Source organism: Streptomyces sp. NPDC050485 (assembly GCF_044458185.1).
Classification (GTDB): domain Bacteria; phylum Actinomycetota; class Actinomycetes; order Streptomycetales; family Streptomycetaceae; genus Streptomyces.
Genome location: NZ_JBITHR010000002.1, coordinates 311,340 through 426,182, shown reverse-complemented (window position 1 = coordinate 426,182; position 114,843 = coordinate 311,340). Strand labels below are relative to the sequence as shown.

The window sequence follows — 114,843 nt, the reverse complement described above, 5'->3', positions numbered from 1 at the left end:
GGCCCCGCAGACCAACGCGGCCGCCGCGGCTCCCCAGGCGATCACCGCGGGCGAGTCCGTCGCGCTCGGCGCGTTCAAGGTCGCCGCCATCGCGGCGGGCACGAACGGCGCAGCGCTCACCGTCGAGGTGCAGGACGCCGAGGGCGAGAAGGACGCCGACCGCTTCAAGCTGGTCGTCAAGGACGGCGACACCATCGTCGAGAACTTCGACGTCAGCGCCAAGAAGTCGGCCCGCAACTTCGTCGTCACGCAGGTCAAGCAGCGCTCGAAGACGATCACCCTCGAAGAGGCCGTCGCGGGCGGCCAGCTGGCCCGCCCCGAGGCCCAGGCCGTCACCCTCGCGCCGCCCGTCGCCGCTTCCGCCCCGGCCGCCACCGGCGGCACGGTCGCGCGGATCGAATCCGGCCAGTTCATCGGCGACTCCGCCGACCGCACCGGCTTCGGCGGCCTGGAGGCCCTCGACGAGATCAACATGGTCGCGGTGCCCGACCTGATGGCCATCTACCAGCAGGGCCTGATCGACCTGGAGCAGGTCAAGGCCGTCCAGCTCGGCCTGGTCGCGCACTGCGAGCTGATGGGCGACCGGATGGCCGTCCTGGACCCGCCGCCCGGACTCAACGCCCGCGACATCCGCAAGTGGCGCATGGAGGTGGCCGGTTACGACTCCCGGTACGCCGCCCTGTACTACCCCTGGGTCAAGGTCTTCGACCCGTCCAGCGGCCAGACCAAGGTCGTGCCGCCGTCCGGCCACATGTCCGGCATCTGGGCCCGCAACGACGCCGAACGCGGCGTCCACAAGGCCCCCGCGAACGAGATCGTGCGCGGCGCCGTCGACCTGGAACTCCAGATCACCCGCGGCGAGCAGGACCTCCTCAACCCGATCGGCGTGAACTGCATCCGCGCCTTCCCGGGCCGCGGCATCCGCGTCTGGGGCGCCCGCACCCTCGCCTCCGACCCGGCCTGGCGCTACCTGAACGTGCGCCGGTACTTCAACTACCTGGAAGAGTCGATCCTGATCGGCACCCAGTGGGTCGTGTTCGAGCCGAACGACCACGCGCTGTGGGCCCGGATCCGCCGCAACATCTCCGCCTTCCTGGTCAACGAGTGGCGCAACGGCGCCCTGTTCGGCCAGCGCCCCGAGGACGCCTTCTACGTGAAGTGCGACGAGGAGACCAACCCGGTCGAGTCCGTCGACCTCGGCCGCGTCGTCTGCGAGATCGGCATCGCGCCCGTCAAGCCCGCCGAGTTCGTGGTGTTCCGCCTGGCCCAGTTCTCGGGCGGCGGCGGCGAGCTGGAGGAGTAGGACGCACCAACTCCCCATTCCCTAGGCCGATTTCGTACGAACAGGAGTAACCCAGCATGTCGCTTCAGCCCGGTGATGCCCTCACCACCCACAATTTCGGCCTGCAGATCGACGGTGTCATGGTCGAGTACCTGCAGGAAGTCAGCAGCCTCTCGATGGAGCAGGACGTCATCGAGTACCAGCAGGTCTCCGCGGCCGGCAAGCCGATCATCAAGAAGCTGCCCGGCGTGAAGAAGGCCGGTGAGTGCACGGTGACCCGCGGTGCCACCCACTCGTCCACGTTCTCCGAGTGGATCAAGCAGTCCATCGACGGAAACATGGGCTCGGCCCGCAAGAACGCCTCCATCATCATGATGGACTACCAGGAGAACCCGGTGAAGCGCTACCACCTGCGCAACGCCTGGTGCACCAAGGTCGAGGTCAGCGCGGTCAAGGCCGGCGACGCCTCCGCGATGACCGAGCAGGTCAGCATCACCTTCGAAGAGCTGGTCATCGAGTAATGAGGCGCGAAGGTCCTGGAGTTGGGGGAGCCGAGGCCCAGGCCCAGCCCCCGTCGGCCGCGCGGGAGCCGCTGCGCACCGAGTTCGAGTTCGAGCTGCCGCGCGGCTACGTGGACGAGTCGGGCACCGTGCACCGGCACGGCTCGATGCGGCTCGCCACGGCCCGCGACGAGCTGGTGCCGCTGCGGGACGTCCGGGTCCGCGAGAACCCGGCGTACCTGTCGGTGGTCCTGCTCGGCCGGGTGATCACCCGGCTCGGCACCCTCGGCGATGTCCACGACGGCACGGTGGAGAACATGTTCGCCTCCGACCTGGCCTTCCTCCAGGACTTCTACCGGCAGATCAACGCCGAGGGACACACCCGGGCGGCGGTGGCCTGCCCGCACTGCAACGAGTCCTTCGAGGTCGAGCTGGCCGGGAGCCGCCTGGGGGAATCGTGACGTACGCGGCCGACCGGATCGAGGAGGAGACCGCGTACCTGGCCTACCACTTCCACTGGGGCATGGACTCCATCCTCGACCTGGAGCATGCGGACCGGCGGGCGTACGTACGGCGGGTGGCGGCACTGGTGGAACAAGGCGAAGGGGAGCGGTGACGGGGGATGGCCCTGTTCAAGCGCCGGCGCGGCCGGACGTCCGAGACCGCACCGGCGGCTCCGGCCGCTCCGGCCGCCCCACCGGTACGGGGTGACGGCGGCTGGGCCGCCGCACCCCCGATCCAGCGGGCCCTGGCCGCCCCCCGCCTCACGGCGGAAGCGGCCTTCGGCTCGACCCTGGCCGCCCACCAGGACCTGTCGGTCGTACGCCCGCTGACCCACGCGGTCTCCCCGACGGCCCCCCACGGCGTCCTCCACAACGCCGTGACCCCGGTCCCCCCGAGCCCGTCCGCCCCTCTGCTGCACCTGCCGGTGGCCTCCGGCGGGCGGCAGGCGGAGGGCGCGGAGCCGACCCCGGCTCCGGCTTTCGGGGCGGGGCCGGGATCCGGGGCGGGTTCTGGCTCTGGTTCGGCTTCTGCTTCGGCTCCAGTGCAGCGGGCGGGGTCGGCTCCTGCTCCCGGTCCGGCTTCAAGTTCCGGTTCGGCTCCGGTGCAGCGGGCGGGGTCGGCTTCCGGTTCCGGTTCGGCTCCGGTGCAGCGGGCGGCTGCTCCTGCACGGGGTGCGGCGCCGACGCCGATCGCCCCGGCTGGGTCTGGTGCGTCTGCTACCGCTCAGGGGCCGACCGCGACTCCGCCGAGCGCGGGGGCCGTTGTGCAGCGGGCCGTCCCGGATCAGCTTGGTCCGGCGGCCAACTCCCGTGCAGAGTCAGCACCTTCGGTGCAGCGGGCCGCTGCGTCTTCGACCGGTTCCATGGGCACCCCTGCCGCGCCGCCGGGCCCGAGTGCGGCAGCACCGCGCGTTCCGGGCAACCAGCGGCCTGCCGCACCCGCATCCCGGCCCGGGTCCGCGACCCCGGTCGCGCCGCCGGTGCAACGCGCCGCCGCGTCGCCGCAAGGCCCTGTGGCCGAGCCTGTTGCGTCAACGGGTCCGGCTTCCAGCACAACTCCCGCAGTGCAGCGTGAGGTTGCGTCCCCCAGCGCTCCGGCGCCGAAGCCCGCAACGCCCAGCACCGGCCCCGCGATCCAGCGGACCACCACCCCCGCAGCGCAGCGCCCCAGCACCCCCACCCCGACACCGCACTCCACGACCCCGGCCGCACCCCCGATCCAGCGCGGCACCGCATCGCCGCAGGGTCCGACGACCAACCCCGCCGATGCGACACACCCCACGCCCGGAGCAACCCCCGCCGCACAGCGCGGGGTTACTCCAACCACCACACCGGCGCCGAAGCCCGCAACGCCCAACACCGGCCCCGCGATCCAGCGGACCGCCGCTCCCTCGGCAGGCCCAACGGCCAAGCCTGCTGAACCAACGCACCCCGCCACGCAGCGCCCCAACACCCCGGCCCCGGCACCGCACTCCACGACCCCGGCCGCACCCCCGGTCCAGCGAGCGACCGCATCGCCGCAGGGTCCGACGACCAACCCCGCCGATACGACACACCCCGCGCCCGGTGCAACTCACTCAGTACAGCGCGGAGTTACTCCCGTATCGCCTCCGACGCCCACCACGTCCAGCACCGGCCCGGCGTTCCAGCGGACCACCACCTCCGCCGCGCAGCGCCCCAGCACCCCCGCCCCGGCACCGCAGTCCACGCCCCCGGCCGTACCCCCGGTCCAGCGGGCGACCGCAGCGCCGCAGCGCCAAACAGGGCACCCCGCCGAGGCGCCTCGCCCCGCATCCGGCGCAACCCCCGCAGTGCAGCGGGCCGCCACACCTTCAGCTGCCCCGGCCGGCACACCCCCCGCCGTACAACGGGCCGCCCATCCCGCGCCGGGGCAGGCCGCCGCAGCCCCCGTGCCACAGCGCGCTGCGGCAACACCTCAGAGCCCGGCGGCCGAGCCAACGCGGCCCACGATCGGCGCAACTCCCGTAGTGCAGCGTGCAGTTACCCCGTCCACCGACGCGACGCCGGCAAGCCCGGCCGCGCCGTCGGTGCAGCGCGCTGCCACACCTCCGCAGGCCCCGGCGCCGCACGCCCCCGAGGTGCAGCGGTCCGCTACACCCATCGGCGCGACACCGCACAGCCCGGCGGGCACCCCGGCGCCGTCCCCCTCAGCACAGCGACGCGGCTCGCACGCCGAGACCCGGCCCGCGCCCGGCGCGGCTGACGTCGTTCAGCGCGCCGTCACGCCCACGCCCAACCCACCGCACGCCCGAACCGAAGCCGTACGCCCCACCACCCCGCCCGCGCCCGACGCCGCTCCCGTCGTGCAGCGGTCGGCCGCGCCCTCGCGCGGCGATGCGAGCCGCCCCCGTACGACACCGGCCGCGCCCAGCGCGGCGACTCCCGTCGAGGTATCGGGGCCGGCGATCCAGCCCGCCGCAGTACAGCGTGCCGCCTCGTCCATGCAGACCCCTGGCATCAACTACCAGGCCGCGCCCAGCAGTTCGGCAGCCCCTCCCTCGGTCCCGGCCGGACAGCAGGCAGCCAGGCCCGTGAACAGCCCCGTCACCGAACCCCGTACACCGCAGAACACCCTCCGCCCCGCGCACCCCGTCCTCCCCGTACGCGGAACGGCCAACGGCCCCGCACCGGCCCCGGGCGGCGCCCAGCCCATTCAGCGCGCTCTCACCCCCACGCGCCCTCCCCTGACCTCCGCTCCCCGGCCGGTCCGCCCCTCCCACCACCTCGACCCGGTGGGCGTCGTACGGGCCCCCGCCAAGGCACCCGCGCCCACCCCCGAGCCGGAGGCACCCGCGCCCGCACCCGCACCGCAGCCGGAGGCGACCGCGCCGCCCATCCAGCGCAAGCCCGTCGTCCGGCGGGTCAGCCGGGTGCAGAGTCCGGCGGCCGACGGGCCCCGGCGGCGGCCCCTCATCGGCGCCCCCATCACCCCGAGCGCCACTCCGGCCGCCCCGGCCATCACCCCGGTCGCCCCGGCCACCCCGCCCCCGGCCGTCGCCCCGACGCCCCCTCCCGTGCGGCGAGCCCCCGCGCCCGAGCCGCCGGCCGTCCCGGCCACCCCGCTCCGCAAGGTCCGGCTGCCCGGGCCGACTCCCGTACAGCGCGCCGCCGTTGCCGGTCCGCCGCTCGCTTCCGCCCGCCCGCTCACCACGCGGCATCAGGAGGCGGCGGCACGCGGGGCGGCCGAAAGGGTGGCCGCTCCCGCGCCGCTCAAGCAGGCCCCCGCCCGCTCCGAGGCCCGGCCGGTCGTTCCGTTGCGCGGTCCCGCCGCGCCCCGGGGCGTAGCGCAGCCGTCCGTGCAGCGGGCCCCGGCCGTGCCCGCCCCGCCGCGGGCCGTCACCCCCGTACGGCGCACCAGCCCAGCGCCCGCCCCGGCGGCGCAGCCCGCCCCCGCCCCCGTACCGCGGCAGGTGCAGCGCACCGCCCAAGCCCCCGCGCCCACCTCCGCATCCACATCCGCCCCCGAGCCCACCGCCCCCGAACAGCCCGCCGATCTGGACGCGTTGGCCCGCAGGCTCGTCGCGCCGCTCTCCCGGCTCCTGCGGGCCGAGCTGCGCGGGGACCGCGAGCGGATCGGGCGCCTGCGCGACCGCTGACCCCGCACGACAGACCCGTAACCCACCGACCCGCAACCCACCCCACCTACGGAAGACCACCCCATGCCCAGCACCCTTGACCCCGGCTCCACCGTCTTCTTCAAGCTGACCATCGACGGCCAGAACCTCGGCCTGTTCAACGGCTGCGACGGTCTCGCGTCCGAGGTCGAGGTGGAGCAGCACCAGGAGGGCGGCAACAACGGGTTCGTGTGGCAGCTGCCCACCCGCGTCACGTTCTCCACGATCCGGCTGACCCGGCCGCTCACCGCCGACACCTCCAAGGTGGCTTCCTGGATCTCCTCGCTCGCCACCGGCATCACCCGGCCGACCGCGCAGATCGCCGCGCTGCGCGCCGACGGTTCGATCGTCGCGCAGTGGGGGCTCGTCGAGGTGCTGCCGGTGCGCTGGACGGGTCCGAGCCTGGACCCGGCGAGTCCGAGCGTGGCCACCGAGACGCTGGAGATCGCCCACCACGGCTTCACCGACGCGGGAGGTGCCTGAGCATGGCCGCTCCCACCGGAGGCAAGGCGGCGGGGCTCTCCCGTGCCACCCTCGCCATCCACCAGCCGCCGACCGACCTGGGCGGTTCGATGGGCGGGCTCATCGGCGAGGTGAAGTTCCAGTTCAACCCGTCGAAGCTGCAGCTCGGGCGGACCGCGAGCTGGACCACCCCGCTGGCCATCGCCTACACGAAGACCGCACCGCCCAAGTTCACCGGCGCGCAGCCCGCCTCCCTCCAGCTGGAGGTGTTCCTCGACGCGTCGGGCACGCCCAGCTCCAACACCGTGCAGACGCAGGTGGAGCTGCTGCTCTCGTGCTGCGAGGTGACCTCGCAGAGCGTCAGCGCGAAGGCGCCGTCGCCGCCGTGGGTGAAGTTCACCTGGGGCTCGTTCTCGACCGTCCAGTTCACCGCGTTCGTCACGAGCGTGAACGCCAGCTACACCCTGTTCAGCCCCAACGGCGTTCCCCTGCGCGCCACCTGCACGCTGGCGCTGACCGAGGTCTCCAGCGAGACCAAGCGCCAGAACCCCACCTCGGGCGCGCTCTCGGCGCGCCGGGTGCACCGCACGGTCGCCGGGGACACGCTCGCCTCGCTGGCCTGGCGCGAGTACGGCGACGCCACCCGCTGGCGGACCATCGCCGAGGCCAACGAGATCGACGACCCGATGCGGCTGCGCCCCGGCACCGAGCTGCTGCTTCCCGCTTCCTCGGAGGGCGTCGCGTGAGCGAGAAGACCTTCACCACCGTCCTGCACGTCCAGATCAACGGGGCCGTGCTGCCCGACCAGTTGGCCGTGCGGCTCATCGAGGGCTGGGTGGACGCCTCCGTCAACGTGCCCTCCGCCTTCCAGCTGACCTTCACCGACAAGGACGGCACCCTCACCACCAAGTTCCCCATGCTCAAGATCGGCGCGAAGGCCGTCCTGAGCCCGTTCACCGACGGCCGGCGCGCCGATCCGATGCTGACCGGCGAGGTCACCGCGCTGGAGGTCGACGCCGAGCCGAGCACCGGCCGCCACCTCGTCGTACGCGGCTACGACCCCGGCCACCGGCTGCTGCGCAACCGCCGCGTCATGGGCTACCCGAGCATGACGGCCTCCGACATCGTGCGCCGCGTCGCCGGGCTCAACGGGCTGGACCTCGGGAAGATCGACTCGACGCCGACGGTGTACGACCTGGCGACCCAGCCCAACACCACCGACTGGGACTTCCTGGCCCGCCTGGCGGCCGAGAACGACGTGCGGCTGTCCTTCGACAACGAGGGCAAGCTGAACTTCGCCGCCCTCAAGCCGGCCTCCGGCGCCCCCTCCGACACCACCCCGGCCGCCCAGAGCCCGTACGTCCTGGACTTCGGCGCGAACACCCTGCACAGCCGGGTCGCGATGACGGCGGCCGGGCAGGTCAAGCAGGTCAGCGTGCGCGGCTGGGACATGCGCACCAAGCAGCAGCTGAGCGCGCCCGCCCCCGCCGTCACCAGCCCCGACATCGCGGCCGACATCACCCCGGCGACGGTCACGACTCCCTTCGGGGCGGCGGAGCTCACCGCCACGCAGATCCCGTACACCACGCAGTCCGAGGTCATGCACGCCGCGCGCGCCCTCGCCGACGACGTCACCGGCGCCTTCGCCGAGCTGGAGGTCGCCGTCACCGGCAACCCCGACCTCAAGCCCGGCACTCCCATCGCCGTGAAGGGCGCCGGGTTCCCCTTCGAGGGCAAGTACACGGCGACCGGGGTCCGCCATGTCTTCGCCTCCGGCGAGCCGTACACCACCTGGCTGAACGTCTCGGGCCGCCAGTTCCGTTCGCTGTACGGGCTCGCCGCGGGCGGCACCGACCAGGCGCCCCCGATGCCGGGGGTCGCGGTCGCCCTGGTCACCAACACCAAGGACCCGCTGACCCTCGGCCGGGTCCGGCTGCGCTTCCCGTGGCTGTCCGAGACGTACGAGAGCGACTGGTGCCGGGTCGCGCAGTTCGGCGGCAAGGGCGGCGGCGGGCTGCTGCTTCCCGACGTCAACGACGAGGTGCTGTGCGCCTTCGACCGGGGTTCCCTTGAGCACCCGTACGTCATCGCGGGCCTCTACAACGGCATCGACAAGCACACCCGCGAGCCCGACAACATCCCGGCGGTCGACCCGACCAGCGGGCAGATCAACTGGCGGGCGGTGACCGCCCGCAGCGGGCACACCGTCGAGCTGCTCGAATCGGGCGGCGCCGCACGGGCCTCCAGCGGCATCCGGCTGCGCACCGGCGAGGGCAAGCTGTACGTCCAGCTGAACGAGGCCCGCACCACCCTCACCATCAGCAGCGACGGCAGCGTCAAGATCCATGGCGCCCGGAGCATCGACATCGACTCGGGCGGCGACCTGTCCCTGAAGGCCGTCGGCAAGCTGAGCATGCAAGCGGGCGCGGGTATCGAGATGGACGCCGGCATGGCCATCAACGTCAAGGCGGGCCTCGCCTTCGACGTCAAGGCGGGCGCCGAGGCCTCCCTCGACGCCGGCGGCGCGGTGCAGCTGAACGCGGCCGGCATGGCGTCCATCAAGGCGATCGGCAACGCCAACGTCACCGCGGCGACCATCGAACTGACCGGCATCACGCTGCGCAACGGCCTGCCCTTCTAGGAGAGTTGAGATGAGCGAACACTTCGTCGGGGCCGGCTGGGCCTTCCCGATGCGCACCGACCCCGGCGGCGGCATCGCACTGGCCCGCCGGGACCGCGAGATCGAGGAGGCCATGCGCCTGGTGCTCGCCACCGCGCCGGGCGAGCGGCCCATGCGCCCCGAATTCGGCTGCGCGGTGCACGACCTGGTGTTCGCGCCCGTCAACGACGCCACCGCCGGGCGCATCCGCTACGAGGTGCGCACCTCGCTGGACCGCTGGGAGCCCAGGATCGAGGTCCAGGAGGTCACCGTGACCCCGGCGCCCGACGAGCCGACCGTGCTGCACATCGACGTGCGGTACTCGGTGCGCGGCACCAACAACCCGCGCAGCCTCGTCTTCCCCTTCTATGTGATTCCCTCCGAGGGCGGCGACCAGCCAGGCCCGACGGCCGGCGAAAGCGAACTGCACTGATGGCCCTCCCCGCACCCCATCTCGACGACCGCCGCTTCCAGCAGTTCGTCGACGACGCCAAGCGCTACATCCAGCAGCGCTGCCCCGAGTGGAGCGACCACAACGTCTCCGACCCGGGTGTCACCCTCATCGAAGCCGTCGCGCACATGGCCGACCAGCTGGTCTACCGGCTCAACCGGGTGCCCGAGAAGAACCAGCTCGCCTTCCTGGACCTGCTCGGGGTGACCCTGTTCCCGCCCGCCGCGGCCCGCGCCTCGGTGACGTTCTGGCTCTCGGCGCCCCAGTCGGAACCGGTGGTGCTGCCCACCGGCACCGAGGTCGCCACCAGCCGTACCGAGACCGAGGAGGCGGTGGTCTTCGCGACCGAGGACGATCTGACGATCGTGCCCAGCCACCTCACCCACGTACTGCGCCAGCCCGCCGGGTCCGGACCCGAGGACTGCTCGCAGGACGTGCTCGGCAACACCGACGTCTCCGTGTTCAGCACCGGCCCGCTCCCCGGCGACGTGCTGCTCTTCGGCCTGTCGGCGGCCATCCCGAACTGCACGGCCGCGCTGCGCCTGGAGAGCCGGGTCGACGGCGTCGGCGTCGACCCGCGCCAGCCGCCCCTGGTGTGGGAGGCGTGGACCTCGGACGGCTGGACCGAGTGCGAGGTCGCCGAGGACTCGACCGGCGGTCTCAACCGGCCCGGCGAGGTCGTCCTGCACATGCCGGGCGGCCACACGGTGTCCCGGATGGCGGGCCGCCTGGACGCGGGCTGGCTGCGCTGCCGGGTCGTCGAGGCCGCCCCCGGCCAGCCGTTCTACAGCGTCTCGCCGACCGTGCGCGGCGCCTCCGCCTTCACCATCGGCGGTACGACGCAGGTCTCGCACTCCGAGTCGGTGCACGACGAGTCCCTCGGCGACTCCGAGGGCGTCCCGGGCCAGCGGCTGCTGCTCGCGCACGCGCCCGTCGTCGGCGGCGTGCGCCTGGAAGTGTCGGCGGGCGAGGGCTGGGAGGAGTGGGAGGTGGTGGACGACTTCGCGTCCTCCAGCCCCTTCGACCGCCACTTCACCCTGGACGCGGCGACCGGCGAGCTCGCCTTCGGTCCGGCGGTGCGCCAACCGGACGGCACGGTACGGCAGTTCGGCGCGGTCCCCGTCAAGGGCGCCGCGATTCGGGCCTCGCGCTACGGCACCGGCGGCGGCCGTTCCGGCAACGTCGCCCGGGGTGCGATCCAAGTGCTCCGCAGCTCCATCCCGTACATCGCGCGGGTCGAGAACCGGGAGGCGGCGCGGGGCGGCGTCGACGGCGAGACCGTCGAGGAGGCCAAGACCCGCGCCCCGATCGCGCTGCGCGCCCAGGAGCGCGCCGTGACCGCCCGCGACTACGAGGAGCTGGCCCGCCGGGCCGCCCCCGAGACCGCCCGCATCGCCTGCCTGGCGGCGGACTCGGCGGAGTCGGGCGACAACGCGGTACGGGTCCTGGTCGTCCCGCAGGCCGTGCCCGACCGGGGCGGCCGCCTGCGCTTCGAGCAACTGGTGCCGGGCGACGAGCTGTTGGGCCGGGTCACGACGTTCCTGGACGAGCGCCGCCCCCTGGGCACCCGGCTGGCCGTGGGCCCGCCCTTCTACCAGGGCGTCACGGTCGTGGCCACCCTGCACGCCTTCCGCGCCGCGAAGGCCGACCACGTACGCGACGAGGCGCTCAACGCGCTGTACTCCTACCTGGACCCGCTGACCGGCGGCGCCCACGGCACGGGCTGGCCCTTCGGCCGGCCGCTGCGGGCGGGCGAGATCTTCGCGGCACTGCAACGCGTCCCGGGCGTGGAACTGGTCGACGAGGTCCTGCTCCACCCCGCCGACCCCCTGACCGGCCGCCGGGGCGACGCGACCGACCGCATCGAACTCTCCCCCTCCGCGCTGCTCTTCCCCTTCGACCACCGCGTCCGCGTCATCGAGGCCCGATGAGCGCCCGCGGCACCATCGAAGGCCTGGGCTCCTCGCACCCGCTGGGCGGCCAGCTGCCCGCCGTGTACGCGGACGACGACTTCGCACAGCGCTTCGTGGAGGGCCTGGACATCGTCCTGGCCCCCCTGTTCAACGTGCTCGACTGCCTGGAGGCCTACTTCGACCCGGCGATCGCCCCCGAGGACTTCGTGGACTGGCTCACCACCTGGGTCGGCACGGAGCTCGACGGCACGGAGCCGCTGGAGATCCGTCGCCACGCGGTAGCGACGGCAGTCTCCCTCCACCGCGTGCGCGGCACAGCTCAAGGCCTCTCCCAAGCGGTCCAACTGGCCTTCGGGGTACGCCCCGAGATCACCGAGAGCGGCGGCGCGATGTGGTCGGCTCGCCCCCTGGGCCCGTTCCCCGGCACCCCCCGGGCAGGCTTGACGGTAACCCTCACCGTCCCCGACCCTTCCGCCATAGACCCCTACCGCCTCCAGGCAGTGGTGGCGGCGGCCCGCCCCGCCCACCTCCCTTTCACGGCCGAGGTAACCCGTAAAACCCTGATCCCCGAAGGGAATTGATCGCTGATGTCCACCCCGGCCACCGTCCCCTGCCCCGACTGCGGCACCCCGGCCCGCCCCACGGGCCAGTCCTTCTGCGACTCCTGCGGAGCCTTCCTCCGCTGGACGCCCCCGGCGACTTCGCCAACCCCGGACGCGCCCGCGTCGGCCCCTGCCCCGGCGGCGTCCACACCGCCCTCGGGCAGCACCCCGGCCGCACCCAACCCGTCGCCGGGCACCACGTCGGCGGCCGCACCCGGGGCGGGGGCGACCCCGCCCGCGTCCACGCCGTCGGCGGACACCGCCACGGCGCCAGAGGAACCCCGAACCCCGTCTGCGGGAGCCGCGCCGGAAGCCGCCAACCCCGCCGAACCGGCGAACCCGCCCCAGGCGCACCCTGCCAACCCGGCCCCCGCATCGGCTCCGGGAGCCACCACCACCCCCATCCCCGCCGTACCCGCAGCGGACACCACCCCCCTCCCCACCGCGAGGCAAACCTCAGCCACGGACGCCGCAAGGGCCCTCCTCGTACCGGTACAGGAACCCACCCCCGTACAGCCGCCGGAGGCCCCCGGCCCGGCTCTCCCCGGCCGCCCGGAAGCCGCCCGCCCCCGCGTCCGCACGGCAACCCCCGCCCCCGCACCGGAAAACGGCACACCCTGCCCCGCCTGCGGCACCCCCAACCACGAGCACCGCAACTTCTGCCGCAGCTGCGCCACCCCGCTCACCCCGCGCCGCGCGGACAACGCGGAGGGCCCGTACGCCGGCCAGCGCCCCCCGCTGTACCGGGACCGCAAGCGCTGGATCGCAAGGGCGTTGATAACAACGGCAGTTGTGGCACTGATCGTGGGCGGCATCTTCGGCGGCCCCCCGGCGGCCCGCGCCGTACAGGACCACTTCGCCAAGCGCGTGGCCGTACACCCGACGGCTTGGAAGGCATCCCACTCGGACCCCAAGCACGGCGCGGATCTCGCCGGCGACAGCTACTCCAACACGTGGTGGGGCACGGGCTTGCAGGGCGATGCGGCGAGCCAGTGGCTGGAGGCGACGTTCGGCCAGCCGACCGACCTCCTGGCCATGCTGATCACGCCGGGCACCTCAAGTCGCTCGGGCCAGCAGTCGGAGCAGGCCCGCCCCCAGGAGTTCGACCTGGTGGTGACCGACTCCAGCGGCAAGACACACACCTCGCACCACAGCATCAACGACGGCGGGGTCCAGCGCATCGACGTCCGGGTACGCGACGCCGCCTCGGTACGCCTGATCCTGCGCTCGGCATTCGGCGCGGGCCCGGACAAGCAGGTGGCAATAGCCGAACTGGAATTCTTCAGCAGGTCCCGCAACTGAGGTCTGCCGATACGGAATTGCCCCGCCGAGCCGAAGAAGCGGCACGGCGGGGCGAGCCATTACCGAACCGGAACACCCCTGCCCCACAGCTCCTCGGTGCCCCGTCAGAGGGGCAGAGTCGGACGGGGCCGCGCTCGTCGTCCAGCGTTTAGATGGGGAAGGACCAAGACCCGTCAGGGGACAGCAGGGAGCTGCCCTCTGCTGTGAGCTCCGCTCGTAGCGTGTGGAGAGAGAACCGGTTGTTCTCTTCCCACTTGCGGCGGACGCGTTCCAGGTCGTCCCAGAGCCGGTGGGGGCCACCCTGGTGCACCACGGGGGAGGTTCCGTCCTCGGCGCGTGCCCATGAGCCGTCCGCGGCGAGCAGCCACACCACACGCCGACCGTCGTTCGGGTACATGGGTGCGCGGGTCTCGACTCCAGGCGTGTCCAGCTCGTAGAGCCACCGGAGCGGCCATTCCTGCCACAGGTCGGGAATCGGCCCGTCCGGGGGCCGGACGTCCTCGCCTTCCCGCACTCGGGCGGACACGAACACGTCGTTCAGCTTCGCCGGATAGTCGGCTGCCTGCCGGGTCTCCATGAACGTTGCCGGGTCGGGCTGGACGGTGCCGCGTGCGATGCCGTCGGTTCCCATGTCCGCCGTGATCAGTAGCGCGGTGTGGGCAATCGTCGTGACGAGCCGTCCGCCGGGACGGAGCGCGCGGAGCCACGACGCGGGGACGGGCCGTACGGAAACGGTCGCCATGATGCGGTCGTATTCCGGTTCGGGGAGTTCCCCGGTGGCGTCGATGACTTCCACGCGCGGTGTACGTCCGAACCCGGCGAGGCGCCTGCGGGCGGCCTCGACCAGGTACGGGTCCACGTCCACGCTGGTTACGTTCTCGTCCCCGAAGCGGTGGGCGAACAGACCGGCGGAGTACCCGGAGCCCGTGCCCACGTCCAGGACCCTGTGGCCGGGCCTGACGTCGAGCCGGTGAGCCATGGACACGATGAGCCCCGGCAGGGTGGATGACGACGTCGGGTCACCCTTGCCGTGCTCGCCGAGGGTGGCGTGATCGGCGTGCGTGGGACCGACGCGGGTCACCAGCGTTTCGTCGCTGTAAGCGGCGTGCAGCCGCTCAGTGGAGTCCTCGGGCAGGTCTACCAACTCCCATTCTTGCGCTGGGCTGTTGGGGATACGCTTCCACCAGCGCGGAACCAGCTGGTGACGGGGGGTGTTGCGCACCGCGTCGTGCCATGCGGGGGCGTCGGTGGTCACCTTGTCCGCAAGCGCGTTGGCGGCATCGGTCCATGGGGACGCTTCGGTCATGCGGTCTCTCCTCGCAGAGCGTCGGCCATGGCTTCAACGAGCGGAACACCAGCTTTGACAGCGAGCCAGTGCCATTGGCCGTTGGGGTTCACCTCGAAGAACACCCAACGTCCGTCCGGCGTGACGGCGAAGTCCAGCGCACCGAAGAACAAGCCGAGTTCGTCCATGAGCAGGCGGACCCCATTTTCAACCTCCGAGGGCATGTGCACCACCTGGTACGTGTGGGATTGGTAGTCCGTTCGCCAGTCGAGTTGTGCGGCTTCGCTGTTCGTGTGGATGGCGACGGGGAACATGCGGTCACCGATCACGGTCAGGCGCACTTCGTACGCCTTGGCCACGCGCTCTTGGAACAGGTGGGCGGTTCCGCTCACTCCGTCATCCACCTGGTCTGCGGAGACAAGCGCCACGGGGAGGAACTGCCGTTTCCTGTCGGGCCCGAGCACGCCACCGCCGAGCCCCTTGTAAACAACCGCGTCGTCCGCCATGAACGTACGAGCGTGCTCGGGGTCCGAAGTGATCACGGAGCGGGGCACGTCCAGCCCGCACCGGGCGGCGACGGCAAGTTGCCTGGGCTTGTAGTTCGCTGCCGCATCGTTGGCAGGATGGTTGATCCAGCGCACAGGCAGCGAGCCGAGCACGCCGAGCAGCCCGGCACGCGCTTCCGAGACCGCGAGTGCGCGAGCGTGTCCGGGCCAGTCATCAGGGGTCCGGAACTCGTTGGGGCGACGCCACCACACCGACCTAACGGATTCCAGGCGGACCGTACGGGATCCGGTGAGGGAGCCCGTCCAGCCGTCCCCGGTGAGGGAGACGGCCAGACGGGACTCGGTCGGAGAGTCGGCAGTGTCGTACCTGACGACGTGCTCGCCGCGTTTCACCAGCTCCTCGACCACCGCGTCGGCCGTGAGGTCGTCCCGGCCGGTCAGAATGAGGATGGATCGCATGTCAGTACAGGTCGGTTCCGCTGTCGGAGCCCGGTGCCGAACCGTCACCGTTGCTGGTCTCCGTCTGCGTTTCCGGCATCTCCGCCGTGATCGCGTGCCACGGGTTGCCCTCGGCGGAGACATTCAGCTGAAGCGCATCGCTGTACGTGATGACGGGCGCTTCGTTGTTCATCGGAGCCGGTGACACCAAGTGCCGGACCCCGAAGGGGAGGGGCGTTGCCGTTGCGGTGCTCATACTGCGTTCCTCCTGTGTTGGACAGAGAGCGGAAGTCAGGGGGCCCACGGCCGGTGCCTTGGCCACCCGTTTTGCGTGCAGCTCGACCGTTGACGTGCCATGACAAACCCACACGTGGGCACGCTCGCCGGCTGTGAGGGCCGCATACAAAGCCCACTGCGCGGTGTCGTTGTTCAGCCAGGCCTGAAACCGCCCGGCCGAAGGGTCATTGGGGCCCAATCTGCCTACACACCAGCGCACTTGAGCACACAGCCATGATGCGGCGAGGATCGGCGATGGCGTCCCGTGAGAGTTGGACAGCATCTCGACATGCCGCGCATCGAGCCGCAATGCGGCCCGGACGGTACATCGGTACTCGATGTCACCCATGCTCGGATTCCCGACGCGCAAGGAACGTGCGCGGCCCGGTCCGTCCGGCGTGCTCGTGTGGGGGACGTAGCGGAGCCCGGCGCGGGTCATCGACTCACCCCTGCGTGCGGGTGCCGACGGATCTCCACGTTGCAGTCGACGGCGCCGGAAAGGTCCCGGAGCCAGTAGCACTCAGTGCGCTGCGCGACCAGCGCCACGCACACGTCGCAGTCCGGGTCCGCCGGACCGGGGTCGTACACCGGGAACGGATCACGCTGTTCGGCCTGTTGCCACAGTCCCCGCACCATTCTGCATCCCTTCACCGTCCGCTGGTGTCGCGATCGTCGCGCGGTGATCAGGACGAGGGAACCTCGTACGTTCGGCACTTCGGGACGTCCCATGCCCTGTAGAACGTCCCCATGCAGAACGAGCGGTTAAGGGCCGTCATGACGTCCGGAGGCTGGACGCACGCCTCACTGGCCAGCGTGACGGGCGTGGATCCGAAGAGCGTGGAACGGTGGGTCAACCTCGGGCGCACCCCACGGCGGGCAACTGCGATCAAGGCAGCCGAGACGTTGGGCGAGGACGTTCACACCCTGTGGCCGACGCTCCGGCAGGCACGCGCGGCACGGGCGGTCAGTCCGGAACTGGTCGCGTTGTACGACCAGCGGGCGGACCTTCCCGTATCCGTTTTCGTGGACCTCCTCACGCCCGCGCGCGAGCGAATCGACGTCCTGGTTTACGCGGCGGTGTTCCTGCACGAGGCGTATCCCCGGCTGAACGATCTCCTGCGGGAGCGGGCCGCCGATGGGTGCGCGGTACGTATTGCGGTCGGTGACGCGGACAGCGAGAACGTCCAGCAGCGAGGGCAGGAAGAGAAGTTCGGGCACGGCATCGAATCACGCTGCCGTCTCGCTCTCCTGCACTACCGGCCGTTGGCGAGCGTGCCCGGCATCGAGCTTCGGACGCACGGCACGACGCTCTACAACAGCCTGTATCGAGCGGATGACCAGGTGCTGGTCAATGCCCACGTCTGGGGTGTGAACGCGTACGGTGCGCCCGTGTGGCACCTTCGCCGCCACGAATCCGGCGGCATGTTCGACACCTACGCGGACAGTTTCAATGCCGTGTGGGAAACAGCGCGCCCCGTGGAGGCATGAGCCGATGGCCCGGACCGAGTACTACGACGACCCTCACGCGCCTGCGCCGAACAGCATGGTCGTGGCCGCGTCGGCGGTGGTGACCGATAGCGAGGGGCGTCTTTTGCTGCAACGGCGTCGGGACAACAACTTGTGGGCCCTGCCCGGTGGCGGGATGGAGCTGGGCGACTCGCTGCCGGGGACGGCCGTCCGTGAGGTCAAGGAGGAGACCGGCCTCGACGTGGAGATCACCGGACTGGTCGGCACGTACACGGACCCCCGGCACATCATCGAGTACAGCGACGGCGAGGTACGGAGGCAGTTCAACGTCTGCTTCACGGCACGCATCACCGGCGGGGAGCCGACCCTTTCCGACGAGAGCACGGAACTGCGGTTCGTGGCACCGGCCGACCTCGACGCCCTGCCCATGCACCACACCCAACGCCTGCGCCTCCAGCACTTCTTGGAACACCGCTGCGCGCCGTACCTCGGCTGATCATGCGGCGTACCCCAAGGGGCGGGAAAAGACGCAACCCCCCGGGCCGCAGCCCAGGGGGTTGGGAAAGGGAGCGCGGGGTCCCTTACTTGGTCTTGTCCGCCGCCGCCGGCTTGCGCAGGGCGATGTTCAGCTCGCGCAGGCGGGACTCGTCCAGTTCCGTCGGGGCGCCCATCATCAGGTCCTGCGCGTTGCCGTTCAGCGGGAACGCGATGGTCTCCCGGATGTTCGGCTCGTCCGCGAGCAGCATCACGATGCGGTCCACGCCCGGGGCGATGCCACCGTGCGGCGGGGCGCCGAGGCGGAACGCGCGCAGCATGCCCGCGAACTCGTGCTCCACCGTCTCGCGGTCGTAGCCCGCGATCTCGAACGCCTTCAGCATCAGCTCGGGCTCGTGGTTGCGGATCGCGCCGGACGACAGCTCGATGCCGTTGCAGACGATGTCGTACTGCCAGGCCAGAATGTCGAGCGGGTCCTTCTCCTCCAGGTCGGCGAGGCCGCCCTGCGGCATGGAGAACGGGTTGTGCGAGAAGTCGATCTTGCCGGTGTCCTCGTCCTTCTCGTACATCGGGAAGTCGACGATCCAGCAGAACCGGAAGACGCCCTCCTCGAAGTGCCCGGCCCGCTTGGCGGCCTCGACCCGGACGCCCGACATGATCTTGGAGACCTCGTCGAACTCGCCCGCGCCGAAGAAGACCGCGTGGCCGGGGACGAGGCCGAGGCGCTCGGTCAGGACCTTGACGTTCTCGTCGGTCAGGAACTTGGCGATCGGGCCGGACAGCGAGCCGTCCTCGGCGACCCGCACCCAGGCCAGGCCCTTCGCGCCGAGCGAGACGGCGTAGTCGCCGAGCCCGTCGAAGAACTTCCGCGACTGCGACGCGACGTCCGGCACCGGCAGGGCGCGGACGTGCTTGCCCGCGAACGCCTTGAACTCGGAGCCCTCGAACACGTCGGTGATGTCGGCGAGTTCGAGCTGGGCGCGCAGGTCCGGCTTGTCGTTGCCGTACTTCAGCATCGACTCGCGGAACGGGATCCGCGGGAAGGGCGAGGTGACGTGGCGGCCGTTGCCGAACTCCTCGAAGAGCTCGGTCATCAGCTTCTCGATGGGCTGGAAGACGTCCTCCTGCTCCACGAAGCTCATCTCGACGTCGAGCTGGTAGAACTCGCCCGGCGAGCGGTCGGCGCGGGCGTCCTCGTCGCGGAAGCAGGGTGCGATCTGGAAGTACCGGTCGAAGCCGGAGATCATCAGGAGCTGCTTGAACTGCTGGGGGGCCTGGGGGAGGGCGTAGAACTTGCCCGGGTTCAGGCGGGAGGGGACCACGAAGTCGCGGGCGCCCTCGGGGGAGGTCGCCGTCAGGATCGGCGTCGCCATCTCGTTGAAGCCGAGCGCGACCATCTTCGAGCGGATCGAGGCGATCACAGCGCTGCGCAGCATGATGTTGCGGTGCATGCGCTCGCGGCGCAGGTCGAGGAAGCGGTACTCCAGGCGCCGCTCCTCGTTGACGCCGTCGTCGGCGTTGATCGTGAAGGGCAGCGGGTTCGCGGTGCCGAGCACCTCGACCTCGCCGACCTCGATCTCGATCTCGCCGGTGGCCAGCTCGCTGTTCACGTTCTCGGTGCCGCGCGAGACGACCTTGCCGTCGACGCGGACGACGGTCTCCTTGGACAGCTTGTCCAGGGCCTCGGCGCCGGCCGTGCCGGGCCGGGCGACCAGCTGCGTGATGCCGTAGTGGTCCCGCAGGTCGATGAACAGGATGCCGCCCAGGTCTCGGCGATTGTGCAGCCAGCCGCTCAGCCGTACGTCGCTGCCGACGTCGGAGGCGCGGAGCTCGCCGCAGGTGTGGGACCGGTACCGGTGCATCGTTCATCCAATTCTTCGCGAGCGGTGGTCGCGACTTCTTCGCGAGATTCTTCGCGAGACAGGCGGGAATCAACCAGTCCAGGTTACCGCCCGGTGCGACGGCCACTCTCGGTGGCGACCAGGCCGCAAACATTCCTAGAGTGGGGCAATGCGCACAGAGGACGTCCTGGCCGCGATCGCGACTGGCCTGTGGCGCTGGGACAACGCATCCGGGACGGTCACCCTCGACGCCGAGGCCGCCCGGCTCCTCGGACTGCCCGCGAAGCGGGCGACCCTGACCGAGGCGGCCGTACGGTCGCGTTTCCACCCCGTCGACTGGAACGAGGTCGACGGCATCATCAACCTCGCCGTCGCCGAGGGCACCCTCGCCGAGGCCCGTCTGCGGATCATGGACGAGAGCGGCCGGGTGATCCGTACCGTACGCAGCCGCTCCAAGCCGCTGACCAGAGAGGACAGCTACGTACTGATCGGCACCATCCAGGAGGTCGCCGAGCCGCAGCCCGGCACCACCGCAGCCCACCCCTCGATCACCGGCGACTGGCGGCGCTCGCGCGAGGCGTTCCTGCTCGACGCGGGCCGGGCGCTCGCCGAGGCCCGCTCGACCTCCGAAGTGCTGAGGGTGGCCGCCTCGCTCTCCATGCCGGGCTTCTCGCCGGACGGCCTGGCGGTGTTCGGGGTGGCGGGCGAGCGGCTGACGATCATCGGGCACCACGGGCACAACCCCGGGGACGACGGACCCTTCGCGGACATGGCCCTGGACATGGACTATCCGGCGGCCGACGTCGTACGCAACGGGCGGGCTATCTATCTGCCCACGCCGCAGGAGTACCGGCGCCGCTTCCCCGCCACCTGGCCGCTGGTGCAGCGCTTCGACCGCCAGTCGTGGGCGTTCGTGCCGCTGATCGTCGCCGGGCGCACGATCGGGGCGTGGATGGCCGCGTTCAAGCACCCGGTGGCGTTCACGCCCGACGAGCGCTCGGTCCTGACCACCGTCGCCCGCATGCTGGCGCAGGCGCTGGCCAGGGCGGGCGAGGCGGAGAACGAACGCGAGCTCTCGCTCGGCCTGCAACGCTCGATGATGCCGACGCTCGGCCCCGAGATCCCCGGCATGACGGTCGCCGCCCGCTACGTCCCGACCGGCGGCGGCCTCCAGGTCGGCGGCGACTGGTACGACATGATCCCGCTGCCCACCGGCAGCTTCGCCCTGGTCATCGGGGACGTACAGGGCCATGACGTACGGGCGGCCGGGCTGATGGGCCAGCTGCGGATCGCGCTGCGGGCGTACGCCAGCGAGGGCCACCGCCCCGACGCGGTCCTCTCCCGCGCCTCCCGCTTCCTGTACGGGATCACCGAGTCGTACGGGGTGCCCGATCCGCACATCGAGGGGTACGAGGACTACGCGCCGCGCTTCGCCACCTGCCTGTACATCGAGGTCGACCCGGCCACCGGCACCCTCGACATCGCGCGGGCCGGCCATCCCGACCCGGTGATCCGCACCGCCGACGGCACCGCCCTGATACGGCCCACCGCGGGCGGCCTCCCGCTCGGCATCGAGGCGGACTCCGACTACCCGACGACCCGGCTCGTCCTCGACCCCGGCGAGACAATCATGATCTGCACGGACGGGCTGATCGAGACCGGCGGCCACGACCTGGCCAGCGGCTGGACGCGGCTGCGTCCCGTCCTGGAGAAGCACACCGACGACGGCCTGGAGGAGCTCGCCGACGCACTGGTCCAGGCCGTGCACGGCCCCTCCTCGCACCACACCACGGGCCCGCTGGTCGACCGCCGCGAGGACGACATCGCGCTGCTGCTGCTCTCCCGCAATGCCGAGGGCCGCGTCGGTCCCACCGCGGCGCCCGCGGTCCGCCGCACCGCGCTGACCATCGCCCAGGCCGAACCGGAGCGGATCGCGGGCGCCCGCAAGCAGCTGCGCGAGCTCCTCCACGACTGGGCGGACGAGGAGCAGATCGACTCGGCAGTCCTGATGATCTCCGAGATGATCACCAACGTCCTGGTCCACACCGACGGCGACGCGCTGCTCGTGGCGGAGGCCCGCGGTCCGCTCGGCTCCCGCCGCCTGCGCGTCGAGGTGGCCGACGCCAGCGACGAGCTGCCGCACCGGCGCCGCCCCGGCGAGATGGCGTCCAGCGGCCGCGGCCTGGTCCTGATGCAGATGCTCGCGGATGCGTGGGGGGTGGACCCGAGGGGCGACGGGAAGTCCATCTGGTTCGAGCTCTCTGAGACGAGGGCCGCGGACGGCTCCGCATCATCGGTGGCGTAAGGGCTGCGCTGCTGTCCTGCGCTACGAAGCGGGGGCCTGGGAGGCGGGCCGGTTGTCGGTGGCGTAACGCCTGCGCGGCGCGCCCGCACCACGCGGCGGGGCCTCGGGGGCGGCCGGGTCGGCGGTGGCGCAAGGCCTACGCGGCGGGTTCTTCGGGCGGTGGGCCCGCCGGGCCGTCGGCCGCGTACCGCCTGCGCAGTTCGCCGAGTACCCCGAACCCGGCCGCCGCGACCGGCACCGCGAGCAGCATCCCGACGAGCCCGGCGACGCTGGCGCCCGCCGTCAGCGCGATCATGATCATCGCGGGGTGCATCTGCACGGTGCGGCTCTGGATGACCGGCTGGAGGATGTGCCCTTCGAGCTGCTGCACGGCGAGCACCACCCCGACGGTCCACAGGGCGGTGCCGAGCCCCCGGTCGGCGAGCGCGACGAGCACGGCCACCGCGCCGGACACGAAAGCCCCCAGATAGGGGATGTACGCGCCGATGAAGACGAGAGCCCCAAGCCCGATGGCACCGGGCACGCGCAGGATCAGCAGCCCGGCGGTGATGCAGATGGCGTCGATGAACGCGATGAGCGTCGTCCCCCGCATGAACCCCTCGACGGCCTCGAAGGCCCGGCGGGCCATGGCCTCGACGGTGTCGCCGGTGCCGCGCGGGGCGAGGGAGTGCGCGAGGTCGACGGCCCGGTCGGAATCCTTGAGGAAGAAGAAGGTGAGGAGCAGCGCGAGCACGCTGGTGGCGATGAGCGAGCCGAGCACGCTGAGCCCTTCGAGCAGCCCGCTGGCCGCGCCGGCCCCGAACCTGGACAGCAGCTGCTTGGCGTTGTCGGCGAGGTTGGTGACCCCGTCCCCGCCGGCCGTCCCGAGGTGATCGGCCACCCACTGTCCGGCCTGCTTGAGCGAGGCGACGATCTGGTCGCCGGTGTCGATGAGCGCGCTGACGACGACGTAGCCCGCGCCGCCGACCACGCCGACGAGGGCGACGCAGGTCAGCCCGGCGGCGATGGACCGCCGGACCCCCATGCGGATCAGCCGGCGGTGTACGGGGCCGAGCAGGGCGGTGCCAAGTAGCGCGAGCAGTACGGGAGTTACGGCGGTCTTGAAGACGATGCACAGCCAGATGGCGATGGCGGCGACGCCGGTGACGAGCAGCACGACCACGCACCAGGCGGCGGTCCGCCGCGCCCCGTCGGGGAGCAGCGCGTCGGGTTTCTCCACCCGCCCACCCGACCACGGCGGGGGCCCCGTCGCCTCCCCAGCGGCCCGCCCGGGTGACGCCCCGTCAGCAAACGGTGCTTTTCCCCTACCCGCCCCTTCCCGAAACCCTCCGGGGGTGGGGGTGGGAAGGGGTGCTCTCCCGGGGCTCCGCCCCGGACCCCCGGCGGGGGCTGCGCCCCCTGCACCCCCTTAGGGGGCTTCGCCCCCGGACCCCCCTCGGGGCTCCGCCCCGGACCCCGCTCCTCAAGCGCCGGAGGGGCTTGATTTTGGCTGAGCATGGGGATTTGGCTGCGGGTCCCAGCCCGTCAAGGGGCAACTTCCAGCCCGTCATGGGGGTCCCCCCTGGCCCTTAAGGCCTTGGGGGAGATTGAGGACTGGGGGTCTGGGGGCAAAGCCCCCAGTTCGGGAAGGGGCGGGGTGGGGGAAGGGACTCACATGCCGTGGACCGCCGGGATCCTGCCCAGCCTGCCCTGCTGGAAGTCGTCGAAGGCCTGCTGGAGTTCTTCGCGGGTGTTCATGACGAACGGGCCGTAGTGGGCCATCGGCTCACCGATCGGGCGGCCCCCGAGGAGCACGACCTCCAGGTCGGGGGCGTGGCCGTCCTGCTTCTCGTCCGCGCGGACCGTCAGCGAGCCGCCGTCGCCGAACACGGCGGTCTGGCCCATGTGGACGGGACGGCGCTCGGCACCGACAGACCCGCGCCCGGCCAGCACGTAGGCGAGCCCGTTGAAGTCGGACCGCCACGGCAGCGTGACCGACGCACCCGGCCGCAGCGTCGCATGCACCATCGTGATGAGGGTGTGCGTAATGCCCGGCCCCTCGTGCCCGTCGAGCGAGCCCGCGATGACGCGCAGCAGCGCGCCGCCGTCGGGGGAGGTGAGCAGTTGGACGCTGCCGCTGCGGATGTCCTGGTAGCGCGGGGGCATCATCTTGTCCTTGGCCGGCAGGTTCACCCACAGCTGGAGGCCGTGGAAGAGGCCGCCGGACATCACCAGGTGCTCCGGCGGCGCCTCGATGTGCAGCAGGCCCGAGCCCGCCGTCATCCACTGGGTGTCGCCGTTGGTGATGGTGCCGCCACCGCCATTGGAGTCGTGGTGGTCGAAGATCCCGTCGATGATGTAGGTGACGGTTTCGAAGCCGCGGTGGGGGTGCCAGGGGGTGCCCTTCGGCTCACCCGGTGCGTACTCCACCTCACCCATCTGGTCCATCATGATGAACGGGTCGAGGTGCTTGTAGTTGATCCCGGCGAACGCGCGGCGCACCGGGAAGCCCTCCCCCTCGAACCCCTGCGGCGCGGTGCTCACGGCAAGGACGGGGCGCGCCGCGACACCCTCCGGCGCGGTGACGCGCGGCAGGGTCAGCGGGTTTTCGACGGTCACAGCAGGCATGGGACGGCCCTCCTTGCGGGGATGCTCTGCATCCAAAGTAGTTGAATGGTGAACATCTAGCAAGGCGCCCACATTCCCGGCCCGCTCCCGCCGCCTCCGGGACGCACCTCGGGCCCGTATCCCCCCAAGGGGTACGGGCCCGAAAGTCGACCTCCGAGCAGCAGCTATCCGTACATGCGCCGCATCGCGAAGTCGACCATCTGCTCCACGGCCTTCGCGTCGAAGACCATCCGGTGGTCGCCCTCCATGTCGAGCACGAAGCCGTACCCGGTCGGCAGGAGGTCGATGACCTCGGCGCCGGTGATGACGAAGTACTTGGACTCCTTGCCGGCGTAGCGGCGCAGCTCCTTGAGCGAGGTGAACATGGGGATGACCGGCTGCTGGGTGTTGTGCAGCGCCAGGAACCCGGGGTTGTCGCCGCGCGGGCAGTACACCTTCGATCCGGCGAAGATCTGCTGGAAGTCCTCGGCGGACAGCGACCCGGTGGTGAAGGCCCGCACCGCGTCGGCGAGCGAGGGCGGCGACGGCTCGGGGTACAGCGGCTGCTCCCCGTACCCGCCCTGCTGCGGCGGTGCGTACTGCTGCTGCTGCGCGGCAGGGCCGCCTGCGTGCTGGTCGTAGCCGTACATGGCCCACAGCGTAGTGCGCGGCGATTAGAGCCGCGTCACAGTTGTCCGGTTAGGGGTTGCGTCTTATTACCCACGGGTAGCATCATCGTAGCTACTTGCTGGTAAAGATGTAACCGACCCTGCTTACGGAGCCGTCGCCATGGGGCACTACAAGTCGAATCTCCGCGACATCGAGTTCAACCTCTTCGAGGTGCTCGGACGCGACAAGCTGTACGGCACCGGCCCGTTCGGGGAGATGGACGTCGACACCGCCAAGTCGATCCTGGAGGAGATCGCCCGCCTCGCCGAGAACGAGCTGGCCGATTCCTTCGCGGACGCCGACCGCAACCCGCCGGTCTTCGACCCGGCCACCAACACCGCTCCGGTCCCGGAGTCCTTCAAGAGCTCCTACAAGGCGTTCATGGACTCCGAGTACTGGCGGCTCGGCCTGCCCGAGGAGATCGGCGGCACCGTTTCGCCGCGCTCCCTGATCTGGGCGTACGCCGAGCTGCTGCTTGGCTCCAACCCGGCGATCTGGATGTACTGCTCCGGTCCCGCGTTCGCGGGCATCCTCTTCCAGGAGGGCAACGAGGCGCAGAAGAAGATCGCCGAGATCGCCGTCGAGAAGCGCTGGGGCTCCACCATGGTCCTCACCGAGCCGGACGCCGGCTCGGACGTGGGCGCCGGCCGCACCAAGGCCGTCGAGCAGGCGGACGGCTCCTGGCACATCGAGGGCGTGAAGCGCTTCATCACCTCCGGTGAGCACGACATGGAGGAGAACATCCTCCACTACGTCCTCGCCCGCCCCGAGGGCCACGGCCCCGGCACCAAGGGCCTGTCCCTCTTCCTCGTCCCGAAGTTCCACTTCGACTGGGAGACCGGCGAGCTGGGCGAGCGCAACGGCGTGTACGCCACCAACGTCGAGCACAAGATGGGCCTGAAGGCGTCCAACACGTGCGAGATGACGTTCGGCGACCAGCACCCCGCCAAGGGCTGGCTGATCGGCGACAAGCACGACGGCATCCGCCAGATGTTCATGATCATCGAGTTCGCGCGGATGATGGTCGGCACGAAGGCCATCGCGACGCTGTCGACGGGTTACCTGAACGCCCTTGAGTACGCCAAGGAGCGCGTCCAGGGCAGCGACCTCTCGCAGTTCATGGACAAGACCGCGCCGAAGGTGACGATCACTCACCACCCGGACGTACGCCGCTCGTTGATGACGCAGAAGGCGTACGCCGAGGGCATGCGCTCGCTCGTCCTCTACACCGCCTCGATCCAGGACGCGATCCAGCTGAAGGAAGCGGCGGGCGAGGACACCAAGGCGCTCGTCGGCCTGAACGACCTGCTTCTGCCGATCGTCAAGGGCTACGGCTCGGAGAAGTCCTACGAGAAGCTGTCCGCCGAGTCGCTCCAGACCTTCGGCGGCTCCGGGTACCTCCAGGAGTACCCGATCGAGCAGTACATCCGTGACGCCAAGATCGACACGCTGTACGAGGGCACCACGGCGATCCAGGGCCAGGACTTCTTCTTCCGGAAGATCGTCCGCGACCAGGGTGCCTCGCTGAACGCGCTGGCCGAGGAGATCAAGAAGTTCCTCGCCGAGCAGCACGGCGGCCACGAGGAGCTGGCGGGCGCGCTCGACTCGCTCGCCAAGGCGGCCGTGGACCTGGAGGCGATCGTCGGCACGATGATCACCGACCTCACCGCGACCGGCGAGGACGTCAAGAACATCTACAAGGTGGGCCTCAACACGACCCGTCTGCTGATGGCCTCCGGCGACGTCGTGGTCGGCTACCTGCTGCTCAAGGGCGCGGCGGTCGCGGCCGAGAAGCTGGGCTCGGCCTCGGCGAAGGACGTCCCCTTCTACCAGGGCAAGATCGCGGCCGCGAAGTTCTTCGCCGCGAACGTCCTCCCGGGCGTCGGCGCCGCCCGCGCGCTGGCCGAGACGGTGGACAACTCCCTGATGGAACTGGACGAGGCGGCGTTCTAGCCATCACGGTGCGGTTCTGGCCTCACGGTGCGGGGGCTCGGGGTACTAAATCCCCGGGCCCCTTTTCCCGTGCCCCCCTTCGGCCTGCGGACCGTGCTCCGGTTGTGCCCACCCTCCCCCAAGCTCTTGAAGAGCAGGGGGGACCCCCATCGCCGTGCGGAACGCCTGCCCACAACCTGGGGGGCGCGAAAAAGTGGACCTCAGCCGAAAATCCAGCCCCTCCGGCGATTGAGGAGCGGGGTCCGGGGCGGAGCCCCGTGCCCACCGGGCGGAAGGCGGGCGGCGGCGCGGCCCCAGGGGTACGAGGGTGCAACTCCCAAGGGACTGGGGTGCAGGCCCCAGGGGGCAGGGGGCACAAGCCCCGGAGTGATGGACGGGCCGCCGCTAGGGTGGCGGCATGAGCACACCCGCCCGCTTCGACCGCGGCCACACCGACGACCTCATGTCCTTCCTCGCGGCGAGCCCGTCGCAGTACCACGCCGTGGCCAACGCCGCCGCACGCCTGGAGAAGGCCGGGTTCCGGCAGGTCCAGGAGACGGACGCGTGGGACGGGACGCACGGCGGGAAGTACGTGCTGCGCGGCGGCGCCATCGTGGCCTGGTACGTGCCCGAGGGCGCCCGGCCGCACACCCCGTACCGGATCGTCGGCGCCCACACCGACTCCCCGAACCTGCGCGTGAAGCCGCAGCCCGACTCGGGGGCGTACGGCTGGCGGCAGGTGGCCGTCGAGATCTACGGCGGCACGCTGCTCAACACCTGGCTCGACCGCGACCTCGGCGTCGCGGGCCGCCTCACCCTGAAGGACGGCAGCCACCGCCTGGTCAACGTGGACCGGCCGCTCATGCGCGTACCGCAGCTCGCCGTGCACCTGGACCGCTCGGTGAACACCGACGGGCTCAAGCTCGACCGCCAGCGCCACCTCCAGCCGGTCTGGGGCCTCGGCGACGACGTACGGGAGGGCGATCTGATCCGCTTCCTGGAGCAGGAGGCGGGCCTCGCCGAGGACGAGGTGGCGGGCTGGGACCTGATGCTGCACTCCGTCGAGCCGCCCGCATACCTGGGCCGCGACCGGGAGTTGGTGGCCGGACCCCGGATGGACAACCTGCTCTCCGTGCACGCCGGGACGGCCGCCCTTGCCGCCGTGTCCGCCTCCGAGAACCTCCCCTACATCCCGGTGTTCGCCGCCTTCGACCACGAGGAGGACGGCTCGCAGGCCGACACCGGCGCGGACGGGCCGCTGCTCGGCAACGTCATGGAACGCTCGGTCTTCGCGCGCGGCGGCACCTACGAGGACCGCGCCCGCGCCTTCGCGGGAACGGTCTGCCTGTCCTCCGACACCGGCCACGCCGTGCACCCCAACTACGCGGAGCGGCACGACCCCACGCACCACCCACGCGCCAACGGCGGTCCCATCCTCAAGGTCAACGTGAACGCCCGGTACGCCACCGACGGCGCCGGCCGCGCGGTGTTCGCGGCGGCCTGCGAGCGCGCCGGGGTGCCGTGGCAGAGCTTCGTCTCCAACAACGCGATGCCCTGCGGCACCACCATCGGCCCCATCACCGCGGCCCGGCACGGCATCCAGACCGTCGACATCGGCGTGGCGATCCTGTCGATGCACAGCGCCCGCGAACTGTGCGGCGCCGACGACCCGTACCTGCTCGCGGGCGCCCTGACCGCGTTCCTGGCGGGCTGAACCACCGCTCGGGTGGGCGGGATCGGCCATCGCGGATGCACGTACCCGCGACGGCCGGTCTTCTTACGGAGGCGGGGCCGCCGCACCCGCTCCGCGTGACCCGCGCCACCTCTGGGCCCGGTGGCCCCCGGACGTGAACCGCACCCCTTGAGCCCCGCGTATCCTCGACTGTCCGGGCCCTGACCAGGCCCGAGTAGACCGGGAACGGGGAGCAAGGGGGTAGCGCCGCCGTGGAGTTCCGTGTCCTGGGAACGGTGGCCGTGGCGACGGAGGACGGCGCGGTCCTCCCGCTCGGTCCCGCCAAGCGCCGCAGCCTGCTCGCCGTGCTGCTGCTCCAGCCCAACACCGCCGTCCCCGTCGACCGGCTCACCGAGGCGCTGTGGGACGAGGAGCCGCCCACCCACTCCCGCACCGTCCTGCAGGGCCACGTCTCGCGGCTGCGGGCGCTGTTCGCCGAGCACGGCGCCGAGGCGTACGGCATCGAACTGGCCACGCAGGGACCGGCGTACGTGCTGCGGCTGCCCGAGACCCTGATCGACGCCCACCGCTTCGAGGAACTGGTCTCCCTCGCCCGCGGCCAGCGCGGCCCCGGCGACGCGGTGCTCATGCTGCGCGAGGCGCTCGCCCTGTGGCAGGGCCCCGCCCTCACCGGCACGGTCACCAGCCCGCCCCTGCAAGCCGCCGCCCACACCCTGGAAGAGCTCAGGCTCGCCTCGGTGGAGGCGCTCGCCGAGGCATACGGGGAGCTCGGCGAGCACGGCCGGGCCGCCGCCGTCCTGCGCACCGAAGCCGTCGCCCACCCCCTGCGCGAGCCCCTGTCGGCCGCGCTGATGCTGGCGCTGAGCCGCTCCGGACGGCAGTCCGACGCCCTCGAATGGTTCCACCGCACCCGGCGCCTGCTCGCCGACGAACTCGGCGTGGACCCGGGCCCGGCGCTCGCCGAGGCGTACACCTCGATCCTGCGGACCGGCACCACGCCCGCGGTCCCGCCCCGGCCCGCCCTGCCCGAACTCGCCGTCACCGTACCGGACTTGCTGCCGCGCAGGCCGCGCGGCTTCACCGGCCGGCACGCCGAGCTCGCCGCGCTCGACGTGGCCGCCGCCGGCCAGTACGGCGCGATAGCCCTGGTCACCGGCGGCGCCGGCGTCGGCAAGACCGCGCTCGCCGTGCACTGGGCGCACGAGCGCCAGCCCGGCTTCCCCGACGGCCGGCTCTTCGCCGACCTGTGCGGCTACAGCGACACCCCGGCCCGCCAAGTCACCGTCGTACTAAGGGAATTCCTGCTCGCGCTCGGCGTTCCCGTCCAGCGCATCCCCGAGACCGAGGCCGGGATGGGGGCGCTCTACCGCTCGCTGACCGCCGACCGCCGGATGCTGGTCGTGCTCGACAACGCCCGCGACTCCGAGCAGGTCCGGCCGCTGCTGCCCGGCGGCGACCACTGCGTCACCCTGGTCACCAGCCGCGACCGGCTCGGCGGCCTGGTCGCCACCGACGCGGCCCGCCCGGTCCGCCTCGACGAACTGCCCGCCGCCGACTGCACCGCCCTGCTCGCCGCCGTCCTCGGCGAGGACCGCGTCGCCGCCGAACCCGCCGCCGCCGCACGCCTGGCCGCGCTCTGCGACGGCCTCCCGCTCGCCCTGCGCGTCACCGCCGCCCGCCTCGCCGCCCGACCCCAGTGGACGCTGTCCGCGCTCGCCGCCGAACTCGCCGACGAACAGCGCCGGTTGGGGCTGCTGCGGGTCGAGGACACCGGGGTGGCCGCGGCCCTGCGCCTGACCGTGCAGCAACTGCCCGAACAGGCCCGCCGGATGTTCCGCGCGCTCGGCCTGCACACCGGCTCCGAACTCGACCGCTACACGGCCGCCGCGCTGGCCGGCTGCACCCCCGACCAGGCCGCCGCCGCCCTCGAACGCCTCGCCGCCGCCCACCTCGTGGTGGAATCGGGCCCGCACGGCCCCGCCCACTCCCGTACCCGGCCGGACTCGTACACCCTGCACGATCTCGTCCGGCTCTACGCCCGCGCGCTCGCCCCCGAGGCCGACCCGGACGGACTTGCCCGCCTCCTCGACCACTATCTGCACACCGGCCTGGTCGCGACCGCCACCGCCGAACCCGGCAGCCAGCCCTGCTTCGTGCCGCCCGCCGGGGCCCGCCGGCCCGCGGCGGTGCGCGAGTTCGAGGACCGGCAGGCCGCCCTCGCCTGGTACGAGGCCGAACGAGCCACCCTGCGCGGGGCGGTCGCCGCCGCGGTCGCCGCCGGTATGCACGACCGGGCCTGGCGGCTCGTCCTGCTCCAGTGGCCGCTGATCCTGTGGCGGGTCCGCGACGGCTGGGTCCCGCTCCTCGAACAGGCCCTGGAATCGGCCGAGTTGGAGCAGGAGCTCGACGCGCAGTCCCGTACCCGCGCGCTGCTCGGCTGGGTGCTGCACGAGGAGGGCCGCTACGACGACGCGCTCGCCCAACTGGAGAAGGCCCCCGACCTCGCCCGGCAGGCCGGCGACGTCACCAGCGAGGCCATCGCCCGCATCAACCTCGCCGTCATCCTCATCCAGTACGGCGAGAACGACCGGGCCGGCGATCTGCTCGGCCACGCCCTCACGCTGGCCGGCCGGGCCCGCGACCGCTCCACCGAAATGCTGGCCCACCAGCACCTGGCCCGGCACTTCCTCACCGCCGGCGCCCACCACCTGGCCCTGGAGCACGCCCGGCGCGGCCTGGAACTCGGCCCCTCGCCGGAGGCGATCCCCCGCCGGGTGCTGCTGCGCACCAGCTACGGCGAGGCGCTGGCCGGGCTCGGCCGCACCGAGGAGGCCCGCCGCCAGCTCACCGACGCGGCCCGCGAGGCCGACGACCACGGCTACGAGGAGGGCGCGGCGGCGGCCCGCGCGGAACTGGCGGGGCTGCCGCCGCTGTAGCGGGGTTTGGCGGGGTGGCGCTCACGGGCAGTGAGCAGCGGGCCTCGGTTCTTTGGGGCCGCCGTCCAGGGGGCGGACGCGTTAGCGGATCGATAGGGGGACCCGCGAGGCTGCCGGGGCACCTGCACTCGATCATTCGATGAAGCACACCTATTCGACTCGGACCGGGGGACGCGATGCGCAGGGGGAGGACAATCCCGGGGCAGGCGGGAGCGGCCCTCGCCGGACTCGTCGCGCTGCTCGGCGCGCTCACGGGCTGCACCGACGGCGTGCCCACCGCAGCTCCGGGGACCGGCGCAAGCTCGGCGCGGCCCGGCTCTCCCGCGCCGGAAGCCCGCGCCTCTCAGGCACAGCAGCCCCCGGCCGCCCCCGCGTCGCCGCCGGGCCGGAGCGGAACCCCGCAGAGCCCACCGCCCAGCGCCGCTCCCGCCGCCCCGCCCAGCCCGCCCGCGGCCTCTCCGCCGCCGCCCCTCCCGGGCACGGACACCCGCACCGGCCCGGGGGACGACGGCGGGGAGGACGCCCGCACCTACTGCCCGCCCACCGCGCTGTCCTTCACCTTCCGCACCGCGGGCGACGCCCGTACCCCGGACAACGCCCGTACCGCAGGGGACGCCCGTAGCGCGGGGGACGTGCGGGCCGGGGGCGACGCCGTCCTCGCGGTCCGCAACACCTCCGGGCACGCCTGCGTCCTGCACGGCTCGCCCGCGCTGACCCTCACCGACGACACGGGCCGTTCCTCGCTCACCTCCGCCCCGGCCAAGCCGTACGCGCAGGCCTTCGCGCTGCACCCCGGGGCGAGCGGCACGGCACGGGTCCACTACGCCGCGCGCCGCGACTGCCGGACCCGGGGCTCCACGGTGCGGGTGACCCTGCCGGGCTCCGGCACCGCGAGCACCCTGCCGGTCCTCGACGCCCACGGCCGCCCGACCACGCTGCCCTTGTGCGGGCCGCCGTTGCTCATCGGACCGTTCAAGCCGGGCTTCGGGTAGGGGGTGTTCAGGCCCGGCTCCGGCTAAAGGGTGTTCAGGCCGGACGCTCCTTAGGCCTCGGCCGGGTCCATCCCGGCCAGCACCAGCGGCAGCCGGGTCGCGCCGCCCTCGGTGAGCCGGACCGGGACGCCCCAGTCCTGCTGGTGGACGTGGCAGGCGGGGTACTCGTTCGCCGGGTCGTCGTCGCAGGACGCCGCCATCGCGGACACGTGCAGCACGCCCTCGGCGATCTCGGGGTTGAGGCTCAGCCCGCGCGCGAGATCCGTGCCCGTGCCCTCGCCCGCGAGCAGCAGCTCGGGCGGGGTCGAGGAGACGAGCAGCCGGGTGGAGGGACCGTACCGGGTGTCCAGCTTCTGCCCGGCGGGCGCCTGGAACACCACGTCCAACTGGAGCCCGCCCGGGGCGACTTCGGTCGCGGCACGCTGGGTGCGGTGGGCCACGGCCTCGACCCGCACCGCCTCTTCGGGCAGCCGCAGCCGGGTCAGCCGGTGCCGGGCCGACTCGACGACCACGATGTCGTCCCCGACCAGGACCGCGCCGCTCGGCTCCCTCAAGTCCGTTGCCAGTGTGGTCACTTCACCACTGGCCGGGTCGTAGCGGCGCAGCGCGTGGTTGTACGTGTCCGCCACCGCGACCGAGCCGTCGGGCAGGGCGGTGACGCCCAACGGGTGCTGAAGCAGGGCCTGTTCCGCCGCTCCGTCCCGGTGCCCGAAGTCGAAGAGCCCGGTGCCGACGGCGGTGTGCACCGCGCCGTCGGTGTCGACGTAGCGCAGCGCGGAGGTCTCCGAGTCGGCGACCCAGAGCCGGTCCTCGGCGGCCGCGAGCCCGGACGGCTGCGCGAACCAGGCCTCGGCGCCGGGCCCGTCGACCAGACCCTCGTTGGTGGTCCCGGCCGCGACCTCGACGGTCTTCGTCTCCGGGTCGTACGTCCACAGCTGGTGCACGCCCGCCATGGCGATCCACACCTTGCCCCGCCACCAGGCCACGTCCCACGGCGAGGACAGGTCCACTTCGAGCGCGGGCCCGGAGGTCGGCTGCCCCTGCCACCACTGCCTGCCGGTGCCCGCGACCAGCTCGATGTCCCCGGTCGCCGGGTCGAAGACCCGCAGCGCGTGGTGCACGGTGTCGGCGACGACGACCTTCCCGTCCGGCAGCAGCGCGAGCCCCTGCGGCTCCTTGAACTGCCCGTCCCCGCCGATCCGCCGTACGACGCTCTCCCCGTCAGGGGCCAGCTCGACCAGCTCGTGGCGGGTGGTGTCGGACACCAGGAAGTTCCCGCTGCCGGGCAGCACGAGCGCCTTCCCGGGGAAGCGCAGATCCGTGGCGACCGGCTCCGGCGGCACATAGGGCCCGTCCCCGCGCCGCAGCGTCCCCTTCGCCCCGTGCTCGGCCTCCAGCTCCGCCACCAGGCGCTCAATAGCGTGAGCATGCCCCTCGCCGGCGTGCTGGGCGACGATGTACCCCTCGGGGTCGATCACCACGAGCGTGGGCCAGGCCCGCACGGCGTACTGCTTCCACGTCGCGAGCTCGGGATCGTCAAGGACGGGGTGCTCCACCCCGTACCGCTCCACCGCGTCGACAACGGCCCGGTGCTCGGCCTCGTGCACGAACTTCGGCGAGTGCACCCCGACGATGACCACGGTGTCCCGGTGCTTCTCCTCCAGCTCGCGCAGCTCGTCGAGGACGTGGAGGCAGTTAATGCAGCAGAAGGTCCAAAAATCAACAACAACGCACTTACCTCGCAGGTCGGCGAGGCCCAGGTCCTTCCCACCCGTATTCAGCCAACCGCCCTTGCCGATCAGCTCAGGGGCACGGACACGGGTGCGGCGGGGGGCGGGCGCGGGGGTGGGCGCCGGGGCGGCATCGTTCATGGTTCAAGCTTGCCATCCCGGTATGAACAGCTTGTGACGCAGTTCGGCGGGGCTCCGGGGCGGGCAGGGTTGGATGCATGAAATACCTCGTGCGCGACAAGATCTTCGCCATCGGTGACGACTACTGGATCGACACCGAGGACGGCCGCCACGCCTTCCTCGCCGACGGCAAGGCGCTGCGGCTGCGCGACACCCTGGAGCTGAAGGACCCCTCCGGGCGAGTGCTGATCACGCTGCGGGAGAAGATGTTCAGTCTGCGCGACGCGATGACCATCGAGCGGGACGACCAGACCCTCGCCACCGTCCGCCGCAAGCGGCTCTCGCTGCTGCGCAACCACTACCGGGTCAGCCTGGTCGAGGGCACCGAGCTCGATGTCACCGGCAAGATCCTGGACCGCGAGTTCACCGTCGAGTACGACGGAGAGCTGCTCGCGCACGTCTCGCGCAAGTGGTTCCGGATGCGGGAGACGTACGCGGTGAACGTCGTACGGGAGGACGCGGACGCGGCACTGATCATCGCGGTGGTGATCTGCGTGATCCGCATGGACGAGAAGGAGCCCGGCCACGACGACTGAGGGCTCTTGTGCAGGTCCGGGTACGGTCCGTGCCCTGAAGGGGCGCGGGGAACTGCGCGACCAACCCACGCCGGCCCGCAGTCGAAATCCCCCCCAGCGGAGCGCTAGAGCACCCTGTCCTTCAGCGCCGGGAACGCCTCCCGTGTGGTGGTGACCTTCGCCGGGTCCAGGTCCACCGTCAGGGTCTCCTCACCGGAGCCCGCTTCCACGAGGACCTCGCCCCAGGGGTCGACCACGATGCTGTGGCCGGCCTGCTCCACACCGGCGTGGGTACCCGCGGTGCCGCAGGCCAGGACGTACGCCTGGTTCTCGACCGCGCGGGCCCGCGCGAGCAGCGTCCAGTGGGCGCGGCGCCGCTCGGGCCAGCCGGCCGGGATCACGAAGGCGTGGGCGCCCGCGTCGACCAGGCCCCGGAACAGTTCGGGGAAGCGCAGGTCGTAGCAGGTGGCCAGGCCCAGGGTGAGGTCCGGAAGGGCGGCGGTGACGAGGTGTTCGCCCGCGCCCATCAGCACCGCCTCGCCCTTGTCGAAGCCGAAGCGGTGGATCTTCCGGTAGGTGTGCGCCAGCGTGCCGTCGGGCGAGAAGACGAGGGAGGTGTTGTAGAGCGCCCCGTCGTCACCCCGCTCGGGAACGGACCCGGCATGCAGCCAGATCCCGGCGTCCCGGGCCGCCTGTGACATCTCCTGGACCGTCGGCCCGTCGAGCTTCTCCGCCTCGTCCGCGAAGAGTTCGTACGCGAAGGCCCCGACCGTCCACAGCTCGGGGAGGACCACCAGATCGCTGCCCCGCTGCTCCCGAACCAGCGAACCGACGCGCCGGCGGCGGGAATTGACCGGCTCTTCCGGGTTTACGTCGATCTGAATGAGCGAGGCGCGCACAGTACCACCGTCCTGGCCGTCGAGCCGTCAGCACTATTGGAAACAGCCTACGATCGTCACGAGAAAGCACTGCCGGGGTGCCTGCGAGCAGCGTAACTTAGCCATCAAGCCTCCCACGCAGTCCCGCAGTCCAGCCCGCGTACATAAGAACCGCCGAGGGGTCCCGTGACCGTCCATCCCAGCCTTCAGACCTACGCCGATGCCTGGACCCACTCCATCGAGGCGATATCGGAGCTGGTGCAGCCGCTCGTCGAGGGCGAGTGGAACCGCGCGACGCCGTGCCCCAACTGGTCGGTGCGCGACATCGTGTCGCACGTCATCGGCGTGGAGTGTGAGCAACTGGGCGATCCGAGGCCGATCCACACCCTGCCGCGCGACCTCTTCCATGTGCAGACCGAGCTTGAGCGCTACATGGAGATGCAGGTCGATGTGCGCCGGCACCATACGGCGCCGGAGATGACCTCCGAGCTGGAGTACACGATCATTCGCCGGGCCCGGCAGCTGCGCAACGAGAACCGGGACCCGGACACCAAGGTGCGCGCCCCCCTCGGCGCCGAGATGACCCTGGAACTCGCGCTGCGGATGCGGGCGTTCGATGTGTGGGTGCACGAGCAGGATCTGCGCTGGGCCCTCAACAAGCCGGGGAACCTGGACTCTCCGGGCGCGTACGTGGCCCGCGACATCCTGCTGCACACGCTGCCCCGGGTGGTCGCGAAGGACGCGGGCGCCCCGGCCGGCTCGGCGGTGGTCTTCGACATCCACGGCCCGCTGGAGTTCCTGCGTACGGTACGGGTGGACGCGGACGGCCACGGCACCATCGACGGCGCGCCCTCGCTGGGCCCGCTGGTCACCCTGGCCATGGACTGGGAGACCTTCCTCCGCCTGGCCTGCGGCCGGGTCCGCCCGCACGCGGTCGCGGACCGCATCAAGTCAGAGGGCGACCAGGCCCTGGCCGAGGCCATCCTGCGAGAGTTCGCGGTCACGCCGTAGCCCTCCGGCGTACTGGCTGGCAAAACTTCAAGCGGCTCGTGGGGGTCCCTCTGGCCTTTAAGGCCCTGGGGGAGATTGAGGTGGGGGGTCCGGGGGCAGCGCCCCCGGTGCCCGGGCCGCGGGGTGGGCCACCCTCACTACACGGGGACGTGAACCGCCTCCACCCTGCTGGCCACAAGCCGTTCCCGGCTGACCGCCCGCGCGCGCAGCCGCAGGATCTGGGCGAGGCCCAGCGCCTCCAGGAAGAACACCGACGAGAACGCGACGCGGTAGTTGTCACCGGTCGCGTCAAGGAGCACCCCCACCGCGAGCAGCGTCGTCATGGAGGCGACGAAGCCGCCCATGTTGGTGATGCCGGACGCGGTGCCCTGGCGTTCCGGCGGGTTGGCGGGGCGCGAGAAGTCGAAGCCGATCATCGAGGCGGGCCCGCACGCCCCGAGCACCAGGCACAGTGTGACGAGCAGCCACATCGGCGCGTGCGCCGAGGGGTAGGCGATGGTGGCGGCCCACATGAGCGCGGTCGCCCCCACGGTGCCGAGCACCAGCGGCAGCCTGGCCGCATGGTGGCGGGCGATGAGCTGCCCGTACACCAGGCCCACGACCATGTTGGAGAGCACCACGAGCGTCAGCAGGGTGCCCGCCGTGCCCCGGCTGAGGCCCTGCGCCTCGACGAGGAACGGCATCCCCCACAGCAGCAGGAACACCATCGCGGGGAACTGCGTCGTGAAGTGCACCCACATCCCGAGCCGGGTGCCGGGTTCGCGCCACGACGCGGCGATCTGGCGGCGTACGAACGCGGCACCGGCGTGGTGCGCGGGCGGCGGCTCATGGCCCTCGGGGTGGTCGCGCAGGAAGAGCAGCAGGAGTACGAGGACGACGACCCCTGCGAGCGAGCTGCCCGCGAAGGTCTGGGTCCAGCCGATGCCGTGCAGCGCGCGGGCGATGATGATGGTGGACACCAGGTTCCCGGCCATCCCGAACAGCGCGGCGACCTGCCCGATCATCGGCCCGTGCTTGGCGGGGAACCAGCGCGAGCCGAGCCGCAGCACGCTGATGAAGGTCATCGCGTCCCCGCAGCCGAGCAGCGCGCGGGAGCCGAGCGCGGTGGCGTACGAGGGTGACAGGGCGAAGCCGAGCTGTCCGACGGTGAACAGGACGGTCCCGAGCACCAGGACCTTCTTGGTGCCGAGCCGGTCGACCATGAGGCCGACGGGTATCTGCATCCCGGCGTACACGAGCAGTTGGAGTATGGAGAAGGTGGACAGCGCCGAGGCGTTGACGTGGAAGCGGTCGGCGGCGTCGAGCCCGGCGACGCCGAGCGAGGTGCGGAAGATGACGGCGACGAAGTAGACGCCGACGCCTATGCCCCACACGAACAGGGCCCGGCGCCCGCCGACCGGATCCCGGGTCTCCAGTGCGGCGGAGCTCATCGGTCGTCCCCCCTGACCAGGACCTTGACCCAGCTGAGGTGCTGGCGCACGCACTGCGCGGCCCGCTCGCCGTCGCCGTCGCGGATCGCGGCCAGCATCTCCTCGTGCTCGGCGATGTTCTTGGCGACGCGGTCGGGCTGGGCGTGCATGACGGCGACGCCCATCCGCAGCTGCCGGTCGCGCATCTGGTCGTAGAGCCGGGCCAGGATCTCGTTCCCGGCGCTCTGCACGATCTCGGCGTGGAAGCAGCGGTCGGAGACGGCGACGGCCGCCAGGTCGCCGGCGGCGGCGTGCGCCTTCTGCTCGGCGAGCAGTTCCTGGAGCCGCACCACGAGGCGCTCCGGCGCCGGTACGGCCCTGCGCACCGCGAACTCCTCGACGAGCAGCCGGGTTTCGACCACGTCGGCGGTCTCCTGCGCGGAGACGGCGAGCACCAGGGCGCCCTTCTTCGGGTAGAGCTTGAGCAGCCCTTCCACTTCGAGTTTGAGCAGCGCTTCACGCACGGGCGTCCGCGAAACCCCGACGGCCTCGGCCAGCTCCCCTTCGGTGAGCAGCGTGCCGCCTTCGTAGCGGCGGTCGAGTACCGCCTGCTTGACGTGCATGTATACGCGGTCGGCGGCGGGGGGCTGCTTGGTGGCGGGGGCCGGGGCGGGAGGCATGCGCACAGGATAGATACAACAGAGGTGCATCAGGAAGCCGCGTCCGGATCGCGGGACAGGGACCTGCTACGTAGTCACCTTGCGGGCGTGGTGGAGTTCACGGCCGGTGCCGGCTTGCAGCCCTTGGGGAGCTTGGGGAAGTCCTGGATCGCGTACGGGGCGCGGGGGCCGCCCTCGACCTTGGTCTTGAGCTGCGGGGCGGTGGAGTACGGGTGGAGGATCTCGGCGTAGATACCGGCCGAGGCGGGCAGCTTGGGGTGGTTGCGGTCGAGCTTGCCGAGGCTGGGGACCGGGTTGCCGGGGCCGTCCTTGAACGTGACCGCCGGGCCGTTGGGACCCAGGGTCAGCACCGCGTCGGTACCGGCCCCGATGGAGGCGTCCCGGGTGACCGTGCAGCCCTTGGCGGCGCCCCCGGCGGTCGGCGCGGTGGGCCCGGCGGCGAAGGCCGCGGCCGGGGTGAGGAGGGCGCCGGCCACGGCGGCGGTGGCGACGGCGGCTCGAATCGAGTACCGCGCGAAGCCCATTGAGCGGCGGCGGGCGGGGGACGGGCGGGCGGTCCGGCAGGGGGAAGCGGCATAACCCGGCACGCCCGTTGAGCGGCGGCGGCCGGGCAACGGGCGGGCGGTCCGGCGGCGGGAAGCGGCGTAGGTCGGCATGGACGACTCCCTGGAACGGGGCGGCCTGAGGGCAGGATCATGCCTCTGTCTGCCCGGACCACCGGGCGGGCAGCCCGCGCCGACCCTCATCCCACTTTCCGCCCGCCCCCCGGCCCTGTCCAGCCGGGCCCGGCCGGGCACACCGCTGCCCCCGGCGCGTACGGATACGCATCGGGGGCAGCGGGGCCGACTTCCGTGCCGGGCAGCCGTGTTGCCGGGGGCGGTCAGCCCCAGGTGATGAGGCGCTTCGGCTGCTCCAGGACCGCCGCCACATCGGCGAGCACCTTCGAGCCGAGCTCGCCGTCGACCAGGCGGTGGTCGAAGGAGAGCGCGAGCGTGGTGACCTGGCGGGGCTTGACCTTGCCCTTGTGGACCCACGGCTGGAGCTTGATCGCACCGACCGCGAGGATCGCGGACTCGCCCGGGTTCAGGATCGGAGTGCCGGTGTCCACGCCGAACACGCCGACGTTGGTGATGGTCACCGTGCCGCCCGACATCGCCGCGGGCGACGTCTTGCCCTCGCGGGCCGTGGACACCAACTCGCCGAGCGACTCGGCCAGTTGCGGCAGCGTCTTGGTGTGGGCGTCCTTGATGTTCGGGACGATCAGACCGCGCGGGGTGGCCGCCGCGATGCCCAGGTTCACATAGTGCTTGAGGACGATCTCCTGGTTCGCCTCGTCCCAGGCCGCGCTGATGTCCGGGTTCCGCTTGATCGCGACCAGCAGCGCCTTCGCGATCAGGAGCAGCGGGTTGACCCTGAGGCCCGCCATGTCCTTGTCGGACTTCAGCTCCTCGACCAGCTTCATCGTGCGGGTCACGTCCACCGTCACGAACTCCGTGACGTGCGGCGCCGTGAACGCCGAGCCGATCATGGCCTGCGCGGTCGCCTTGCGTACGCCCTTGACCGGGATCCGGGTCTCGCGGGCACCCTCCGCCTGAACGGCCGGGGCCGGCACGGGAGTTGTTTCACGTGAAACAGCGGCCGGTTCGGCGACCGGTGCCGCCGCCGCGTGCACGTCCTCACGGGTGACGACGCCGTCGGGGCCGGTCGGCACCACGCTGGCGAGGTCGACGCCGAGGTCCTTGGCGAGCTTGCGGACCGGGGGCTTGGCGAGCGGGCGGGCCGGGGCGGCGACCCGGCCGTTCAGCTCGGTCTGCACGGCCCGCAGGGCTTCGGCCGGGGCCTGCTCCGGAACCGAAGTCCCCTTGCGGGGGCGGCGCTTGGTCGAGGCCTCGGAGACCCCGTAGCCGACCAGGACGGGCTGACGGCCCTTGGGCGCGTCGTCCTCGGCGGCTTCGGCGACCACGACCGCCTCGGCTGCTTCCGCGGCCTCGGCGAACGGGGCGTACCCGCTGTCCGGGGCCACGTCGACGGTGATGATGGCCGTGCCGACGTCCACCGTCACGCCCTCTTCGAAGTGCAGCTTCTGCACCACGCCGTCGTAGGGGATGGGGAGTTCGACGGCCGCCTTCGCGGTCTCGACCTCGCACACCACCTGGCCGTCGGTCACCGTGTCACCGGGCTTGACGTACCACTTCAGGATCTCCGCCTCGGTGAGTCCCTCGCCGACGTCCGGCATCTTGAACTCGCGGTAGCGGGCAGCGTTCTCAGTCATTGTCGTCACGATTCCTCAGTACGCCAGCGAGCGGTCGACGGCGTCGAGCACCCGGTCCAGGCCCGGCAGATACTCCTCCTCCAGGCGGGCCGGCGGGTACGGGGCGTGGTAGCCGCCGACCCTGAGTACCGGGGCCTCCAGGTGGTAGAAGCAGCGCTCGGTGATCCGGGCGGCGATCTCCGCGCCGGCGCCGTAGAAGACCGGCGCCTCGTGGACGACGACAAGGCGGCCGGTCCGCTCCACCGAGGCCTGGACCGTGTCGAAGTCGATCGGGGACATCGAGCGCAGGTCCACGACCTCGACCGACTTGCCCTCCTCCTGGGCGGCGGCGGCCGCTTCCAGGCACACCTTCACCATCGGGCCGTACGCCACCAGCGTGAGGTCCGAACCGGCGCGCACCGTACGGGCCTTGTGCAGCGGACCCGGGATGGCGTCCGTGTCGACCTCGCCCTTGTCCCAGTAGCGCCGCTTCGGCTCGAAGAAGATCACCGGGTCGTTGCACTGGATGGCCTGCTGCATCATCCAGTACGCGTCGGACGCGTTCGACGGGCTGACCACCTTCAGGCCCGCCACGTGCGCGAACAGCGCCTCGGGGGACTCGCTGTGGTGCTCGACCGCGCCGATGCCGCCGCCGTACGGGATGCGGACGACGACCGGCAGCTTGATCTTGCCGAGCGCGCGGGCGTGCATCTTCGCGAGCTGGGTGACGATCTGGTCGTAGGCGGGGAAGACGAAACCGTCGAACTGGATCTCCACGACGGGCCGGTAGCCGCGCAGGGCCAGGCCGATCGCGGTGCCGACGATGCCGGACTCGGCGAGCGGGGTGTCGATCACCCGGTCCTCGCCGAAGTCCTTGAACAGGCCGTCGGTGACCCGGAAGACACCGCCGAGCTTGCCGACGTCCTCGCCCATGACCAGGACCTTGGGGTCGGTCTCCATCGCCTTGCGCAGCGACTCGTTGATCGCCTTGGCGATCGGCAGCTTCTGTACGGTCATGGCTAGTTGCCCTCCCCGTCCGCGAACGACGCCTGGTAGGCGGCGAACTGGGCGCGCTCCTCGTCGACCAGCGCGTGGCCGTCGGCGTAGATGTTGTCGAAGATCGCCATGGGCTCGGGGTCGGGCATGGCACGGACCGCCTCGCGCACCCGCTTGCCCAGCGTCTCGGACTCGCTCTCCAGCTCCTCGAAGAACGCGGCGTCCGCGTGGCCGGCGTTCTCCAGGTAGGTGCGCAGGCGCAGGATCGGGTCCTTGGCCTCCCAGGCCTCGCGCTCCTCGTCGGCCCGGTACTTCGTCGGGTCGTCGGAGGTGGTGTGCGCGCCCATGCGGTACGTGAACGCCTCGACCAGGGTGGGTCCTTCGCCGCGCCGGGCGCGCTCCAGGGCCGCCTTCGTCACGGCCAGACAGGCCAGCACGTCGTTGCCGTCGACGCGGACGCCGGGGAAGCCGAAGCCCTGCGCGCGCTGGTACAGCGGGACGCGCATCTGCTTCTCGGTGGGCTCGGAGATCGCCCACTGGTTGTTCTGGCAGAAGAACACCACCGGGGCGTTGTAGACCGCGGAGAACGTGAAGGCCTCCGCGACGTCGCCCTGGCTGGAGGCACCGTCGCCGAAGTAGGCGACGACCGCGCTGTCCGCGCCGTCCTTGGCGACACCCATCGCGTATCCGGTCGCGTGCAGCGTCTGCGAGCCGATGACGATCGTGTACAGGTGGAAGTTGTTGCTGTTGGGGTCCCAGCCACCGTGGTTCACACCGCGGAACATGCCGAGCAGGTTCGTCGGGTCGACGCCCCGGCACCAGGCGACGCCGTGCTCGCGGTAGGTCGGGAAGACGTAGTCGTCGTCCCGCAGCGCGCGGCCGGAGCCGATCTGGGCGGCCTCCTGGCCGAGCAGCGAGGCCCACAGGCCCAGCTCGCCCTGCCGCTGGAGGGCGGTGGCCTCGGCGTCGAAGCGCCGGGTCAGCACCATGTCGCGGTAGAGGCCGCGCAGCTCTTCGGGGCTCAGATCGACGTCGTAATCAGGGTGCTCGACCCGCTCGCCCTCGGGCGTCAGCAGCTGTACGAGCTCGGGGTCGGCGCCCGCTTTCCTTGCGCCGGCGCCGGCGGTGCGCTTGCTGCTGCGGCGCGGTTTGCGCGCGGCAGTGCTCTCCACGGTCACGTGCGTGCTCCTCCGTCTGTCCGGCTTCCGGGTTCGCCGGTAAGCCTGGGGGTCCCCCCGGCCCGTCAGGGCCCGGGAGAGGCTCGCCTGTCCGTCAAGTGCACGGGGTGTGCGCGCTCAACCGGGAAATCAGGCGTGACAGGTGCCCCGGCGAGCGCCCTGCAAAAGGCACGTTACCCAGTGCTGCGCATTACTGCGAAACCCCACTTGACCTGCGATTTTGCTTGGATTTCCAAGTAAATCGAGAAAGCCGGGAACAGCCCCTGGTCACAGCCTCGCAGGCCGCCGGAACAACGGCACGTTATCCCGGTCACGCAGTACTCGGGAAGGGGTCACTTATGGCACTCTCCGGCGCGCTTCGGACGAATGTGTGAGACTGATTCCGTGCGCGAACCAGGCAAAATCACCGTATTCCTGCTCGACGACCACGAGGTGGTCCGCCGAGGCGTCCACGAAATGCTGTCCGTCGAGGACGACATCGAAGTGGTCGGCGAAGCCGGCACGGCGGCGGACGCCCTGGTCAGGATTCCCGCGACCCGCCCCGATGTCGCCATCCTCGACGTGCGGCTGCCGGACGGCAGCGGAGTCGAGGTCTGCCGCGAGATCCGTTCGCAGAACGAGGACATCAAATGCCTGATGCTCACCTCGTTCGCGGACGACGAGGCCCTCTTCGACGCGATCATGGCCGGCGCCTCCGGATACGTCCTGAAGGCGATCCGCGGGAGCGAGCTGCTGACCGCCGTACGTGACGTGGCGGCCGGCAAGTCGCTGCTCGACCCGGTGGCCACCGCGCGCGTCCTGGAGCGGCTGCGCGACGGCGGCAAGAGCAAGGGCGACGACCGCCTCGCCAACCTCACCGAGCAGGAGCGCAAGATCCTCGACCTGATCGGCGAGGGCCTCACGAACCGCGTCATCGGCGAGCGCCTGCACCTGGCGGAGAAGACGATCAAGAACTACGTCTCCTCGCTGCTGTCCAAGCTGGGCATGGAACGCCGCTCCCAGGCCGCCGCGTACGTGGCTCGGATCCAGGCGGAGAAGCAGCACTGAGCCCGACTCCCCGGGCCTGATGCCCGGCCCCCTGCGCATTCGGGACCTATGTCCCCGCCCGCAAGGGGCCCCGGGCTCTTTCCGCATCCCGCGGCGCCGCGCAGAGTGGGGGCATGTCCTCCGAGGAAGCGCGCGCGATCGAACTGCTCGGCCGCGTCCCGTACGGCCGCGTGGCGACCAGCATGCGCGCTCTGCCGTTCGTCGCCCCGGCCCGCCACATCGTGGTCGACGGCCGCGTGCTGCTGCGCCTGCACGCGGGGCTCGGCTACCACCACGCCTGCCTCGGCAGCGTGGTCGCCTACGGCGCGGACAACCTCGGCTCGGACCGGGAGCGGGTGTGGTCGGTGCAGTTCACCGGCACCTCCGAGCGCTTCGAGCCGACCACCGGCGAGCTGGAGCTCTTCGGGCCGCCGCCCCGCGAGGTGGACGGGGAGCCCTTCGACCCCGTGTACATGCGCATCGAACCCCAGTTCGTAACGGTCCATTCGCTCGACTACTCCAAAGAGCGACAACTCCAGCACGTTGCGTGATCTAACATCTGACGAGTGCCGCGCTCATCTGCAACCCCACCCGTGGGCGCCCTGCTGCGCCGCTACGAGTCCCCCGGTGAGCCGCTCTCCTGCGAACGCGTCGCCCAGGGCCTGCTGAACCGCGGCTACCGGCTCGCCACCACCCGCGGCGAGTACTTCCTCAAGCACCACCTGGACGGCGACCACGAGGCCATCGCCCGCCAGCACCGGGCCACCGAACGCCTCCAGGCCCTCGGCGTACCGGTCGCCCCGCCCGTACCGGACGCCGACGGCGACACCGTCGCGGTGATCGGCGGCCACTGCTACGCCCTGCACCCCTGGGTGCACGGCAGACACCGCGACGGCGCCCAGCTCTCCGCCGTCGAGTCCCGCCGGCTCGGCGCACTGCTCGGGCTCGTCCACACCTGCCTGGCCCAGGTCATGGAGCCCGACGTGCCGCAGGCCGAGCACGGCAGCGCCGATCCCGCGGACACCCTCGCGCTCATCGACGACCTGGTGGCGCGGGCCCGCAGGCACCGGCCCCGGGACGCCTTCGACGAACTGGCCGAGCACCGGCTCCTGGAGCGGCGGGTGCTGCTCGGCCAGCACGCCCACCGCCGCCCCGCGGCCCCCGCCACCGGCGCCTGGGTGCACGGCGACTTCCATCCGCTGAACCTGCTCTACCGGGGCGAGGGCCGCTCCGCCGAACCCGCCGCGATCGTCGACTGGGACCGGCTCGGCGTGCAGCCGCGCGCCGAGGAGGCGGTCCGGGCCGCGGCGATCTTCTTCGTCCGCCCGTCGGGCGAGCTGGCGCTGGCGAAGGTACGGGCGTACGCACGGGCCTACCGGCGGGCCACCGGGGCCGACGCCGAGGAACTGGCGGCCGCCGTGCACCGGGTGTGGTGGGAGCGGCTCAACGACTTCTGGATCCTGCGCTGGCGCTACCAGCTGCACGACCGAAGGGCCGACCCGCAGTTTCCTGCGGCGTCGGCCCTGGCGGTCTGGTGGACCCGCGAGTACGAGGCGGTGTGCGAGGCCTTCGCGGGCTGAGGCGACCGTGCGGTCAGTGCCCGGGGATTCCGGTCAGTGCCCGGGGCTCGGGGTACCTCCGCCGGGCCCGGAGGAGGTACCCGTGGTCGTGCCCTTGCTGGTGCCCTGGCTGGTGCCGGTGGTCGTGCCCTGGCTGGTGCCCGTGGTCGTGCCGGTGGTCGTGCCCTGGCTGGTGCCCTGGTCCGTACCCGAGGTCGTGCCCTGGCTGGTGCCCTGGTCCGTACCCGAGGTGGTGCCCTGGGTGCCCGTACCGCCGTCGCTGGTGCCGGACGTCGTGCCCTGGCTGGTGCCCGGGGTGTGCGAGGGGTGCGACTTGCTCGGCGACGGCGAGGACTGGCGCGAGCGGTGCTGCGAGGGCGACTCGTTGCCGCCGCTCGTGCTGCTGCCGTACGACTGGCCCTGGCTGGCGCCCGGGGTGTCCGGGGTCGACGGGGTGTCCGACTGGGAGACCGACGGCGGAGCCTTCGGCGAGTTCGAGGGCGCACCGCCCGAGCCGCCGCCCGAACTCTTCGCGGCGTTCAGCGCGAAGGCGACCCCCGCGGCGATCGCGACGATGGCGAGCACCACGAAGAGCAGCATCTTGCCCCGGCCGCCCTGCTTCCGGCCGCCGTGGCCGTAGCCGTCGTAGCCGCCGTCGTCCGGGTTCATCGGCGGCAGCATCGGACCGCGGAACTGCGAGGTCTCCCCGTGCACCGGGTGACCCATGGCGGTGGTCGCGCCGGTGGTGCCCATCGCGGGGGTGTGGGCGCCCTCGTGCATCAGCTCGACCGGGCCGGTGTTCCAGGTGCCGGTGTGGCCGCCCTGCGCCTGGAGCATCTGCAGTCCGTACTGGACCAGGCCGCGCATCTCCTCGGCGGACTGGAAACGGTCGTCCGGGTCCTTGGCGAGAGAACGCATGACGAGGCCGTCGAGTTCCGGCGGCGCGACATGGGCCACCTGCGACGGCGGCACCGGCATGTCCTGGACGTGCTGGTACACCACGCTCAGGGGGGTCTCGCCGATGAACGGGGGCCGCAGCGCGAGGAGTTCGTACAGCAGACAGCCGGTGGCGTACAGGTCGGAGCGGTGGTCGACGGCCTTGCCGAGCGCCTGCTCGGGCGAGAGGTACTGCGGCGTGCCCATGACCATGCCGGTCTGGGTCATCGTCGACTGGGCGCCGTGCAGGGCCCGCGCGATGCCGAAATCCATCACCTTGACCGCGCCGGTGTCGGTGATGATCACGTTCGCGGGCTTGATGTCGCGGTGCACGATGCCGTGCTGGTGCGAGTACGCGAGCGCCTCGAGCACCCCGGACACGATGATCAGTGCCTGCTCCGGCGGCGGGGCGTCCGCGTCGACCAGGAGGTCGCGGATGGTGCGGCCCTCGACCAGCTCCATCACGATGTACGGGACGGTCTGGCCGCCCACGTAATCCTCACCGGAGTCGTACACCGCCACCACCGCGTGGTGGTTGAGTCCGGCCACGGACTGTGCTTCACGCGTGAAGCGCGCCTTGGACACCGGGTCCTCGGCGAGATCGGCGCGGAGCAGCTTCACGGCCACGGTCCGGCCCAGGCGCACGTCCTCGGCGGCGAACACCTCCGCCATGCCGCCGCGTCCCAGCCGGTGGGTGAGACGGTAGCGGCCGTCGCCGACGAGACCGCCGACCCACGACTCGTGGTCCTGCGCATCGGCCATCCCGGCGCCGTTTCCGTCGGGTTCGGGTGCCATCAGTCCTCGCCGTCGTATCTGGCCGCGTCCGCGGTCGTTCCTTACGGTCTTCCGTCGTGCTCTTCCGCTGGTTGTGCAGTAGTGCACGCTACAGCGTTCGCGCCGGGCGCCGGTCCGGGATGGACCGGCCATCAAATCGGTTCCACGTGTACCCATGCAAATCCGGTACGCATTCGATGCCGTTCCGGTAACGCTTGCGAGACTCTTCCAGTGCGTACGGTCACGGAACGGGCACCCGGCTTGACGTGACCGACCCCTCAGGCAGACTTGGCCTGAAAAATCGAGGATCAGCACTGGCCACCGCGCCAAGGGGGATGCACAGTCATGAGCCAGGACGGCGCACACGGCCGCTATGCGGGCGGTTCGATCGCGGGCGGGCGCTACCAGCTGCGCGACCTCCTCGGCGAAGGCGGAATGGCGTCGGTGTACCTCGCGTACGACTCCGCCCTGGACCGCCAGGTCGCCATCAAGACGCTGCACACCGAGCTCGGCCGGGAACAGTCGTTCCGCGAGCGGTTCCGCCGCGAGGCGCAGGCCGTCGCCAAGCTCCAGCACACCAACATCGTCTCGGTCTTCGACACCGGCGAGGACACGGTGACCTTCAATGGCTCCGCCGAGGGCGGCGACGGCGTGATGCCGTACATCGTCATGGAGTACGTGGAGGGCGAGCCGCTCGGCTCGACGCTGCACCGGGACATCCAGCAGTACGGTGCGATGCCCGCCGACAAGGCCCTCAAGGTGACCGCCGACGTGCTGGCCGCGCTTGAGGTCAGCCACGAGATGGGGCTGGTCCACCGGGACATCAAGCCGGGCAACGTGATGATGACCAAGCGCGGCATGGTCAAGGTGATGGACTTCGGCATCGCCCGCGCCATGCAGTCCGGCGTCACCTCCATGACCCAGACCGGCATGGTCGTCGGCACGCCCCAGTACCTCTCCCCCGAGCAGGCGCTCGGCCGCGGTGTGGACGCCCGCTCCGACCTGTACTCGGTCGGCATCATGCTCTTCCAGCTGCTGACCGGGCGCATCCCCTTCGACGCGGACTCGCCGCTGGCGATCGCGTACGCACATGTCCAGGAGGAGCCGGTCGCGCCCTCCGCGGTCAACCGGTCGATCACCCCGGCCATGGACGCGCTGGTCGCCCGCGCCCTGAAGAAGAACCCGAACGAGCGCTTCCCCAGCGCCCAGGCCATGCACGACGAGATCCTGCGGATCGCCTCCTCCGGCCAGATGGGGGCGGCCCCGGTCATCACCGGCGGAGCCCCGCTCTCCAGCGGTGCGGGCGTCGGCGCGACGGTCTTCCCGCCGCTCGACCCGCAGGCCGCACCCGGCCTCCAGGGCAATGTGCAGACGCCGTACCAGCCGGGCCCCTACGGTCCGCCCACGCCCGCGCCGGCCACCCCGCAGCCGCAGCCCGCCTACGGATACCCGCAGGCGGCGCAGCAGCCCGCGCCGATGGCGGCTCAGACCCCGCCGCCGTACACGATCTCCCCGGCCCAGACGCCTCCGGCCGCCTCCGGCGGTTCGAAGCGGAACACCTCGGTGATCGTGGGCTCGGTCGCGGTGGCCCTCCTCGCGGTCGGCGGCCTGGTCACGGCGGTGCTGCTGAACAACAACGACTCGGGCGGCTCCGGCGGCAACGCCAAGTCCAGCAGTTCGGCGCCGGCCGCCGGCCACAAGGGCCCGGAGCGCGATCGCAAGATGGACACCGGCAAGTGCACCTCGCCGCAGACCTCCACGCTGGACCCGGGCAAGGTGCAGGCGCCCGACTTCACGTACAAGGACATCCTGTCGGCGAAGTCCTGCATCCAGGCCGCGGGCTGGAAGGTCAACACCGAGACCGTCGACAACGGCCAGTTCGGCCAGGACGTGGTGGTCAGTCAGTTCCCCGCGGCCGGCGTCGACGTGGACAAGAAGAACGCGGAGTTCACACTGCAGATCTCGTCGGGCAACGCACCGGCTCAGTAACCGCGCACCGCTCGCTCACGCAAGGCCCGGCACCGAGGCATCCGCCCTGGTGCCGGGCCTTGCGTGCAGGCGGACGCTGCGGCCGGGGGAGCCTCCCGTTCGGCGCACGCCGGGGTCTCCCGGGATGCCGCGCAACTCGCCCCGTGTGACGCTGATCCGGTCAGCCCAGGCGATCGTGCACGTCCGTACGGGAAGGGGCCCCCATGGCTCCAGGGCTCCGGCCACTCGGCGCCGCCGCGACGCTGACGGGCGTGCTGCTCCTGACTCCCCTCCCGTACGCGGCCGCGGACGACACCCCGACACCCAGCCCGCCCGCGACGGCCGTTCCCTCGCGCTCGCCGAACTCCTCGCCCAGCGCACAGCCTTCGCCACCGGCCGCCTCCGGGGAGCAGCGCCTCGCGGGCAGCAGGGCGGGCGAGGGCCGCACCCGGCCGGGCAGGGTGCCGCCACCGCACGACTTTCCCTACGCGCCCGACACCGAACTGCCCGACGCGGTCAGGCCGGCCCAGCAGGAGGCGGTCCCGGAAATGCCGCCGCAGGCCCCGGTGCCCGAGCCCCCGGAGACCCCGGAGACCCCGGAGCCCTCGCAGCCGCCGGCGACGCCTGCCCCCACGAGCGCCCCGGTCCGCCCTCCGAACGGACACCGTCACCAGGCGGCCCCGGCCGTCACCAGCGGGTCCGATCTGCGCTACCACGTCCTCTCCCTCGGAGCGGGCCTCGCCCTGACGGGTCTGGGCCTCGGGTTTCTGGGGCTGAGGCTCCGACGGCTGTAACCGCTGGGAGGGGCCTGCCGGTGTTTCACGTGAAACATCGCTCGTCGGGCCGGAATCGTCGTGCGGCAAGCGGTGGATCACCGCTTGCCGGGGGCACAACGTGATGTGAGGCACGTGTGCGAGAGAATGGGCGGCATGGAGATGCCGAGGAACGAAAAGTCGCCGGACAGCCCCCACATCCTGGTCGTAGGCCAGGACGGTATGGCCATCGGCGGTGGAGACGACGAGTCCCGCGAGGTCCCGGTGACAGAGATGGTCGAACAGCCGGCGAAAGTCATGCGGATCGGCAGCATGATCAAGCAGCTTCTTGAGGAAGTCCGCGCGGCTCCTCTCGACGAGGCGAGCCGTGTGCGCCTGAAGGGCATCCATGCTTCCTCCGTGAAGGAGCTGGAAGACGGTCTGGCTCCCGAACTGGTCGAGGAACTGGAGCGGCTCTCCCTGCCGTTCACCGACGAGGCGATCCCCTCCGAGGCCGAACTCCGCATCGCACAGGCGCAGTTGGTGGGCTGGCTCGAAGGCCTCTTCCACGGGATCCAGACGGCTCTGTTCGCCCAGCAGATGGCGGCCCGCGCCCAGCTGGAGCAGATGCGCCGCGCACTGCCGCCCGGTGCCTCGCACGAGGACGACGAGGACGGCGGCCCGCACGCGGGCGCCCGCTCGGGCCCGTATCTGTAACCCGGTCCGCCGTACGGAGCGTGCGTCGTACGCGACAACAGGCAGAGGGGGCGCCTTCCCGGCGCCCCCTTCGTGTTTCACCCGGCCGTGAGCAGGACCTTGCCGACGTGCGTGGAGGCTTCGAGCACCCGGTGGCCCTCGGCGGCGTCCGCCAGCGGCAGCGTCCGGTCCACCACGGGCCGCACCCGGCCGCTGGAGATCAACGGCCACACGTGCTCGCGCACGGCCGCCACGATCGCGGCCTTCTCCGACGCGGGCCGGGCCCGCAGCGAGGTCGCGGTGACCGCGGCCCGCTTGGTGAGCAGCTCGCCCAGGTTCAGTTCGCCCTTGGCACCGCCCTGGAGGCCGATCACCGCGAGCCTGCCGTTGACGGCGAGCGCCCGCACGTTCCGCTCCAGGTACTTCGCTCCCATGATGTCGAGGATGACGTCGGCACCCGCGCCGTCCGTGGCCTTCACCACCTCGTCCACGAAGTCCTGTTCGCGGTAGTCGATCAGGATGTCCGCGCCCAGTTCGGCGCAGCGCGCCAGCTTGTCCGGTCCGCCCGCCGTCACCGCGACCCTGGCACCGATCGCCTTGCCGAGCTGGATCGCCATGGTGCCGATCCCGCTCGCCCCGCCGTGCACCAGGAGGGTCTCGCCGGGGCGCAGGTGGGACACCATGAACACGTTGGACCACACGGTGCAGACGACCTCGGGCAGGGCCGCCGCGGCGGTCAGTTCCACGCCCTCGGGCACGGGCAGCAGCTGCCCGGCCGGCACCGCCACCTTCTCGGCGTAGCCGCCGCCGCTGAGCAGCGCGCACACCTCGTCGCCGACGCTCCACCCCGACACCCCGGGACCCAGCGCGGCGATCCGCCCGGAACATTCCAGGCCCGGGTACGGGGACGCGCCGGGCGGCGGGTTGTAGAAGCCCTGCCGCTGGAGCACGTCGGCACGGTTGACGGCGGCGGCGGCCACCTCGACGAGGACTTCACCTTCGGCCGGTACCGGATCGGGGACCTCGGCCCAGACCAGCGCCTCGGGACCGCCCGGCTCAGGAATCGTGATCGCATACATGCGCCCGACGCTACTCCGGCCGACCCTCCGGGGGCGCGCCACCGGCTCGTACGATCGTGATCAGTCGGTCGGTCAGCTGGAGCGGGCTCGCCTTGGCGTCGTCGTACGGCAGCAGCCGGTGGCCGCGCAGCACGCTCACCACCAGGTCCTCGGTCTCCCGTACCCCGCGTCCGACCTCGCTCTTCTTCACGGGCCGCTCCACCATGTCGAGCCCGCTGCCCTGCTGGATCAGGTCCTCCATCACGGTGCCCGCGCTCGGGCTGAGCACCGACAGGCCGAGCAGCCGGCCGGCCGCGCTGGCGCTGGTGATGACGGCGTCCGCGCCGGACTGGCGCAGCAGCGGCGCGTTCTCCTCCTCCCGCACCGCGGCGACGATCTTCGCGCCCCGGTTGAGCTGGCGGGCCGTCAGCGCGACCAGGACCGCCGTATCGTCGCGCTGGGTGGCGATGATGATCTGGCGGGCCTTTTGGAGTTCGGCCCGCAGCAGCACATCGCTGCGGGTGGCATCGCCGATGATGCCGACGAATCCCTCCGCGGTGGCGGTCTCGATCACCTTCGCGCTCGGGTCGACCACCACGACGTGGTCCTTCTTCAGGCCCGTCGCGCACAGGGTCTGGATCGCGGAGCGGCCCTTCGTCCCGAAGCCGACGACGACGGTGTGGTCTCGCAATTGAGCCTTCCAGCGGTTGAGCCGCCACTCCTCGCGGGTCCGTTCGGTGAGGACTTCGAGAGTGGTTCCGACGAGGATGATCAGGAACAGCACACGCAGCGGGGTGACCAGCAGGATGTTGGTGAGCCGTGCGCTGTCGCTGTACGGAACGATGTCGCCATAGCCCGTTGTGGAGAGCGTGACGGTGGCGTAGTAGGCGGCATCGAGGAAGTCGACTCTGCCGTTGGCGTTGTCGTGGTAGCCCTCGCGGTCGATCCAGACGATCAAGGTCGTCAGCATCAGCACGGCGAGTGCCATGAGGAGCCGCTTGGCGACCTGCCGCAGCGGTCGGTCGACGATCCGGCGGGGCAGTTGCACGCGCCGGGTGATCAGGTTCTCGCCTGCCTGCCGCGCCATCGCGTCATGGCCGGGCAGTTTCACGTGAAACACCTTTCCCGCATACGGGAGTTGAGGATCTGGGACGAGTGTTTCACGTGAAACATCCTTCGTTCATACGGGAGTTGGAGGCTTGAGCGTGGTGTTTCACGTGAAACACCCTTCGCCCGAGCCCGCTTGAGGCCACGGCAGATCGAGGATCTCCACCTCCTGGCCCGCCCGTGCCCCGCCGGGCGGCACCACAGCCAGCCCGTCGGCCGCCGCGATCCCGCGCAGCATCGCGGGCCCGTTGTAGTGCAGCGGCACGACGCGTTCGGACCGGTGCACCACCGGGACGAGCCGGGTGTCGTGCGGATGCCCCTGCACCTCGTTGCGCAGCGGCACGGTGTACGCCACCGGGCTTGCCCGGTGCGCGAGTTCACGCAGCAGCGGCTCGGCGAGGGTGAGCAGTCCGGACACCGCGGCGAGCGGATTGCCCGGCAGTCCGACCAGGTGCTTTCCCACCCCGATCTGCGCCAGCAGCATGGGGTGCCCGGGCCGCACGGCGACCCCGTCGACCAAGAGCTCGGCACCGGCCTTGTGCAGCACGGGGTGGACGTGGTCGACAGGTCCGGCCGCCGTGCCGCCCGTTGTGATCACGAGGTCGGCCGAGGATCCGGTGACGGCACGGAGCAGCGCCCCCGCGTCGTCCTTCAGCCGCCGGGTCCCGACGACCTCCGCGCCGAGCGCCCGCAGCCAGAACCCGAGCATCGGGCCGAGCGCGTCCCTGATCAGCCCGTCGCGGGGGAGACCCTGTGTGAGCAGTTCGTCGCCGAGCACGAGGATCTCGACGCGGGGCCGCGGGACGGTGGCCAGCGCGTCGTATCCGGCGGCCGCGGCCAAACCGAGCACGGCCGGGGTGACCAGCGCGGTGGCGGGCAGCAGCACATCGCCGGAGCGGCACTCCTGGCCGCGCGGGCGGATGTCCTGGCCGTGCAGCACCACGCGGTCGGCCTGGAGCTGCGTCTGGGCCGCGTCGGTGCGGGCGTGTTCGCTGCGGATCACCGCGGTCGCCCCGGCCGGGATGCGGGCCCCGGTGGCGATGCGTACGGCTTCGCCGTCGGCGAGGGCGGCGGGCGCGGCGTGGCCGGCGAGGATGCCGCCGCCCTGCAGCGCCCACGGGCCCGGCCCGGCGACGGCCCAGCCGTCCATGGCGGAGGTGTCGAAGGACGGCAGATCGGTGAGGGCGGTGAGCGGTTCGGTGAGTACCTCGCCCGGAGCCTGGTCCAGCGGCACCCGGTGGGACCGGGCCGGTGCGGTGCGGCCGGCCCGCGCGGCCACGGCCCGGGCATCGGCCCAGGGGGCGGCGCGGCGGCGGGGTGCGGGACGGGCCTGGGAGGCCGTGGCCTGCGCGCGGTCCCCGTCGGCCTCGCCGGTCTCCGCGTCGGCGGCTGCCGGGGGGCGGGCTTCGCGCAGCAGGGCGAGGGCCTCGTCGGATCCGTCGTCCGCCGCCGGGCCGGGGGCGGTCATCCGGCGTCGTTCTTCGGGCCGTCGGAGGCCTCGGCCTCGGCCGCCCAGCGGTTGGCGAGCGCGGCGGCCCTGCGTGCCGCGTCCGCCACGTCCTTGCCCTCGCCGCCCGCCTTCGCGGCCGCGTAGCCGACCAGGAAGGTGGTGAGCGGCGCGGCGGGCCGGGCGACGCCGTGGGCGGCGTCCCTGGCCAGGTCGAGCAGCACGCCGGTGTCGACGTCCAGCTCGATGCCGAGTTCGTCCTTGACTGCGGTGATCCATTCGTCCAGCACGCTTCCATGCTCCCTGATCCGGGCCCGGGCGGCGGCGAGGTCCTCCCAGGTGTCGCAGTCGAACGAGGCGAGCGGGTCCGTGGTGATGCGGGCGAGGTCGAGTTCCGCGGTGAGCAGTCGCAGCGGCAGCCCGGCGAGCGAGCCGTGCTCGGTGGCGAGCAGCGCCAGCTCGCGGCGCAGCGGTTCGGCGCGGTAGACGGCGACGAGTGGCTGGTCGCGGCCGTCGGGGTCGGTGCAGAGCACGCCGTCGTGGCCGGTGCGCGCCAATGCGTCGAGGAGCGCGTCGACGGTCGGTGCCGCGAGGAACGGCAGATCGGCCGAGAGCACGAGCACGCTCCCGGCCGTCGTGTGCCGCACCCCGGCGTCCAGCGCGGCCAGCGGTCCGCCGCCGGCCGGTTCCTCCCGGGTCCACACCACGGGCCGCGCGGTGGCCCGGCGCCCGCCCACCACCACGGTGGTGGCGGCCCCGGCGCAAGCAGTGAGCACCCGGTCGAGCAGCGCCCGGCCGCCCACGCTGAGCCCGGGTTTGTCGGCGCCGCCGAGCCTCTTGGCGGCGCCTCCGGCGAGTACTACGGCGTCATACGCGGTCATCCCCCGAGTATGGGCCGCCGGACGATCACCATGGCCCCGCGAACGTCTCGGGTCCGCAGGGGCGTTCGTCACAGGGTGCGCAGCAGCACCGCCGGATGTTCCACGCAGTCGGCGACGTAGCGCAGGAAGCCGCCCGCGGTGCCGCCGTCGCACACCCGGTGGTCGAAGGTGAGCGAGAGCTGGACCACCTGGCGCACCGCGAGCTCACCCTCGTACACCCACGGCTTGGGGATGATGCGGCCGACGCCCAGCATCGCCGCCTCGGGGTGGTTGATGATCGGCGTGGAGCCGTCGACGCCGAACACCCCGTAGTTGTTGAGGGTGAAGGTGCCGCCGGTCAGCTCGGCCGGGGTCAGGGTCGCGGTGCGGGCCGCCTCGGTGAGCCGGGCGAGCTCGGCGCCGAGCGAGTCGACGTTGCGGGTGTGGGCGTCGCGGACCACCGGCACGACCAGACCGCGCTCGGTCTGCGCCGCGAAGCCCAGGTGCACCTCGGGCAGCCGGACGATCTCGCGGGCGGCCGCGTCCACCGTGGAGTTGAGCTCGGGGAAGCGGGCGAGGGCCGCCGTGCAGATCCGGGCGAGCAGCGCCAGGACGGACACCTTGGGGCCGCCCGCGGCGTTCATCGCGGCGCGCGCCGCCATCAGTTCCGTGGCGTCGGCGTCCACCCAGCAGGTGGCGTCGGGGATTTCGGTGCGGCTGCGGCTGAGCTTGTCGGCGACCGCGCCGCGGATGCCCCGCAGCGCGATCCGCTCACCGGCGGAGGCCGGGACGGCGGGGGAGGCGGGCGCGGGGGCCTCGGCCGGTGCCGTCATCGCCGATTCCACGTCGGCGCGCAGGATCAGCCCCTCGGGCCCGGTTCCCCTCAACTCCCGCAGGTCCAGGCCGTGTTCACGGGCCAGCCTGCGGACGAGCGGGGAGATGACGGGCACCGGACCCGCCCCTTGAGGCACCGGGTCCGCCGCCTTCGCGGGAGCGGCCGGCGCGGCCGGGGTCACCGGCCCGACCCGGGAGCGGCGGCGGGTGGTGGTGGCCGCGGCCGTCCCGTAGCCGACCAGGACGTTGCCCGAGCCCTCGGAGGACTCGGCCTCCGACACCGCGGCCGGGGCGCCTACCGCGACGGTCAACAGCGGGGCGCCGACGGGCAGTTCGGTGCCCTCCTCGCCGAAGCGGGCGGTCACCACGCCGCCGTAGGGGCAGGGCACCTCGACCATCGCCTTGGCCGTCTCCACCTCGACCACCGGCTGGTCCACGGCGACCACATCGCCCACCGCGACGAGCCAGCGCACGATCTCCGCCTCGGTGAGCCCCTCGCCGAGGTCGGGCAGCTTGAACTCCAGGACCTTCGGCATCAGTGCTCCGCCTCCCACTGCAACCGCGCCACCGCGTCCAGCACCCGGTCCACACCGGGCAGATGGTGCTTCTCCAGCATCGGCGGCGGGTACGGGATGTCGAAGCCGGCCACCCGCAGCACGGGCGCCTCCAGGTGGTGGAAGCAGCGTTCGGTGATGCGCGCCGCGATCTCGCCGCCGGGGCCGCCGAAACCGGCCGACTCGTGGACGACCACGGCCCGCCCGGTGCGGCGCACCGATGCGCACACCGTCTCGTCGTCGAAGGGCACCAGCGAGCGCAGATCCACGACTCCGAGGTCCCAGCCCTCCTCGCGGGCCGCCTCGGCCGCCTCCATGCACACCGGCAGCGAGGGCCCGTAGGTGATGAGCGTGGCGCTGCGTCCCGTGCGCCGCACCACGGCGGTGCCCAGCGGCTCGACGGCCGCCGGCGCCTCGGGCGACCAGTCGGACTTCGACCAGTACAGCCGCTTCGGCTCCAGGAAGACGACCGGGTCGTCGGATGCGATCGCGGCCCTGAGCAGCCCGTACGCGTCTTCGACGGTGGCCGGGGTGACGACCTTGAGGCCGGGCGTCGCCATGTAGTAGGCCTCGCTGGAGTCGCTGTGGTGCTCGACGCCGCCGATCCCGCCGCCGTAGGGCACCCGCACCACGATCGGCATCGGGATCGCCCCGCGGGTGCGGTTGCGCATCTTGGAGACATGGCTGATGAGCTGCTCGAACGCCGGGTAGGCGAAGGCGTCGAACTGCATCTCGACCACCGGCCGCAACCCGTACATCGCCATGCCGACGGCCGTGCCCAGGATGCCGGCCTCGGCGAGCGGGGTGTCGGTGCAGCGGTCCTCGCCGAATTCCTTGGCGAGCCCGTCGGTGACCCGGAAGACACCGCCGAGCGTGCCGACGTCCTCTCCGAGGACGTGCACGGACGGGTCCTCGGCCATGGCGTCGCGCATCGCGCGCTGCAGGGCCTGCGCCATGGTGGCGGGCTTCTTGCCGGTGGCGGTGGTCATCACCGGGCCTCGGCTTCCAGCTCGGCGCGCAACTGGGCGGCCTGCTCGCGCAGTTGGCCGCTCTGCTCGGCGTAGACCTCGGCGAACAGGTCCATGGGGTCGAGGACGGGGTCGGCGTTCATCCGCTCGCGCAGCGCCGCCGCCATGGTCTCGGCGGCCTCGGCGGCGGCCCGTATGCCGTTCTCGTCAAGGAGGCCGCGGGCGGTCAGCTCGTCCTCCAGGAGCCGGATCGGGTCGTGCTCGCGCCAGGCGTCGACCTCGGCGGAGCCCCGGTAGCGGGTCGCGTCGTCGGCGTTGGTGTGCGCCTCCATGCGGTACGTCACGGCCTCGATCAGGGTCGGTCCGCCGCCGCGCCGGGCCCGCCCGACGGCCTCGGAGAGCACCTGGTGCACGGCGGGCGCGTCGTTGCCGTCGACCAGCCGGCCCGGCATCCCGTACCCCACGGCCTTGTGGGCCAGGGAGGGCGCGGCGGTCTGCTTGGCGAGCGGTACGGAGATCGCGAAGCCGTTGTTCTGGACCAGGAAGACCACCGGGGCCTGCCAGACGGCCGCGAAGTTCAGCGCCTCGTGGAAGTCGCCCTCGCTGGTGCCGCCGTCGCCGACCAGGGCGAGCGCCACCACGTCGTCGCCCTTGAGGCGGGCCGCGTGTGCCAGGCCCACCGCGTGCGGCAGCTGGGTGGCCAGCGGGGTGCACAGCGGCGCGATGCGGTGCTCGCGCGGGTCGTAGCCGGTGTGCCAGTCACCGCGCAGCAGCGTCAGCGCCTGTACGGGGTCCAGGCCCCGCGCTACGGCGGCCAGGGTGTCGCGGTAGCTGGGGAAGAGCCAGTCGCGCTCCTCCAGGGCGAGCGCGGCGGCGACCTCGCAGGCCTCCTGGCCGGTGGAGGACGGGTACACGGCGAGGCGGCCCTGCTTGGTGAGGGCGGTCGCCTGCGCGTTGTAGCGGCGGCCGCGCACCAGCTCCGCGTACAGCTTCAGCATCAGCGCGCGGTCGAGCTCGGCGCCGGTGCCCAGGACGCGGAAGGGCTCGGGGTCCGGGAGGAGCGGCGCGGGGTCGATGCGGGGCCTCCAGGCGGGTGGAGGGGTCGGCCGGTATGCGGCGGCACCGGGGAGCTCTTGGACCGTCATGCCAATGCACCTCCTTGTGGGAGCGGACATTCATACGCGAGGCGTGAATGTGACGCCCCTCACCTACCGATTGTTCGGTCGTGGACGCATTTTGGCTACAGGCGCCATCAGCCTGTGGACAAACGGTTCTCCACAGCCTGGGATGGGAACAGGTCGTCCACAACAGGAAGGCGGGGGGACATGGCAGCTGAACAAATGGCCAACGGTGGCGCTCGGCCCGCGCCGCCGCGCCCGCTGGACGAGATCGACCACGCGATCCTGCGCATCCTGCAGACGGACGGCAGGGCGTCGATACGCGCCGTGGCCGAGCGGGTGCACGTCTCGCGCGCCAACGCGTACGCGCGCATCAACCGGCTCGTCGAGGACAGCGTGATCCGCGGTTTCACCGCCCGCGTGGACCACGAAAGGGCCGGTCAGGGCGCGGCCGCGTACATCACGCTCAAGATCGTGCAGAACTCTTGGCGCACGGTCCGCGAACAGCTCCAGGAGCTGCCCGGGGCGGCTCATATCGCCCTGGTGAGCGGGGACTTCGACGTTCTGCTCCTGGTGCACACGCCCGACAACAGGGCGCTGCGCGAGCTCGTCCTCACCCGGATCCAGTCCATCCCCGAGGTCTTGTCGACGCGGACGCTGCTGGTGTTCGAGGAGACCGATCTGGACCCGGCGTGAGGGCCGGGCGCAGTACTTACCGAATGTACCGAGTCCTCAGGTGCAGTACTTCCTGAGGAAGTCGAGGACGGTCTGCCAGGTGTCGGGGCCGGCGAGCAGGGCCACGCCGTGCTGGGCGGAACCCTTCACCGATTCGAGCCGGTTCTCCGCCGCCTTGGTGCTCGCCCGGCTCAGCTCCCTGGCGGTCGGGCCTGCCGCGCCGTCCCGCTCACCGGCCACGTAGAGCACCGGCGCGGTGAGGGCCTGGGCCGCGCCCAGAGCGTCCAGGGAGCCGTCCTCGGCGGGGGCGGACAGCGCGACCACCGCGTCCGGCTTCAGCGGCAGGCCGGCGGCCGCCTGGAGGGTGGCGGCGGCGCCCCTGGACGCGCCCATGAGAAGCAGCTTCCAGGCCCCCTCGGCGCGCAGCAGGCTCGCGGCGCCCTCGATCTCGGCCACCTCGTCGCCGGTCGTGCTGTTGACGGCGAGCACCCGGAAGCCCGTCTTGCCGAGCTCGACGGCCTTGTCCTTCCACTGGCAGACATTTCCGTCCGCCTGGTGCGCAAGAACGATCCCGGTATTGCCACTGCCGGTCAGAAAGCCGCCAGTGGCCGCTCCGGTGGAGCTCTTGAAGACGATGGATCCCGACGTCGCCTGCTCGGGCGTCAAGCAGCCGAAGGTGTCGCCCTTGACCGGTGGGGCCTGCCCGGCGGGTCCCGCCGCGGCCTTCTTGAGCGCCGCTCCGGCGTCGGGCGACGTGGCCGCCGCATCGTTTCTGCCGCCCTCACCACTGCACCCGGCCAGCCCCGCGAGCAGTACCACGGCACAGACGGACACGACGGGCGCAGGAGTTCGCAAGGCAGCCATGACCGTGGATGTTGATCCGCTTCGGTGCCTCAGTCAACGGCACCGGAACTCACTGGCCGGTACGCAACCCCTCGAACGCCATACGGACCACGGTTTCGGCCACCTGGTCGCCGTCCGCCTCCCCCTCGCGCTGCGGCCGGTACCACTCCACAAGGGAGTTGACCATGCCGAACAGCAGCCGGGTCGCCAGGCGAATGTCCAGGTCGGACCGGAGATCGCCGTCCGCGACGGCCGCCTTGAGCAGATCGGACACCCGCTGGTCGAACTCCCTGCGCCGCTCCATCGCCCAGCGTTCCGTCTTGGTGTTGCCACGGACGCGCAGCAGCAGAGTGACGTAGGGAAGTTCCGCCATCAGGACTTCGACCGTACGGCGCGTGACGTACTCGACTCGCTCGATCGGGCGGCCGCGCAGCGCGCCCGGCTCGTCCAGGACACCGAAGAGGCCGTCGATGGCACGGCTCACGGCCCGCCGCAGCAGCTCCTCCTTGCCGGCGACATGGTGGTAGATCGACGACTTGGAGATCCCGGCCGCCTTGGAGAGGTGCTCCATCGACGTGCCGTCGTAGCCGCGCTCGTTGAAGACCCGGACGGCGACCGTGAGGAGCGTCTCGGGCGTGTAGGTGTCCCGTTTGGCGGTCGTCATGAGCCCGTCTCCCCGTCGGTGGCGTACGCCTGCCGGTAGAGCGCGAGCGAGGGCGCGTAGCGGCCGGTGGGGCAGCGCTCGTGCACCGCGGTGAGCAGGTCGTACGCCCAGTCCGGGCCGAGCCGCCGGTTCCATTCGACGGGCCCCAGCGGGTAGTTGACGCCGAGCCGCATCGCGGTGTCGATGTCCTCGGGCGAGGCGACGCCCTTGGCGACGGCGTCGGCGGCGAGGTCGGCGAGCATCGCGACGGTGCGGGCGACGATCATGCCCGGTACGTCACCGATGACGCTGACCTCCTTGCCGAGCTTCTGGAACAGGCCGACGGCCTCGGCGACCGCGCGCTCGGAGGTGTCCTCGCTCGCGGACAGCGCGATCCGGCCGGCGCCCCGGTAGTCGAGGGCGAGGTCGAAGTAGACGACGTCCGCGAACTCGACGGACGTCTTGCCGTCGGCCGGGACGAGCTGTCCATCCCCCGGAAGCGCGATGTAGGGGCCGCCGTCGTTGACGGTCTTCACGTCGATGCCGGCCTCGGTCATCATCGCGACCAGGTCGCGGGCCGGGCCCAGGTCACCGACGACGGTGACGGCCGCCGGCGCCTCGGCGGGCGGCGCGGTGTGCGGCTCGCTGCGCACGACATCCTTTGAGGACGCGCCGGACGCACCGGACGCACCCGACCCGACCGCGCCGGACGCTTCGTAGCTGTACCAGCCGCGTCCGCTCTTGCGCCCGTGCAGCCCCGACTCGACCAGGCGGCGCTGGGCCAGCGACGGCGTGAACTTGGGGCTGTGGAAGAAGGCTTCCCACACCGAGCGCGTCACCGCCTCGTTCACGTCCTGCCCGATGAGGTCGGTGAGCTCGAACGGGCCCATCCGGAACCCGCCGCACTCGCGCAGCACCGCGTCGATGGTGGCCGCGTCCGCGCCGCGCTCCTCGTACACCGCGAAGGCCTCGGCGTAGAAGGGCCGGGCGATGCGGTTGACGATGAATCCGGGGGTGTCGGTGCAGCGCACCGGCGTCTTGCCCCAGGCTTTCGCGGTCTCGTACGCCCTGGTCGCGGCCGCGGCCTCGGTGGCGAAGCCGCTGACGACCTCGACCAGGGGGAGCAGCGGCGCCGGGTTGAAGAAGTGCAGGCCGACGAAGCGGCCGGGATGCCTGAGCGCCCCGGCGATCGCGGTGACGGACAGCGAGGAGGTGTTGGTTGCGAGCAGGCAGTCCTGGTCGACCACGACCTCCAGGGCGGTGAACAGCTCCTGTTTGACGTGGAGTTGTTCCAGGACCGCCTCGACGACGAGTGCCGCGTCGGCCAGTTCGGCGAGCTCCTCGGCGGGGTGCAGCCGGGCAAGCGCCGCATCGCGGTCCGCGACGGCCAGGCGGCCCTTGTCGACCAGCCGGTCCAGGCGCCCGGCGATGGCGTCGGCGGCCTCGCGCGCGCGGCCCGGCACGGCGTCGTGGAGCCGTACGCGATGCCCGGCGACCAGAGCCACCTGGGCGATGCCCTGGCCCATGGTTCCGGTGCCGACGACGGCGACGGTACGGCTCGGCGCGATGGCTGCTGCGCTGGCGGTTTCGGTCATGGACGCGATCCTCCCCTACGGCTTGCCCACGCACCCGACGGGCCCCCTCCAGGGGGCCGCCCACCGGGTCCGTGGCGGGCGTGGCCGGTAGTTGTCCACAGGTTTCCCTGACCCTCTTGTCCCGACCGATCGTTCGGTTACTCTAACTGTGTCCGGCTCTCCCTGCCCAGCTCGATGACTCGACGAGGAGTTGCTCGCATGCAGCTGACCGAGAAGCACAGGCCCACCCTGGACGGGGCCCTGGAAGCGATCCGCACGCGTGCGTACTGGTCGCCGCACCCGGAGCACCCCAAGGCCTACGGGGAGACGGGCGCCGAGGACGGCAAAGCGGCCTTCGACGCGCTCCTGAACCGCCGCTTCGACCTCGACCAGCCGGGCACGGACGACTGGACGGGCGCCGAAGTGTCGCCGTACGGCATCGAGTTGGGCGTCCAGTACCCGCATCCGGACATCGACGTGCTGCTGCCCGCGATGCGGGCCGGCATGGCCGGCTGGCGGGCCGCCGGACCCGAGACGCGGGCCCTGGTATGCGTCGAGATCCTGGCCCGGATCGGCGCGCGGACGCACGAGTTCGCGCACGCGGTCATGCACACCAGCGGCCAGGCCTTCATGATGGCGTTCCAGGCGGGCGGGCCGCACGCCCAGGACCGCGGCCTGGAAGCCGTCGCGTACGCCTATCAGGAGCAGACCCGCACCCCCGAGGGCAGCGCCGCCTGGTCCAAGCCGCAGGGCAAGCGCGAGCCGCTGGAGCTCGCCAAGACGTTCACCCCGGCCGGGCGCGGCGTCGCCCTGCTCATCGGCTGCAACACCTTCCCGACGTGGAACGGCTACCCGGGCCTGTTCGCCTCGCTGGCCACCGGGAACCCGGTCCTGGTCAAGCCGCACCCGCGCGCGGTGCTGCCGCTGGCGCTGACGGTGAAGGTGGCGCGCGAGGTCCTGGCCGAGGCGGGCTTCGACCCCAACCTGGTGGCGCTGGCCGCCGAGCGGCCCGGCGAGGGCATCGCCAAGACCCTCGCAGTCCGCCCCGAGATCAAGATCATCGACTACACGGGTTCGTCCGCGTTCGGCGACTGGCTGGAGGCCAACGCCCGCCAGGCGCAGGTCTACACGGAGAAGGCCGGCGTCAACACGGTGGTCGTCGACTCCACCGACAACTACAAGGGCATGCTCGCCAACCTGGCCTTCTCGCTGTCCCTGTACAGCGGCCAGATGTGCACCACCCCGCAGAACCTGCTGATCCCCCGCGACGGCATCACCACCGACGCGGGCAAGAAGTCCTACGACGAGGTGGTCGGCGACCTGGCGGGCGCGGTCGGCGGCCTGCTCGGCGACGACGCCCGCGCCAACGCGCTGCTCGGCGCGCTGGTCAACCCGGACGTGAAGGCCCGCCTGGAGGCGGCCCCCGGCCTCGGCGAAGTGGCGCTGCCCTCAAGGGAGGTGGCCAACCCCGAGTTCCCGGACGCGGTGGTGCGCACCCCGGTGATCGTCAAACTGGACGGCGCGAAGCCCGACGCGGAGGCCGTCTACCTGTCGGAGTGCTTCGGCCCGGTGTCCTTCGCGGTCGCCGTCGACTCCACGTCGGACGCGGTCGAGCTGCTGCGCCGCACCGTCCGCGACAAGGGTGCGATGACGGTGGGCGCGTACACCACCTCCCCCGAGGTGGAGCGCGCGGTGGAGGACGTCTGCCTGGACGAGTCGGCCCAGCTGTCGCTGAACCTGACGGGCGGGGTGTACGTCAACCAGACGGCCGCCTTCTCCGACTTCCACGGCTCGGGCGGCAACCCGGCGGCCAACGCGGCCCTGTGCGACGGGGCGTTCGTGGCCAGCAGGTTCCGGGTGGTGGAGGTCCGCAGGCAGGCCTGAGGCTCAGGGAGCGGAGGCGCGTCAGTGCGGGACGACGGCGTGCCTCTGCACCCAGGCGTGCATCGCGATGGCGGCCGCAGCCCCCGCGTTGATCGAGCGCGTCGACCCGAACTGCGCGATGGAACACACCAGTTGGGCGTGCTTGCGGGCCTCCTCGGTGAGCCCGGGGCCCTCCTGGCCGAAGAGCAGCACACACCGCCGCGGCAGCTCGGTCCGCTCCAGCGGCACCGCGCCGGGCAGGTTGTCGATCCCGATGATCGGCACGCCCTCGGCCGTCGCCCACGCGGTCAGCGACTCGGTGTCCGGGTGGTGGCGCACATGCTGGTAGCGGTCCGTGACCATCGCGCCGCGCCGGTTCCAGCGCCGCCGCCCGACGATATGGATCTCCTTCGCCAGGAACGCGTTGGCGGTACGCACCACGGAGCCGATGTTGAAGTCGTGGCCCCAGTTCTCGACGGCCACATGGAACTCGTGCCGCCGCGTGTCGAGGTCGGCGACGATCGCCTCGCGCGTCCAGTACCGGTAGGTGTCGACGACATTGCGCCGGTCGCCGTGTGCGAGCAGCTCCGGGTCGTACCGCTCGCCCTCGGGCCAGGGCAGCGGATGCGGGCCCACCCCGACCTCGGCCGGGCCGAAGCCTTCGTCGTACTGCATGGGGTGGCCGGCCTGGGCGTTCTCGGCCGGGGCCGGCTGTTCGGTGCTGCTCACCCCACGAGCGTACGTGGCCGCTCGGTCTCCTCGGCCCGCTGCCGGCTCCGCTCGGGCAGCCGCACGCCCTGCCGCCACCGGCCCGCCAGGGCGCCCACCCTGCGCAGGAACGACGTCGGCAGGAACACGGCGTCCGCGGCGATCATCGCCAGCGAGAAGAACGGCAGGCCGAGCAGTACGGCGATCCCGGCGTGCTCCAGCATCATCGCCACCAGCAGCACGTTCTTGACCCGCCGATTGAAGAGCGTGAACGGGAACGCCACCTGCACCATGACCGTTCCATAAGTGAGCAGCATCACGATCACCCCGCTCGCGCCCAACAGGGAGGAGACTTCGGGCCACGGCGAGAAGTAGTCCAGCTTCAGCGGGTAGAACAGCGCGGTGCCGTCCTGCCAGCGGCTGCCCTGGATCTTGTACCAGCCGGCGGTCGCATAGATCAGGCAGACCTCCGCCATGATCACGACCATGGCCGCGTTGTGGACCAGGTTGCCGAGGACGTCCAGCAGCGCCCGCGCCTCGGCGGCCGCGAACCTGCCCGCCGCCCACCACAGCCCCTGCACGGCCCACATGCCCCAGAAGACGACCCACAGCCACCACTCACCGCCGCCGGACACCCCCGAACCGGACGTGCGCCAGGTTCCGGCCAGCAGCGCGAGGCCGCACACCGCCCACAGCACCGGACCGACCCGGTCCCTGGCCGCCCCGCGCGCGGCGCGCCGCGCATCGAGCGACCAGACCTGGGCGCACCGCGTGAAGACCAGATAGATCGCCATCAGATGGATGACGTTGTCACCGCCGTCCCCGACGAAGACGGAGCGATTCTGCAGAGACAGCACACCGATCATGAAGACGACCGACACGGTGCGGGTGCGCCAGCCCAGCATCAGGAGCGCGCTGGACACCACGGCCAGCGCGTACACAATCTCGAACCAGAGGGTGCTGCTGGACCACAGCAGCGAGGTGAAGGCATGGTTGCCCGCCACCAGCCTGCCGGCGAGGTGCCAGCTCCACGGCCCGTCGGGACCGTACAGCTCACGGCGGTGCGGCAGCTCGCGCAGCAGGAAGAACAGCCAGGTCCCGGCGAACCCGATCCGCACGACCGCGCTCTGGTACGGGCCGAGGGCCGCGGCCGAAACGATGCGTAGGGCCCGCGCGGCCGGGGTCTCGGCGGTGGTGGCGGGACGGGGCGCGGGGGTCTGCCCGGGGGCGCCGGACACGGCGTCGGCCGCACCGCCCCCGGGGTGCTGGTCGGCCGGGGGCGGGGCGGTTGCCGGGCCGCCGTGGATGTGCGAGCCCGAGGGCGGGGCGGTCGGGCCGCCGTGACCGTGGTCGTTCGCGCTCGAGGGCGGGGGGGTCGGGCCGCCGTGGTCGTTCGCGCTCGATGGAGGGGCGGTCGGGCCGCTGTGGTCGTGCGTGCTCACCGCTTCGCCTCCGTACGTGCGTCACCGGCGCCCTGGGGCAGGTCGGCCGGGGTCACCGTCCACCACGGCACGACCCGGTAGGAGGGCTGGGTGTCTATCTTCTCCTCGCTCCACGAGGGGCCCTTGACCGCCGTGGTCATGGACCTGACCTGGATCCGGTCGACGGTGCCGCCGTCGCGGTGCGCGCCGAGCCGGAGCATCACGATGCGGCGCAGGTACTGCTCGGAGAGCTCGCCGCGCAGGCCGTTCGGCTTGTTGTCGTCGCCGTGCGAACCGACGAAGAAGTCCCAGCCGCGGCGGAGTTCGTTCTGCTGGGTGTGGCTGGGCAGCGGGTTGTGGTGGATCCCGGCGCCGTCCTGGGCCGAGAAGTCGATCCAGTCGGTCGTCCTGGTCTGCCCGCTCGGCAGCCGGATCTCGGCGCGCGCCTGCACGTCGATGTTCTGCTGGAGCGGATTGGGTGCGAAGAGCTTCCAGTTCTGCTCGAACTCGGGGTACACCCAGTTGTCGACGGCCTTGCCGTACTGCTTGCTGACCGTGTTGGAGGGCGCGACGTGCAGGAACACCATCCCGATCTGGACGCAGGCGATCACCGCGATGCAGGCGAGTGCGACGGCGGCCACGACCTGGAACCGCAGGGGCAGCCCGGCGATACCGCGGGAGGAATCGGTCCCGGGGCCGGTTTCCGCCGCCGGGCCCCCGCCCGCCGGAGCGCCATGGCCCTCATCGGCGATGTCGCCGGATCCGGCCGCACCGGCCTGGACCTGCGCAAACCCCGCCCCGTCGGCCTTGCCCCCGGCTCTGGTCCCGTCCTTGTACGAATCCATCCCGCCCCGATCGGCACCCACTGAGTTATCCACAGGGTTGACACCCTACGGGCCGTCGACCCACCATTGAAGTCATTGAACCGAACGATCGGTCGGTAGGTGGATACCCGCACAGCAGCTCGGCAGGGGGCCAAAATGACCGGAGTGACCGCGACAGCCACGGCAGCCACAGGGACGGACGAGCCGTACCAGGCGGCGTTCGACGCGGCCGTCGCCGCGGACGAGCGGATCGAGCCACGCGACTGGATGCCCGAGGAGTACCGCTCCTCGCTGGTCCGCCAGATGGCGCAGCACGCCCATTCCGAGATCATCGGCATGCAGCCGGAGGCCAACTGGATCACCCGCGCCCCGTCCCTGCGCCGCAAGGCGATCCTGATGGCGAAGGTCCAGGACGAGGCTGGCCACGGGCTGTACCTGTACAGCGCGGCCGAAACCCTCGGCACCGGCCGCGAGGAGCTGCTCGACAAACTGCACTCGGGCCGCCAGAAGTACTCGTCGATCTTCAACTACCCCACCCTGACCTGGGCCGACGTCGGCGCGATCGGCTGGCTCGTGGACGGCGCGGCGATCACCAACCAGGTCCCGCTGTGCCGCTGCTCCTACGGCCCGTACGCCCGCGCGATGGTCCGCATCTGCAAGGAGGAGTCCTTCCACCAGCGGCAGGGGTACGAGCTGCTGCTCACCCTGTCCAAGGGGACACCCGAGCAGCACGCGATGGCGCAGGACGCGGTGAACCGCTGGTGGTGGCCGTCGCTGATGATGTTCGGCCCGCCCGACGACACCTCGGCGCACTCCGCGCAGTCGATGGCCTGGAAGATCAAGCGCCACTCCAACGACGAGCTGCGCCAGCGCTTCGTGGACATAGCGGCCGGCCAGGCCGAGGCCCTGGGCCTCACGCTGCCCGACCCGGAGCTGCGCTGGAACGAGGAGCGCGGCCACCACGACTTCGGCGCGATCGACTGGACGGAGTTCTGGGAGGTCCTCAAGGGCAACGGCCCCTGCAACGAGCAGCGGATCAGCCAGCGGCGCCGCGCCCACGAAGAGGGCGCCTGGGTCCGGGAAGCAGCCGCCGCCTACGCCACGAAGCAGCACCCGAACGGAGAGGCAACGGCATGAGCACGCACGACTGGCCACTCTGGGAGGTGTTCGTGCGCTCGCGCCGCGGGCTGTCCCACACCCACGCGGGAAGCCTGCACGCGCCGGACGCCGAGATGGCGCTGCGCAACGCCCGCGACCTCTACACCCGCAGGTCGGAGGGCATCTCGATCTGGGTGGTGCCGTCCACCGCGATCACCGCGTCCTCGCCGGACGAGAAGGACTCGTTCTTCGACCCGGCCGCCGACAAGCCCTATCGCCACCCGACGTTCTACGAGATCCCGGAAGGGGTGAAGCACCTGTGACGGCCATCGTCTCGGCGGACGCCGCCCTCGCCCTCGGCGACGACGCCCTGGTGCTCTCGCACCGGCTGGGCGAGTGGGCAGGCCACGCCCCCGTCCTCGAAGAGGAGGTCGCCCTGGCAAACATCGCCCTCGACCTGCTCGGACAGGCCCGGGTGCTGCTCTCCGAGGTCGGCGACGAGGACGAGCTGGCCTACCTCCGCGAGGAGCGGGCCTTCCGCAACCTCCAGCTGGTCGAGCAGCCCAACGGCGACTTCGCCCACACCATCGCCCGCCAGCTGTACTTCTCGACGTACCAGCACCTGCTGTACGGCGAACTGGCGGCAGCTGACGGCGAGTTCGCGGCCCTCGCGGCCAAGGCGGTCAAGGAGGTCGCCTACCACCGCGACCACGCCGAGCAGTGGACGCTGCGGCTCGGCGACGGCACCGAGGAGAGCCACCACCGGATGCGGCGGGCCTGCGACGCACTGTGGCGCTTCACCGGCGAAATGTTCCAGCCGGTGCCGGGCCTCGACCTCGACTGGGCCGCCCTCGAAGAGAACTGGACGCGGTCCATCGTCTCCGTGCTGAGCCGCGCGACGCTCCCCGTCCCCGAAGGCCCGCGCACCGGAGCCTGGACGGCCGGCGCCGGACGGCAGGGACTGCACACCGAACCGTTCGGGCGGATGCTCGCCGAAATGCAGCACCTGCACCGCAGCCACCCGGGGGCGTCATGGTGACCGACACGTCCCCCACCGCCCTGGAGACCGAGCTGCGGCGCCTCGCGGGCTCCGTCCCCGACCCCGAACTGCCGGTACTGACCCTTGAGGAACTCGGCGTACTGCGCGGCCTGCACATCGAAGGACCCGGCCGGGTGAGGGTCGAGCTCACGCCCACCTACACCGGCTGCCCCGCCGTCGAAGCGATGTCCTCGGACATCGAGCGCGTGCTGCACGACCACGGAATACCCGAGGTCTCGGTCGTACGGGTGCTGTCCCCCGCCTGGTCGACCGACGACATCAGCGCGGAAGGACGCCGCAAACTCGCCGAGTTCGGCATAGCACCCCCGCGGCCGCACACCGCCGAGGGCCCCGTCGCGCTCACCCTGTCGGTGCGCTGCCCGCACTGCGGATCCACCGACACCGAGCTGCTCAGCCGCTTCTCCTCCACCGCGTGCAAGGCGCTGCGCCGCTGCGTGGCGTGCCGTGAACCCTTCGACCACTTCAAGGAGTTGTAGATGTTCCATCCGCTCCGGGTCAGCGAGGTCGAGCAGCTCACGGACGACTCGGTGGCCGTCACCTTCGCCGTGCCGCCCGAGCTCCGCGAGACCTTCCGCCACCTCCCCGGCCAGCATCTCGCCCTGCGCCGCACCGTGGGCGGCGAGGAGATCCGCCGTACGTACTCGATCTGCGCGCCCGCCGTGGAAGCCCCGGCCGAGCCCGTGCTGCGGGTGGGGATCCGGCTCGTGGAGGGCGGCACGTTCTCGACGTACGCCTTCAAGGAGCTGGCCGTCGGCGACACCGTCGAGGTCATGGAGCCAATGGGCCGGTTCGTCCTCGCCCCGCGCCCGGGGCACTTCGCGGCGATCGTCGGAGGCAGCGGCATCACTCCCGTCCTGTCGATGGCGGCGACACTGCTCGCCCGCGAGCCCGAGGCGCGGTTCTGCCTGATACGCAGCGACCGCAGCGCCGCGTCGACGATGTTCCTCGAAGAGACGGCCGACCTGAAGGACCGCTACCCCGGCCGCTTCCAGCTGGTCACCGTGCTGTCCCGGGAGGAACAGCAGTCGGGGCTGCCCTCGGGCCGGCTCGACCGGGACCGGCTGACCGGGCTGCTGCCCGCGCTGCTCCCGGTGACGGACATCGACGGCTGGCTGTTGTGCGGCCCCTTCGGCCTGGTCCAGGGCGCCGAGCGGGCCCTGCGCGGGCTCGGGGTCCAGCGCAACCGGATCCATCAGGAGATCTTCCACGTGGACGGGGCACCGGCGCCGGTCGCCGCGGCCGCCCCCGCACACGCCACGCTGACCGCCACGCTGGACGGCCGCTCGGGCAACTGGCCGGTGAAGGAAGGCGAGTCCCTGCTGGAAACGGTCCTGCGGGCCCGCGCGGACGCCCCGTACGCCTGCAAGGGCGGTGTGTGCGGGACGTGCCGGGCGTTCCTGGTCAGGGGCGAGGTGCGGATGGACCGCAATTTCGCGCTGGAGCCGGAGGAGACCGAAGCGGGCTACGTACTGGCCTGCCAGTCGCACCCCGCGACCGGGGAGGTGGAGCTGGACTTCGACCGGTGAGGTACGGCGAAGGCGGGCGGGGGCGTGGCCACGAGGGCCAGCCCGCGAGGGCATGGCCGGCTCCCGAGTGCGGACGTCGGCCCATGGCGGCCGCGTACCCATTCCCATCCTGTAGAACCTGTTCTATCTTGACGGTCCGTCAGATGCAGTCGGGTGCCGGACACTTGACGCTGCCCGGCGGATCCGGACAGAACCGGTGCATGCGGGAGGACAAGACCGTGGACTTCACCTTCACCGAGGAGCAGCAGGCAGCCGTCGAGGCCGCCAAGGCGGTCTTCTCCGGCGTCGCACCCGACGCGGTACCCAGCCCCGCTCTCACCGCGGGCGCCGTCGCCGACGACTTCGACCGCGCACTGTGGGCCAAGCTCGCCGCCTCGGACCTGCTGAGCCTGGTCCTCGACGCCGAGTACGGCGGAGCAGGTCTCGACCCGGTCGCCCTGTGCCTGGTGCTGCGCGAGTCGGCGAAGGTCCTCGCCCGGGTACCGCTGCTGGAAACCAGCGCGGTCGCCATGACCGTACAGCGGTACGCACCAGGGCAGTTGGCGGACGAACTGCTGCCCGCCGTCGGCCGGGGCGAGCTCGCCTTGACCGTCGCCGCCAACGGCCGCACCGGCCACGACGGCGCCGAACTCGCCGTCACCGCACGCCGGGACGGCGACCACTGGGTGCTCGACGGCGCCCAGACCGGCGTCCCCTGGGCCCAGACCTGCGACCACATCGCCGTCCCCGCCCACACCACCGACGACCGCACCGTACTCGCCCTGGTCCCCCGCACCCACCAAGGCGTCACCCTCGCCGAACAGACCTCCACCAGCGGCGAACGGTTCGCCGAGGTCCACCTCGAAGCCGTACGCATCGACGCGCCCGCAGTCATCGCAGCGGACGGAGCCTGGGAGTGGCTGCGCGCTCTGCTCGCCACCGGGACCTGCGCCCTGGCCCTCGGCCTCGGAGCCCGGGTACTCGCCATGACCAGCCAATACACCGCAAAACGCGAGCAGTTCGGCTTCCCGGTCGCCACCTTCCAGGCCGTCGCCGTCCAGGCCGCCGACCGCTACATCGACCTGCGCGCCATGGAAGCGACCCTCTGGCAGGCCGCGTGGCGCATCAGCACCGGCGCCCAGGGAGCGCTGCCCGTCGCCGGTGACGTCTCGGTCGCGAAGATCTGGGCCTGCGAAGGCGTACGCCGCGTCGTACAGACCGCACAGCACCTGCACGGCGGCTTCGGCGCCGACACCGACTACCCGCTGCACCGCTACCACGCCTGGGCCAAACAACTGGAACTCTCACTGGGCCCGGCCGCCGCCCACGAGGAAGCCCTGGGCGACCTGCTCGCCGCCCACCCCCTCGGCCAGAGCGCGTAAGCCCCGCAAACCGCGTAAGCCGGCCAGGAAGAAAGAGGGGCGGGAGAGCTGAAGAAAGAGGCTAGATGACCGTTCCGGGCGCGCCCTGCGCGTCCACGACCTCGCGGCCCGACGCCTCCCACACCTGCATGCCGCCATCGACGTTCACCGCGTCGATCCCCTGCTGCACCAGATACTGGGTGACCTGCGCCGACCGTCCGCCGACCCGGCACACCACATACGCCCGGCGCCCGTCCGCCACCGCCTCGGTCACCTCGCCGAAGCGGGCCACGAAGTCGCTCATCGGGACATGCAGCGCGCCCTCGGCATGCCCGGCCGCCCACTCGTCGTCCTCCCGGACATCGAGCACCAGGGCATCGGCCGGCACCTCAGCGACATCCACCGAGGGCAGCTGGGCGAAATTCATGGGTCATGCCTTCTCTCGTACGAACCCGGCAGGTCACCCGAACGCTACTGCACCAGCTTCGCGAGTTCAGCCTCACGACCGGACACCTCCGCAAGCAGCTGCTCGGCGATCTCGTCGAGCAGCCGGTCCGGATCGTCCGGCGCCATCCGCAGCATCGAACCGATCGCGCTGTCCTCCAGCTCCCGGGCCAGCAGCGCGAGCAGTTCCTTGCGCCGGCTCAGCCACTCCAGCCGCGCGTACAGCTCCTCGCTCTCGCTCGGCCGCACCTCGGGCGGCACCGGACCCGCCGCCCACTCCTCGGCCAGCTCCCGCAGCAGCGCCTCGTCACCACGCCCGTACGCCGCGTTGACCCGGGCGATGAACTCGTCCCGCCGAGCCCGCTCCGCCTCGTCCTGCGCCAGATCCGGATGCGCCTTGCGCGCCAGCTCGCGGTAGAGCCGACGCACCTCCTCGCTGGGCCGCACCCGCTTGGGCGGCCGCACCGGCTGGTCGGTGAGCATCGAAGCCGCCTCGGGGGAGAGGCCGTCGGAGTCCATCCAGTCGTGGAACAGTTCATCGACCCCCGGCATCGGCTGCACCGCAGCCCGCGCCTCCCGCGCCCTGCGCAGATCCTCGGGGTCACCGCTCTGCACGGCCCTGGCCTCGGCGATCTGCGCATCCAGCTCATCGAGCCGGGCGTACATCGGGCCGAGCTTCTGATGGTGCAGCCGGGAGAAGTTCTCCACCTCGACCCGGAACGTCTCCACCGCGATCTCGAACTCGATCAGCGCCTGCTCGGCCGCCCGAACCGCCCGCTCCAACCGGGCCTCCGGCCGCTCACCCGTCCCGCCCGGCGGGCTCGCCTGCCCGGCGGGCTCGCCCAGCGGGGCCTCCGGCTCGGCCGCCGTACTCGGCGGGGCGGTCCGCGGGTCGTCGTTCCGGGCAGTCGTACCGCCGGCAGCTTCGTCCGTCACCGGTCCAGCGTACGGGCGGCGGGTCGGGGGCGGGGGCCCCTCCCCCCCTCCCCCCTCCCTCCCCCCACGGCGTCCGGCATCGATCCGGACGGCAGTAGCGCCCTGGGGCTCCGCCCTGCCCTTGCTCGGCGGACGCCGGAGGGGCGTGATGCGGGGCCGAGCCCACTGGGCTCCGCTCAAACCCCCAGCTCCGCGGCGACCCGGCCGTCGCGCACGGCGGCGGCCAGAACCGCGTGGTCGGCCTCCGTGCGGTCGGCGTAGGTCACCGCGAAGGCGGCCATCGCGTCGTCGAGCTCCTCGTTCTTTCCGCAGTACCCGGCTATCAGTCGCGGGTCGACGCTGTGCGCATGGGCCCGGGCCAGCAGCGCGCCCGTCATGCGCCCGTAGTCGTCAAGCTGCCCGACGGGAAGCGCGGCGGGGTCCACGCTGCCCTTCCTGTTCCTGAACTGCCTTACCTGGAAGGGCAGTCCGTTCACGGTCGTCCAGCCGAGCAGGATGTCGCTGACCACCTGCATCCGCTTCTGTCCGAGCACCACGCGCCGCCCCTCGTGCCCGGGTTCCGGTATCGAGAACCCGGCCCTCGGCAGGTGCGGCAGCAGAGCCGAGGGCCTGGCTTCCTTGACCTGGAGCACCAGCGGTTCACCGCGGTGATCCAGGAGCAGCACGACGTACGACCGTGTCCCGACGCTTCCCGTGCCGACCACCCGGAAGGCCACGTCGTGGATCGCATACCTGGCGAGCAGCGGAAGCCGGTCCTCCGGGAGGGTTTCCAGGTACTGCTGGAGGGCTGCGGCGACCGCGGCCGCCTCGGGGTCGGTCACCCGGCGCAGTACGGGCAGCGCGTCGACGAAGTGCCGGCTGCCGCCCTCGCCCTGCTCGGTCGCCTTGGCCGCGAAGCGTGCACTGGTGTTGTTGCGGGCTTTCTCGGAGACCCGTTCCAGGGTGCCGACGAGGTCGTGGGCGCCGGCGTGCGAGACCAGTTCCTCGTCGGCTATCGCGTTCCAGGCGTCGAGGACCGGCAGTTTCGCGAGCAGGCGCATGGTGCGGCGGTAGGACCCGACCGCGTCGAACGCCGCTGTCCGGCAGGTGTGTTCGTCGGCCCCCGCCTCACGGCCGGCCAGGACCAGTGAGGTCGCGAGCCGTTTCACGTCCCATTCCCAGGGGCCGGTCACGGTTTCGTCGAAGTCGTTCAGGTCGATGACGAGGCTGCCGCGCGCATCGCCGTACAGGCCGAAGTTCGCCGCGTGGGCGTCGCCGCATATCTGTGCGCCGACGCCGGTGACGGGTGTGCCGGCCAAGTCGTGTGCCATGAGTCCGGCGGAGCCGCGCAGGAACGCGAAGGGGCCGGCGGCCATGCGGCCCACTCGTATCGGCGTGAGCTCCGCCACCCGGCCCAGGTTGGATTCCTCCACGGCGCGCAGCGCGTCCGGCCGGTCGGCCGAGAGCAGCAGAGAATCGTGCGAGGCACGCGGCACCCGGTCCCGCAGCGCCTTCCCCGTGCTCTTCGGCGAAGCTATTTTCGGCGAAGGCGCACCCGGACCCGCGTTCGCATTCGGGCGGCGGGCGAATCCCGGGATCTCGGGGATCCGCTCCGGCCCCTCCCCGGGCCCGGTCCGCCGCGCCGGTACCAACACCTCGACTCCACCCATGGCGTGCCGCCTCCCCCGTCCTCGTACAGCACTCGCGTACAAAAGCTCTCGTACAAAGCCCTCGTACGACGTCAAGAGCTCAACTGCCCCTGACCGTACAGGCGCTGGCCGACAGCCGCCTCCCCCTGTGGATAACTCTGCGGGGCGGGCCGACCGGCCCGTCGTTTCACGTGAAACGACGTGGAGAAGGACCCGCCCCGGCCTACAGCCCGGCGTCCCGCGCGAGGAGCGCCGCCTGTACCCGGTTCTCGCAGTCCAGCTTCGCCAGGATCCGGCTGACGTACGTCTTCACCGTGGCCTCGCTCATGTGCAGCCGCTTCCCGGCGTCCGCGTTCGACAGCCCTTCGCCGAGCAGTGACAGCACATCGCGCTCGCGCTCGGAGAGCACGCCGACCCGGCGTCGTGCCTCTTCGGCGCGGGCCGCGGCCCGGCCGGTGGCGAGCTGGTCCACGACGTGCCGGGTGGCGCCGGGTGACAGATAGGCGTCGCCCGCCGCGGCGGCCCGTACCGCCCGGATCAGTTCTGCGGGCGCGGTGTCCTTGAGCAGGAATCCCGCGCCGCCGTGTTCCAGGGCGCGCAGGACGTTCTCCCGTTCCCCGAACGTCGTGAGGATGATCACTCTCGCCGCCGGTACGGTCCTGCGGAGCTCGGCCAGGGCGCTCAGACCATCCATCTCCGGCATCTGGATGTCGAGCAGCACCACGTCCACGGCGTGCGAGCGGGCCAGTTCGACCGCTTCCCGGCCGTTGGTGGCCTCCGCGACGACGTCGATCGCCGCGTCCGAGGTGAGGATCATGCGGATCCCGGCCCGGATGAGGGGTTCGTCGTCGGCGATCACGACCCTGATGCGTGGTCCCGTCACACCCAAATCCTGTCCTGTCCGCCGCTGCGCCGCCCCCGGGGGCCGCCGCTAGCGCGCCACGTCGTACGACTTCTTCTCGATCAGCTTGCCGTCCTTGAAGCAGAACCGGAACACCGGCTCGGTCTTGAGACCCTCACCGGTATCGGAGGACATCAGCACCAGGCACCGGGAGCCTTCCGGTTCGGCGGGGCCCTTGCCCGCGAGGCCGGAGGTCAGCACGGTGTCGCCGCTCGGCAGCTGCTCGCGGACCTGCGCTTCGGACGCGCCGACCTTGACCTTGTCGTACTGGGACGGGTCGATCATGCCCTTCTCGGCCGATCCGGCGAGCAGGAACAGCCCGACGACGGCCGCGATGACGAGGAGCACCACCGCCCCCACCGCGATTCCGCATCCCAGCGCGACGCCGCCGCCCCTGCTCCTGCCGCTCATGCCCAGCTCCTTCTCCGCGATGTTCCAGTCCACGACCGGACCACCGTCGCCGAGCAGCAGGGCGGGCGACTGCTGCCGGAAGTCGTCGCCGGTGGCTACGAACGTCGCTGCGTCGGCCGCCCCGTACGGCAGGACGCCCGCCACGCGGAAGCCGCCGTCGTCGGTGGGGCCGGCGTGCACCATGCCGCCGACGAGCCGGGCCCGCTCGTGCAGTCCGGTCAGTCCCTGGCCGCCGCTGACCACTTCGCCGGCCTGGTCGGCGGCGGCGCGGTCGACCACGCCGTTGACGACCTCTACGACGAAGGAGTCCGGTTCGTAGCGCAGTTCCACGCTGATCGGGGCGCCCGGCGCGTGCTTGTACGCGTTGGTCAGGGCTTCCTGGACGATGCGGTAGGCGGCGTGGTCACCGGCTGCGGCCAGCGGCCGGGGCTCGCCGCTGCCGCGCAGTTCGACGGTGTTTCCGGCGGCGCGGGCGGCCGCCACCAGCGCCTCGATGCCGGCGGTGCCGCGGGATGCGGGCTGGGCTCCGTCCGGCGCGGCGGGTGCTTCGATGCCGTCCCGCAGGATGCCGACGACTTCGCGCAGTTCGTGCATGGCGGAGACCGAGGCCTGCCGCAGCACGCCGACCGCCTCGCGCTGGCGGCCGGTCAGTTCCGGGTCGACTTCCAGGGCGCCGGTGTGCACGGAGATCAGGGCCAGCTGGTGGCCGAGGCTGTCGTGCATGTCCTGGGCGATGCGCTGGCGTTCGCGCAGCCGCGCCTGGCCCGCGACCATGGCGCGCTCGCGCAGCAGTTGGGCGTTGTGTTCCTGCATGGCGCGCAGCAGGGTGCGCCGTTGCGACCAGTACCGGCTGGTGAGGCCGGGCACGACGGCCGCCGCCAGGAAGAACAGGGTGCCGAAGATGCCCATCAGGATCGGCTGTGCGATGGGCCACAGTGTGGTGACGCCGACCACCAGGTAGACGAGGAACGCGCCGGTGAAGGCGGCCAGGGCCCGTCCGGCGCCGATGATGTGCCGCCCCGCCGACCAGGCCGCGATCAGCAGCAGCGGGGCGGTCTCACCCGCCAGCATGGTCAGGGCGGCCGCCGCGAGCAGCACGCTCGCGGGCAGTGAACGGCGCAGCAGCGACAGCGCGGCGACACCGGCGGCGACGGCCCCGGCCCGCAGCGGGCCGCCGCTGAGCAGTCCGGTCCCGCCGGCCATCAGGGCCAGCGCGAGCGCGAGCGCGGCCTCGCCGGTGATCCGGCGCCGCGACCAGGGCTCGGGCCCCTTCAGCAGGCGCCATCCGGACCGGACCCTCGATGACACATCCACGCCCGCACCCTAGACAGCGGGATCCCTCCCCGGCGGCTCTCTTTCGTCGCGCCCCGCCACGACAAAAGTCGCGCAGGCTCCTGGACATACGAAGGAAGCCCCGCAGATCCGAGGATCTGCGGGGCTTCCGACTTGTGCGCGAGGGGGGATTTGAACCCCCACGTCCCGAAGGACACTGGCACCTGAAGCCAGCGCGTCTGCCGTTCCGCCACTCGCGCAAGAGTGGTGTGCTGGGCTCTCTTACTTTTCGGTGCGATTGCCTGGCGACGTCGAGAAGATTAGCACGCTGGACAGGGTGGATTCACATCCGTTGTTCGGGGGCGACCCTGGTGGGGAGGAGCAGATCAGGAGAGAGGCAACCCCCGGCATCGTTACCCGCTCCTCCTGAGTGCACTCCGGGTGCGGGACACTGTTGGGAAGCCACCTCTACGATCCGTACGAGAGGTGCGTGTGAGAGGTGACACTCGTCCACAGGGCACAGAAGGGGAACCAGCCGATTTCCCGACGCGTGGATACGATCAGTAAGCAGTACCAAGAACACGACGCACAGCAGAACCGGCAGCAATACCGGGACGGCAACGACGGAGGAGGTGCCCCATGGGAGTCCTGAAGCGTTTCGAGCAGCGTCTCGAAGGCCTGGTCAACGGCACCTTCGCGAAGGTCTTCAAGTCCGAGGTCCAGCCCGTCGAGATCGCGGGCGCACTCCAGCGCGAGTGCGACAACAACGCGTCGATCTGGAACCGGGACCGCACGGTCGTACCCAATGACTTCATCGTCGAGTTGAGCGCCCCTGACTTCGAGCGGCTCAGCCCGTACTCGGGCCAGCTCGGCGACGAGCTGTCCGGCCTGGTGCGTGACTACGCGAAGCAGCAGCGCTACACCTTCATGGGCCCGATCAAGGTGCACCTGGAGAAGGCCGAGGACCTCGACACCGGTCTGTACCGGGTGCGCAGCCGTACGCTCGCGTCCAGTACCGACCAGCAGGGACCCCAGGGTCCCGGCCCCGGTGCCCCGCAGCGTCCCGCGCCCCCCACGCAGGGCGGCCGGGGCGGCTACGGATACCCGCCGGCCGCCGCGTCCCCGCCTCCCATGCCCGCGGCGCCGCCGCCGGGCCGCCCGAGCGCTTCGCCCGCCGACCGCCGTCCGGCGGTGCCGGGGCCGATGCCGGGCGGGCACGGCCAGGTGAGACGCTGGATCGAGATCAATGGCACCCGCCACCAGATCTCCCGCCCGACGCTGGTCCTCGGCCGCAGCACCGATGCGGACGTGAGGATCGACGATCCCGGCGTTTCGCGCCGGCACTGTGAGATCCGGACCGGAACGCCCTCGACGATCCAGGATCTCGGGTCCACCAACGGCATCGTGGTGGACGGGCAGCACACCACCCGCGCTACGCTCCGCGACGGCTCGCGGATCGTCGTGGGCAGTACCACCATCGTTTACCGGCAAGCCGAAGGGTGAAGCGGGGGCAATGTCAGAGCTGACCCTCACGGTCATGCGGTTGGGTTTCCTCGCCGTACTGTGGCTGTTCGTCATCGTGGCCGTCCAGGTCATTCGCAGCGACCTGTTCGGTACGCGCGTCACCCAGCGCGGTTCGCGCCGGGGCAATGACGCGAACCGGCAGCAGCAGACCGGCCGGCAGGCCACCGCCGCCGCGCCACCGCCCCAGCGCGGCCAGCAGCAGGGCGGCGGGCGGCAGCGCCGCGGCGCCCCGACCAAGCTGGTCGTCTCCGAGGGCACCCTCACCGGCACCACGGTCGCGCTGCAGGGCCAGACCATCACGCTGGGCCGGGCGCACGATTCGACGATCGTCCTGGACGACGACTACGCGTCGAGCCGTCATGCCAGGATCTACCCGGACCGGGACGGCAAGTGGATCGTCGAGGATCTTGGTTCCACCAACGGCACCTATCTGGACCGGAGCCGGCTCACCACCCCGACCCCGATTCCGCTGGGCGCGCCGATCCGCATCGGCAAGACCGTCATCGAGCTGCGGAAGTAGTACGACAATGAGCGAGCGGAGCGAGCGAGCCGCGGCGGTCCGGACGGACCGGGGCGGGCTCCCGACCGGAGGGTGGGCAGTGTGGCTCGACATGACCGGCTGTACCCCGAGGAAGCGTCGACAGGGCAGGTGCGCATGAGTCTGTCCCTGCGTTTCGCCGCCGGATCGCACAAAGGCATGATCCGCGAGGGGAACGAGGACTCCGGCTACGCCGGTCCCCGTCTCCTGGCCATCGCCGACGGCATGGGCGGTCAGGCCGCCGGTGAGGTCGCCTCGTCCGAGGTGATCTCCACGCTGGTCACGCTCGACGACGACGTACCCGGCTCCGACATCCTCACCTCGCTCGGCACGGCCGTGCAGCGGGCCAACGACCAGTTGCGCATGATGGTCGAGGAGGACCCCCAGCTGGAGGGGATGGGCACCACGCTCACCGCTCTGCTGTGGACGGGCCAGCGCCTGGGCCTCGTGCACGTCGGTGACTCGCGGGCCTATCTGCTGCGCGACGGCGTCCTCACCCAGATCACCCAGGACCACACCTGGGTGCAGCGTCTGGTCGACGAGGGCCGCATCACCGAGGAAGAGGCCACCACCCACCCCCAGCGGTCGCTCCTCATGCGGGCGCTGGGCAGCGGCGACCACGTCGAGCCCGATCTCTCCATCCGCGAGGTCCGGGCCGGCGACCGGTATCTGATCTGCTCCGACGGCCTGTCGGGCGTGGTCTCCCACCAGACGATGGAGGAGACCCTCGCCAGCTACCAGGGCCCGCAGGAGACCGTGCAGGAGCTGATCCAGCTCGCGCTGCGCGGCGGCGGCCCCGACAACATCACGGTGATCATCGCCGATGTGCTCGACGTCGACTCCGGGGACACCCTGGCGGGGCAGCTCAACGACACTCCGGTGATCGTCGGCGCGGTCGCCGAGAACCAGTTGCAGCTGAACGACGGCGGCGCCATGCAGACCCCGGCGGGCCGCGCCTCCGGGCTCGGCCGTCCGGCTCCCTCGCCCTCGGGCGGCTTCGGCCCGCCCGGCAGCGGCGACGACGGCGGCTACGGCAACCCGCCCGAGGGCGCCTTCGGCTCGTACGCCGACGAGGACTTCGTCAAACCGCGCCGACGTGGCCGGTGGCTGCGCAGGTCGCTGTTCATCGTGCTGGCCCTCGCGGTCGTCGGCGGCGGCCTGTACGGCGGCTACCGGTGGACGCAGACGCAGTACTACATCGGCACCAACAGCGACGGCACTCCGCACGTCGCGCTGTACCGGGGCATCAGCCAGGACCTGGCGTGGGTGAAGCTCTCCCAGGTGGAGACCGACTACCCCGACATCGAACTCAAGTACCTGCCGCAGTACCAGCGCACCCAGATCGACTCGACGATCACCGCAAGCAGCCTCGACAAGGCGCAGGCCAAGGTCAAGGAGTTCGCGACCCAGGCATCCGCCTGCAAGAAGGAAGAGGCGCGCCGCGCCGCCGAGGGCAACACCCCCACGAAGCCCACCACGGGCTCCACCGGCACCCAGTCCAACAAGACCAACACCGCATCTCCCACACCCGGCCCCAGCCTCTCGGAGGACGAGCAGAAGCTGGTCTCGCAGTGCGGTAAGCAGTAGGCAGCCGTAGGGGGCCATTCCAGATCATGAGCGTTGTCACCAACACGACCACCATTGGCGCGATCGAAGCACCGAGCCGCCGCAACACCGAGCTGGCCCTGCTCGTCTTCGCCGTGGCCATCCCGGTGTACGCGTATGCCAACGTGGGGCTTGCCATGACCGGCAAGCTGCCCTCCGGCATGCTCGGATACGGTCTGGGCCTCGGCCTGATGGCGGGTGTCGCGCACCTGGTGGTGCGCAGGTTCGCCAAGTACGCCGACCCGCTGCTGCTGCCGCTGGCGACGCTGCTCAACGGTCTCGGTCTGGTGCTGATCTGGCGTCTCGACCAGTCGCCCCGGCTGATCGCGCAGGCCAAGCGCTCCTACGGGGCGTTCAGCCCGTCCGCCCCGCATCAGCTCATGTACTCGGCGCTGGGCGTGGCCCTGTTCATCGGGGTGCTCCTGCTCATTAAGGACCACCGGATTCTGCAGCGCTACACCTACATCTCGATGGCCGTGGCGATGCTGCTGCTGATCACGCCGATGTTCTTCCCGGCGAAGTTCGGCGCCCGCATCTGGATCACCATCCCCGGGCTCGGCTCGATCCAGCCCGGCGAGTTCGTGAAGATCATCCTGGCGGTGTTCTTCGCGGGCTACCTCATGGTGAAGCGGGACGCGCTGGCGCTGGCCAGCCGCCGTTTCATGGGGATCTACCTGCCGCGCGGACGCGACCTGGGCCCGATCCTGGTGGTCTGGGCGATGTCCATCCTGATCCTGGTCTTCGAGACCGACCTCGGTACCTCGCTGCTGTTCTTCGGTCTCTTCGTGGTCATGCTGTACGTGGCGACCGAGCGGACCAGCTGGATCGTGTTCGGTCTGCTCATGTCGGCGGTCGGCGCGGTCGGCGTCGCCTCCTTCGAGTCCCACGTCCAGGCGCGCGTCACCGCCTGGATCGACCCCTTCGCCTGCTACAAGACCAGCGGCGCCTGCGAGCAGATCGGTAACGCGATCATGTCGTTCGGCTCCGGCGGCACCCTCGGCACCGGCCTCGGCCAGGGCAACTCCGACCTCATCGGCTTCGCCGCCAACGCCGACTTCATCCTCTCCACCGTCGGTGAGGAGCTCGGCCTGGCCGGCATGATGGCGCTGCTGCTGATCTACGGGCTGATCGTGGAGCGGGGTGTGCGCACCGCGCTCGCCGCCCGCGACCCGTTCGGCAAACTGCTCGCGATCGGCCTCTCCGGTGCCTTCGCGCTCCAGGTCTTCGTCGTGGCCGGCGGTGTCATGGGGCTGATCCCGCTGACCGGTATGACCATGCCGTTCCTGGCGGCCGGCGGTTCGTCCGTCATCGCCAACTGGGCGCTGATCGGCATCCTGATCCGCATCAGCGACACCGCGCGCCGTCCCGCCCCGGCCCCCGCCCCGTCCCCCGACGCCGAGATGACCCAGGTGGTCCGCCCGTGAACAAGCCCCTGCGCCGGATCGCGATCTTCTGCGGGCTGCTGGTCCTCGCCCTGATGATCCGCGACAACTGGCTCCAGTACGTGCGTGCCGATGAGCTGAACGCCCACAAGTACAACCAACGGGTCCAGATCGAGCGCTTCGCCCGCGAGCGCGGCAACATCATCACCGCCGACGGCCAGGTCATCACAGGCTCGGTCGCCACCCAGGACACGTACTACAAGTTCAAACGGTCCTGGAAGGACGGCCCGATGTGGTCGCCCGTCACGGGCTACGCCTCGCAGGTCTTCGACGCCTCCCAGCTGGAGAAGCTCGAGGACGGCATCCTGTCCGGCACCGACAACCGGCTCTTCTTCGACCGCACGCTGTCGATGTTCACCGGCGAGAAGAAGAAGGGCGGCAACGTCGTCACGACGCTCAACAGCGCCGCCCAGGAAGCCGCCTTCAAGGGGCTCGGCGACAAGAAGGGCGCGGTCGCCGCGATCGACCCGCGCACCGGCGCCATCCTGGCGCTCGCCTCGACGCCGTCGTACGACCCGGCTTCCTTCGCCGGCCGCAGCAGCAATGACTCGGCGGCGTACAAGAAGCTGCTGGACGACAAGAACGCGCCCATGCTGAACCGGGCGCTGCGCCAGACCTACCCGCCCGGCTCCACCTTCAAGGTGGTCACCGCCGCGGCCGCCCTGGAGAACGGCCTGTACTCCGGCATCGACGACGCGACGAAGTCGCCGCTGCCGTTCATCCTGCCGGGCAGCAGGACCGAGCTGAAGAACGAGGGCAACATCCCCTGCGAGAACGCCACGCTCAAGGTGGCGCTCCAGTACTCCTGCAACACGGTCTTCGGCAAGATCAGCGACGATCTTGGCAACGACAAGATGAAGGCCGAGGCCGAGAAGTTCGGCTTCAACAAGGAGATCTTCAACCCGATCCGCACGGACGCGAGCGTCTACCCGAAGGACGTCCGTCCGCAGAACGCGATGGCGGGCATCGGCCAGGCCTCCAACCGTGCGACCCCGCTCCAGATGGCCATGGTCGCCGCCGCCGTCGCCAACGACGGCAAGCTGATGAAGCCGTACATGGTCGACCAGCTCCAGGCGCCGAACGTGGACGTGCTCAGCAAGACCCAGCCGGAACAGATGAGCCAGCCGCTGTCGGCCGCCAACGCCCAGAAGCTCCAGAAGATGATGGAGTTCGTGGTCACCGACGGCACCGGCACCAGCGCCCAGATCGACGGTGTGACCGTCGGCGGCAAGACCGGTACCGCCCAGCACGGCGTCGACAACAAGGACAATCCGTACGCCTGGTTCATCTCCTACGCCAAGTCCGGCGACGGCTCCCCGGTCGCGGTCGCCGTGGTGATCGAAGGCTCCGACACGACCCGCGACGACATCGCGGGCGGCAAGCTCGCCGCCCCCATCGCCAAGAACGTGATGAAGGCGGTGCTCGACAGCAAGAAGTGATCCGGGCTGTTTCACGTGAAACGTCGCCCGTTTCACGTGAAACATCACACGTGCCCTGTACCGGTCCGGTATCAGGTGGCGGCTGTGGGCTGATCGGCTTGCACTGCCCGGTAGCGTATGCGCGAACAGCACACCGCCGGACCACCCATGGGTACGGTCGGGACAGACGGAGAGGGCTGGATTAGCTATGGAAGAGCCGCGTCGCCTCGGCGGCCGGTACGAGCTGGGCCAGGTGCTCGGCCGTGGTGGCATGGCCGAGGTCTACCTCGCGCACGACACCCGGCTCGGCCGCACCGTCGCCGTGAAGACGCTGCGGGCCGACCTCGCCCGCGACCCGTCCTTCCAGGCCCGGTTCCGCCGTGAGGCCCAGTCGGCCGCCTCGCTCAACCACCCGGCGATCGTCGCTGTCTACGACACCGGCGAGGACTACGTCGACAACGTCTCCATCCCGTACATCGTGATGGAGTACGTCGACGGTTCGACCCTGCGTGAGCTGCTGCACTCCGGGCGCAAGCTGCTGCCCGAGCGCACCCTGGAAATGACCATCGGCATCCTCCAGGCCCTGGAGTACTCGCACCGCAACGGGATCGTCCACCGCGACATCAAGCCGGCGAACGTCATGCTCACGCGCACCGGCCAGGTCAAGGTCATGGACTTCGGCATCGCCCGCGCGATGGGCGACTCCGGCATGACGATGACGCAGACCGCCGCCGTGATCGGCACCGCCCAGTACCTCTCCCCGGAGCAGGCCAAGGGCGAGCAGGTCGACGCGCGAAGCGACCTGTACTCGACGGGCTGCCTGCTGTACGAGCTGCTGACGGTCCGGCCCCCCTTCGTCGGGGATTCACCGGTCGCCGTGGCCTACCAGCACGTCCGCGAGGAGCCGCAGCCGCCCTCGAACTTCGACGCCGAGATCACGCCCGAGATGGACGCCATCGTCCTCAAGGCGCTGGTCAAGGACCCCGAGTACCGCTACCAGTCGGCGGACGAGATGCGCGCCGACATCGAGGCCTACCTCGACGGCCAGCCGGTCGCCGCGACCGCCGCCCTGGGCGCGGTCGGCTACGGCGGCAACGGGTACGACGGCTACAACAACGGCTACGGCAACGACCAGCCGACCACCGCGCTGCGGCAGGCCGACCCGGCGGGCCAGACCTCGATGCTGCCCCCGGTCAATCCGGACGACGGCGGCTACGGCTACGACGACCGCCCCGACCGGCGCCGCCAGAAGAAGTCCCACACCTCGACGGTCCTGCTGATCCTGGCGGGCGTCCTGGTGCTGGTCGGCGCGATCCTCATCGGCAAGTCCGTCTTCAGCGGCAACGCCGACAGCAGCACGGTGAACGTGCCCCAGCTCGTCGGCAGCAGCCAGGCCGACGCGGCGAAGCTGGCGACCAACGCCGGGGTCAAGATGGCCGTCGCCAAGCAGGAGCCGTGCGCGGACCAGCCCAAGGGCAACGTCTGCAGCCAGAACCCGGCGGACGGCACCATGAAGAAGGGCGAGACCGTCTCGGTCACCGTCTCCACGGGCGCACCCAAGATCGAGGTCCCGGACGTCACGCAGAAGGACAAGGACAGCGCGACGCAGTTGCTGCAGAGCAAGGGCTTCGTGGTGAAGACCACGGAGGTCGAGTCCGGTGCCACGCCGGGCACGGTCGTCGCCCAGGACCCGCAGGGCGGCGGGCAGGCGGAGAGGAACTCGACGGTCACCCTGCAGATCGCCAAGAAGCAGACGACGAAGCTGCCCGATGTGACGGGTTCGGACTACAACAGCGCGGTCCAGCAGCTCAGCGCGCTCGGCTTCACGAACGTGTCGCGCCAGGACGTGGACAACGAGAAGCCGATCAACCAGGTCGTGTCGATGACCCCGACCGGCAACACCAGCCAGACCAAGGACGTCCAGATCGTCCTGAAGGTCTCCAAGGGCCCGCAGGCACCGCCCCAGGGGCAGGTGCCGCAGGGTCTGGTCGGGCAGACGGTGAAGAAGGCCACGCAGATGCTGAACGACGCGGGCTTCAGCAACATCCAGTTCGCGCCGGGAAGTTCGAACGACGAGAAGGCACGCGTCATGGTCGTCACGCCCGGTTCGGGCACCACGGTCGACCCGAACCAGCCGATCACGCTGACCACGGTCGGCGGGACCAACAACGGCGGCCCGAACTTCTTCGGCGGCCCCTCCGGCGGCCCGCTGAGCTAGCCCGCCACCCGCTCAGCACTGAGCCCCGGCACCCTGTGAAGGGTGCCGGGGCTCAGTCGCGTAGGGCGCAGGCGTCAGGGCTGGCGCAGCTCCGCCGGCTTGGTGCGCTTCGTGTCGACCTTCGCGGTGCGGACCAGCTCGCCCCAGACGATGTAGCGGTAATCCGAGGTGTAGACCGGGGTGCAGGTCGTCAGGGTGATGTACTGGCCGGGCTTTTTGGCGCCCGACTCCTTCGGGACCGGCTGCAGCACGTCGACGTTGTACTTCGACGTCTCGGTCAGCTCCGCGAACACCTTGTAGACGTACCAGGTGTCCTTCGTCTCGAAGACGACCGCGTCGCCGTCCTTCAGCTTGTCGATGTTGTGGAACTTGGCCCCGTGGCCGTCGCGGTGCGCGGCCAGCGTGAAGTTGCCGGTCTTGGCCGCGCCGGGCAGCGTCGCCTTGACCGGGTCGGTGTAGTAGCCGGCCACACCGCCGTTGAGGACGTCGGTGTCGGTGCCCTTCTTGACGAGCACCTCGCCGTTCTTCATCGCCGGTACGTGCAGGAAGCCGATGCCGCCCTTGGTGTCCAGCGCGCCGGGCCCGGCGCCCGCCGCCCAGTCGCGGCGCACGCTGTCGCCCTGCGCGGACGCCTCGCGGTCGGCCAGGACGTTCGTCCACCACAGGGAGTAGACGACGAACAGTGCGAGCACCAGGCCCGCGGTGATGAGGAGTTCGCCGAAGACGCTGATGACGGCGGCGACGGCGCCGCGCCTGCGCCGGACCGGAGCCGGTCCGGGCGTGCCGGTCCGCTCGTCGTGGTCGGTTCCTGTCGCCACCGCACCCGCCCCTGCTGTCCGTTCGGTCATCCCACGAGCGCGTCGGGCTTGCCCTTGCTGCGCGGTCGGTCGTCAACCATCTTGCCCCACACGATCAATCGGTAGGTACTCGTGAATTCCGGCGTGCAGGTCGTCAGTGTCAGATAGCGGCCGGGCCCGGTGAATCCAGATCCGGTGGGGACCGGTTTGAGCACGGAGACGTTCGACGGCGGGGTCTGCGGCAGCGCGCTGGTGATCTCGTAGGTGTAGTACGCGTCCTGCGTCTCGACCACGACCTTGTCGCCCGGTTTCAGTTGGTTGATGTACCGGAACGGTTCGCCGTGGGTGTTTCGATGGGCGGCGACCGCGAAGTTGCCGGTCTTGTCCGACGGCATCGCCGTCTTGAGGCCGGACTCGTCGTAGTGGCCGATCATGCCCTTGTCGAGGACCTTCGCCTTGCTGGTGCCCTGCGCGATCGGGGCGACGATGTCCAGCTTGGGGATGTGCATGATGGCGAAGCCCTGGCCGGGCGCGAAGGCGCCCGGTTTGCGGCCGTCCGCCCAGTCCTGCGCGATCTTCTTGGCGGCGCTGCCGGCCTCTTGGTGCGCGCGGACGTTCGTCCACCACAGCTGGTACGTCACGAACAGCAGCATCACCACGCCCAGCGTGATGAACGCTTCGCCGATGACCCGGCTGGCGATCACGGCCGCGCTGTCCTTGCGCGCCTTCGCCGCCCGGCGCGCCTCGGCCCGGGTGCGGGGCCGCTCGGCCGGCCCGGGCGCCGGGGCCGTGCGTCCTCTGCCCTTGGCGGCCCTGCGCCGCTCGGCCCGCCCTCCGGTGACCGGCGGGGCCGTCGTGGCCTCGTCCAGGGCCCGCAGCGCGACGGTCTCGTTGTCGAAGGGGGCGGCCTCGGGGACGGCGACGGATATCGGCGCCGATATGGGTATCCCGGGCTCGGCGGCGGGGAGCGGTCCGGCCGTCTGCTCCGGTGCGGGATACCAGTCCTGCCGGGGTCCCGCCGGGCCCGGGTCGTACCACTCCTGAGGTTCCGTCAGCGGATTCCGCAGAGGATCCCCCAGGGGCTGAGATACGGGCTCCTGTACGGGGGGTGAGGCGCCCGGCGCCAGGTTGTCGGACCGGAACCAGGGTGACGCGTGCCCGCCGGGTGGCAGCGGGTCCGTCAGCGGGTCGTACTCGTGCTCCGGGCGCACCGAAGTCACGCCGCGGCCTTGCCCACCACCGGTGCGAGCCCCGCCGACCGCTCGACGGCGCCCGCGTCCCCGCAGCGCACCAGCCAGTTGGCCAGCATCCGGTGGCCGTGCTCGGTCAGCACCGACTCGGGGTGGAACTGGACGCCCTCGACCGGCAGTTCACGGTGGCGCAGCCCCATGATGATGCCGTCCTCGGTGCGGGCAGTGACTTCGAGCTCGCCCGGCAGCGTCGCCGGCTCGGCGGCCAGCGAGTGGTAGCGGGTCGCCGTGAAAGGAGAAGGGAGCCCCGCGAAAACGCCTGTGCCCTGGTGCAGCACCGGAGACGTCTTGCCGTGCAGCAGTTCGGGGGCCCGGCCCACGACACCGCCGTACGCGACCATCATCGACTGCATGCCGAGACAGACGCCGAAGACGGGGACGCCGGTTGCGGCGCAGTGGCGCACCATGTCGATGCAGACGCCCGCCTGTTCGGGGGCGCCGGGCCCGGGGGAGAGCAGCACGCCGTCGAAGCCGTCCTGGGCATGCCCGAGGGACACCTCGTCGTTGCGGACGACCTCGCACTCGGCGCCGAGCTGGTACAGGTACTGGACGAGGTTGAAGACGAAGCTGTCGTAGTTGTCGACCACGAGAATGCGCGCGCTCACCGGCCTGTGGCTCCCGTCCCCTGGTCCACCGTCACATCGTTGAACGGGAGCAGCGGCTCCGCCCACGGGAAGACGTACTGGAAGAGCACGTAGACGATCACGAGCACCATCGCGAGCGAGATGAACGCCCGCAGCCACGCGTTGCCCGGCAGATGCCGCCAGATCCAGCCGTACATGCTGTCCCCGCTGTCCCTTCCGACGATCGTTACCGCACCAGACTAAGGGCCCCGGTGACGGCGTGGGGTCACCCGGCCAAAGCTGTGGGTTTGCCCTGCGTCACAGGCAGAGTGGAGTCGAGGTGTCCCCAGGCGATCAGGCGGTGGCTGCTGCCCCATTCCGGGTCGCAGGTGGTGAGGGTCAGATAGCGGCCCGGTGAGCGGAACGGCGACTTGGCGGGGACGGGGTCGATGACCCCGATGTCGCTGGGCACGGTCCGGTAGGGCACGTTGTCGACGCGGTAGGTGTACCAGGTGGTGTCGTCGCGCAGGACGACCGCGTCGCCGGGCCGCAGTTCGGGGAAGTCCTTGAACGGGTCGCCGTAGGTGCGCCGGTGGCCGGCCACCGAGAAGTTGCCCTGCTGCCCGAGCCGCGCCGTGTTCGCGTAGTGGCCGAGGCCCTTCTGGAGGTCCTTGACGGCGGTGCCTTCGAGGACGGGCTTGTGCCAGTCCTTGCCGAGCCGGGGGATGTACATGACGGCGAAGGACCGGCCTTCGGTGTACGCGGCCGGAGCGGGCGGCTGGGCGGCCTGCTGCGGCGCCGCGGGGCGGGGCGGCGGGCTCTGCTGCGCCCACTGCTGCTGGAGGCCGGATATCTGGTCGCTCGCGGCGCTGTCGGCCTGCACGCCGGTCCAGTAGAGGACGTACACGACGAACAGGACGATCAGCGTGCCGACGGTGATGCACAGTTCGCTGAACGACCTCACGAGGATCCGCACGGACATCGGCGGTGGCCCCCTCCCGCGCCGCTACTGCACCGGTTTCGCGTAGTGGAGATCCACTGTGCCCGAGTAGCCCGGAAGAGTCATCGTCTTGCGCTCGTCGACTTTCCAGCCGAGCCCGTAGGCCGTCACGTACAGCTGGTAGTTCTGGATCGCCTTGGAGGCGGTGAGCGCCGCGCGCAGCTTCCCGGTGTCCCCGACCGCCGTGATCTTGTACGGGGGCGAGTAGACGCGGCCCTGGAGGAGCAGAGTGTTGCCGACGCAGCGGACGGCGCTGGTGGAGATCAGCCGCTGGTCCATGACCTGGATGCCCTGGGCACCGCCCTGCCACAGCGCATTGACCACGGCTTGCAGGTCCTGCTGGTGGATGACCAGGTCGTTGGCCTGCGGGGCGGGGTAGCCGGGGGCGGCGGTGGCGTTCGGCGGGGCGTCGTTGAGCGTGACGGTCAGGGCCCGGCCGGAGACCGGTGCGGTGCCCGAGGCGTCCTTGAGGCCGTTGAGGAGCTGGTCCTGGGCCTTGGTGGAGCCGTCGTCGCGCTGGGCGAGCGCGTCCACGTCGCTGCGTACGGCCGCGGTGGAGTCGCCGAGCTCCTGGTTCTTGCGGTCGCGCTGCTTGATCAGGTCCGACAGCTTCAGGAGCGAGGCGTCGGTGCGGATGTTGGTGCCTTTGGCCGTGTTGAAGCTGGTGACGAAGATGAGGCCGGCGAGCGCGAAGACGGCGGCGGAGAGCAGCCGGACGGGCCGGCCGCGGAAGCGGCGCCGGGGCGGTTGGGGGACCCCGTCGGGGGAGTCGGCAGAATTGCTCAACGTACCCTTATCTCCTTCGGCGCCACGGAAGCACTACGCTAACGGACGCTTGGGGGAGGCCTCCCCCACAGCCCCGTCCCCCGGCGCCGCCACAGTTCCCTGCGCGGTCACGCAGCGCATCGACAGGAGAGTTCCTCGTGCCGAAGTCACGTATCCGCAAGAAGGCCGATTTCACGCCGCCGCCCGCGAAGCAGGCGACCGCCATCAAGCTGGGCAACCGCGGCTGGGTGGCCCCGGTGATGCTGGCGTTCTTCCTCATCGGGCTCGCCTGGATCGTCCTCTTCTATGTGACCGAGGGCGATCTGCCGCTCAAGGCGCTCGGCAACTGGAACATCGTCGTCGGGTTCGGCTTCATCGCGGGTGGGTTCGGCGTCTCCACGCAGTGGAAGTAACGACTCTCCCCGCGGCTTCCGGACCGGGGCGGCAGGGCGGATCCGCCGCCTGAACGCAAGCTCTGCCCCCAGTTATCCACAGCGCTATCCACCGGGAGTGGATAACTCAGACGATCTGTGGATAACTTCCGGGAAGTTGACGCCGGTGTGACTGGTTCCGCCGCCCTCCACAGCCCTTGTGCCCCTTGCCCCGCCTGGAAACAACCAGGTCAGAGGCGAGGGGCACAGGCGTTCTCCATCCAGTGCACAAGTTCGGGCACTTGCTGTGGACAACTCTGGGGAAAGCTCGCACCCGCTGTGGTCAGGTGAGCGCGGCGGTGCGCATCACGACGAGGACGACCGACACCGCGAGCACCAGCACACAGCTGCCCCACTGCACCAGGGCGCGCCGGTTCGCCGGGGCGTGGACCATGCCGATGCCGACCAGGACGCCCGCGGCCAGACCGCCCACGTGCGCCTGCCAGGCGATGCCCATCCACGGGTTGAACGTGAGGATCAGGTTGACCACGAGCAGCCCGATGACCGGCCGCATGTCGTACTTCATCCGCCGCATCAGCACCGCCATGGCGCCGAACAGGCCGAAGATCGCGCCGGACGCGCCGAGCGAGGGCTCAAGAGGGCTGGCGATCAGATACGTCAGCGCGCCGCCGGCCAGTCCCGAGACGAAGTACAGCGCGAGATAGCGGGCCCGGCCGAGCGCGGCCTCCAGGGGGCCGCCGAGCCACCACAGGCTGAGCATGTTGAACAGGATGTGCACGACGCCGCCGTGCAGGAACATCGAGGTCACCAGGCGGTACCACTGGCCCTCGGCGACGCCCTGCGCCCCGTCGAAGCCCGGCACGCCGGCCCTGCCCAGCAGGAAGAGCGCGTCGGTGAACCGGTCCCCGACCACCTCCTGCACCAGGAACATCACGGCGTTGAGGCCGATGAGGATCTTGGTGAGCAGCTGCGGGTCGCCCGCCGCGAGGATCCCGCCCGCCAGCGTCCGCGGCCGGTTCGCCGTCGGGGCGTGGCCGGTGCCGGAGCCGGTGCGGACGCACTCGGGGCACTGGAAGCCGACGGAGGCGCTGATCATGCACTCGGGGCAGATCGGGCGCTCGCAGCGGGTGCAGCTTATGCCGGTCGCCACGCCCGGGTGGCGGTAGCAGCTGGGCAGGCTCGACTGCCGCGCCTGCTCCTGGTCCTGGTTCATCGGGCTCCCTCGTCCTCGTGCAGCAGCTCCGCCCCGCTCGTCATACGGACGAGCGGGGCGGAAAGGTTCCCTGCGGAGCCGGAGATCAGCCTTCGCGGTTCTCCACGACGACGGACTCGATGATCACGTCGTTGACCGGGCGGTCGGTGCGCGGGTTGGTCCTGGTGCCCACGATGGCGTCCACGACCTTCTTGCCGGCGTCGCTCGTGACCTCGCCGAAGATGGTGTGCTTGCCGGTCAGCCACGCGGTGGGCGACACGGTGATGAAGAACTGCGAGCCGTTGGTGCCCGGGCCCGCGTTCGCCATGGCCAGCAGGTACGGCTTGGTGAAGGCCAGGTCGGGGTGGAACTCATCACCGAACTCGTAGCCCGGGCCGCCGGTGCCGTTGCCCAGCGGGTCGCCGCCCTGGATCATGAAGCCCTCGATGACGCGGTGGAAGACGGTGCCGTCGTACAGCGGGTCCGTGGTCTTCTGGCCGGTCGCGGGGTTGGTCCACTCGCGCTCGCCCTTGGCGAGCTCCACGAAGTTCCGGACCGTCTTGGGGGCGTGGTTCGGCAGCAGCCGAATCTCGATGTCGCCCTGATTGGTCTTCAGGGTGGCGTAAAGCTGGTCGGCCACGATCTGCCTTCCTTAGAGGTCTGCACTGAACGTCAGAGGTCTGCACTGAACGTCCCACGATCCTCGCACGGACCGGACCGGCCGGAGGAAAAGCGCCCGGTTACCCATGGATACCCGCCGAACGGCCTCTTACCGGCCGAGGCCGTGGCATCGTCGTCCGCGAGCTCCCTCCACAACCGCGCCCGCAGTTGCTTCAACAAGCGACGCACACCCGGATGCCATGGCGCACATGCCGGGTACCCGCAGGACAGGCATGATTTCGAGATGGGTGGAAAGGCGACATACCGAACCGCCACCAAGGAGGAGGATCACGTGACCCGCATGGAGAGCGTGCGCGCCGCGACCGGAACGGCGAAGGAGAGCGTGCTGCACGCCGCGGAAGTGGTGGCGCCCTACGCCGACTCGGCCAGGCAGCAGGCCGCGCAGTACGCGCAGCACTATGCGCAGGAGGCGCGCGTACGCGTCGCGCCGAAGATGTCGAAGGCCGCGCACCAGGCGCGCCGGCAGGCTCGTCAGCAGTACGACGCCCATGTCGCGCCGCGGGTGCCGCCCAGGGTGGACGAGGTGGCGCACCAGGCGGCCGAGCGGTCGCGCCGGGCCGCCCGGCAGGCCGCCGAGTACGCCGGGCCGCGCGTGGAGCAGGCGGTCGCCGCCGCCCAGCCCCTGCGCGAGGAGGCGCTGGCCCGCTCCACGGCCGCTCTCGCGGCGCTGCGCGGCCAGGTCTCGCCCCAGGAGATCGAGAAGCTCGTGCGCAGGCACCAGCGGAAGGCCAGGGTCGCCTGCTTCGCCAAGGGCTTCCTGGTGGTCGGCATCCTGGCGGGCGGGGCGTTCGCCGCGTGGCGGTGGTGGGACAAGCAGGCCAACCCGGACTGGCTGGTCGAGCCGCCGGAGCCGACCGAGGTCGCCGACCGCCCGCCGCTCACCTCGGTGGACGGCAGCAGCCCCGACGCCCTCGACCCCGAGGTCCAGGCCAAGCAGGCGGCGGAGGAGGCCACGGACCGCGACGAGGGGCACTGACCCGCAGTTGGCACCGGGCGCCCGGCGACCTCAACAGGCCGCCGGGCGCCCGCTGTTGTCAAGAGGGGACGGTGATCTCGAACGGGGGAAATATGGTGTGTGCCTGTGGCATGCTCACGCCTGGATGATCCAGGGCCACCCACACAGGAGTCGCCGCCATGACCCTCGTTTCCACCCGTGCCATCGTCGACGGGGCACGCGCCGCGGGCACCGGCGCGCTCGCCTTCAACGTCATCCATCTGGAGACCGCCGAGGCACTGGTCGAGGCCGCCGAGATCACCGGGATCCCGGTGATCCTGCAGATCAGCAAGAACTGCGTCGACTACCACGGGAGCATGCTGCCCCTGACCCGGGCGACGCTGGAGATCGCTGCGGCGTCCCGGGCCGAACTCTCCGTACATCTCGACCACTTGACGGATCCGGCCGCGATCCGCGAAGGCGTCGAAGCCGGTGTGCGATCGGTGATGGTGGACCACTCCGCGCTCCCGTACGAGGAGAACGTGGCGGCGACCGCGGAGCTCACGGCCTGGTGCCATGAGCGCGAGGTGTACGTGGAGGCCGAGCTCGGCAAGGTCGGCGGCAAGGACGGGGTGCACGCGCCGGGGGTGCGCACGGATCCGGCGGAGGCGCTCGCGTTCATCGCTGCCACGGATGTCGACGCGCTCGCCGTCGCGGTCGGGTCCTCGCACCGCATGCGGGAGCGGACCGCCGTCCTGGATCACGAGCTGATCGGCACGCTCAGCGCGAAGCTGCCGGTGCCCCTGGTGCTGCACGGGTCGTCGGGAGTCTCCGACGACGAGCTGACGCGCGCCATCGCCGCGGGCATGACGAAGATCAACATCTCCTCGCACCTCACCCGGGCCTTCACCCGCGCGATCCGGGCCACCCTGGAGGCGGACCCCGCGCTCAGCGACTCCCGCGTGTGCTTCCGTTCCGGGCGCACGGCCGTGACAGAAGAGGCCGCGCGCCTGCTGAAGCTTCTCGGGCCCCTGGGGTGACCTGCCCTGTCCCCGAGGCCCGCGCGGGTGCCGGGCTCGGGCCCGGCCCGTGTGGGCTGGGGCGGCCAACTCGACGCGCCCCAGCCCCACTTCACTCGCCGGCTGCGGCCTCGGCCGCGACCGGCGGGTTCGAACGGGACCAGAGCCGCTCGACCAGCGCGCACAGGAGACCCGCGACGGTGACGACCACGGCGAGCACGATCCAGCCGGGCTTGCCCCAGTCGACGCACATCGTGATGACGACGAGCGGCGCCACGGCCTCCGCGAAACCGTGCCCAAGGCCCATCACACCCTGGTACTGCCCCTGCGCCTCCGGCTTGGCCAGCGCGAACGACAGCTCGAACGTGCCCGCCGCCTGCCACACCTCGCCCAGCGAGTGCACGACGACGCCGATGAGCAGCAGCGTGATCGCGATCCACGCGGCGGGGCCGGCCGACACCGCCACCAGGATCCAGGAGACCAGGAACAGCGGGCCCGACAGCGCGAGCAGCCGCGCCGCCGAACGCGGCCCGTTGATGGACCGCGTCGCCGGGACCTGGGTGGCGGCGACGATGGCCGCCTCCAGGAACAGGACGATCGCGGCCATCCAGCGCGGCGCCGAGGTGCGCAGCACGATCCACACGGGAAGCGCCTGGATGAGGACGAAGTACTGCAGGCTCGCGACCGACGACGCGGCGGTCAGCCCCAGGTAGGGCAGGTCGCGCAGGGCCAGCCAGCGGGGCCCGCTCTTGGTGTCCTTGTCCTCCTCCTCGACCGTACGGGTCGGAGCGAGGCGCGGCAGCCGGGTGAGGATGCCGGCGGCGATCAGGAAGGTGACCGTGTCGATCAGGATCATGGTCACGTATGCCGCGCGGGTGTCGATGGCCAGGACGACCGCGGCGCCGATGGTGCCCACCGCGAGCCCGACGTTCGTCACCGCACGCAGATAGGTCCGCAGCTGCGGGCCCTTGCCCTCCTCCGCCAGCACGCCGATCATCGCGCCGCGCGCGCTGACCGTTCCGGCCCGGCCGATGGCGGCGACAGCGGCGATGACCAGCAGCGGCCACAGGCTGTGGACGAGCAGCAGGCTGACGCTCGCCACCGCCTCGAGCAGCATGGAGGCGATGACGACCTCGCGCGAGCCGCGGCGGTCGGCCAGGTCCCCGATCAGGACTCCGGCGCCGAAGCCGGCCAGCGACCCGACCGTGAGGCCCACCCCGGTGACGGTCGGGCTGAGCCCGGCGGACCGGATGAGGAAGATCGTTCCTGCGGAGAGGAACATGCCCATGCCGATGGTGTTGACGATGGTCGACAGGGCCAGCAAGCGCTGGCGGGGCTCCTGTGGGCCGCGCACCGCGGTACGGAGCCTGGTCAGCACGTTCGTCGGGGTCGTCATGCTCACGAGGCCACCCCGGCAAGGGTCGCGGCACGGTCGGCCGCACCGGCAAGGACCGGGAAGCCCACGCCGGTGGCTGGTACGGGCCGGGAATGCGGCTCGCCTGTTCGCGGGGCGCGCCACGCGAACCCTCGCCGGGTGCTCACTCGATATTCTCCTTAATTGCAGTGTGCACAGAAGTGATTTATTCGCGGTGCGGATCCGCGAATCAGCTCGGTTTTCCAGGCTTTCGCACGACCGAGCTCCACACCGCTTTCCGGCGGCGTTTCAGGAGGCGGAGAGGAAGGCGTCCTCAAGGCGGACGATATGCGCCTGGGACCAGCGGGCGACACGCCGGGCGCAGTCGCCGTCCAATTCCCCGGGGCGCGTTCCGTCCAGGACCATCGAGCGGTATTCGTCGACGGTGATTCCGCAGCCCGGCGTGCTTTCAATGCGGCGCAGCAGCCACTTCTTTCGGCGGCACAGCTGCCCGGCCAGGACCAGGGCGGCGTCGGCGACGAAGCCGGCCGCGAGACCGGCGGACACGCGCGCCGTCATGTCGTCGCCGGAGTCGAGCTGACCCGCGACGTCGGTGAGGCAGTTCTCCGCGTCGGCCTTCAGCGAACGGGCGAGCGCCCGCCGGTAGGAGGAACTGTCGAGCAGGTCCCGCATCTCCTGGAAGAATTCGTCGCCCTTGAGCGGGACGCCGATGGAGAGCCGGTAGATGAAGTCCTGGAGGAAGTCGCCCGTGGCGCAGAACTCCGCCTCGTTGTCGAGGTACGGCGCCAGCGCCCTGGCGAGCGTGTCGGTCGGCCACACCTTCAGGTCGATGCGCGCGTTGTCGTAGACGCCCATCCAGTTGTGCCAGCGCACCCCGCTCGGGTCGGAGCCCGGCCAGGTCTCCATGGTCTCGTCGACGGGGAGGTCGAGGTCCACGTCGGAGAACGCGTAGATGTCGACATCGCTGAAGGTGTTCCCCCACCCGGCGGCCGTCGAGCCCGTCATACAGACGGCTTTTGCCTCGGCCAGTCCCGGGAAATGCTTGAGGATCGCCGAGAACGAAAGGTCAGGCGGGTCGAGAACCGGCGGCTGGGCGGCTATGACCTCGATAGTGGGGTTAAACATCAGAATCCTCCCGGGATGGCAGAGATGGTCATGTCGGGCATAGCTTCCGGAGCCGGACGCTATCTTTGCGGACTAAATTGATGCTGCGGATTTGAAGCGCATCATGCTAAGCTCCGTGCCCATGGTCATATCGAATTCGATGGGTATGTCGAAGCAATCGCCGGTGCTCGTTCCGTGGAGTTCAGCACCGGGGAATAACACAGCACTCGTAGGTATTCCGTGGGCCGGCGCCGGGGCGACTCCGTTCAGTGCGTGGGGGCCGGTGATCGACGACGCGGCGGACGTGTACGGCGCTCGGCTGGCCGGCCGCGAGAGCCGGCAGACGCAGCCCCCGGCGGCTTCCCTTGCCGAGGCCGTCGCCGAACTGGCCGGTGAGCTGGCGGCGCTGGAGGCACCGCGGGTCGCGCTGTTCGGCCAGTGCTCCGGAGCGCTCCTCGCCTACGAGGTGGCCAAGGAACTGCACCGCTCGGGCAACGGCCCCGAGGTCGTCCACCTGCTCGTCGGATCGCAGCTCCCGCCGCGCACCCTCGCGGACCGCGGCGTCGACGCGGAGCAGGACCTCACCCGCTACGTGCCCGAAGGCCTGCGGGAGGAGCCCGAACTGCTCGCCGTGCTGCTTCCGATCCTCGCCGCGGACATGAAGCTGATCGCCGACTACGCGTACGCGCCGGGCACCCCGCTCGACGTTCCGCTGACCGTGTTCTACGGCGCGCGCGACGAGGAGCTCAGCCGCGCCGACGTCGACGGCTGGCGCCAGGAGACCACGGGTGCCACCGACTTCCGCGAGATCGCCGACGCCGACCACCTCTTCGGCGGCGCCGCGTGGCTGGAGCTGGCCCGGGCGATCCGTACCGCCCTGGTGTAGGGCCTGGGCCCCGGCTGCCGCGGGCCGCCTACTCATCGGCGAGGAAGGCCGCGAGTTGGGCGACCGTCGGGTGGGCGAAGACGTCGACGAACTGGATGCGCGGCCAACGCCGGCGCAGCACCCGCACCACTTCGAGCACCATGGCCGAGGTCGCGCCCAGATCGAAGAAGCCCATCTCCGGGTCGATGAAGTCCAGGCCGAGGGCCTCGGCCCACACCGCCCCGACGACCTCGTCCGGGTCGCCGCCGAGGTCGGGCCCGGTCCCGGCGGAGCTGGTCGGCTCACTCATCCATGGCCTCCCGCAGTGTCGTACCGACCAGGCGCAGATGGTCGAGGTCACCCGGATCGAGCACGGTGACGATCAAGCCGTCGGCCCCGGCCGCGCGGTACTCCGCGACCTGGCGCCGCACCTCCTCGCGCGTACCGCACAGGGCGAAGCCCCGTACCGCGCTCGGCGCCAGACCCAGCAGCGGGCCGAGGCGTTCCAGCGATTCCTGCAGTTCCTCTTCGGACTCGGTGATGATCGCGTGGCCCAGCCAGGTCTTGGTGATCTCGGCGCTGTCGCGGCCCACGGCCGCGCACGCCTTCTCCAGCACCTTGATCTTGTGGCGCACGGTGGCTGGTCCACCGAAGAAATTGCAGGCGTCCCCGTACCGGGCCACCATCGGGATCAGCACCTTCTCGCCGCCGCCGCCGATGAGGATCGGCGGTCCTTCGGGGCTCAACGGGCCCGGCACGTTGAGGGGTTCGTCCACCCGGTGGTACGTGCCGGAGAAGCGCGGCGCCTGTTCGGTGAACATCGCCCGGCAGATCTGCACCGCTTCGGCGAGTCCCGCCAGGCGCTCCCGGGTGGACTGGAACTCCAGCCCGTAGGCGCGGCACTCCTCTTCGTGCCAGCCCGCGCCGATGCCGAGGATCGCGCGGCCGCCGCTGATGACGTCGATGGTGGTCACCATCTTCGCCAGCACCGCGGGGTTGCGGAATCCGTTGCAGGAGACGAGCACTCCCAGGCGTGCGGTCGACGTGACGGCGGCCAGCGCCGCGAGCGTCGTGTACGCCTCCAGGATCGGTTCGTCCCGCTCGCCGACGGAGGCGATCTGGTGGACGTGGTCCATGGTCCACAGGCTGTCGAAGCCGGCGGCCTCGGCGGTGTGCGCGATCTCGACAACGCGCTCGAAGAGCTTGTTGTCCATGGTCCCGGGGAACGAGTAGCCGGCGAGCTGCAGGCCGACCCGGGTTATCGCCGGGCGAGTCATCCGGCGACCGCCGCCGGTGCGAGCGGCACGGAGTCGGCGGGCGTGGCGCGTTCGACCAGTCCGAGTTCCAGCAGTCGGCCGCACAGGTGCTGGACCTGCTGCTCGACCTCCGCGGACGGCAGCCCCGTAAGCTCGGCGACGCCTTCGACGACCTGGGCGACGGTGCGGCGCCCGTCGATGAGCAGCCACACGACGCGGCCGTCGCTGTCGAGTACGTAGCGGCCGATGAGGGTCTCAAGGAGTACGCCGCCCTCGGGGCGCTCGCTGAGGTCCACCACCTGGTCGGTCACGCGGGCGGTCACGTCCAGTCGGCGGACTAGGACAGCGTTGTTGTTGACGGTGCTCATGAGGTTGCCTCCGTGGCCAGGGCCTGTTCGATGAAGGTTGCTGTGGCTGTGATGGTGGGCGCGATGAACGGCAGGTCGAGCGGCAGCTCAAGGCCGAGCCCCTCGTTCAGGCGGGCGCCGATCTCCACCGCGTGCAACGAGTCGCCACCGAGTCCGTCCATGAACTGCGCGTCCCGGTCGATGTGTTCGACACCGAGGACTTCGCGCCAGACCTGCTCGACGTAGTCGATGATGCTGACTCCGTCGGCGCGGGTCGAGGTCTGCGGGGTGTCCCTGCCCGGGGCCGGCTGCGGCTCGGGACGCTCCAGCCAGAACCGGCGGCGCGTGAACGGGTAGGTCGGCAGCGGGACCCGGCCGCGCGGCTCGTCGCCGTAGTACGTGGCCCAGTCGACCGGGACGCCCGCCCGCCAGGCCGCGGCCACCACGTCGGCCAGGTCGAAGGACGGGCCGACGAGGATCTGTCCGACGCCGTCGCGGACGGACCCGGCGTCGGTGTCGGGGGTGCAGGCGCCGAGGGCTGCCGCGAGCGTCGCGGGGTCGGCGCCGCCCGCCAGCCACTGTGCGGCGGCGCGGGCCCACTTCGGCGCGTCCACCCGGGAGAAGGTCAGGCCGAGCCGGGTCAGGATCCGGGCGACGCCCAGCGCGGCGAGGGCGCCGGTCTGCTCCGGGGCGAGAGGGCCGAGATCGGCGTGGCCGGCCAGTTCGGCGAGTGCGCCGCGCAGCAACGGCTCGGTGGCGAGCAGCCGTTCACCCATCGCGGCCAGCTCGGCGGGCGTGCCGTGCAGCGCCAGCGACCACCGGGCGGTGGGCCGGCCGGGCTCGTCGGCCGCGCGCAACTGCCCGGCGGCATCGCCGAGTTCGGTGACGACGGCCGCCCAGCGCCGGGCGAACCTGCCCCGCCCGACGCCGAGCGTGTACGCGATGTCGGCCAGCGCGGCGGCGTCGGGCGAGTCCATCGCCTCCAGCCGGTCGGCGAGCCGCTCCCGCATCCGGGTCAGCTCCTCGTCGCTGCGCGCGGACAGGGCGAGGATGTGCCGCGAGCGCACGGCGGGCGCGCTCGGCGCGGCGGCCGCGGACTCGATCACCACGTGCGCGTTGGACCCGCCGAGACCGAACGAGCTGACCCCGGCGATCCGGGGGCCCTCGGCCTCCCAGGGCAGGGTCTTGGAGGTGATGACGAAGGGGGTCGAGTCGAGGTCGATGGCGGGGTTCGGCGAGCGGAAGTGCAGGGTCCCCGGCACGGTGGCCCGCTCGACCGCGAGCGTCGCCTTGATCAGGCCCGCGACGCCCGCGGCCGCGTCGGTGTGGCCGATGTTGGGCTTGACCGCGCCGAGCGTGAGAGTCCGGGCCGGCCGGCCGGTGGTCCCGAAGACGCGGCGCAGCGCCTCGAACTCGACCGGGTCGCCGATCGCGGTCCCGGTGCCGTGGGCCTCGACATAGCCGACCTCGTCGGGGGCGACGCCCGCGCGGGTGAGCGCTGCGCGGATCACGGACTCCTGCCCGTCGATGTTCGGCACGGTGAACCCGGCGCGCGATCCGCCGTCGTTGTTCACCGCCCAGCCGCGGATCACGGCCCGGCGGCGGTCCCGGTCGGCCCGCGCGTCGGCGTCGCGCCGGAGCACGACGATTCCGGCGCCGGAACCGGGAATGGTGCCGGAGGCCTCGGCGTCGAAGGCGCAGCAGCGCCCGTCCGCCGACAGGATTCCGCCCTCGGCGTGGGTGTAGCCCTCGACGTCGGGCATCAGCAGGCTCACACCACCGGCCAGGGCGATGTCGCAGTCACCGGCAGCCAGTGCCGAGCAGGCGAGCGAGACGGCACTGAGCGCCGTGGCGCAGCCGGTCTGCACGGTGATGGCGGGCCCGGTCAGGCCGAGCTTGAACGCGAGCCGCGGTGCGAGGAAGTCCTTTTCGTTCCCCAGCGTGACGCGGACGTCGCCGGTGCGTCCCGCGCGGGCCTCCGTCGGGGCCACGTACTCGCGCATGTAGTGGTTCTCACCGCAGCCGACGAACACGCCGACGACGGGGGCGCGTTCTCCGGCGTAGCCCGCGTCCTCCAGCGCCTCGGCCGCCACCTCAAGGAGCACCCGCTGCTGCGGGTCCATGATGACGGCCTCGGTCGGCGCGACACGGAAGCGGTCGGCGTCGAACCACTCGATGTCGCCGACCTTCGCGACCGCACGCACGAACGCGCCGGCGCGGTCGCCGCCCTCCGACGAGGCACCCCCGTCCGGTGCCGCCTCGTTCCGGGCGAGCCGACTGGTCGACTCAACGCCTTCCACGAGGTTCGTCCAGTACTGCTCGACATTGCCGGCTCCCGCGAAACGCGCCGCCATGCCGATCACCGCTATAGGAGGTGCGGAAAGTGGCTTTTGCTGCATCTGAGACGGCTCCTGAAGAATCAGCGTGACCTCGCGGCGACATGGGTCGGAAGTCGCAATCGGCGCGGCACATGTGAAAGCATCGGCGGGTGAAATTACCAGAGAGTTGACCTCTGGATCAATCATTTTCAGTCACTTCATAATCGCGGATCCAACGCGGCGGCAACAGCGTTCGGGCAGGTCAGAGGCCTCGCCAACGTGGCTTCAGCCAGGGCGAGTCGACCGGCCGTCGGCATGCGCACGAGGGTCGGCAGAGGCGTTGTGGAACGACGTCCCAAGCGAATGCATTACTTCTATACATGCTCCGATCATTGATCGAGACAGGCCTTGGGGATATGCGATGAAGAACCGGTCAGGCGGCAGAAGTCGCGTATGTGAATGAGCCGCGTTGGAGTTCGTGGCCGAGTTCTTCGGGTTCGCTGCCGCCCGCCATCCGGCGGGTGAGTTCGTCCAGGGTGATGCCGGTGTGCAGATGGCTGCCGGTCATCGGGTGCCGCGGGCGGTGTACTTCTCCAGCACCGGCACGTCCTTCTCGGTGACGATCGCGGGCCCCGTCAGGACCGGCTTCCCGCCCCCGATCACATCGCCGTTGGTCCTGTTCAGCCACAGCTCGTCCACCGCCAAGTACCCCTGGAGATAGGGCTGTTGATCCACCGCGAAGCCGATCTGCTTCGCCTTGAACTGGCTGACCACAGCCGCGTTCAGATCGAACGTGTCGATCTCCGCCGAGCTGCCCGCATCCCCCTTCGCCTTCACCGCGGCCGCCGCCACCGGCGCGCCGAGCGTCACCACCGCGTCGATGTCCTTCGCCGACTGGAGCTTCGCCTCGATCGACGACGTCGACGCCGGCGTGTTCGTACCGTCCACATTCAAGTTCTCGACACTGCCCCCGAAGGTCTTCCGCACCCCCGCACAGCGCTGCTCAAGCGACACATTGCCCTGCTCATGGATGACACAGAGCACCTTCTTCCTCGCCCGGTGGGTCAGCTCCTCACCCACCGCCTCCCCCGCCACACCCTCGTCCTGACCGATATGACCCAACGCGCCCAGCGCCTTCGAGGCATCGGCACCAGAATTGATCGTCACCACCGGTATGCCCGCGCCGACGGCCTTCTTCACGACATCCTTCAGCGCCTCCGGCTTGGCCAGCGTGACCACCAGCCCGTCGACCTTCTGATCGATGGCCGCCTGCACCAACTGCGCCTGCTGCTGCCCCTGATCACTGTGCGAATACAGGAAGTCCACGTTGTCCTTCGCCGCCGCCTGCTTCGCACCGCTCTGCACGATGTCCCAGAACGTGTCGCCCTCACCGGAATGCGTCACCATCGCGATCTTCAGACGCGGCGTGCTCACCGCCCCGCCACCGCTCGCCGACCCGGAACCCTTGTCCTCCGAGCCCTTACCACCCGAGCTACTGCAACCGGCCGTGAGCGTGATCGCCGCTATGCAGGCCGTGATCCCCACGGCCGCGCGGCCGCTCCGCATACGTCCTCTACGCACGATGATTCCATCCCCTTCGCAATGATCTGACGCGGATTCCGCTGTCCGCAGGCCCCTCCCAGTCCCGCACCGCGGCTCGTCGGAGCCATCTCAACCGGCGGGAGAACAAGGGCTGTTCACACTCTCGACGCAGCGTCAGCCGGCCGCGCCCACGCGGCTCTGGCTCTCGGCGCGTACTCGCTCGACGAAGTCGGCCAGCCGCGGTGCTTCGAACAGCGCGAGCACGGGCACCTGCGCGCCGACCGCCTGACGTGTGCGGCTCATCACCTTCATGACCATCAGCGAGTGACCGCCGAGGGCGAAGAAGTCGTCGGCGAGCCCGACCTCGGCGACCCCTAGCTCCTCCGCCCAGATGCCGGCCACCGTCGCTTCCAGGGAGCCCTCTTCGGGAACGTCCCGCACGAGGGCGGGGCTCGCGTCCCTCGCTGCCTCGCGGGCCTGTTCGAGCAGGGCCCGGCGATCGGCCTTGCCGTTGGGGGTCAACGGCATACGGTCCACGATCCGCAGCGTATTGGGCACCATGTGACTGGGCAGCCGGTCGGCCACGAACTTCCGGAGCACCTCGGTGTCCGGGCCGCCGGGGCGGACGGTGGCCCAGGCCAGCAGTCGTGATCCGACCGATTCGCCGGTGTCGGTCGCGACGCAGGCGTCGATGACGTCCGGGTGGGCCTTGAGCGCCGCGCCGACCTCGCCCAGTTCGACGCGGTAGCCGCGGACCTTCACCTGCTCGTCGCGCCGACCCACGTAGAAGAGCCGTCCGTCGGCGGTCGCGCGCGCCAGATCACCGCTGTGGTAGGTGAGCCGGTCGTCGTCCGGTCCCCAGGTCTCCGTGCGGAAGGCGCGAGCGGTGGCGTCGTCGTCGCCGAAGTACCCACGAGCCAAGCCCGGGCCCGAAACCCAGATCTCGCCGACCTCGCCCACCGGGGTCGGCGCGCCGTCCTCGTCCCGCAGCGCGACGGCCAGGTCCGGCAGCGCCACACCGATCGGGCTGCCCGCGCCGGCCGCCGCGTCCTCGGCCGTGATCCGGCAGTACGTGACGTGCACCGTGGTCTCGGTGATCCCGTACATGTTCACCACGCGCGGCTGCTCGTCACCTCTGCGGGCGAGCCATCCGCCGAGGGTGGCCGGGTCCAGCCGTTCGCCGCCGAGGACGACCAGCCGCAGGGCGTCGAGCGGGGCCGGTCGCTGCTCGTCCACGGCGGCGAGCGCCGCGAGCGCGGAGGGGGTCTGGCTCAGCACGGTGACGGCTTCACGGTCGATGAGGGCGAGCAACTCGTCGGGGGCCCGGGCCTCTTCGTCCTCCACGACGACGAGCCGGCCGCCGAACAGCAACGCCCCCCACATCTCCCATACGGAGAAGTCGAAGGCGTAGGAGTGCAGCATCGTCCAGACGTCGTCGGCGCCGAGGTCGTAGAGCGCCGCCGTCGTGGCCATCAGCCGTGTCACGTTGTGGTGGGTGATTTTCACGCCCTTGGGGGTGCCCGTCGAACCGGACGTGAACATCACATAGGCGAGGTCGTCGGGGCCGGCCTCGACGTTCACCGCCGGACAGTCCGCGTCGTCGTCCGCCTCGGCGAGCACGAGCGGGCCCGGGTGCCAGCCCCCTACCCGGGCGGCGAGTTGGCCGTCGGTCACGATCACGCCCGCGCCGACCCGTTCGGCCAGGCTCGCGAGACGCGAGTCGGGGTAGCGCGGGTCGAGCGGCACATAGGCCGCGCCCGCCATGAGCACTCCGAGGATCGCCGGTATGGACCGACATCGGGCCACGCACACCGGTACGAGGTCGCCCGGGCGGACGCCTGCCGCGACCAGGCGCCCGGCGATGCGTCCGGCCAGGTCGTGAAGTTCCGCGTAGGACATCGAGGTGCCGCCTGCGGTGAGCGCGATGGCCCGGGGGCTGCTGGCGGCCTGGCGGGCGAACCAGGAGTGCAGCGTGCCGGCCGGCGCTTCGAGCTCTCCCATTTCGCGCACACTGCTGTTTACTCCCGGCACAATTCCCCCATGGGTAGAACCTGTCTCGATGTCGGATTGCAGAGGATAGTAGAGGAACTCATCGTGCCACGGCGGCTTGAATCTCCGGACGGATGGTGCCTTTGTCCGGGTCCGTCCATGGCTGCCGACGGCCTCGGGGCGGGCTTCTGTACCCGGCCGATGCACGGCTCCCTTAACGCAGGTTAATCACCCAGCGCACGCTTGTCGCGTCACCGACGGTGTGAATTGTTACGCACGGGCGCGGGCTACCCGACAACCTGGGGTTCTCTGCCGAAAGCATTTGGCGCGGGGCTTATGTGCAGACGTGAGCAAGGCGCACCTAAACCTACCAAGTACGGCAATCCGTCCAAGCCGGTACAACACCCGCAGGCCCCATGACCGTCAAAGCAGAAGCGGAATGATTCCTACCGGCCGACGGTGAATGCGGTGAACGGCCCGCTCCGCGAATGCCGCCTTTACCCGGCACGGATCCGGTAACGCGGCCCAATGATCCCGCGGCCCGCCGAATAAGCCGGGTCCCGCCCCGGCTCACCCGCGCCGGGGCGGGACCGGGGACCGGACGCGAGGGGTGGATCCCAGCCATCCGCGCCGTCGGCGACCCGGCCGCCCGGGCCGGGTCGCCGCGATGCGGCCACCCTTGTCCGCATCGGTCACGACTGGCTCACGAACGTCCAACTACCCCGATATGCCCCTGATTTGGGCCGCGTAAGAGGCATCCGGGCGCCCCCGGCGCGGGCAGCGTCGGCATCCCCGGAGGCCCGGCGGCACAAGGAGTTCAGCCATCGAAGAGCCCCTCGTCGCAGGCCCGCCGGCGCGGTTCCGCCCCTGTAGAGCGGGCTTCGGCGCCGTCCATGACGAATAGGTACTTTCGGTCGCTCCTACTACATAGGGCCCGAAAAATTAGGGTGGTCAAGGAAAACTGTTCGAGCTAGACTCGACCGATCTCAGACACCTCCCGGCCATTTTCAATACACCGGGAGGGGTTGCCGCGGGGGATGAGAGGGAGGGTACGTTTGCGCTGTCGCCGTTCTGCCTAGCTGTTTCTTCAGCTCACTGCCATGGCGCATGTGACGTCCAACAGCTGCGATGCGCGGGCCGGTCGGCCTTTGCCGCCGGAAGTCGCCCTTAATGACGGGGAAATAGGGTGTCAGTGCAATCTGCAACGAATCCGCCGACGTCGGATTCGATGTCCGGATCCGGTCTGGTTAAGGAACTCACAGGTAGAGAGGGAGTTGTGGCCCTGACACGCCTGGCAATAGTCGGTGGCGGCCCGTATTGCACCTATACAATGGAGCGTCTGGCCGCTTCGGTGGCCGCGCAGGAGGGCCCGGTCGAACTCGACATCCATGTCTTCGATCGCACCGGTCAGTTCGGTGCGGGTGCCGTGCACAGCCAATTGCAGGCGCCCACGAGTTTCCTCAACCGGATCGCAAGACATGTGTCCTTCGGCGCGGACGAAAGCGTCGAGGACGCGGGCCCACTGCTCCCCGACGCGCTCCGCCCCACCCTGTACGAGTGGTGCCGGCGCAAGTACGAGGAGACCGCCGACCCCCGCTTCGACATCGAGCCCGACAGCTGGCCCAAGCGCTACCTGCACGGGCTGGCCCTGCGCGAGCAGTTCGCCGCGTACGTGGACCTCCTGCGCTCCCGGCCCTCGGTGACCGTGACGCTGCACCACCACGAGGTGGTCGACGTGGCGGAGCTCACCGAAACCCCTGATGTACGGGGGCCGTTGGCCGTCACGTCGGTCCCCGCCGGGGACGGAGGCGACGGCGCCGCCACCCGGACGGTGGTGGACCAGGTCCTGCTCCTGACCGGCCACTCCTACAACGACCCCATGCGCTCGGAGCGCACCCGGCACTGGGCCATGTGCGCTGAGAGCGCGGCCGGTTCGGCCTTCGTGCCCAGCGCCTACCCGCTGCGGGAGCGGCTCACGCCGGACCTGGCCGGGCCCGGCCAGGTGGTCGGCTGCGCCGGAACCATGCTGACCGGGGTCGATGTCGTCCTGCATCTGACCGAGGGCCGCGGCGGCCGCTTCCAGCGGGCCGCGAGCGGCGAACTCCGCTACGTGCCCTCCGGGCAGGAGCCGCGCTCCATCGTCGCCTTCAGCGAGTCCGGCCTGTTCGCCTTCGCCCGGCCGCACGACGGCGGCCCGCCCGGGGTGAAGAAGCCGAAGCGCAAGGGCGTCTTCCTCACCGTCGAGGCCGTGGACCGGCTGCGCGAGAACTTCGGGAGCGACCCGGTCCGGGTCGGCGAGGTGACAGTGCGTCAACTCGACTACGAGCGCCACCTCTTCCCGCTCGTCGTCGCCGAGATGTCGCTGCTGTACTACGAGTGTCTCTTCGGTACCGATTTCGGCCGGCACCTCGCTCAGGCATCGGCCGCCGCACGCCAGGAGTTCCTCGGCCGAGCCGCGGGAACCGCATCGGCGCAGGACGCGGTCCGCCTGCTCACCGAACCGGTCGAGCGCGGTGCCGCGGAGGCCGTCGATGCCCTGGAGTCCCTGCTCCTCGGCCGCTCGTCCGCCACCTCGCTCCGCGCGAAGACGCGGCCCTGGTCCTTCGACGCCCTGCTGCGGCGCTATGCCGATGTGGTCCTCGGCGAGTCCGCGTGGAAGCGCCTGGAAGCCGTCCTCGGCGATCGGGCCGAAGTCGCCTCGACCGTCGCCGCTCTGGAGTCGCCGACCCGGCACGCCGTGCTCCCCTCGGGCAATCTGTTCTCCTGGGAGCGCACGCTCCAGCCGATCGCACCGAGCGACCAGACCTCACCCGAGCAGTACCGCAAGGCGATGGTCGAGTTCATGACGACCGATCATCTCTGGGCGCGCCAGGGCACGTTCGTCAATCCGGCCAAGACCGCCGCCGACGGCGTGTGGCGCGGGCTGCGTCCCGTCATCGTGCACGCCGTCAACTTCGGCGGCCTGCACGCCGATGCCCACCGCACCTTCCTCGGCACCTGGCTGCGCCAGCACAACCGGCTGGCGTACGGCCCGGTGCCGGACATCATGGAACGGGTCCAGGCGCTCATCGAGCACGGGATCCTCGACGTGTCGACGGGGCCCGGGGCCCGGGTCGACACCGACGGGGACGCCCTCGTCGTCACCGGCCCGCTCACCGGCGCGGTCCGCCCCGTCGACGTGCTGGTCGACGCCCGGGTGCCCGCCTTCGACGCCTCGGCGGACATCGCACCGCTCTATCCGAACCTGCTGCGCCGCGGTCTCGTACGCAAGTGGCACAACCCGCACACCCAGGGCGGCGAGGGCTTCGAGCCGGGCGGGCTCGATCTCACCGACGACTTCCGGGTGGTCCGCCCGGACGGCTCCGTGGACGACCGGATCTCCGTGCTCGGCCCCGCGATCGAAGGCCAGCGGTTCTTCCAGGGCGGGGCGCTGAAGCCGGACGCGAACCATCACGCCATGCGCCACGTCCTCTGCTGGCTGCGGACCTTCTGGAAGCAGGCAGATACCGGGGGCTGACCCGGCCCTTTTGCCGAACATCCCACCCGTATCCCACCTTTCAAGAGACGTCACTCGTCATGGACACCCAAACGAACGCGCACGCCCGGGCCGACCTCACGGCCGGCGTGCACCACCCCATCGAACTGCACGCGCTGCGTCACCCCGACGCGCCCGCCGTGCGCGAGGCCGCCACCGGACGCCGGCTCGGCTACCGCGAGTTGTGGAACCTGGCCGGTGCCGTCGCGGCCCGGCTGGCCGCAGCGGGCGTGCGCCCCGGCGACGCGTGCGGCATCGCCGTCGACCGCAGCGCCGACCTCGTGGTGGCGCTGCTCGCCGTCGCCCGCGCCGGAGCCTGCTACGTACCGCTGGACGGCGGCGCACCACGGCCGCGCACCGCGGCGCAGCTGGCCGACACCGCGGCCCGCGTCCTCGTCGTCGCACCGGGGGACACCGCCCGCGCCCGGGCACTGGCGCCTCAGCTGCCCGTGGTCGAGGTGGTACGGGAGTGCTCCGACGACCCCCTGGGCACGAGCCACCCGAGCCGCGGCGAGGACCCGCTGTACGTGAACTTCACCTCCGGCACGAGCGGCGTCCCCAAGGCGGTCGTGGTACCCCACCGGGCGGTGCGCCGCCTGGTCGACGCCCCCGTGTACTGCGCCGTCGGCCAGGGCACCCGGGTGGGCAACGCGGCCAACCCGGCCTTCGACGCCACCACGTTCGAGATCTGGGCGACCCTGGCCGGTTGCGGCACCGTCGTGGTCCTGCCGCCCGTCGCCGCCGTCGGCCTGGACGGCTGGCTGGAGCTGCTGCGCACCGAACGGGTCGAGGCGCTGTTCCTCACCACGTCCCTCTTCCACGTGATCGCCCACGAGCGCCCCACGGCCCTGGGCGTCCTGGACACGCTGCTCGTGGGGGGCGAGGCGCTCACACCCGAGGCCGCCCGCCGGGTGCTGGCGGCCGGGCCGCCGAACCGCCTGGTCAATGTGTACGGGCCGACGGAGGCCACCACCTTCGCCACGTACTACGACCTCACGCCCGAGCGGCTCGACCAGGTGGACCGGGTGCCGATCGGCCAGGCCATCCAGCAGACCACCCTCCACGTGCTCGGCCCCGACCTGCTGCCCGTCCCGGACGGCGAGCGCGGCGAACTGTGCGTCGGCGGGCCGGGCGTGGCACTCGGCTACCTCGGCCGCCCCGAACTCACCGCGGAGCGGTTCGTCACCGCCCCGGGTCTCGCGGACCAGGGCACCCTCTACCGCACCGGCGACGTGGTCCGCAGGGGCCCGGAAGGCCGGCTGGAGATCTTCGGCCGCCTCGACCGGCAGGTGAAGGTGCGCGGATTCCGCGTGGAGCTGGAGGAGATCGAGCGGGCGGCCGTCGCCACCGGCCTCGCCGAGGCGGCGGTGGTCGAGAAGACGGGCGAAGGCCCCTCCGCCGCCCTCGTCGGCTTCGTGCTGCCCGCAGGCCGCGGCACCGAACGGGCCGCTGTCATACGGGAGTTGCGGTCCGCGCTCGCCGCGGTGCTGCCCGACTACATGCTGCCGACCCGGTGGAGCGTCCTGGAGCAGTTGCCGCTCGGCCCCACCGGAAAGGTGGACCGCGCGGCACTCCTCGCGGATCTCGCGACGCGGACGGCGGCCGTCGGCTCCGCAAGCGAGGAGCCGTCGGAGCCGTCCGAAGCCGACGGGCCGGCCGGTCAGGTCCGGCGGCTGTGGTGCGAGGTCCTCCAGGTGCCCGACGCCCGCGACGGCGACAACTTCATCGAGTGCGGCGGCAACTCCATCCTCGCGATTCAGCTTTCGTCCCGCATCAGCGAAGCCGTCTCGGTCGAACTCGGCCCGGCGGACGTCCTGTTGGCAGCCGATCTGGCCGAGCTGACCGATGCGGTGCGGCGCTCGGTCCCGGTCGGACGCTGACAGTTTTCTTGGGGGGCAGAGATGCGTGATCAGAACAGTCCGGTGCTCGACCGGCGCGGCGCGGCCGAGGCGCCGCTGTCGGCGGCGCAGCAGAGCCTGTGGTTCATCGAACAGGCCCACCCCGGCACGGCCGCCTACAACGTGCCGCTGCTGCTGCGCTGGACCGAGCCGGTGGACACGGCCGCCCTCAGCCGGGCGCTGCTGCACCTGTCGACCCGTCACGAGACGCTGCGCACCACCTACCGGACCGGCGGCGACAGACCGGTGCAGCGGGTCGGCCCGCCGCGGCCGGTCGACGTCACGGTGGGCCGGCTCGCCGGGCGACCGGGCCCGGACGAGCTCGCCGCGCGCGCCCGGGCACCCTTCGACCTGGAGCACGGGCCGCTGCTGCGCTGCCACGTGTGGCAGGGGGCGCCCGAGGGCGACACCGTACTGCTGACGATCCATCACATCGCCTTCGACGGCTGGTCCCTGGCGACCCTCACGGACGACCTGCGCGAGGCCTACGACGCGGCCCTGGCCCAGGGCCCCGAGCCGTCGGGTGAACCAGCCGTCCAGTACGCGGACTTCGCCGCCTGGGAACGGGAGTCCCGCCAGGGTCGCGACGTGGAGGGCCGGGCGGCCCGGCGGGCCGGAGAGCTCGCCGGTGCCGCCGCCTCGCCGCTCTTCCCCGGCCGGGGCCCGCGCACCGAGGACATCCGCGCGGGCGGCCGGCTGGCGTTCCCGGTGCCCGCCGATCTGTGGGAGAGCACCGGCCGGCTCGCCACCAAGCTGCGGGCCACGCCCTTCGTCGTGCTCTTCGCCGCCTTCCAGGAGGTGCTGCGCCGCTGGTCGGGAGCGTCGGACTTCATCGTCGGCACGGTCATGGCCAACCGGCCCAAGCCCGTCCTGGAAGGCGTGGTCGGCTGTTTCGTCAACACCGTTCCGCTGCGGTGCCGCCCCGAGGCGGACCTGACGTTCCAGGAGCTGTGCCTGCGCTCGCGCACCGAGGCCTTCCGGGCGCTGGCCCACCAGGACCTTCCCTTCGACCGGCTCACCGCGCTGACGGCGGCCGAACGCGGCACCGGCCGCGGACCGCTGGTGGAGGTCGCCTTCGGCGTGCAGAACATGCCGGCGCCCCGGACCTCGGGCCACCAGCGCTGGCAGCAGCCGGAGGTGCTGCCCACCGGCACCGCCCGCTACGACCTGCTGTTCCTGGTCGAGGACCGGGCCGAAGGGGTGCTCGGCACCATCGAGTACGACCTCGCGCTGTGCTCCGAGGAGATGGCCGGGCGATTCCGCGACGCCTATCTCGCGCTGCTCACCGCGGCCGTGCGGGCCCCCGGCACCGAGCTCCGGGCCCTCCCGCTGTCGAGCCGGCTGCCCGGCGCCGCCGTCCCCGGCGTGCTCACCGGGCCCCGCCGCGACCTGAGCCGCACCGAACCGCCCGCCGACCGCGGCCTGCTCGACCTGATCGCCGCCCGGCTCGCCGAGGCCCCGCACGCCAGTGCCGTCCGCGCGGGCGAGGCCCGGCTCAGCCGGGCCGAGCTCGACGACTGGTCCTGGAACGTCGCAGCCCGCCTGGACTCCGGCGGCGTCTTCCCCGTCCTCGCCGCGCGCGGCCCCGCCCTGGTCGCGGGCTGGCTGGGGGCCCTGCGCGCGGGCGGCGCGTACGTACCGCTGGGCCTGGACACACCGGTCGAGCGCCTGGAGTACGTGCTCGGCGACCTGGGCCACCCCGTCGTCCTCGCCGACGAGGCGGGGGCCGCGCTGCTCCGCAAGACGGACCGCGACGTACGCGTACTGGATCTGGCCGCGCTGCGGGACGGCCCCCGCGGCGAACGCCGCTCCCCGGCGCCCGCCGGGCAGGACACCGCCGTGGTCATCTACACCTCGGGCACCACCGGCCGGCCCAAGAGCGTCCCGGTACCGCACCGCGGGCTCGCCAACACGGTGCTGTGGTGGGCCGACGACTCCCAACTGACCCCGGCCGACCGGCTGTTGTGCGTGGTGGGCACCTCGTTCGACCCGGCGACCTTCGAGACGTTCCGCGCGCTGGTCTCGGGTGCCGAACTCGTCTACGCCGACGACGTGGAGCGCAAGGACGGCCGGGCCCTGCTGCGGCTGCTGCGCACCAGCACGGTGGTGTCCATGACGCCCGGACTGCTGCGCGCGGCGCTGGACGCCGAGGACGACGAACACGGCGAACAGCCCTATTCGGCCGCAGCCGACGGCCGCCCCGCGTCCTCGCTGCGGCTCATCTACCTGGGCGGCGAGAAGCTCACCCGCGCCCTCGCATCGGAGTGCGCCCGCCGCTGGAATGTTCCGCTGCGCAATGTCTACGGGCCCACCGAGGTGTCCTGCACCAGCCTGTCGGCGCCGGTCGACCCCGCCGACCCGCAGGCGCCGCCGATCGGCCTGCCCGTCTGGAACACCCGGGCCTATGTGCTCGGGCCCGCCGGGGAGGAGCTGCCGCCCGGCGTGCCCGGCGAGCTCCACCTCGCGGGGGCCGGGGTCTCCCCGGGCTATCTCGGCCGCCCCGAGCTCACCACCGAGGCGTTCGTAGCGGACCCGTTCGCCCCGCCCGACGAACCGGACGCCCTGATGTACCGGACCGGGGACCGCGTGGTGGTGCGCGGCGACGGGCTGATCGAGTACCTCGGCCGGGCCGACGACCAGGTCAAGATCCTCGGCAACCGGATCGAGCCCGCCGAGGTCGCGGCCCTCCTGGAGGAGCAGCACGACACGGTGCTGGCCGCCGCGGTCGCCGCCGAGGGCGACCCCGAGCGCCTGGTGGCGTACGTGGTGCTGGCCGGCCCCGGGGGGGGGGCGGGGCGCGCCCCCGCGGCGGCGCCCGGGGAGGAGACCGGCCCCGCCGCCAGCGACCCACCCCCCGCCCCCCACGGGCGCGCCCAGACGCAGAAACGCAACAC

99 protein-coding genes, 1 tRNA gene and 1 pseudogene (1 of these 101 cut by a window edge) are annotated in these 114,843 nt (G+C 71.3%); 48 read left to right on the top strand and 53 right to left on the bottom strand.

Translation table 11 applies throughout. The features are described 5' to 3' along the window. The 12 genes from ACIBK6_RS05600 to ACIBK6_RS05545 form a co-directional block, all read left to right on the top strand. Positions 1-1,303 carry the 3' portion of a phage tail sheath subtilisin-like domain-containing protein gene (locus tag ACIBK6_RS05600; protein ID WP_399049017.1) on the top strand. 284 nt of this gene lie to the left of the window's left edge, so 1,303 of the gene's 1,587 nt are visible here — the last part of the coding sequence; its start codon lies beyond the left edge, outside the window; its stop codon occupies positions 1,301-1,303. Positions 1,304-1,359: 56 nt separating this feature from the next. Then, positions 1,360-1,803: a phage tail protein gene (locus tag ACIBK6_RS05595; RefSeq protein WP_399049015.1), complete on the top strand. Its 444-nt coding sequence runs from the start codon at positions 1,360-1,362 to the stop codon at positions 1,801-1,803. Then, a complete protein-coding gene (locus ACIBK6_RS05590) occupies positions 1,803-2,243 on the top strand; it encodes a hypothetical protein (RefSeq protein ID WP_399049014.1) in 441 nt (146 codons plus the stop codon). Before ACIBK6_RS05595 ends, ACIBK6_RS05590 begins: the two co-directional genes overlap by 1 nt. Continuing rightward, a complete protein-coding gene (locus ACIBK6_RS05585; protein ID WP_329464241.1) occupies positions 2,240-2,398 on the top strand; it encodes a DUF6760 family protein in 159 nt (52 codons plus the stop codon). The genes ACIBK6_RS05590 and ACIBK6_RS05585 overlap by 4 nt, the downstream gene beginning before the upstream one ends. 1,875 nt (positions 2,399-4,273) lie before the next feature. Next, positions 4,274-5,902 carry a hypothetical protein gene (locus ACIBK6_RS05580; RefSeq protein ID WP_399049012.1) on the top strand — a complete coding sequence of 543 codons (1,629 nt, stop codon included), beginning with the start codon at positions 4,274-4,276 and terminating at the stop codon, positions 5,900-5,902. Positions 5,903-5,965: 63 nt separating this feature from the next. Further along, positions 5,966-6,403, top strand: coding sequence for a phage tail protein (locus tag ACIBK6_RS05575; RefSeq protein ID WP_399049010.1), 438 nt, complete (start codon positions 5,966-5,968; stop codon positions 6,401-6,403). 2 nt (positions 6,404-6,405) lie between these two features. Beyond that, positions 6,406-7,128 (top strand): LysM peptidoglycan-binding domain-containing protein, encoded by a 723-nt coding sequence (locus ACIBK6_RS05570; RefSeq protein ID WP_399049009.1) that lies wholly within the window; start codon positions 6,406-6,408, stop codon positions 7,126-7,128. Further along, positions 7,125-9,023, top strand: coding sequence for a VgrG-related protein (locus ACIBK6_RS05565; RefSeq protein ID WP_399049007.1), 1,899 nt, complete (start codon positions 7,125-7,127; stop codon positions 9,021-9,023). The genes ACIBK6_RS05570 and ACIBK6_RS05565 overlap by 4 nt, the downstream gene beginning before the upstream one ends. Before the next feature lie 10 nt (positions 9,024-9,033). Beyond that, a complete protein-coding gene (locus ACIBK6_RS05560; RefSeq protein ID WP_399049006.1) occupies positions 9,034-9,474 on the top strand; it encodes a GPW/gp25 family protein in 441 nt (146 codons plus the stop codon). Then, the gene (locus ACIBK6_RS05555) at positions 9,474-11,423 is read left to right on the top strand and encodes a putative baseplate assembly protein (RefSeq protein WP_399049004.1); all 1,950 of its coding nucleotides are present in this window, start codon (positions 9,474-9,476) and stop codon (positions 11,421-11,423) included. The genes ACIBK6_RS05560 and ACIBK6_RS05555 overlap by 1 nt, the downstream gene beginning before the upstream one ends. Beyond that, the gene (locus ACIBK6_RS05550) at positions 11,420-11,986 is read left to right on the top strand and encodes a phage tail protein (RefSeq protein WP_399049003.1); all 567 of its coding nucleotides are present in this window, start codon (positions 11,420-11,422) and stop codon (positions 11,984-11,986) included. Before ACIBK6_RS05555 ends, ACIBK6_RS05550 begins: the two co-directional genes overlap by 4 nt. A gap of 6 nt (positions 11,987-11,992) precedes the next feature. Beyond that, positions 11,993-13,309 carry an NADase-type glycan-binding domain-containing protein gene (locus tag ACIBK6_RS05545; protein ID WP_399049001.1) on the top strand — a complete coding sequence of 439 codons (1,317 nt, stop codon included), beginning with the start codon at positions 11,993-11,995 and terminating at the stop codon, positions 13,307-13,309. A gap of 148 nt (positions 13,310-13,457) precedes the next feature. On the opposite strand, the gene ACIBK6_RS05540 is transcribed toward ACIBK6_RS05545, so the two are convergent. The 4 genes from ACIBK6_RS05540 to ACIBK6_RS05525 form a co-directional block, all read right to left on the bottom strand. Further along, on the bottom strand, positions 13,458-14,615 hold the full coding sequence (locus ACIBK6_RS05540; RefSeq protein WP_399048999.1) for a methyltransferase domain-containing protein: 1,158 nt from the start codon (positions 14,613-14,615) through the stop codon (positions 13,458-13,460). Next, on the bottom strand, positions 14,612-15,559 hold the full coding sequence (gene tgmB, locus ACIBK6_RS05535) for an ATP-grasp ribosomal peptide maturase (protein ID WP_399048997.1): 948 nt from the start codon (positions 15,557-15,559) through the stop codon (positions 14,612-14,614). The genes ACIBK6_RS05540 and tgmB overlap by 4 nt, the downstream gene beginning before the upstream one ends. A gap of 1 nt (position 15,560) precedes the next feature. Continuing rightward, the gene (locus ACIBK6_RS05530; RefSeq protein ID WP_399048995.1) at positions 15,561-16,163 is read right to left on the bottom strand and encodes a hypothetical protein; all 603 of its coding nucleotides are present in this window, start codon (positions 16,161-16,163) and stop codon (positions 15,561-15,563) included. Positions 16,164-16,249: 86 nt separating this feature from the next. After that, the gene (locus ACIBK6_RS05525; RefSeq protein WP_399048993.1) at positions 16,250-16,450 is read right to left on the bottom strand and encodes a hypothetical protein; all 201 of its coding nucleotides are present in this window, start codon (positions 16,448-16,450) and stop codon (positions 16,250-16,252) included. A 111-nt stretch (positions 16,451-16,561) separates the two neighbouring features. Here ACIBK6_RS05525 and ACIBK6_RS05520 point away from each other — a divergent pair, with 111 nt between their 5' ends. Both ACIBK6_RS05520 and ACIBK6_RS05515 read left to right on the top strand, forming a co-directional pair. Further along, positions 16,562-17,302, top strand: a complete 741-nt coding sequence (locus ACIBK6_RS05520) for a helix-turn-helix domain-containing protein (RefSeq protein ID WP_399048992.1) — start codon at positions 16,562-16,564, stop codon at positions 17,300-17,302. A 4-nt stretch (positions 17,303-17,306) separates the two neighbouring features. Continuing rightward, positions 17,307-17,777, top strand: a complete 471-nt coding sequence (locus ACIBK6_RS05515; protein WP_399048990.1) for an NUDIX domain-containing protein — start codon at positions 17,307-17,309, stop codon at positions 17,775-17,777. An 85-nt stretch (positions 17,778-17,862) separates the two neighbouring features. Here the strand turns inward: ACIBK6_RS05515 and aspS are convergent, their stop codons facing one another. Beyond that, a complete protein-coding gene (gene aspS / locus ACIBK6_RS05510; protein ID WP_399048988.1) occupies positions 17,863-19,638 on the bottom strand; it encodes an aspartate--tRNA ligase in 1,776 nt (591 codons plus the stop codon). A gap of 148 nt (positions 19,639-19,786) precedes the next feature. On the opposite strand from aspS, the gene ACIBK6_RS05505 reads away from it, so the two are divergent. Further along, positions 19,787-21,922 (top strand): SpoIIE family protein phosphatase, encoded by a 2,136-nt coding sequence (locus ACIBK6_RS05505; RefSeq protein ID WP_399048986.1) that lies wholly within the window; start codon positions 19,787-19,789, stop codon positions 21,920-21,922. Between the two features lie 136 nt (positions 21,923-22,058). Here ACIBK6_RS05505 and ACIBK6_RS05500 read toward each other — a convergent pair whose 3' ends face one another. The 3 genes from ACIBK6_RS05500 to ACIBK6_RS05490 all read right to left on the bottom strand — a co-directional run bounded on the left by ACIBK6_RS05500 (position 22,059) and on the right by ACIBK6_RS05490 (position 25,158). Then, complete coding sequence (locus ACIBK6_RS05500) at positions 22,059-23,141, bottom strand: AI-2E family transporter (RefSeq protein ID WP_399048985.1); 1,083 nt, start codon at positions 23,139-23,141, stop codon at positions 22,059-22,061. Between the two features lie 431 nt (positions 23,142-23,572). Beyond that, positions 23,573-24,529 carry a pirin family protein gene (locus ACIBK6_RS05495; RefSeq protein ID WP_399048983.1) on the bottom strand — a complete coding sequence of 319 codons (957 nt, stop codon included), beginning with the start codon at positions 24,527-24,529 and terminating at the stop codon, positions 23,573-23,575. 164 nt (positions 24,530-24,693) lie between these two features. Beyond that, complete coding sequence (locus ACIBK6_RS05490) at positions 24,694-25,158, bottom strand: SseB family protein (protein WP_399048982.1); 465 nt, start codon at positions 25,156-25,158, stop codon at positions 24,694-24,696. 139 nt (positions 25,159-25,297) lie between these two features. On the opposite strand from ACIBK6_RS05490, the gene ACIBK6_RS05485 reads away from it, so the two are divergent. The 4 genes from ACIBK6_RS05485 to ACIBK6_RS05470 all read left to right on the top strand — a co-directional run bounded on the left by ACIBK6_RS05485 (position 25,298) and on the right by ACIBK6_RS05470 (position 32,730). Continuing rightward, complete coding sequence (locus tag ACIBK6_RS05485; RefSeq protein ID WP_399048980.1) at positions 25,298-27,130, top strand: acyl-CoA dehydrogenase; 1,833 nt, start codon at positions 25,298-25,300, stop codon at positions 27,128-27,130. A gap of 397 nt (positions 27,131-27,527) precedes the next feature. Beyond that, positions 27,528-28,823, top strand: coding sequence for a M18 family aminopeptidase (locus ACIBK6_RS05480; protein WP_399048978.1), 1,296 nt, complete (start codon positions 27,528-27,530; stop codon positions 28,821-28,823). Between the two features lie 230 nt (positions 28,824-29,053). Next, a complete protein-coding gene (locus tag ACIBK6_RS05475) occupies positions 29,054-31,738 on the top strand; it encodes a BTAD domain-containing putative transcriptional regulator (RefSeq protein ID WP_399048976.1) in 2,685 nt (894 codons plus the stop codon). A gap of 176 nt (positions 31,739-31,914) precedes the next feature. Continuing rightward, complete coding sequence (locus ACIBK6_RS05470; protein WP_399048974.1) at positions 31,915-32,730, top strand: DUF4232 domain-containing protein; 816 nt, start codon at positions 31,915-31,917, stop codon at positions 32,728-32,730. 50 nt (positions 32,731-32,780) lie between these two features. Here ACIBK6_RS05470 and ACIBK6_RS05465 read toward each other — a convergent pair whose 3' ends face one another. Then, positions 32,781-34,601 (bottom strand): NHL domain-containing thioredoxin family protein, encoded by a 1,821-nt coding sequence (locus tag ACIBK6_RS05465; RefSeq protein WP_399048972.1) that lies wholly within the window; start codon positions 34,599-34,601, stop codon positions 32,781-32,783. A 77-nt stretch (positions 34,602-34,678) separates the two neighbouring features. Here ACIBK6_RS05465 and ACIBK6_RS05460 point away from each other — a divergent pair, with 77 nt between their 5' ends. Continuing rightward, on the top strand, positions 34,679-35,176 hold the full coding sequence (locus ACIBK6_RS05460) for an LURP-one-related/scramblase family protein (protein WP_399048970.1): 498 nt from the start codon (positions 34,679-34,681) through the stop codon (positions 35,174-35,176). Between the two features lie 104 nt (positions 35,177-35,280). On the opposite strand, the gene ACIBK6_RS05455 is transcribed toward ACIBK6_RS05460, so the two are convergent. Continuing rightward, on the bottom strand, positions 35,281-36,054 hold the full coding sequence (locus tag ACIBK6_RS05455; RefSeq protein ID WP_399048968.1) for a carbon-nitrogen family hydrolase: 774 nt from the start codon (positions 36,052-36,054) through the stop codon (positions 35,281-35,283). A gap of 165 nt (positions 36,055-36,219) precedes the next feature. Between ACIBK6_RS05455 and ACIBK6_RS05450 the strand changes: the two genes are divergently transcribed. Further along, a complete protein-coding gene (locus ACIBK6_RS05450) occupies positions 36,220-37,044 on the top strand; it encodes a maleylpyruvate isomerase family mycothiol-dependent enzyme (protein WP_399048966.1) in 825 nt (274 codons plus the stop codon). A gap of 137 nt (positions 37,045-37,181) precedes the next feature. On the opposite strand, the gene ACIBK6_RS05445 is transcribed toward ACIBK6_RS05450, so the two are convergent. The 6 genes from ACIBK6_RS05445 to pdhA (ACIBK6_RS05420) form a co-directional block, all read right to left on the bottom strand. Continuing rightward, entirely contained in the window at positions 37,182-38,474 is a 1,293-nt protein-coding gene (locus tag ACIBK6_RS05445) for a nitrate/nitrite transporter (RefSeq protein ID WP_399048964.1), read from the bottom strand. Further along, positions 38,471-39,133, bottom strand: coding sequence for a GntR family transcriptional regulator (locus tag ACIBK6_RS05440; protein ID WP_399048962.1), 663 nt, complete (start codon positions 39,131-39,133; stop codon positions 38,471-38,473). The genes ACIBK6_RS05445 and ACIBK6_RS05440 overlap by 4 nt, the downstream gene beginning before the upstream one ends. A 74-nt stretch (positions 39,134-39,207) precedes the next feature. Beyond that, positions 39,208-39,789 carry a hypothetical protein gene (locus ACIBK6_RS05435; RefSeq protein WP_399048961.1) on the bottom strand — a complete coding sequence of 194 codons (582 nt, stop codon included), beginning with the start codon at positions 39,787-39,789 and terminating at the stop codon, positions 39,208-39,210. Between the two features lie 224 nt (positions 39,790-40,013). After that, complete coding sequence (locus ACIBK6_RS05430) at positions 40,014-41,414, bottom strand: dihydrolipoamide acetyltransferase family protein (RefSeq protein ID WP_399048959.1); 1,401 nt, start codon at positions 41,412-41,414, stop codon at positions 40,014-40,016. A gap of 6 nt (positions 41,415-41,420) precedes the next feature. Next, positions 41,421-42,401, bottom strand: coding sequence for an alpha-ketoacid dehydrogenase subunit beta (locus ACIBK6_RS05425; protein ID WP_399048957.1), 981 nt, complete (start codon positions 42,399-42,401; stop codon positions 41,421-41,423). Positions 42,402-42,403: 2 nt separating this feature from the next. Next, positions 42,404-43,558 (bottom strand): pyruvate dehydrogenase (acetyl-transferring) E1 component subunit alpha, encoded by a 1,155-nt coding sequence (gene pdhA, locus ACIBK6_RS05420; protein WP_399048956.1) that lies wholly within the window; start codon positions 43,556-43,558, stop codon positions 42,404-42,406. 384 nt (positions 43,559-43,942) lie between these two features. Between pdhA (ACIBK6_RS05420) and ACIBK6_RS05415 the strand changes: the two genes are divergently transcribed. From ACIBK6_RS05415 to ACIBK6_RS05405, 3 genes are all read left to right on the top strand, one after another. Then, complete coding sequence (locus tag ACIBK6_RS05415) at positions 43,943-44,605, top strand: response regulator (RefSeq protein WP_399048954.1); 663 nt, start codon at positions 43,943-43,945, stop codon at positions 44,603-44,605. 113 nt (positions 44,606-44,718) lie between these two features. Further along, positions 44,719-45,135, top strand: coding sequence for a pyridoxamine 5'-phosphate oxidase family protein (locus ACIBK6_RS05410; protein WP_399048952.1), 417 nt, complete (start codon positions 44,719-44,721; stop codon positions 45,133-45,135). 15 nt (positions 45,136-45,150) lie between these two features. Next, a complete protein-coding gene (locus tag ACIBK6_RS05405) occupies positions 45,151-46,164 on the top strand; it encodes a phosphotransferase (RefSeq protein ID WP_399048951.1) in 1,014 nt (337 codons plus the stop codon). A gap of 33 nt (positions 46,165-46,197) precedes the next feature. On the opposite strand, the gene ACIBK6_RS05400 is transcribed toward ACIBK6_RS05405, so the two are convergent. Then, on the bottom strand, positions 46,198-47,874 hold the full coding sequence (locus tag ACIBK6_RS05400) for a protein kinase (protein WP_399048950.1): 1,677 nt from the start codon (positions 47,872-47,874) through the stop codon (positions 46,198-46,200). A gap of 324 nt (positions 47,875-48,198) precedes the next feature. On the opposite strand from ACIBK6_RS05400, the gene ACIBK6_RS05395 reads away from it, so the two are divergent. From ACIBK6_RS05395 to ACIBK6_RS05385, 3 genes are all read left to right on the top strand, one after another. Continuing rightward, the gene (locus ACIBK6_RS05395; RefSeq protein WP_399048949.1) at positions 48,199-49,842 is read left to right on the top strand and encodes a protein kinase; all 1,644 of its coding nucleotides are present in this window, start codon (positions 48,199-48,201) and stop codon (positions 49,840-49,842) included. 203 nt (positions 49,843-50,045) lie between these two features. Then, entirely contained in the window at positions 50,046-50,615 is a 570-nt protein-coding gene (locus ACIBK6_RS05390; RefSeq protein ID WP_399048948.1) for a hypothetical protein, read from the top strand. 135 nt (positions 50,616-50,750) lie between these two features. Then, positions 50,751-51,290, top strand: a complete 540-nt coding sequence (locus ACIBK6_RS05385; protein WP_399048946.1) for a bacterial proteasome activator family protein — start codon at positions 50,751-50,753, stop codon at positions 51,288-51,290. Between the two features lie 77 nt (positions 51,291-51,367). Here the strand turns inward: ACIBK6_RS05385 and ACIBK6_RS05380 are convergent, their stop codons facing one another. The 7 genes from ACIBK6_RS05380 to pdhA (ACIBK6_RS05350) form a co-directional block, all read right to left on the bottom strand. Then, the gene (locus ACIBK6_RS05380; protein ID WP_399048945.1) at positions 51,368-52,348 is read right to left on the bottom strand and encodes an NAD(P)H-quinone oxidoreductase; all 981 of its coding nucleotides are present in this window, start codon (positions 52,346-52,348) and stop codon (positions 51,368-51,370) included. A 10-nt stretch (positions 52,349-52,358) separates the two neighbouring features. Continuing rightward, a complete protein-coding gene (locus ACIBK6_RS05375) occupies positions 52,359-53,438 on the bottom strand; it encodes a potassium channel family protein (protein WP_399048943.1) in 1,080 nt (359 codons plus the stop codon). A 102-nt stretch (positions 53,439-53,540) separates the two neighbouring features. Beyond that, the gene (locus ACIBK6_RS05370) at positions 53,541-54,902 is read right to left on the bottom strand and encodes a molybdopterin molybdotransferase MoeA (RefSeq protein ID WP_399048942.1); all 1,362 of its coding nucleotides are present in this window, start codon (positions 54,900-54,902) and stop codon (positions 53,541-53,543) included. After that, the gene (locus ACIBK6_RS05365) at positions 54,899-55,762 is read right to left on the bottom strand and encodes an NTP transferase domain-containing protein (RefSeq protein WP_399048940.1); all 864 of its coding nucleotides are present in this window, start codon (positions 55,760-55,762) and stop codon (positions 54,899-54,901) included. Before ACIBK6_RS05365 ends, ACIBK6_RS05370 begins: the two co-directional genes overlap by 4 nt. A 68-nt stretch (positions 55,763-55,830) precedes the next feature. Next, complete coding sequence (locus ACIBK6_RS05360; protein WP_399048938.1) at positions 55,831-57,111, bottom strand: dihydrolipoamide acetyltransferase family protein; 1,281 nt, start codon at positions 57,109-57,111, stop codon at positions 55,831-55,833. Further along, on the bottom strand, positions 57,111-58,118 hold the full coding sequence (locus ACIBK6_RS05355) for an alpha-ketoacid dehydrogenase subunit beta (RefSeq protein WP_399048936.1): 1,008 nt from the start codon (positions 58,116-58,118) through the stop codon (positions 57,111-57,113). Before ACIBK6_RS05355 ends, ACIBK6_RS05360 begins: the two co-directional genes overlap by 1 nt. Beyond that, positions 58,118-59,242, bottom strand: coding sequence for a pyruvate dehydrogenase (acetyl-transferring) E1 component subunit alpha (gene pdhA / locus ACIBK6_RS05350; protein ID WP_399048935.1), 1,125 nt, complete (start codon positions 59,240-59,242; stop codon positions 58,118-58,120). Before pdhA (ACIBK6_RS05350) ends, ACIBK6_RS05355 begins: the two co-directional genes overlap by 1 nt. A 180-nt stretch (positions 59,243-59,422) precedes the next feature. Between pdhA (ACIBK6_RS05350) and ACIBK6_RS05345 the strand changes: the two genes are divergently transcribed. Continuing rightward, positions 59,423-59,911, top strand: coding sequence for an Lrp/AsnC family transcriptional regulator (locus ACIBK6_RS05345; RefSeq protein ID WP_399048933.1), 489 nt, complete (start codon positions 59,423-59,425; stop codon positions 59,909-59,911). A 36-nt stretch (positions 59,912-59,947) separates the two neighbouring features. Here ACIBK6_RS05345 and ACIBK6_RS05340 read toward each other — a convergent pair whose 3' ends face one another. Genes ACIBK6_RS05340 through ACIBK6_RS05330 form a run of 3 tightly spaced genes read right to left on the bottom strand, consistent with a single transcriptional unit; the run spans position 59,948 to position 62,971 of the window. Continuing rightward, positions 59,948-60,754: an alpha/beta hydrolase family protein gene (locus ACIBK6_RS05340; RefSeq protein ID WP_399048931.1), complete on the bottom strand. Its 807-nt coding sequence runs from the start codon at positions 60,752-60,754 to the stop codon at positions 59,948-59,950. A gap of 49 nt (positions 60,755-60,803) precedes the next feature. After that, positions 60,804-61,397: a TetR/AcrR family transcriptional regulator gene (locus ACIBK6_RS05335; protein WP_399048930.1), complete on the bottom strand. Its 594-nt coding sequence runs from the start codon at positions 61,395-61,397 to the stop codon at positions 60,804-60,806. Then, positions 61,394-62,971: a 3-hydroxyacyl-CoA dehydrogenase gene (locus ACIBK6_RS05330; RefSeq protein WP_399048929.1), complete on the bottom strand. Its 1,578-nt coding sequence runs from the start codon at positions 62,969-62,971 to the stop codon at positions 61,394-61,396. Before ACIBK6_RS05330 ends, ACIBK6_RS05335 begins: the two co-directional genes overlap by 4 nt. Before the next feature lie 198 nt (positions 62,972-63,169). On the opposite strand from ACIBK6_RS05330, the gene paaN reads away from it, so the two are divergent. Further along, on the top strand, positions 63,170-64,834 hold the full coding sequence (gene paaN / locus ACIBK6_RS05325; RefSeq protein ID WP_399048928.1) for a phenylacetic acid degradation protein PaaN: 1,665 nt from the start codon (positions 63,170-63,172) through the stop codon (positions 64,832-64,834). Between the two features lie 21 nt (positions 64,835-64,855). Here the strand turns inward: paaN and ACIBK6_RS05320 are convergent, their stop codons facing one another. The 3 genes from ACIBK6_RS05320 to ACIBK6_RS05310 form a co-directional block, all read right to left on the bottom strand. Then, complete coding sequence (locus tag ACIBK6_RS05320) at positions 64,856-65,488, bottom strand: TrmH family RNA methyltransferase (protein ID WP_399049314.1); 633 nt, start codon at positions 65,486-65,488, stop codon at positions 64,856-64,858. Positions 65,489-65,538: 50 nt separating this feature from the next. Next, complete coding sequence (locus tag ACIBK6_RS05315; RefSeq protein ID WP_399049312.1) at positions 65,539-66,681, bottom strand: HTTM domain-containing protein; 1,143 nt, start codon at positions 66,679-66,681, stop codon at positions 65,539-65,541. 278 nt (positions 66,682-66,959) lie between these two features. Continuing rightward, on the bottom strand, positions 66,960-67,787 hold the full coding sequence (locus tag ACIBK6_RS05310) for a DUF5819 family protein (RefSeq protein WP_399049310.1): 828 nt from the start codon (positions 67,785-67,787) through the stop codon (positions 66,960-66,962). A 135-nt stretch (positions 67,788-67,922) separates the two neighbouring features. On the opposite strand from ACIBK6_RS05310, the gene paaA reads away from it, so the two are divergent. The 6 genes from paaA (at position 67,923) to ACIBK6_RS05280 (ending at position 72,811) form a co-directional block, all read left to right on the top strand. After that, a complete protein-coding gene (paaA, locus tag ACIBK6_RS05305) occupies positions 67,923-68,903 on the top strand; it encodes a 1,2-phenylacetyl-CoA epoxidase subunit PaaA (RefSeq protein WP_399048927.1) in 981 nt (326 codons plus the stop codon). Beyond that, positions 68,900-69,187: a 1,2-phenylacetyl-CoA epoxidase subunit PaaB gene (paaB, locus tag ACIBK6_RS05300; RefSeq protein WP_399048926.1), complete on the top strand. Its 288-nt coding sequence runs from the start codon at positions 68,900-68,902 to the stop codon at positions 69,185-69,187. Before paaA ends, paaB begins: the two co-directional genes overlap by 4 nt. Next, positions 69,184-69,903 carry a 1,2-phenylacetyl-CoA epoxidase subunit PaaC gene (gene paaC / locus ACIBK6_RS05295; RefSeq protein ID WP_399048925.1) on the top strand — a complete coding sequence of 240 codons (720 nt, stop codon included), beginning with the start codon at positions 69,184-69,186 and terminating at the stop codon, positions 69,901-69,903. Before paaB ends, paaC begins: the two co-directional genes overlap by 4 nt. After that, complete coding sequence (gene paaD, locus ACIBK6_RS05290) at positions 69,897-70,400, top strand: 1,2-phenylacetyl-CoA epoxidase subunit PaaD (RefSeq protein WP_399048924.1); 504 nt, start codon at positions 69,897-69,899, stop codon at positions 70,398-70,400. Before paaC ends, paaD begins: the two co-directional genes overlap by 7 nt. Continuing rightward, positions 70,401-71,450 (top strand): 2Fe-2S iron-sulfur cluster-binding protein, encoded by a 1,050-nt coding sequence (locus ACIBK6_RS05285; protein WP_399048923.1) that lies wholly within the window; start codon positions 70,401-70,403, stop codon positions 71,448-71,450. Between the two features lie 218 nt (positions 71,451-71,668). Then, positions 71,669-72,811, top strand: coding sequence for an acyl-CoA dehydrogenase family protein (locus ACIBK6_RS05280; protein ID WP_399049308.1), 1,143 nt, complete (start codon positions 71,669-71,671; stop codon positions 72,809-72,811). 61 nt (positions 72,812-72,872) lie between these two features. Here ACIBK6_RS05280 and ACIBK6_RS05275 read toward each other — a convergent pair whose 3' ends face one another. The 6 genes from ACIBK6_RS05275 to ACIBK6_RS05250 form a co-directional block, all read right to left on the bottom strand. Continuing rightward, positions 72,873-73,217, bottom strand: coding sequence for a rhodanese-like domain-containing protein (locus ACIBK6_RS05275; RefSeq protein ID WP_399048922.1), 345 nt, complete (start codon positions 73,215-73,217; stop codon positions 72,873-72,875). Positions 73,218-73,261: 44 nt separating this feature from the next. Next, a complete protein-coding gene (locus ACIBK6_RS05270; protein ID WP_399048921.1) occupies positions 73,262-74,170 on the bottom strand; it encodes a J domain-containing protein in 909 nt (302 codons plus the stop codon). Positions 74,171-74,346: 176 nt separating this feature from the next. Then, positions 74,347-75,819, bottom strand: a complete 1,473-nt coding sequence (locus tag ACIBK6_RS05265) for a DUF2252 domain-containing protein (protein WP_399048919.1) — start codon at positions 75,817-75,819, stop codon at positions 74,347-74,349. Positions 75,820-76,021: 202 nt separating this feature from the next. Continuing rightward, positions 76,022-76,681, bottom strand: coding sequence for a response regulator (locus tag ACIBK6_RS05260; protein WP_399048917.1), 660 nt, complete (start codon positions 76,679-76,681; stop codon positions 76,022-76,024). 48 nt (positions 76,682-76,729) lie between these two features. Beyond that, positions 76,730-78,424, bottom strand: a complete 1,695-nt coding sequence (locus tag ACIBK6_RS05255) for a sensor histidine kinase (RefSeq protein WP_399048916.1) — start codon at positions 78,422-78,424, stop codon at positions 76,730-76,732. A 135-nt stretch (positions 78,425-78,559) separates the two neighbouring features. Continuing rightward, positions 78,560-78,642: transfer RNA gene (locus tag ACIBK6_RS05250), tRNA-Leu, on the bottom strand. 379 nt (positions 78,643-79,021) lie between these two features. Here ACIBK6_RS05250 and ACIBK6_RS05245 point away from each other — a divergent pair. From ACIBK6_RS05245 to pknB, 6 genes are all read left to right on the top strand, one after another. Then, complete coding sequence (locus tag ACIBK6_RS05245; RefSeq protein ID WP_399048914.1) at positions 79,022-79,885, top strand: FhaA domain-containing protein; 864 nt, start codon at positions 79,022-79,024, stop codon at positions 79,883-79,885. Positions 79,886-79,895: 10 nt separating this feature from the next. Next, positions 79,896-80,426, top strand: a complete 531-nt coding sequence (locus ACIBK6_RS05240; protein ID WP_399048912.1) for an FHA domain-containing protein — start codon at positions 79,896-79,898, stop codon at positions 80,424-80,426. A gap of 135 nt (positions 80,427-80,561) precedes the next feature. Further along, positions 80,562-82,031: a Stp1/IreP family PP2C-type Ser/Thr phosphatase gene (locus ACIBK6_RS05235; RefSeq protein WP_399048911.1), complete on the top strand. Its 1,470-nt coding sequence runs from the start codon at positions 80,562-80,564 to the stop codon at positions 82,029-82,031. 26 nt (positions 82,032-82,057) lie between these two features. Then, complete coding sequence (locus ACIBK6_RS05230) at positions 82,058-83,473, top strand: FtsW/RodA/SpoVE family cell cycle protein (RefSeq protein WP_399048909.1); 1,416 nt, start codon at positions 82,058-82,060, stop codon at positions 83,471-83,473. Continuing rightward, positions 83,470-84,930 (top strand): peptidoglycan D,D-transpeptidase FtsI family protein, encoded by a 1,461-nt coding sequence (locus tag ACIBK6_RS05225; protein ID WP_399048907.1) that lies wholly within the window; start codon positions 83,470-83,472, stop codon positions 84,928-84,930. Before ACIBK6_RS05230 ends, ACIBK6_RS05225 begins: the two co-directional genes overlap by 4 nt. Before the next feature lie 187 nt (positions 84,931-85,117). Further along, positions 85,118-87,127 (top strand): Stk1 family PASTA domain-containing Ser/Thr kinase, encoded by a 2,010-nt coding sequence (pknB, locus tag ACIBK6_RS05220; RefSeq protein ID WP_399048904.1) that lies wholly within the window; start codon positions 85,118-85,120, stop codon positions 87,125-87,127. Between the two features lie 74 nt (positions 87,128-87,201). Here pknB and ACIBK6_RS05215 read toward each other — a convergent pair whose 3' ends face one another. From ACIBK6_RS05215 to ACIBK6_RS05190, 6 genes are all read right to left on the bottom strand, one after another. Further along, complete coding sequence (locus ACIBK6_RS05215; RefSeq protein WP_399048903.1) at positions 87,202-87,945, bottom strand: class E sortase; 744 nt, start codon at positions 87,943-87,945, stop codon at positions 87,202-87,204. A 26-nt stretch (positions 87,946-87,971) separates the two neighbouring features. Then, complete coding sequence (locus ACIBK6_RS05210; RefSeq protein ID WP_399048902.1) at positions 87,972-89,144, bottom strand: class E sortase; 1,173 nt, start codon at positions 89,142-89,144, stop codon at positions 87,972-87,974. After that, positions 89,141-89,779 (bottom strand): aminodeoxychorismate/anthranilate synthase component II, encoded by a 639-nt coding sequence (locus ACIBK6_RS05205; protein WP_399048900.1) that lies wholly within the window; start codon positions 89,777-89,779, stop codon positions 89,141-89,143. The genes ACIBK6_RS05210 and ACIBK6_RS05205 overlap by 4 nt, the downstream gene beginning before the upstream one ends. After that, positions 89,776-89,955, bottom strand: coding sequence for a hypothetical protein (locus ACIBK6_RS05200; protein WP_399048897.1), 180 nt, complete (start codon positions 89,953-89,955; stop codon positions 89,776-89,778). Before ACIBK6_RS05200 ends, ACIBK6_RS05205 begins: the two co-directional genes overlap by 4 nt. Before the next feature lie 68 nt (positions 89,956-90,023). Then, positions 90,024-90,719, bottom strand: a complete 696-nt coding sequence (locus ACIBK6_RS05195; protein WP_399048896.1) for a class E sortase — start codon at positions 90,717-90,719, stop codon at positions 90,024-90,026. A gap of 24 nt (positions 90,720-90,743) precedes the next feature. Beyond that, positions 90,744-91,523, bottom strand: coding sequence for a DUF881 domain-containing protein (locus ACIBK6_RS05190; RefSeq protein WP_399048895.1), 780 nt, complete (start codon positions 91,521-91,523; stop codon positions 90,744-90,746). 137 nt (positions 91,524-91,660) lie between these two features. On the opposite strand from ACIBK6_RS05190, the gene crgA reads away from it, so the two are divergent. After that, positions 91,661-91,915: a cell division protein CrgA gene (gene crgA, locus ACIBK6_RS05185; RefSeq protein WP_329464162.1), complete on the top strand. Its 255-nt coding sequence runs from the start codon at positions 91,661-91,663 to the stop codon at positions 91,913-91,915. A gap of 301 nt (positions 91,916-92,216) precedes the next feature. Here crgA and ACIBK6_RS05180 read toward each other — a convergent pair whose 3' ends face one another. Both ACIBK6_RS05180 and ACIBK6_RS05175 read right to left on the bottom strand, forming a co-directional pair. Beyond that, entirely contained in the window at positions 92,217-93,107 is an 891-nt protein-coding gene (locus ACIBK6_RS05180; RefSeq protein WP_399048894.1) for a rhomboid family intramembrane serine protease, read from the bottom strand. 85 nt (positions 93,108-93,192) lie between these two features. Further along, positions 93,193-93,726 (bottom strand): peptidylprolyl isomerase, encoded by a 534-nt coding sequence (locus ACIBK6_RS05175; RefSeq protein WP_399048893.1) that lies wholly within the window; start codon positions 93,724-93,726, stop codon positions 93,193-93,195. Between the two features lie 312 nt (positions 93,727-94,038). Between ACIBK6_RS05175 and ACIBK6_RS05170 the strand changes: the two genes are divergently transcribed. Both ACIBK6_RS05170 and ACIBK6_RS05165 read left to right on the top strand, forming a co-directional pair. Next, a complete protein-coding gene (locus ACIBK6_RS05170) occupies positions 94,039-94,743 on the top strand; it encodes a DUF5324 family protein (RefSeq protein WP_399048892.1) in 705 nt (234 codons plus the stop codon). A gap of 158 nt (positions 94,744-94,901) precedes the next feature. Continuing rightward, the gene (locus tag ACIBK6_RS05165) at positions 94,902-95,741 is read left to right on the top strand and encodes a class II fructose-bisphosphate aldolase (RefSeq protein WP_399048890.1); all 840 of its coding nucleotides are present in this window, start codon (positions 94,902-94,904) and stop codon (positions 95,739-95,741) included. Between the two features lie 91 nt (positions 95,742-95,832). Here ACIBK6_RS05165 and ACIBK6_RS05160 read toward each other — a convergent pair whose 3' ends face one another. Next, positions 95,833-97,116 carry an MFS transporter gene (locus tag ACIBK6_RS05160; protein WP_399048889.1) on the bottom strand — a complete coding sequence of 428 codons (1,284 nt, stop codon included), beginning with the start codon at positions 97,114-97,116 and terminating at the stop codon, positions 95,833-95,835. 267 nt (positions 97,117-97,383) lie between these two features. Next, a complete protein-coding gene (locus ACIBK6_RS05155; protein WP_399048888.1) occupies positions 97,384-98,220 on the bottom strand; it encodes a hypothetical protein in 837 nt (278 codons plus the stop codon). 103 nt (positions 98,221-98,323) lie between these two features. Here ACIBK6_RS05155 and ACIBK6_RS05150 point away from each other — a divergent pair, with 103 nt between their 5' ends. Further along, positions 98,324-99,085 carry a thioesterase II family protein gene (locus tag ACIBK6_RS05150; RefSeq protein WP_399048887.1) on the top strand — a complete coding sequence of 254 codons (762 nt, stop codon included), beginning with the start codon at positions 98,324-98,326 and terminating at the stop codon, positions 99,083-99,085. A gap of 28 nt (positions 99,086-99,113) precedes the next feature. On the opposite strand, the gene ACIBK6_RS05145 is transcribed toward ACIBK6_RS05150, so the two are convergent. The 7 genes and pseudogenes from ACIBK6_RS05145 to ACIBK6_RS05115 form a co-directional block, all read right to left on the bottom strand. Then, positions 99,114-99,374: an acyl carrier protein gene (locus ACIBK6_RS05145; RefSeq protein WP_399048886.1), complete on the bottom strand. Its 261-nt coding sequence runs from the start codon at positions 99,372-99,374 to the stop codon at positions 99,114-99,116. Further along, the gene (locus ACIBK6_RS05140; protein WP_399048885.1) at positions 99,367-100,341 is read right to left on the bottom strand and encodes a TIGR03560 family F420-dependent LLM class oxidoreductase; all 975 of its coding nucleotides are present in this window, start codon (positions 100,339-100,341) and stop codon (positions 99,367-99,369) included. The genes ACIBK6_RS05145 and ACIBK6_RS05140 overlap by 8 nt, the downstream gene beginning before the upstream one ends. Further along, entirely contained in the window at positions 100,338-100,688 is a 351-nt protein-coding gene (locus ACIBK6_RS05135) for a PqqD family protein (protein WP_399048884.1), read from the bottom strand. The genes ACIBK6_RS05140 and ACIBK6_RS05135 overlap by 4 nt, the downstream gene beginning before the upstream one ends. After that, positions 100,685-103,066 (bottom strand): beta-ketoacyl synthase N-terminal-like domain-containing protein, encoded by a 2,382-nt coding sequence (locus ACIBK6_RS05130; protein ID WP_399048882.1) that lies wholly within the window; start codon positions 103,064-103,066, stop codon positions 100,685-100,687. The genes ACIBK6_RS05135 and ACIBK6_RS05130 overlap by 4 nt, the downstream gene beginning before the upstream one ends. Positions 103,067-103,418: 352 nt before the next feature. Beyond that, a pseudogene (locus tag ACIBK6_RS05125) lies at positions 103,419-103,562 on the bottom strand (sugar ABC transporter ATP-binding protein); the annotation flags it as partial. Then, positions 103,550-104,551, bottom strand: coding sequence for a substrate-binding domain-containing protein (locus ACIBK6_RS05120; RefSeq protein WP_399049307.1), 1,002 nt, complete (start codon positions 104,549-104,551; stop codon positions 103,550-103,552). The gene ACIBK6_RS05120 and the pseudogene ACIBK6_RS05125, both read right to left, overlap by 13 nt. 150 nt (positions 104,552-104,701) lie before the next feature. Beyond that, positions 104,702-106,528: an amino acid adenylation domain-containing protein gene (locus ACIBK6_RS05115; RefSeq protein ID WP_399048881.1), complete on the bottom strand. Its 1,827-nt coding sequence runs from the start codon at positions 106,526-106,528 to the stop codon at positions 104,702-104,704. Between the two features lie 1,216 nt (positions 106,529-107,744). Between ACIBK6_RS05115 and ACIBK6_RS05110 the strand changes: the two genes are divergently transcribed. The 3 genes from ACIBK6_RS05110 to ACIBK6_RS05100 form a co-directional block, all read left to right on the top strand. Next, positions 107,745-110,033, top strand: coding sequence for an FAD/NAD(P)-binding protein (locus ACIBK6_RS05110; RefSeq protein ID WP_399049306.1), 2,289 nt, complete (start codon positions 107,745-107,747; stop codon positions 110,031-110,033). 59 nt (positions 110,034-110,092) lie between these two features. After that, entirely contained in the window at positions 110,093-111,931 is a 1,839-nt protein-coding gene (locus ACIBK6_RS05105; protein WP_399048879.1) for a non-ribosomal peptide synthetase, read from the top strand. 21 nt (positions 111,932-111,952) lie between these two features. Next, positions 111,953-114,843, top strand: a 2,891-nt coding sequence (locus ACIBK6_RS05100; RefSeq protein WP_399048878.1) for an amino acid adenylation domain-containing protein, incomplete at its 3' end; no start/stop codon positions are given.

Coding starts and splice junctions, on each gene's coding strand:
- ACIBK6_RS05595 (WP_399049015.1), top strand. CDS start 1,360: ATGTCGCTTCAGCCCGGTGATGCCCTCACCACCCACAATTTCGGCCTG.
- ACIBK6_RS05590 (WP_399049014.1), top strand. CDS start 1,803: ATGAGGCGCGAAGGTCCTGGAGTTGGGGGAGCCGAGGCCCAGGCCCAG.
- ACIBK6_RS05575 (WP_399049010.1), top strand. CDS start 5,966: ATGCCCAGCACCCTTGACCCCGGCTCCACCGTCTTCTTCAAGCTGACC.
- ACIBK6_RS05570 (WP_399049009.1), top strand. CDS start 6,406: ATGGCCGCTCCCACCGGAGGCAAGGCGGCGGGGCTCTCCCGTGCCACC.
- ACIBK6_RS05560 (WP_399049006.1), top strand. CDS start 9,034: ATGAGCGAACACTTCGTCGGGGCCGGCTGGGCCTTCCCGATGCGCACC.
- ACIBK6_RS05555 (WP_399049004.1), top strand. CDS start 9,474: ATGGCCCTCCCCGCACCCCATCTCGACGACCGCCGCTTCCAGCAGTTC.
- ACIBK6_RS05550 (WP_399049003.1), top strand. CDS start 11,420: ATGAGCGCCCGCGGCACCATCGAAGGCCTGGGCTCCTCGCACCCGCTG.
- ACIBK6_RS05545 (WP_399049001.1), top strand. CDS start 11,993: ATGTCCACCCCGGCCACCGTCCCCTGCCCCGACTGCGGCACCCCGGCC.
- ACIBK6_RS05540 (WP_399048999.1), bottom strand. CDS start 14,615: ATGACCGAAGCGTCCCCATGGACCGATGCCGCCAACGCGCTTGCGGAC.
- tgmB (WP_399048997.1), bottom strand. CDS start 15,559: ATGCGATCCATCCTCATTCTGACCGGCCGGGACGACCTCACGGCCGAC.
- ACIBK6_RS05530 (WP_399048995.1), bottom strand. CDS start 16,163: ATGGGTGACATCGAGTACCGATGTACCGTCCGGGCCGCATTGCGGCTC.
- ACIBK6_RS05525 (WP_399048993.1), bottom strand. CDS start 16,450: ATGGTGCGGGGACTGTGGCAACAGGCCGAACAGCGTGATCCGTTCCCG.
- ACIBK6_RS05520 (WP_399048992.1), top strand. CDS start 16,562: ATGCAGAACGAGCGGTTAAGGGCCGTCATGACGTCCGGAGGCTGGACG.
- ACIBK6_RS05515 (WP_399048990.1), top strand. CDS start 17,307: ATGGCCCGGACCGAGTACTACGACGACCCTCACGCGCCTGCGCCGAAC.
- aspS (WP_399048988.1), bottom strand. CDS start 19,638: ATGCACCGGTACCGGTCCCACACCTGCGGCGAGCTCCGCGCCTCCGAC.
- ACIBK6_RS05505 (WP_399048986.1), top strand. CDS start 19,787: ATGCGCACAGAGGACGTCCTGGCCGCGATCGCGACTGGCCTGTGGCGC.
- ACIBK6_RS05495 (WP_399048983.1), bottom strand. CDS start 24,529: ATGCCTGCTGTGACCGTCGAAAACCCGCTGACCCTGCCGCGCGTCACC.
- ACIBK6_RS05490 (WP_399048982.1), bottom strand. CDS start 25,158: ATGTACGGCTACGACCAGCACGCAGGCGGCCCTGCCGCGCAGCAGCAG.
- ACIBK6_RS05485 (WP_399048980.1), top strand. CDS start 25,298: ATGGGGCACTACAAGTCGAATCTCCGCGACATCGAGTTCAACCTCTTC.
- ACIBK6_RS05480 (WP_399048978.1), top strand. CDS start 27,528: ATGAGCACACCCGCCCGCTTCGACCGCGGCCACACCGACGACCTCATG.
- ACIBK6_RS05470 (WP_399048974.1), top strand. CDS start 31,915: ATGCGCAGGGGGAGGACAATCCCGGGGCAGGCGGGAGCGGCCCTCGCC.
- ACIBK6_RS05465 (WP_399048972.1), bottom strand. CDS start 34,601: ATGAACGATGCCGCCCCGGCGCCCACCCCCGCGCCCGCCCCCCGCCGC.
- ACIBK6_RS05460 (WP_399048970.1), top strand. CDS start 34,679: ATGAAATACCTCGTGCGCGACAAGATCTTCGCCATCGGTGACGACTAC.
- ACIBK6_RS05445 (WP_399048964.1), bottom strand. CDS start 38,474: ATGAGCTCCGCCGCACTGGAGACCCGGGATCCGGTCGGCGGGCGCCGG.
- ACIBK6_RS05440 (WP_399048962.1), bottom strand. CDS start 39,133: ATGCCTCCCGCCCCGGCCCCCGCCACCAAGCAGCCCCCCGCCGCCGAC.
- ACIBK6_RS05435 (WP_399048961.1), bottom strand. CDS start 39,789: ATGCCGACCTACGCCGCTTCCCGCCGCCGGACCGCCCGCCCGTTGCCC.
- ACIBK6_RS05425 (WP_399048957.1), bottom strand. CDS start 42,401: ATGACCGTACAGAAGCTGCCGATCGCCAAGGCGATCAACGAGTCGCTG.
- ACIBK6_RS05410 (WP_399048952.1), top strand. CDS start 44,719: ATGTCCTCCGAGGAAGCGCGCGCGATCGAACTGCTCGGCCGCGTCCCG.
- ACIBK6_RS05400 (WP_399048950.1), bottom strand. CDS start 47,874: ATGGCACCCGAACCCGACGGAAACGGCGCCGGGATGGCCGATGCGCAG.
- ACIBK6_RS05395 (WP_399048949.1), top strand. CDS start 48,199: ATGAGCCAGGACGGCGCACACGGCCGCTATGCGGGCGGTTCGATCGCG.
- ACIBK6_RS05390 (WP_399048948.1), top strand. CDS start 50,046: ATGGCTCCAGGGCTCCGGCCACTCGGCGCCGCCGCGACGCTGACGGGC.
- ACIBK6_RS05385 (WP_399048946.1), top strand. CDS start 50,751: ATGGAGATGCCGAGGAACGAAAAGTCGCCGGACAGCCCCCACATCCTG.
- ACIBK6_RS05380 (WP_399048945.1), bottom strand. CDS start 52,348: ATGTATGCGATCACGATTCCTGAGCCGGGCGGTCCCGAGGCGCTGGTC.
- ACIBK6_RS05370 (WP_399048942.1), bottom strand. CDS start 54,902: ATGACCGCCCCCGGCCCGGCGGCGGACGACGGATCCGACGAGGCCCTC.
- ACIBK6_RS05365 (WP_399048940.1), bottom strand. CDS start 55,762: ATGACCGCGTATGACGCCGTAGTACTCGCCGGAGGCGCCGCCAAGAGG.
- ACIBK6_RS05360 (WP_399048938.1), bottom strand. CDS start 57,111: ATGCCGAAGGTCCTGGAGTTCAAGCTGCCCGACCTCGGCGAGGGGCTC.
- ACIBK6_RS05355 (WP_399048936.1), bottom strand. CDS start 58,118: ATGACCACCGCCACCGGCAAGAAGCCCGCCACCATGGCGCAGGCCCTG.
- pdhA (WP_399048935.1), bottom strand. CDS start 59,242: ATGACGGTCCAAGAGCTCCCCGGTGCCGCCGCATACCGGCCGACCCCT.
- ACIBK6_RS05345 (WP_399048933.1), top strand. CDS start 59,423: ATGGCAGCTGAACAAATGGCCAACGGTGGCGCTCGGCCCGCGCCGCCG.
- ACIBK6_RS05340 (WP_399048931.1), bottom strand. CDS start 60,754: ATGGCTGCCTTGCGAACTCCTGCGCCCGTCGTGTCCGTCTGTGCCGTG.
- ACIBK6_RS05335 (WP_399048930.1), bottom strand. CDS start 61,397: ATGACGACCGCCAAACGGGACACCTACACGCCCGAGACGCTCCTCACG.
- ACIBK6_RS05330 (WP_399048929.1), bottom strand. CDS start 62,971: ATGACCGAAACCGCCAGCGCAGCAGCCATCGCGCCGAGCCGTACCGTC.
- paaN (WP_399048928.1), top strand. CDS start 63,170: ATGCAGCTGACCGAGAAGCACAGGCCCACCCTGGACGGGGCCCTGGAA.
- ACIBK6_RS05320 (WP_399049314.1), bottom strand. CDS start 65,488: ATGCAGTACGACGAAGGCTTCGGCCCGGCCGAGGTCGGGGTGGGCCCG.
- ACIBK6_RS05310 (WP_399049310.1), bottom strand. CDS start 67,787: ATGGATTCGTACAAGGACGGGACCAGAGCCGGGGGCAAGGCCGACGGG.
- paaA (WP_399048927.1), top strand. CDS start 67,923: ATGACCGGAGTGACCGCGACAGCCACGGCAGCCACAGGGACGGACGAG.
- paaB (WP_399048926.1), top strand. CDS start 68,900: ATGAGCACGCACGACTGGCCACTCTGGGAGGTGTTCGTGCGCTCGCGC.
- paaD (WP_399048924.1), top strand. CDS start 69,897: ATGGTGACCGACACGTCCCCCACCGCCCTGGAGACCGAGCTGCGGCGC.
- ACIBK6_RS05285 (WP_399048923.1), top strand. CDS start 70,401: ATGTTCCATCCGCTCCGGGTCAGCGAGGTCGAGCAGCTCACGGACGAC.
- ACIBK6_RS05275 (WP_399048922.1), bottom strand. CDS start 73,217: ATGAATTTCGCCCAGCTGCCCTCGGTGGATGTCGCTGAGGTGCCGGCC.
- ACIBK6_RS05265 (WP_399048919.1), bottom strand. CDS start 75,819: ATGGGTGGAGTCGAGGTGTTGGTACCGGCGCGGCGGACCGGGCCCGGG.
- ACIBK6_RS05245 (WP_399048914.1), top strand. CDS start 79,022: ATGGGAGTCCTGAAGCGTTTCGAGCAGCGTCTCGAAGGCCTGGTCAAC.
- ACIBK6_RS05240 (WP_399048912.1), top strand. CDS start 79,896: ATGTCAGAGCTGACCCTCACGGTCATGCGGTTGGGTTTCCTCGCCGTA.
- ACIBK6_RS05235 (WP_399048911.1), top strand. CDS start 80,562: ATGAGTCTGTCCCTGCGTTTCGCCGCCGGATCGCACAAAGGCATGATC.
- ACIBK6_RS05230 (WP_399048909.1), top strand. CDS start 82,058: ATGAGCGTTGTCACCAACACGACCACCATTGGCGCGATCGAAGCACCG.
- pknB (WP_399048904.1), top strand. CDS start 85,118: ATGGAAGAGCCGCGTCGCCTCGGCGGCCGGTACGAGCTGGGCCAGGTG.
- ACIBK6_RS05200 (WP_399048897.1), bottom strand. CDS start 89,955: ATGTACGGCTGGATCTGGCGGCATCTGCCGGGCAACGCGTGGCTGCGG.
- ACIBK6_RS05195 (WP_399048896.1), bottom strand. CDS start 90,719: ATGTCCGTGCGGATCCTCGTGAGGTCGTTCAGCGAACTGTGCATCACC.
- ACIBK6_RS05180 (WP_399048894.1), bottom strand. CDS start 93,107: ATGAACCAGGACCAGGAGCAGGCGCGGCAGTCGAGCCTGCCCAGCTGC.
- ACIBK6_RS05165 (WP_399048890.1), top strand. CDS start 94,902: ATGACCCTCGTTTCCACCCGTGCCATCGTCGACGGGGCACGCGCCGCG.
- ACIBK6_RS05160 (WP_399048889.1), bottom strand. CDS start 97,116: ATGACGACCCCGACGAACGTGCTGACCAGGCTCCGTACCGCGGTGCGC.
- ACIBK6_RS05155 (WP_399048888.1), bottom strand. CDS start 98,220: ATGTTTAACCCCACTATCGAGGTCATAGCCGCCCAGCCGCCGGTTCTC.
- ACIBK6_RS05150 (WP_399048887.1), top strand. CDS start 98,324: ATGCTAAGCTCCGTGCCCATGGTCATATCGAATTCGATGGGTATGTCG.
- ACIBK6_RS05145 (WP_399048886.1), bottom strand. CDS start 99,374: ATGAGTGAGCCGACCAGCTCCGCCGGGACCGGGCCCGACCTCGGCGGC.
- ACIBK6_RS05140 (WP_399048885.1), bottom strand. CDS start 100,341: ATGACTCGCCCGGCGATAACCCGGGTCGGCCTGCAGCTCGCCGGCTAC.
- ACIBK6_RS05135 (WP_399048884.1), bottom strand. CDS start 100,688: ATGAGCACCGTCAACAACAACGCTGTCCTAGTCCGCCGACTGGACGTG.
- ACIBK6_RS05130 (WP_399048882.1), bottom strand. CDS start 103,066: ATGCAGCAAAAGCCACTTTCCGCACCTCCTATAGCGGTGATCGGCATG.
- ACIBK6_RS05120 (WP_399049307.1), bottom strand. CDS start 104,551: ATGCGGAGCGGCCGCGCGGCCGTGGGGATCACGGCCTGCATAGCGGCG.
- ACIBK6_RS05115 (WP_399048881.1), bottom strand. CDS start 106,528: ATGGGAGAGCTCGAAGCGCCGGCCGGCACGCTGCACTCCTGGTTCGCC.
- ACIBK6_RS05110 (WP_399049306.1), top strand. CDS start 107,745: ATGTCCGGATCCGGTCTGGTTAAGGAACTCACAGGTAGAGAGGGAGTT.
- ACIBK6_RS05105 (WP_399048879.1), top strand. CDS start 110,093: ATGGACACCCAAACGAACGCGCACGCCCGGGCCGACCTCACGGCCGGC.